This window comes from Amycolatopsis sp. NPDC102522 (assembly GCF_055584485.1).
Genome location: NZ_JBVJLY010000029.1, coordinates 1 through 111,334, shown reverse-complemented (window position 1 = coordinate 111,334; position 111,334 = coordinate 1). Strand labels below are relative to the sequence as shown.

Below are 111,334 nucleotides of genomic sequence, written 5' to 3'. Positions count from 1 at the left end.
CGCGGCGTAGTGGTGTTCGAGGCGCTGGGCGGTGTCGGCGAGCATCGCGCCGACACAGGTCCAGGCAGTGCGGCAGGAACCCGCTTCGGCCATCCAGTCCATCACCCGGCCCTGTTCGGCGCCGGGGCGCAGGTCGACGGCGAGGACTGCGCCGTCGACAGCACGGCAAACGGGGATCAGGGCGGTGCAGAACCCGATGGTGGCTTCACCGGCGGCCCGCAGGTGAAGCCCACCGGGGCGGCAGCAGTCCTCGTCCGGTCGGGCGCTCAGGCTCGCCCATTCCTCCTGGACCCGCGTCACTCCCAGTGGCATGTACACCCCTGGGACCGTGAAGGCGGTGCGGTAGCCGAACTCGTCGTCGACCCCGTTCATCAGCCCCCACCACGCCAGCAGATCGTCCGGGAGCGGCTGCCCCACCACGTGCTGGACGGCGCGGACGTCCTCGGCTCGAGCCGGGCATTGAAGGGTGGCCGCGGTGACCGGTGAATGCGTGCACAACCAGGCCGTGATCCGCCGCCACGTCGCATCGACGCTGCAGTTCACCGCCACAGTGTGACACGCATTACTTGCTTGTAACCACCTTTTGGCCCGGAGCATGCTCAGGCGAGCAGGTATCTGTCGAACCACCGCAGGATCCGCGCGAGAAGATCGATCTGTGCGGGGTACGCCCGCACGCCGTGACCTTCTTCCGGATAGATCACCAGCGCCGAGGGCACGCCGTGGGCACGCAGGGCCTGATGGAACTCCCGGGCCTGCCCCGGCGGCGTGGCGCGGTCGAGCGCGCCCGCGACGTTCAGGCACGGGGTGCGGGCCTTGCTCGCGTGCAGGACCGGGCTGCGCGTGTGCACCCGGGTCCCCGGGGTTTCCGGGTCGGCGTCGAGGTACTGGTTGCCCCAGGACCCGATGTTGCTCGTGAAGCCCTGGCTGTACCAGTCGGTGACCGGGGAGATCGGGACGGCGGCGGCGAAGCGGCGGTCCTGGGTGACCAGCCAGGACGACATGAAACCGCCGTAACTGCGGCCGATCAGGCCGATCCGGTCCCTGTCGGCGATGCCGCACCCGACCAGGGCGTCGAGGCCGGACAGGTAATCGTGGGTGTCGGCGCCGCCCATGTCGCCGACCACGCGGGCGGCGAATTCCTGGCCCCGTCCACTGCTGCCGCGCGGATTGGGATTCAGCACGGCGTAGCCCCGCGCGACCAGGAGCGGGACCCAGGCGTAGCGCATCGACCAGCAGTTCTGGAACGCCCAGATGGGTCCGCCGTGGATGTTGACCACCAGCGGGAACGGCCCCTCCCCCGCCGGACGGCACAGGATCCCGTCGATCTCCAGCCCGTCCGGTGCGGTCCAGGTGACCACCTCGGCCGTCCCCGCGACGGAGAGGAGGTAGTCGGTCCCCGGATGAGCGGTCGAGGCGAGTACTTCGTCGCCGCGCTCCCCGGTGAGCACCAGCCGGTGCGGCAAGGCGTAGGAGTCCCGCACGGTCAGCACCCGGCCGTCCGCGGTGAACGCGCCGGCGGGGTAGAAGGAGCCGCCGCTACAGGACAACTCCGTGGCGAACACTTCCCGGACCGTGCCGGCCGGCCCGTCGGCGATCCCGGCGACCGAGTCGAGCCGGCGCTGCCCGAGGTAGCCGAGGCGGTCCGCGTCGAGCCATTCGACCTGGGTGACGTCGGTACCCGCGGTGTCGATCCGCCGCACCGCGCCGGTGGCCGGATCGACCAGCAGCAGATCACCGGCGACCACCCCGCGGTCGCTGCACACGGCTTCGACCACCGCGACCCGCGTCCCGTCCGGCGAACCGGCGGGCAGAGCCAGCTGCACGGGGCTGTCCACCAGCTTGCGCACCTCGCCGCCGAAGTCGAGCAGGCTCAACCAGGCGGTGTACCACGCGTCCTCCCCCGGCTCGCCGGACGAGATCGCGACGACCTGCTCCGGCCCGCACCAGCCTGCTTCCCAGCAGTTGAGGCCTTCCGGGGACAACCGGATCAGGGTGCCGGTGGCCGGTGTGCAGACCCACAGGCCGCGCCAGGCGGAGTCGTCGACGTCGTCGTCCTCGACCTCCGGGAACCACGACGGCCGTTCCTCCTCCCGACGGCGGTTCGACCCCGAGCCCTGGCCACCGGAAAGGTCCGCGCCGAACCCGGCGACCCCGAGCAGGACCCGGCGGCCGTCGGGTGACCAGTGGGCGTACTCCACGGTGCCGGGAACCTCCGGCGCGGGCACCGCCTCACCGAGCCCGCCGTCGCGGAGCAGATGCAGCTGGAACACCCCGGCCTCGCGGCGATCGGCGAGGAAGGCGAGGGTGCCGCCGTCCGGGGAGAACCGCGCCCACCGCGCCGATCCCCGCCCGGACGACACCGCGCGGAGCTCGCCGTCCACCGCGGTGTACACGGCTGTCCTGGGCAGTCCGGTGAGTTCGTCGAGGACCGCGCCGGTCACCACCGCGCGCCCGCCGTCGCGGGTCACATGCGGCTCCAGGAGCGCGTGCGGACGACCGAACGCCGGTTCGTGCAGGGCACGCAGGTGTTCGGCGACCTCGCGGTAGGCGGCCGTGTTCTCCAGGTCTTCCATGGTCTTCGTCCTCTCCTGCCTCTGTCAGATCGCGCGCAGGACGGCCGCGCCGTTCACCCTGTCCGCGGCCAGGTCGGCGAGCGCGCGGTCGGCCTGGCCGAGCGGATACGGTTTCGTGCTCACCGAGAGGTTATGGTCTCCGGCGAAGCGCAGGAATTCCCGCGCTTCGGCGCGCGTATTCGCCGTGACGCTGCGGATCTGCCGCTCCTGGAACAGATGCCGCTGATAGTTCAGCGAGGGGACGTCCGACAGGTGGATCCCCGCGATCGCCAGTGTCCCGCCGCGGTCGAGCGCCGCGAGCGCGGGTGGCACCAGCTCACCGACGGGCGCGAACAGGATCGCCGAGTCCAAAGGTTCCGGCGGCGGCTCCGCGGCTCCGGCCGCCGTGGCCGCGCCGAGGCTCAACGCGAGCTCGCGCGCTTCCGCGCTGCGGGTCATCACGTGCACGGTGACACCGCGGGCGATCGCCACCTGGGCGGTCAGATGCGCGCTCCCGCCGAATCCGTAGATACCCAGCCGCCCGCCTTCGGGGACGGCGGCCCGTTCCAGCGCGTGATAGCCGATCAGGCCGGCGCACAGGAGCGGGGCGAGCTCGTCGTCCGTGTAGCCCGCGGGCAGCGCGAGCGCGTAGGCCGCCGGTACGACGGCGAATTCGGCGTAGCCACCGTCCTCGTCCCAGCCGGTGTAGCGCGAGCCCGGGCAGAGATTCTCCCGGCCCCGCAAGCAGAATCGGCAGCTGTCGCACGTCTCGCGCAGCCACGCGATCCCGGCCCGGTCGCCGACGGCGAATCCGGTGGCCTCACCGCCGACGGCGATCACCTCGCCGACGACCTCGTGTCCCGGCGTCACCCCCGGCCGGTGCACGGGCAGGTCGCCCTCGGCGACGTGCAGGTCGGTGCGGCACACACCGCAGACCAGCACTCGGATCAGCAATTCTCCGGCGCCGGGGCGCGGGACGGCCACCCGTGACCACTCCAGTGGCCCCGAAGCCATCGGTCCGGGGCGGCCGACCCGCCAAGCGCGCATCTCCGTCGGCAGTTCCGTCACCCTCGGCCTCCTCGATCACGCTCGTCGCCCCGTCCAGGATGGTGCGTCCACGGCGACGGCGCATCACCCCGCGGTCATGACGACCGAGGCGGCCGTACCGCCGGTTCGAGCAGCGACAAGCTCAGACCGCGCGCGTCGGGGGCGGCGCGGATACCGACCGGCATCGGCAGATTGGGCCCGGCGTGGCCGAATTCGACGTTGCCCAGGACGGGGATGTCCCGGTCGCCGAGGACGTCGAGCACCAGTTCGGGCAGGGTCGGCGACGAGTCGAGTCCTCTGGCGCCGACTGTGTGGATTTCGGTGCGTCGGATGACCAGAAATCCACACAGTCCCGCATGACAGGTCCAGTCACCCTCAGCGACACCCCGCCCACGTGAAGTCCGCCCGCCAGGACACCTTTGCCTTACCCCTCAACAGAACCCGAAACGCCACTCACGCCCCCCGGACCGCCACCTCGCCGCCACGCGGGTGTCGCGAAAGCCACTTTCGCGACATCAGACGTCCCGAAAGTGGCTTTCGCGACACCGGAAGCCGACCCTCAAGACAAGAGCTTCCGCAGGGCTTCCCGCAGTGCAGCGAGAGCGGAGTCGGGCCGGTCCCAGAAGACCATGTGCCCCGCATCCGCGATTTCCGCGAACTCGGCCGACGGATTGCGCTCGGCGGCTTCGGCCGCACCCGCGGCGGTGACGACCGGGCTCGCGCCGCCGTACAGGAAGAACGCCGGAGCGGGCACCTTCAACCAGTCGTCGAAGAAGTCCTCGGATTCGAACCCGGCGTGGGTGGCGGCGATCGCGGCACGGGAGCACGAAGACAGCCAGCGGGCCCGCAACTCCTGTTCCCGGCGCGGCCAGCTCGGCCAGGACTGCGCCACTTCGTCGGCGTCGGTGCCCCGGCGGGCTTGGTCGAGCTGCCCGAGGAAGGCGTCGAGAGTGGTCGGGTACGGCCCCCGCCCGGGGCCGCTCAGCGGAGGATCGACCAGCACGGTGCCGCGCAGCGGACTCCGGCCGGTCACCGCGGCCCGCGCGGCGATCCGCGCGCCCATGGAGTGCCCGAGCAGGATCGGATCACGCAGGCCGAGTCCGTCCACGACCGCGTCGACGTCGGCGGCGTAGCTCGCGAGGTCGTAGCCGCCCAGCGGATCCGGTGCGTCATCGGACAGACCACGGCCGCGGACGTCGAGCACGAGCGGGCGCACGAGGTCGGTGAGGTTCCGCGCCACGAAGTCCATCGCCACGGCGGGGCTGGTGATCCCGGGCAGCACGAGCACCGGGACACCGTCGGCGGGCCCGTAGTCGAGCACGTGCAGCCGGACCGGGCCGGACGTCACCCAGCGGCTGGTCGCGGGCAAGTCACCGAGGTCGGCCAGCGCGGACTGTGCGAGCGAGCGGCGAGCCGCGGTTTCCGCGAGGTACGCCAGGGCGTCGTCGAGAGCGACGACATCGGCGTACTTCGCCTGCAGGTCGAACAACGCGGCGTCGTGCGGCCCGCGGGCTCGGTCACCGCAGGCTTCCCGGACGACGAGCGTATCGAAACCGGACTGGACGGCGTCGACGGCGGTCGCCCGCACACAGCCCGAAGTCGTTGCGCCGCAGACGAGAACGGTGTCCACGTCCAGGCCCGACAGAAGAGCGGCCAGCGCGGTCCCGTGGAACGCCGACGCGCCCTTCTTCATGACGAGATGGTCGCCGTCGCGGCGGTCGAGGCGCGGGTCGAGGGCGACGGCGTCGCTTCCTTCGAGCAGCGCCCGCATTCCCGGCGCTTTCCGCAGCCACGCGACGGCGTCGCCGTCCGCCTCGGCGGATGTGTAGCCGATCGCGGTGTAGACCACCGGGACGCCGTGGCGCCGGGCCGCGGCCACGAGCGCGGCGGTCGCGGTCACTTCGGCGGTGAGGTCGGCTCCGGTGGGGAAACCCGGTTCGGTGAATCCCCGGGTCAGGTCGACCACGACCAGTGCCGGACGGGATCCGCGCGGCACCGCGACGCCGAAGCCCGCCCGGTCGTAGACGCTGTCGGTCTCGGCCCCGTGCAGGCCGGGATGGTCATCGACGGGCACGCTGCAACTCCTTGATCAGTTTGTCCTGGGTGCGGATCCGGCCCAGCAGCCAGCCCTGGAACAAGCCCAAGGCCGCGGCGGCCGCGACCACGCCGTAGCGCTTGACTCCTGCGGGAAGCAGCATGGCCAGCCCGTCGACCGCCTCTGGCGTCGCGACGGGGACGGCCTTCGTGGCGGGCGCGGGTTCCGCCGCGCCGGGCCGCGCCTTCAACTGGTCCGCGAGGTTGCGGGCGAACTGGTCGAGCAGCCGCGTGGAGACGGCGCCGATCGCGCCCTTGCCGAACTGCGCGAGCTTGCCGCGGATCGACAAGTCGGTGCGGAGGTCGATGGTGGCGCCGCCGGGCGCCTCGCGCACGGTCAGCGTGACCTCGGCTTCGGCGTCACCGTTGCCGTGGCTGTCCGCTCCCCTGGCCAGTAGCCGCAGTCTGCGCTCGTCCGCGGTGACCTCGGTGAACCGCACGGTGCCGGAGTAGGCCGCGGTGATCGGACCGACCTTGACCTTGACGCGGCCGAGGTACGCGTCGTTCTCCTTGCCGTCGAGGGTCGCGCCGGGCAGGCAGCCCGCCACCCGCTCGACGTCGTTGATCAGGGCGAAGACCGCGCCGGGTTCGGCCGGGACGGAAAGCCGGTTCTCCAGGATCACGCTGTCGCCTCCTTGTCCTGGGCGTGGCAGCGGCGGACCGCTGTCGCCTCGACCGCGTCCACGATCGTCTGATAACCGGTGCAGCGGCACAGGTTCGCCGAGACGGCCTCGCGGATCTCCTCGCGTCCGGCGTCCGGCCGCTGGGCGAGGAATCCTTCGGCCAGCATCAGGAATCCGGGCGTGCAGAAACCGCACTGAAGACCGTGGTGCGCGCTGAAAGCCTGCTGCAGATCGGAAAGTTCGCCGTCCCGGCTCAGGGACTCGACAGTGCGAATGTCGGTGTCCTCCGCCTGGACGGCGAACATCAGGCAGGCCCGCACCGGTTCGCCGTCGACGAGGACGGTGCAGGCGCCGCACACCCCGTGCTCGCAACCGACGTGGGTGCCGGTGAGACCGAGGTCGTGGCGCAGGACGTCGAGCAGGGTCTTGCGCGGCTCGACGAGGGCCTCGTGTTCGGTGTCGTTGACGTTCAGGACGATCAACTGCCGATCGCTCATGCGGGAATGCTCGCTTTCCGTCGGATGCTCACCGCGTCGAGCGCGGCGAGCACGGTCTGCGGATGGACCGGTGTCGAGTCGAGTTCGACGTCCGTGTGGCGCAGGGCGTCGTTGACCGCGTTCAGCACGGCGGCGGGCGCGCCGATGGTGCCGCCCTCCCCCGCGCCCTTCGCACCGTTTTCCGTGAACGCGCAAGGCGTTTCGAGGTGGGTGACGGTGATGTCGGGGATCTCGGTGGCGGTCGGGACGAGGTAGTCGATGAAGCTGGCGGCCGACGGTTCCCCGTTGCCGGCGTAGGTGATCTCCTCGAACAGCGCGCCCGCGATGCCCTGGGCGATCCCGCCGCGGCACTGTCCGTCGACGACCTGGGGATGGATCACCACCCCGCAGTCCTCCACACACGCGTAGCGCAGGATCTTGATCTGACCGGTCCCGGGATCGGCCTCGACCACCACGGCGTGGGTGGCGTTGGAGAACGTGCCGTCGCCGGGCACGTCGAAGCTCGCCGTGGCCGTCAGCGTCGGCTCGACGTCCTTGGGCAGCAGGTGACTGCGCAGGTACGCCACGTCGGCGATCTCCTCGAACGACGCGCGCCGGTCCGGTTCGTCGATCTGGACGACACCTCCGTCGCCGTCGAGGCGAACGTTGTCGGGACTCGTTTCGAGCAGGTGCGCGGCGATCTTGCACAGCAGTTCGCCGAGTTTCCCGGCCGCGAGCGACACCGCCGAGCCGCCGATCGTCACGGAGCGGGAGGCGAAAGTCCCCCAGCCGTAAGCGATGCGCTCGGTGTCGCCCTGGCGGAGCTTGACCTGGTCGAGGTGCAGCCCCAGCCGGTCGGCCACGATCTGCGCCAGCGTCGTCTCGTGCGACTGGCCGTGGTTCATGGTGCCGCTGGTGACCACGACGGAACCGGTGGTGTCCATCCGGATCTCGGAGATGTCGAAGCCGGGGACCACGGCCATCTTCCGCTTGGCGAAGGCTCCCGAGCCGTATCCGGTCCGTTCCGAGAAACAGCAGTAGCCGATGCCGATATGCCTGCCTTCGGCGGCGGCCCGATCCCGGATCTCGTACCAGCCCTCATCGCGGATCGTGGCTTCGGCGAGATCGAGCGATTCGCGATAGGTGCCGGGGTCGTAGGTGATGGCGTTGACGCCGGTGTACGGGAACTGCGTGATCACGTTGCGCCGCCGGATCTCGACCGGATCGAGGCCGAGTTCCCGGGCGGCGCGTTCCATGACCCGCTCGATCGCCATCACGTACTGGGGACGGCTGACCCCGCGATAGGGCGCCGTCGGGGCCTTGTTGCTGGCGATGGCGCGAGCGCGGACGCGGTACTCGGGCACCTGGTACACGCTCGGCATCTCGGCCGACGCCATCAGCGGTTCGATCCCCGCTGTGAACGGGTAGCAGGAGTAGGCGCCCATGTCGCAGACGACGTCGACGTCCAGCGCGGTGATCCGCCCGTCCTCGTCGAACGCCGCCAGCGTGCGGTAACGCTGTTCCCTGGCAAGGAATCCAGCCGTGAGCGCCTCCCGGCGGTCTTCGATCCATTTCACCGGCCGGTCCAACCGCCGGGCCGCCGCCGCGACCGCGATCTCCTCGCGGCCGACGACGCATTTCTGACCGAAACCGCCGCCCATGTCCGGGACGGTGACCCGCACGGTGCGTTCGGGGACCCGCAGCGAACGGGCCATCGCCGTACGCACCTGATGCGGCACCTGGGTGCACATCTGCACGAGCAACTGGTCGTCGCGATCGTCCCAGGAGGCGACCACGCCCCGCGTTTCGAGCGGGAGAGCGTTCTGCCGCCCGCTTTTCGTGACGACCTCGACCACGGTCCGGGCCGCTTCGAACGCCGCGTCCACGCCGGGTGTGTCGAACATCGACACGTCGACCAGCACGTTGCCCGGCGCTTCCTCATGCACGAGCGGCGCGTCCTCGGCGAACGCCGTCTCCTCGGACACGATCGCCCCGAGCGGCTCGTAGTCCACCACCGCGGCCTCGACACCGTCTTCGGCGCTGTACGGATCGCGTGCGATGACCAGCGCCACCGGCTCTCCGGTGAAGCGCACCTTGCCCCTGGCGAGGATCGGCATCGCGGTCGGCGAAAACTCCTCGGGCGGACGGTCGAGCAGGGCGACGATGTCACCGAGCTCCAGGTCAGCCGCCGTGTACGCGGCGACAACGCCTTCGACAGCCAAGGTGGCCGACAGATCGATCCCGGTGATCGTGCCGTGCGCGACCGTCGAGCGGACGAAGGCCGCGTGCAGCAGGCCGGGCAGCTGGATGTCGTCGACGAAACGGCCCCGGCCGGTGAGGAAGCGGGGGTCCTCGCGCCGGGGCACCGACGCCCCGACCCAGCGGCCGTTACGCCCGTCGAACCGTGCGGTCATCGCGTTTCTCCTTTCTCCCAAGCCTCTCCCAGCGCCTGGGTGACGAGGGTGCGCGCCAGACGGCGTCGGTAGGCGGCGCTGCCCGCCGCGTCGTCGGGTGGATCGATGGCCGCCGCCGCGGCCTCCCCGCACTCGGCGAACAGCTCCGGTCCGGGAACGCCGCCCGCAAGCAACGCCTCTGCTTCGGGCACCCGGACGGGCGCCGGTGCCACGCCGCCGAGCACGACCCGTCCCCCGGTCAGCGCGCCATGATCGGCGTCGAGACCGACCGCGGCGTCCACGATCGCGAAATCGCCGTGACGGCGGGCGAACTCGGTCAGCGCGGCCCGGGGCGACGGGCGGGTGAAGCGCACCGCCGTCACGACTTCGTCCGGTTCGACGGCCGTGGTGTAGAAGCCGTGGAACATCTCCGCGGCCAGGATTTCCCGGGGCCCGCCCGGGCCCTCGGCGACGATCACCGCGTCGAGTAGCAACGCGAGCAGGCACCATTCCGCGGTCGCGTCGCCGTGGACGACGCTGCCCGCCACCGTGCCGCGGGATCGGATCGGCAGGTGCCCCACCCAGCGCATCGCGCGGGAGAGCACGGAGAAATCCGGTCCCAGCTCGGCGACCTCGACCGTCCGGTGGGTGACCATCGCGCCGATCGTGAGGCCGGATTCGTTGTGCCGCACCGAGTTCAGCGCCGGATCCCGGCGTAGCGGGCCCAGGTCCACCAGCGCTGTCGGCCGGGCGAGCCGGAAGTTCATCATCGGCATCAGGCTCTGGCCGCCGGCGATGAGTTTCGGGTCCTCGCCCGCCTTGGCGAGCTCGCCGAGCAGTCCGACGGCGTCGGTGACGTCGTGGGCCCGGTGGTAGCGGAAGGCGGCGGGCTTCACAGAGCGGACCCCGTGGTGGAAGGCGTCTCGGCCACGGGTTCGGCCGGGTCGACGATCCGGTCGAGCTCGCGGCCCCGGGTCTCGGGCGCGCCCAGCATCATGAACACGACCGCGGCCACCACGAGGACACCCAGCAGGGTGAAGGTGAGGGGCAAGCCGAGCACCGGCCACAGGACGCTGCCGAACAGCAGCGGCGCGAAGCCGGTGATCGCCCGGCTCGACGACGACGCCCAGCCGAAGCCCGAGGCCCGGAGTTCGGTCGGGTAGAGCTCGGAGACGTAGGCGTACATCACCGGGATGACGCACAGCGCGAACAGGCCGAACGCGCCGATCGCCACGACCGCCGCCGCGGGCGAGTCCAGGAGCAGCGAGAACACCACGAGAGACAGGGCGGTGAGCGGTCCGGCGACCGCGATGATCCGCTTGCGGCCGACCTTGTCGACCAGGAGCACGGCGATCGCGACACCGACGATGCCGAGCGCGTTCATCAACGCCGTCGAGGCGAAGGCGGCGATCTCGCTCAAGCCCTGTGCCTTCAGGATGGACGGCATCCAGCTGAGCGCGGCGTAGTAGACCAGCATGACGCTGATGAACAGCGACCACGCGACCGCCGTGATCCGCGGGTTGTACGCCCACACCCGGCGGAGCTGGTCGAACGCGGCCGCGATCGGGCCGCCTCGGGTGTCCTCGACCACCGCGGGCGGGATCGAATACGGCTCCGGTGTCGTCCCCGTGCGGCGGACGAGGTCGTCGATGACGGCGCGGGCCTCGACTTCGCGGCCCTTGCGGACCAGGTACAGCGGTGACTCCGGGACACCGCGCCGCACCCAGAACAGCAGCAGCGCGGGCAGGATCATCAGCACCAGCATCCAGCGCCAGTTCCCCTGGACCGGGAGCAGCACCGTCGCGGTGACGGCGGCCAGCGTGGTCCCGACGGGCCACCAGCCGTCCATCGCCGACAGGACCCGGCCTCGATGGCGGCGCGGGGAGAACTCGCTGACGATCGCGTAGTCGACAGGGATGCAGCCGCCGAGCCCGATACCGGCCAGGAACCGCAGGGCCAGGAAGGTCTCCACGTTCGGCGCGAGCGCCCCGAGCACGGAGAACAGCGCGAACAGCAGCAGCGTGACGCTGAACGCCCGCTTCCGGCCGATCCGGTCCGCGACCGTGCCCCAGACGACCGCGCCCACGGCCATGCCGATCAGGTTCGCGGTCGCCACCAGTCCCTTCGTCCCGGCGGACAACCCGAATTCCGCCCCGACCAGCGGGGTGAGGAACCCGTTCAGCGCGACGTCCCAGGCGTCGAACATGTAGCCCAGCCCGCCGATGAGGAAGATCTTTCCCTGCACGCTCCAACGCCAGGGCAGATCCTGGACGATCTGATCACCAGTTCGCATGAACCGCTCCGTTGCGATTAGCCGACCAGCGCGCCTCAGCGGGCGAACTGGTAGTGGATGGACTCGGTGTCGGGGTCGGTGAGCGGGCTGCCGTTCCACAGCCAGTCGTAGGACACGTCGGATTCGCCGTCGAAGCGCCGCAGCTTCTCGTCCCGTTCGCGCTGCTCGGGACCGTCGGGCAGGTGGTAGAAGTCCATGTTCTGCAGCGAGGCGTCCTGGACCATGCCCGCGTGCTTGGCGCGCCGGTCCACGTAGCGGACCAGGGCGCCGTCGATCCCGTCGCGGGTGACGCGGCCCAGCTCCTCGGCCAGCACGGCCGCGTCCTCCATCGCCTGGGACGCGCCTTGCGCCTGGTAGGGCAGCATCGCGTGGCACGCGTCGCCGAGCAGGGCGACCCTGCCGTCGACCCAGACCGGATCACGGCGCCGACGGTACATCGCCCACACCGAGACGTCCTCGTCCTTCGCCTTGGCCAGCATGGTCGGGACCCGATCGTCCCAGTCCTGGTACTCCGCGGCGAGTTCGGCGGCGGTGGCGGGCCCGCTCCAGTCCCGGGCGACCGCTTCGGTGCACGGCACGATCGCGACCACGTTGAGGTACTCCCCGCCGCGGATCATGTAGTGCACCAGGTGTTTGTTGGGGCCGTACCAGATCGTGGAGTGGTACCGGTCGGCCAGGAAACGGGTGGCGGGGTCCTGGGCGATCAGGTCTCCGGAGATCAGCGCCCGGTAGGCCATCTCGCCGGAGAAGGCGAGCGTGTCGTCGAATCCGGCGAGATCGCGCACCGATGACCGGATGCCGTCCGCCCCGACCACGACGTCACCGGTGAACCGGCGCCCGTCGGCGGTGACCGCGGCGGGCCGGTCCGGCACCGTCCGGTCGAGTTCGACCACCCGCGCGCCGGTCGCCACCCGCACCACCGGACCGGCACCGTCCGGATCCAGGCAGGCGTCGAGCAGGACCCCGTGCAGGTCGGCGCGGTGATAGTGCCAGTAGGGCGCGCCGTACTGGTCGATCACCCGCCCGCCGAGCGACAACTGGGCGATGATGCTCCCGTCCGCCCAGCGGCGACGGACCTGGTCCTGTGGCTCCGTCCGCACCCGTTCGAGCCGGGAGCGCAGGCCCAGTCCGATGAGGATCCGGCTGGCGTTCGGCGCGGTCTGGATACCGGCGCCGATCTCGCCCAGCTCCGGCGCCGCCTCGACCACGGTGACGCGCATCCCCCGCTGCCGCAGGGACAACGCCGCGCAGAGCCCGCCGAGCCCGCCGCCGACGACAACGACTTCGAATGACTGACTAGCGGCCATGTCCGCCTCCCGTCTTCGCCAAAGCTTCCGCGCCGCCGAGCAGGCTTCCGGCGCCGGGCACGCGGGGTGCGACCCCGAGTTCCGACAGGATCCGGAACGTCGTGGCCGTCGCCGCCGACAGCACCGGGATCCCGATCTCGTCCTCCACCGGCTGGATCGCGGGCAGCGAAGGCATCTGGACGCAGGCGGAGAGCACCAGTGTGTCCACATCGGACAGATTCAGCTTCCGGTGATGCTCACGCAACCCGGCCGGGTCCAGCCGGGCGACGGCGAGGTTGTCCGGCACCTCGAGGGAAAGCGCGTCGGCGACCTCGAATCCGGCGTCCTCGATGTAGTCCGCCACAGCCTTGGTCAGCGGCTTCATGTACGGGGTGATGATCGCGACCTTGCGTGCTTTCACCGCGGCGAGCCCGGACAAGAGCGCACCGGCACTGGAGACGACCGGCGACTCGCAGCCCTCCTCGCGCAGCACGCGGGTGATGTCGTCCTCGGCGGTGCAGTGGTAGCCGGGCCCCTGGGCCATGATCGCCACCAGGCACGCGGTCGCCACCACGTCCGGCCGGGCGTCGGCGAGTTCGGCCGCCGCCCGGCCCGCCTGGGCGTTCATCGCCCGCAGCTGCTCGGGTTCGACGTGCCGCATCCTGGCCCGCGCGGAATGGAAGACGAACCGGTCGCCCGGCTCGGCCTCCTCCCTGGCGCGCAGCATCCGCGGCAGCTCCGTCTCCATCGTGAGGTTGGAGCTGGGGACGATCATTCCGATGTGGTGGTCGCTCATCGACGGCTCGCCGGGCGCATGTCGGCGACGGTCAGCTCGCCGTTGTCGACGATCAGTTCGTCGTCCAGGTACAGGGAATTGCCGCGCATCGGGATGTCGAAGTGGCACGGCGTGTCGTTCGGGCCGCCCAGCTCGTTGTTGGGGCCGATGGAGAACATGACGTTGCCGTAGAAACTCCGCAGTTCCATGCCCATCCCGCCGGGGAACTGGGTCAGGCCGTGCCAGTGCGCGCGTTCGTCGAGCCCCCAGCCCACATGGCTCATGCCGTAGCCGCGGGGGTCTTCGAAGCTTTCGATGTACGAGCGCAGCAGGTCCGCGTCCAATCCGGACGATCCGGCGCCGCCACGGATGTCCTGGATGAAACCCTTTTCGATGGTGATCTCCACCGGGGTCTGCACGTAGGTGTTGAACGGCAGCAGCACATCCCCGGGCGACAGCACGATCTTCCCGTCGACACCGTCGTCGGCGCCGCCGGTGAACACGAACGCCGCCGGCCAGTGGTCCCAGCGGCCGGGAGTGTCGGTGTAGCCGTATTCGGACAGCGTCGGGTACACGCCGAGCTGATAGGTGACGTCGGTGCCCGCCGGGCTGGTGATCCGCATCGTGCCCGCCTTGGCCAGGAGCTCGGCCCCGATCTCCACCCGCTCGCGCAGTTCCTTGGTCGGCATGAGCCGGGCCAGCAGTTCGGGCGGCTCGACGGCGGTGAGGATCCGTGTGCCCGCGTCCTGGATGGCGAACTGTTCCTTGCTGAACAACAGGAACGTGCAGTCGACCACCATGTCCACGCTCTTGAGCGCCTCGACGGCCAGCGGGATGTTCCCGAGCCCAGAGTCGCCCACCGCCCACGCGCCCGCGGCGCTGGACGGCGAGGGAAGCCGCATGTGATAGGCCGACGCGCCCAGCTGCTGGGCGGCCCACAGGAAGGCGTCGGCGTACTCCGCGCGCTCGCCGCCGCGGGTCAGCACCACTACGGTCTCGCCCTCGTGCACCCCCGAAAAAGTCAGCTGGCGCAAGCAGATGTCGTTGAACAGGTTCTGGTCCATCGTCGAACACCTCCACACTAATCCGAGCACGTACTATCCGAGCACGCAAGAGTTGGGCCCGGATCCGCTCTCTCGCAACCCCCGAGGGGACCTTCATCCGAACACGTACTATCCGGATACGCAAGAGGTCGTGGTGGACAGATGTCGGCGCCTGCCCGTGAGCGACCGTCCGGACACGTAGGATCACCCCGGGGGCCCGGGCAGCGGGTGGAGCCGACAAGGAGAAGGCGATGGGTGAACCGGCGCGCACGGGCCGACGCAGGGAAGACGTGCCGAGCGTCACTCCCGCACCGCCCTCGGATCTGCTGGCGGCGCCCGGCTACGGAGCCCGGCGGCTCTACCAGGCCTATCTCGCCGCGTGGAACCGCCACGTGGACCCGGTGCTCACCGGTCCGCAGTTCGCGGTCCTCTCCGCGGTGCGCGCCTATCCCGGCAGCGACCAGAGTTCCCTCGCGGGCGCCGTCGCGCTCGACACCTCGACGATGGCCGACCTCTGCCGCCGGCTCGAGCGGCGAGGCCTCATCCTGCGCGTCGAGTCCCCGCACGACGCCCGCCGCAAGCTGCTGTCGCTCACCGAAGAGGGCAAAACGGTCCTGAGCCAGGTGAACCGCCGCGCCCGCAGGCTGGACAAGGCGCTCCTGGGTGACGACACCGACGTCGACACGGCGGCACTGCTCAACGCGCTCGGCGCCCACTGGGAACGGATCGCCTCGGTCGACAAGTTGCGCTGACGGCGATGTCAGGCGGCTTCCGGCTCTTCCCGCAGGATCCGCCAGCACACGTAGAGACAGACACCCGCCGAGGGCGCGCCGCCCAGCAGCGTGGCCGCGATGGCGAGCCCGATCGTCTGCCCGGCCAGGTACAGCGGCACCTGCACCGCCGTGGCGATGCAGCACTTCACCACGAAGACAGCGGTGCACAGCTGATAACGGCGACGCAATGCCGGATCGCGCCGCCAGGCGAATTTGTCACGGCGCAGCACTCCCAACGCCACCCCGACCATTGGCCAGCGCACCAGCACGGACAGCAGGAACACCGCGCCCTGGGCCGCTTGGATGAACACCGCCGGAAGGTAGAAGTCGATCGCCTGACCGGTGCTCCCGGCCAGCAAGGTGGACCCGCCGACGATGACCAGCCCGATCGCCGCCGACCAGTAGCGCCGGTCGGTCCACACGCGCACGACCGCGAACACCAGCACCACGCCGGCCGCGATCAGCGCGGAGGTCCACACCTCGCCGGTCAGCAGGTACGCGATCAGGAACACCACCCGGGAGGCGACTCCTTCGGCGACCATGCGCCAGCCGCCCACCGCGCTGAACAGCGACAAGGACTTCCGCGTCAGCACATCGAGGCTCATGCGCTTGCCTTCGCCGAGGAGGAGGGGAAACTGTCGCGACGCATCGTGTCCTCGTAGGCACCGATCGCGTCGAGCAGGTCGAGCCGGCCACGGCCCGCCTCGACCAGCGCCTCACGGAGGCGGTTCGCGTCCCGCATCGCCAGGTTTCCGCCGAACCCCGGGGCCAAGTGGATGGCGTCGCCGAGAACCGTCACCGGGGTGACGGGCCAGGCGGGCATCGGCGGGATCACCCCGATCCGCAACACGGCCGTGAGGTCTTGCCGGGTTTCGGCGACGATCGACCGCAAAGCCGGGTGCAACTCGTCGGCCCGTCGCCACACCTCGACCGGTGAACCGAGGCGCTCCTTCGTGACGGGCAAAGCCCACATCACGTAGTCCTCGATCTCGGCGACGGCGTGGGATCCCAACGCGGGCAACCATTTCTCCCGCGCGACGACCGGACGGCAGCCGAACCGCAGGACGCCCAGCGCCATCGTCGTGCCGCCCACTCGCGCGACGGCCGGGTCGTCGCCGATCAGCCCCGGCAACCCCAGACCGGCCACGGCTCCGAGCGGGGTCGCCCCCATCATCATGCGCCGCCCCGTGTCGGCCACCCGCACGTCCGGCAGGTACTGGCGGCGCACCGCGGAGCCGACGCCGTCCGCGCCGACCAGGACGTCCGCGGTATCCGTTCGGCCGTCGGCGAAGAAAGCCCGGACCCGGCCATCGGCGCGCCACTCGAACCGCCTGAACTCCGCCCCGAACCGGACCACGTCGTCGAGCCCCGTCAGCAGCACGGCCCGGAGCAACGGACGGTGGGCCTGCCTGCCAGGCCGCGCCCGGCCCGACATACCGTCAGAAGACCGAGCCCCCACGACGGAGAGCTCTCCCTCCACATCGGACAGTGTCAGGGTCTGCTCACGTGCTCCTCCCATGGTGGCTTCCACCATCTCGACATGCACCGGGGGCAGGCACTCCCTCAGCGCCGCGATCCCCCGGTCGTCGACATGCAGGCTCGCGCCCTGCGGACGCGCCAGCACGCCGTCCCGCTCGTACACCGCGACCTCGATCCCCGCCCGGCGGAGCCCCTGGGCCAGCGTCAATCCCCCGAGCCCGGCGCCGATCACGATCACTCTCATCCCGTCACCCCTTTCTTCACCACCTGATGAAGAACACGGTACGGCAAAACTCCATCGCGTGATGAAGAAAGGATGTTAGACTTCAGGGGTCATGACGGAACACGACACTCACGGCCGCCCCGGACGCTGGCGGTCCGGCGCGGAGAGCAAGCAGCGGATCCTCGAGACCGCGCGCGACCTGTTCGGCGAGCACGGCTACGGCGCCACCACCGTGCGCGCGATCGCCACCGCGGCGGGAGTCGACCCGGCGATGGTCTTCTACTTCTTCGGCACCAAACAGGGCCTGTTCAGCGCCGCCGTCGACATGTCCGGCGCCGTCCCGCCCGCCATCGAATCGATCTTCGCCGGCGGCCTCGACACCATCGGCGAACGCGTCGTCCGCGCCCTGGTGGAGAACCTCGACAAGTCGGGCCGCACCCCGCTCGTGATGCTGACCAGGTCGGCACCGACCGACGCCCAGTCCGAAGCCCTGCTGCGCGAATTCATCGACAGGGAGATCACCGACAGGCTCGCGGCGACGCTCGACACGCCGGACGCCGCGCTACGGGCGGCCATGGTCAACGCCCAGATCCTCGGTCTCACGGTGGCGCGGTACATCATGCGGATCGAACCGATCGCGTCCCTGTCCACGGACGAACTGGTCGCGCGGTTCGGTCCCCTCGTGCAGCACTGCCTGACCGGACCGCCCGGGTCTCAGGTCGCGGAACCGATCTGAGCGACCAGCTCGCGCACCGTCGCCAGGGTTTCGTCGGGATGGTCGAGGTGCACGTTGTGCGTCGCCCCCGGCCAGCACTCGACCCGCCCGCCGAAACCGGCGGCGAAACGCTCGTGGGAACGCCGCATCGCGCTGTCCGGTTTGCGATCGGCGGTCACCACGACGGCAGGCAGCCGGGGCAGATCGGCACCCTGCAGATCCTTCGCCAGCACGGAAAGGCCGCGGACGGCACGGGCCAGCATCGGGGTATCGGCGTCCGCCGTCCGCAGGAAAGCGGCCTCGCAGTCCGGCCGGAGTTCTTGGCGTCGCGCGGCCCGGACGACGGCGGTGCGGAGGACGCGCGGAATGGCCCCGCGCAGCACGGGAACGGTCGAGAGCGTGCCGAGCACGCCCATCGTGCGCTCCAGAACGGCGCACGTCCGGGGATCGTCGACGGGAGTCGGGTCGAGCAGGACCAGTCCGGCGACTTTCTCGGGGTAATCGCGGGCGAACAGCACCGCCACGGCACCCCCGAGGCTCTGCCCGACGACCACGACCGGGCCACAGTCCAGGCGGTCGATGAGCGCGCTCAAGTGGGACGCGGCGTCCGCCAGCGCACCGTCGTCCGACGAGGTACCGGTCCCCGGCCGGTCGTGCACGATCACCCGGCAGCCGGGGTCGGCGACGAGACCTTCGACCAGACCGGGAAAGAAGCCGTCGCAGGACTCGGCTCCACCCGGCAACAGCAGCACCGGCTGCCCTGACTCGCCGTGGACGCGGGCTCCGTCGATCTCCATCAACCCTCCTCGCCGTGATGAGCAGGCAGCGTATCGCGGGCTTCCCCACCGCCTTTCCGAGCGAGGCGCTACCCCGTTCTGCTCCCCTCGACAGGTCTCGCCCGAATCTGGCGCTTCACGTAGCCCCGCCCAGAGGGAACCGCCTCGCACAGTTCGCTGAATCCGGCGATCCGTAGGTGAACCGAAGATGAACAGAAAGGCACTCCGGCGCCACGGGCGGCCCCTGGACCTGCTTCTTCCCGCGCGCGACGGCCGGTCGGCGCAACACTCGCGGGCCGCCGGTGGTACCACCGTGCGGAGATGATCGATTACGGTGTGCCAGACCTGGGGGCCACGACCATCGGGAACCCTCATGCCGACACTCACCACCGTCGCCGACTGGACGATCACCGCCTCCGGGGACACCGCCTGTTTCGCCCATGCCACCGGCGACGGGTACTGGGCACCCCGGGTGTGGGACGACCGCGGCCTCGGGATCGCCGCCGCCGATCTCGCCGCGTTCGACAAGGCGCTCGGCGAGATGATGAAGCTGCCTCTCTATTGGCAGGCCCGCACTCGTCATGGCGACAGCGGGGCCGGAGACCGCGCGGTCTGGTCCGAGCCCCGCTACGAGCCGGACGACGATTTCGTCTACATCGCCGGCCCCTGCCGGTCCGCCGAGCCAGCCGTGGGCTATCGGCCGGTCTCCGCGTTCGACGTCGACCTGGTCCACCTGCGCGGCCTGCGGATCAGGGTCGCGGCGTACCGGTCGGCGATCGGGTCACGCACAGGGGCGTAGAGACGTCCCGCCAGGCAGGTAACGCTTCCGCTCGTCCTCGGTCAGGGAACGCCCGGCCAGCCGGCAGGCGCGGTCCAGCCACGCGCCCTTGCCGAACGGCCAGTCGACGACACCCGCGCCGTGGGCCGCGACGAGGTTCGCGCCGTCCTCCGAGGGCGCGAGCGACCAGACGTAGCCGATGCCGAATTCGAGCGGGCGCCCGATCTGCAGGCCGCTGGCGACGTCCCACAGGCGAAGCGTTCCGTCCTGGCTTCCGGAGGCCAAAGTCGTGCCGTCGGGCGAATAAGCCAAGGCCAGCACCATGTCGGTGTGCCCTTCCAGCGTGCTTTTCGTCGTTCCGTCGGCCAGTGTCCACAAGCGAATGGTCCGGTCGTCGCTGCCGCTGGCGAGGAATCGCCCGTCCGGGCTGAACGCGAGGCTCGTGACCGGCAGGGCGTGCCCGGTGAAGGTCCGGATGTCCCGGAACCGGTCGCTCTTGCCCGCGAAGGAGATCTGTGGCGGAGCGGAGACGCCGTCCCCGGAAGCGACGGCGACGCTGTTCCCGTCAGCGCTCAGGGCTATCGCCGTCACGGCGCCTTTGGCCGCGGTGAAGGGCACACCGGGCAGGTCGGTGAAGAGCACTTGGCTGTCGCTGAAGCCGGCCGCCAGATTCCCCCTGCCGTCGGCGACGAGACCGGTGACCGCGGTGCCCGGCCGGTCCGAGAGCGTCCGGGTCGTTCCGGTGACGGGGTCGAGTTCGGTCAGGGTGCCGCGGTCGGTGCCGACAGCGATCGCTCCGGTCGGCTCCCAAGCGAGGCCGACGACGGAGCCTTCGAAAGCATGAGCGTCCCTTGTGGACCCGTCTCGAGTCACCCGGACGACGCCGTCCGCGCCTCCCGACGCGACGGCGCCGGCGGGGTTCCTGGCGACGGCCTGGAGCGGCCCTGTCGCTTGGGCCAGCGGGGTACCGGCAGGTGACCGCCTGCCGCTGAGGTCCCACGAGATCACCCGGCCGTCCTGGTCCGCTCCGACCAGGAAGTCGCCTCCGCTGCCGAGCGCGACGACAGGTTTGGCGAGACCGGGACGAGTGGGTTCGACGGCCAACGGCTCCGGAGCGAGGCGCCACGAGGTGATCGTGCCGGTATCCGACCCGGCGAACACCGTTTCGCCGTCACCGGAAGACACGACAGCCGTCCCGCCGCGTGCGTCCGTCCACAAAGGAGGCTGCCCGGAGAGGAGGTCCCAGACGCCGATCCGGCTCTCGTCCGCCGTCACCACGCGTGTGCCACCGGCGATGTCCAGCCGCATCGTCGTACCGGTCGACACGGAGCCCGGTTCGGCGAGGTCGGGCAGTTCCGCACCGTCGGCGAGCCGCCAGCGTTTGAGCGCTCCCCCGGTCGTGAGCGCGATGACCTGGCCGGTCTTGTCGGCGACGGCGAGCGCCACGACATCGGCGCTCTGTGCCAGAGGCGGCAGAGGTGTCGCTTCGCCGGTCAGCCTCCAGCGTTCGACCGCGCCGAATCGGGTGGCGGCCAGCAGTTGGTCGCCCGCCGGGCCGAGGGCGAGGCCGACGACGGCGGAAGTCGCCCTGAGCGGGCCGCGGACCGGCGCCGCGACTCCGGCCCGGTGCAGTGTCACCAGGCCGGTGGCGTCCGCGACGGCGATGAGGTCGGCGGTCGTCGTGACGGCGCTGATGTTGGCGTGATGGCCGGTGAAGCAGGGGCCGGTCTCGTGGCCGTCGGCCGGGGAAAGCGCGCAGACAGCGCCGTCGGCGGTGCCGACGAGCGCGGACCCGTCGCGAGTGAACCTGGGGGCCACGGTCGTGGCGTGCCGTCCTGCCGGGAGGAGATAAGCGAGGGGGCCGCTGCGCGCGGAGACCACGTCCATGACGGCCGCACGCGTGACGGCGTTGTCGTCGGTCTCCGCCCCCGCGACGGCCAGCAGCGCGCCGAGATCTCGTTCCTGCCCGCTCACGGAACGCGACTGGGCGGCGAGTGACACGGCGTCCGCGACGGTCTTTTCCCGGCTGATGCGGCGTTGCTGGCTCACGACGACGAACGTGATCGCCACCGCGGCGGCCAGCGCCGCGGCCAGGAGACCGAGCAGGCGCGACCGCCATCGCTGCCGATGTTCGAGCCGGCTGCTCAGCGAGAGGAACCGTAGTTCGACGTCGTTCACCGTCAGGCCGCCGGATCGGCGTGCGACCTCGATGGCGGCGAGCCGCGCGCCCCGCAGCAGATAGCTCGGGTCGGCGTCGTGCTGGTTCCACGTCGCCGCGCCACCGCTGAGATCGTCCTGCGCGCGCTTCGTCTCCCTGTCCTCGCTCAGCCAGGTCCGCAGCCGGGTCCAGGCGCGCAGCACCGTCTCGTGCGTGATGTCGACGATCGGGGCTTCGGTCGCCGTGTCCAGATCGGTCGTGAGGATCCGGGCTGCGGCGAGCCGGGCGGCGACCTCCCGCACGGCGGTCTCGTCGTCGGCGTCGGTCACCAGGTCCTCGAGCCGGGCTTGGCGACGCACCGCGACGGCGTTCTCGCCGAGATGGGACAGCCGCAGCATCATCCGGCGAGCCGTCGCGCGGTGCCTGTCGCCCAGGGACTCCCACACGAGTTCGGCGGCGTGGTCGATCGCGCCGTCGAGCGCGCCGGCGTTCGCGTATTCGGCGAGGGTCAGCCAGCCGTTGCGCCGCCGCCGCCAGGTTTGCGCCAACGCGTACGAGAGCAGCGGCAACGCGTTCTCGGCGGCGCTGGTGTCGGCCAGCATCCGGTCGATCAGTTCGGGTTCCACGCGCAGTCCGACCTGGTCCGCAGGTTTCTCGATCACCTCGCGGATGGCCTGCGGTCCCATCGGCAGCACCCGATGCTGGGCCGCCGAAACCGCCGCCGCCAGTACGGGTTCTTGATCGAGGTGCGGGTAGAAGTCCGACCGCAACGCGACGACGACCTTGGTTTCGCCGGACGGATGCGGGCCGGCGACAGCGGCGAGGAACGCGGCGCTGTCGCCGGGATCCACCGCCGGGTCGAACACCTCCTCCAGCTGATCGATCACCCAGATCGACGGCCCGCCCGCGATGTCCCGGACAGTCGCGTCGAATTCACCGAAACGGGCCGGATCCGCACGAAGAGCCGTCGCGATCTCGGCCGTCGGGGTCCCGGTGAACTTCGCGAAGACCGCCGCCAGCCGCTCGACAGGCTGGCTACCGGGCCGGAGCGGCAACGCGGTCCACCGGGCCGAGCCGGCGACCTCGCCGTCTGCGAGAGCGGGCAAAACTCCGGCCGACAGCAGCGACGACTTGCCGCTGCCGGAAGACCCGACCACGGCCACCAACGGCGCCCGGCGGATCAGGGCGAGGACGGCATCGACATCTCTTTCCCTGCCGTGGAAATACACCGCCAGTCGTTCACCGAAAGCGTCCAATCCGGGGTAGGGACAGACATCCGAAGCCCGGCCCGGCCGCGTGACGTGGTCGCCGAACGGGGCGCCGTCGTCGGCGAGGACGTTGACGGGGCCGTGGACGGTGAGGTCCCGGCCGGCGACGAGCCCACCGTGCTGCTCCAGATTGCCGTGCTGGACGACCGGCCCGGCGTTCTCGACCGACAGCGTCGCCGCTTCGGCGCCGGGCTCGGCCTCATCTTCGGACGACTTCATCTTTTGACGACATAATGGCGATCGTCGTAGCTGCCGATGGCGATCTGGTTCGAGTCCACGGATACGCGGAGGTCGCAAGAACCGGCCTGCGCGCCCGGATCCACCAGCGCGACCCGCACGTCGAAGGTGATGGCCGCCCCACCGGATCCGCCGATGCTCGTCGGCGCCTGCGCGATGGAACAAGCTCCGTTCGCCCGCGTGTAGATCATCAACCGCGGGAGGTCGTGCATGGCCGTCACCCGCACCTGCAGGGTCGCGGAGGGGTTGCCCGGCGAGTAGACCAGTGTGTCCGCCGAACCCAGCCAGCCGATCTTGACCGCCAGCTTGTTCACCATCCAGGTGAGGACGACGGGCTGGGCCGGCGCGAAGGCGGCGTTCCCGGCCTGCGTGGCGGTGACCTCGCAGCTCAACGGAACCGACTGGGCGCGGGTGGTGACCCCGGTGAGCGCCGACGCCCAGCAGCTGCCACCGCGGCCGCCGTTCTGAAGCTGGTAGGCGACGGGCAATCCCGACGTGGCGCAGGCGCGCATGGTCACTTCGACGTCCGGCCACTGGTGGGTGCCGAGCGCGGGGAAGACGATCCGCTGCTGGGCTCTCCCGTCCGCCGCTTGACCGGCGGGTGGCTTTCCGCACGGGTTGGCCGGGCTTCCGGGCGCCGGCGACTTACCGGCCGGTCCCGGTCCTGACCCCGGCCCCTGACCTGGCCTCGTTCCGGGCCGAGGTGGTTCGTTCGGCGGCGCCACCGACGTCCCGCCCGGCATCCCCGGGCCGGCCGCCGTCGACTCGCCGGGCACCGGGATCTCTCCCGACGACGGCGTGGCCGACGCGGGACCGGTGGATATCTCCGGAACCGGTGGTGAGTCGGGATCCTTGGCGGCCGGTTCGCGGCCGCACGACGTCAGAGCCACGATCAGGAGGAACCCTGCCGCGATACTCCCGGCAGTTCTCGTGGGCGTCATGTCATTCCCCCGGAGCGGAGAGGGTGATGTCCCGTCCGGCGACGTGGCGGGTGCCCTTGATGGACACATTCCCGCCGATGGCCAGCGCTCCGGCGTCCCGCACCTGAATGCTTTGGTGACCTGTCGATTTCATCCGCTCGGCCAGTTCCGAAAGCGCGGCCGCGAACTCGGAATCGGCACTCATCACTTCGTCCAGATGATCTTCGACGGCGGCCTGCCGTCGCTGATTGTCCGGCTGTTCCGCCAGGCGCTCCAACGCTCCCGAGGCCTGCGGGTCCGCCGAAAACCTGCCGCGCACCTTTTCCCACAGGGCGCGAAGTCCTTGCGTGACTCCTTCGTCGACGACCTCGCTCGCGACGCCGGCCAAATGCCGGCCATAGCTGATCAGAAACGACGTGATCGCCGCCGCGGAAACCGCATCCATGCCACCCTCCCGAAACCCCTCAAGCATTCCGTACGCCGTTCAGCGTACTCATATCAAAGAGCACGAGACGGACCGCGAGATACGTCGCCGAAATGACATCTGAATGGCAAAGTTCGCGGCGAACCCGGTGATTCTTTTTCCGATTACCCACGAAAGTGTAGACAGGTTTCGACGGTGATCATCGACCGCCGAGCGCTCCTGCCAGGCCCGGGACCGAGGACCACCCACGAGGAGGCGCCGCGCGCACCCGGCTCAGCGCGTTTTTGGCGAGTTGTGCGCATTTCTGGCAGGGGCGTAACAACTTTCGGTCTTCTCACGCCATACCGGACAGCTGTCGTGTTCTTTCCGGTCCCCACGCAGGAGGAGTTCGGGTGATGAGTTCTCGCCGTCCGCTGTTCCCACGAAGATCACGACGTGCGTTGGCGGTGGGCGTGGTCGGTCCGCTCGTCGGCGCCCTCGCGGTCGCGCTCGCCGCCGTGACACCCGCCGAAGCCGCGGTACCCGCCGGGTTCACCGACACGCTGGCGATCGGCGGGCTCAGCTCGCCGACAGCCACCGCGTTCGCGCCCGACGGCCGGGTGTTCGTCGCGGAGAAGAGCGGCCTGGTCAAGGTCTTCGACTCGCTCGCCGACCCGACGGCGACGGTCTTCGCCGACCTGCGCCCGCAGACGCAGGACTTCTGGGACCGCGGCCTGCTCGGGCTGGCCGTCGACCCCGCTTTCCCTGCCAGGCCTTACGTTTACGTCTCCTACACCCTCGACGCGGTGCCCGGCGGCACCTCGCCGCGATGGGGTGACACCTGCCCGACCCCTCCGGGTGCGACTGCCAAGGGCTGCGTGGTCACCGGCCGCGTCTCCCAGCTGACCATGGGCCCGGCCGGGACCGCGGTCAGCGAGAAGCCGCTGGTCACGGGCTGGTGCCAGCAGTTCCCCAGCCACTCGATCGGCGCTCTCGCCTTCGGGCCGGACGGCGCCCTGTACGCGGGCGGCGGCGACGGCGCCAGCTTCAACTTCGCCGACTACGGCCAGGTCGAGAACCCCTGCGCCGACCCGCCCTCACCTGCCGGGACGAACCTCGCGCCGCCGACGGCCGAGGGCGGCGCGCTGCGCTCGCAGTCACCACGTCGCCCAGCCGGGGAGCCCGTCCTGCTCAACGGCACACTGCTGCGCCTCGACCCGGACACCGGCGAAGGCTTACCCGGCAATCCCTTCGCGGGTAGCGCCGACGCCAACGCCCGGCGCGTGATCGCCTACGGCGCGCGGAACCAGTTCCGGTTCGGTTTCCGGCCGGGCACCGGTGAGCTCTGGGCGGGCGACGTCGGCTGGGACACCTGGGAGGAGATCAACCGCGTCGCCGACGTCGGCGACGGCGTGGCCGAGAACTTCGGCTGGCCCTGTTACGAGGGCAACGCCAGACAGGCCGGGTACGACGGCGCGAACCTCGACCTGTGCGAGTCCTTGTACAGCTCCGGCGGGCACACCCCGCCGTACTACGCCTACAACCACCGCGCCAAGGTGGTGGCGAGCGACCCGTGCCCCACCGGCGGCTCGTCGATCAGCGGCATCGCCTTCGAGTCCGGCAGCAACTACCCCGCCGAGTACTCCGGCGCGCTGTTCTTCTCCGACTCGTCCCGAGGCTGCATCTGGGCGATGCGGACCGTCGACGGCCTGCCGAGCGCGAGCCGCCTGGTGCCTTTCGTGACCGGCGTCAACACGCCGGTGCAGGTGCTCACCGGGCCGGGCGGCGACCTGTTCTACGTCGCGCTGGGCAGCGGCGAACTCCGGCGCGTGAGCCATCCCGGTGGCACCAACCGGCCGCCGACCGCGGTGGCCACGGCGAATCCGGCGAACGGCCCGGCACCGCTGGCGGTCCGGTTCGACGGCACCGGCTCCACCGACCCGGACACCGGGGACACCCTGTCCTACGCCTGGGATCTCGACGGTGACGGCGCCTACGACGACTCGGCGGCACCCGACCCGGCCTGGACCTACACCGCGGCCGCCGCCGTCGACGTCGGACTGCGGGTGACGGACTCCCACGGCGCGAGCGCGACCACGACGGTGCGGGTGACCATCGGGAATCCGGAGGGCCTCGACCCGGTGCCGGTCATCGACAGCCCGGCAGGCACGCTGACCTGGTCGGTCGGTCAGACCGTGCCGTTCTCCGGCCGCGCCGTCGACGCCCAGGACGGCGAACTCCCGGCGTCGGCGCTGTCCTGGCGGCTCGCGATCCGGCACTGCGCGGCCAACGGCACCTGCCATACGCACAACGTCCAGGACTTCCCCGGCGTCGCGTCCGGCTCGTTCGTCGCACCGGACCACGAGTACCCGTCCTATCTGCAGCTGACCCTCACGGCGACCGATTCGAGCGGGCGCACCGGCAGCAAGACCGTCGATCTCCAGCCGAAGACGGTGTCGCTGAGCTTCGCCTCCAACCCCGGTCAGGCGCTGCTCACCGTCGGCGGGACCCAGCAGCGCACCCCGTTCTCCCGGACGGTGATCGCCGGATCCATCAACTCGATCAGCGCGGACAGCCCGCAGAACCTGCCACCGCTCAACCTGAAGTACGCCTTCACCGACTGGGCGCACGGCGGCGCGCGGACACAGAACATCGTCGCGCCGGGCACGTCCACGACCTACCAGGCGAACTACCGGCTCTGCTGGCTGTTGCGCCCCTGCTGAGCCGTCACCTCCCGTTGTCCCGGTCGCGCCCTCGCGGCCGGGACGACGGTGGTCACTGGTCGAGCACGAGCAGCACAACGGCCGTACCGGCATCTCGTCGAGGAACAGCGCGAGCCCTCGCGATCCGACACCTCCTCCCCAGAAATCCCTGCCGTACCAATAACCCACCCAATGCCTGCCGTCCTGCGGCCAGGCCACCACGTTGCCTGCGACCCTGCCGCCGACCAGAACGGTGCGCACGGTCACCGTCGGATCGCCGAGCACCCTGTCCTTCCAATGCTTCATGAACCGCTCACGGTCACGCGGGGGGGAACGCGGAGCGGCTGGTGGCCTCCGGGTCCTGCTCCTGCTCGAAGAACACGTCGAGATCGGCCTGCTCGACGGCCCTGAGCCGCACCTCGTTCGTCATGCCGGGAGTGTGACACCGACCACCGACACTTTTCCCGATGCACGCTTTTCCCTGCCGGGAAACAGAATCCGGGTCGCCGTAAGATCACCGAAAGGTCGGAACCCACACCGGGAAAGCACCGTCGGATCGCCAATTCAGCTCCCGCACGGAAGGTGACTCCGATGGACTACCCCGACCAGCAGAACACACCGGCACGGCCGTCGACCGTCAAGCCCGGCACGGCCGTCGGGATCTTGATCGCCGTGATCGTCTTCGTCGCCTTCTGCATCACCGGTTTCGCCGCTCCCGGGTTCTTGCTCGGCAAGGGCGACAGCATCCCCCTGCCCGCCCCGTCCTCCAGTCCGGTACCGACGTCCAGCCCCACGAGCAGCCCGACCAGCACGACGATCAGCCGGGCGACAAGGCCGAGGGTCACCGTCACCAGGCGCCCGCAGGCGCCGGAGAAAGGCGTTCAGGTGATCACGGACTTCCTCACCAAGATCGCCGGGCACGACAAGGCCGGGGCGATCGCGGTGGCCTGCGAAGAGCAGAAGAGGTTCATGGACGACAAGATCGATTCCCTCCTCCCTCCGGGTTCCCGCGTCGCGATCACCAGGACCAGCGGGACCTCCAAATTCGTCCTGGCCGACGTCGCCGGAACCGTCGAAGGCCGGTCCGCCAAGGGCACCGTGATCGCGGATCGCGAGGAGGACGGCGGTTTCTGTGTCACGACCTTCAGCATTCGCGACGCCTGACGATCACGCCTGACCCGGGTCCTCGATCGGGAACTGGATCGGGCTCAGCAGGTACTGGGCGCGATCCGGCCTGGGCTCGTTGGACAGCACGGGAATGATGGCCTTTTGCATCGCGCCGATCATCTCGAGAAGTTCCTCGCGAGAGAGCCAGACGGCGTGCTGGCGGTACCCCACCAGGTCCGCGACCGGATCGGCCCCGTCCCGGTCCAGGTAGGCGTTGAACTCGGCGACCAGCGCGGCCAAAGCGACGGCGAAGCTACGCCTGAAGTCCTCTGTGGACGCCGACGCGACGGCGTCGGGATCGATGGCCGCGCGATCCTGGCGGAGCCGGTAACCCCGTTCGACGGCGCCGCGCACCCGCCGTTCCTCCGCCACTTCCAGGACGCCACCCGTTTCGAGGAGTTCGACATGCCGATAGACCATCGCCTTCGAGGCATCGGGGACGCGCGCGCAGAGCTGGGCCGTGGTGAGCACCCGCTCCCCGCGCAGCGCGTGCACCAGGCGCAGGCGAACCGGATGGGCCAGGAGTTCCAACGCGTTCACCACCCGACAGTCTCATGATGTGCTACCTTTCGCAAAACATGCGAAAGGTACTCGAGATGAACCTGGGGCCGACTCCTGCCGCCACCGCGGCGGCCATCGCCGAGATGCTGCGAGAGGGACACTTCGACGAGGTCGAGGCGCACTTCGCGCCACCGTTGCGCGCTGTCGTCCGGGCTGACGCGCTGCGGGCCGCGTGGACGGCCGAAACCGCCAAGCGCGGCACCGTCACCGGCCTCGGGGACCCGGTCGCCGAGCCCGCCGCCGCGGGTCTCGTCCGGGTCGGCGTTCCCGTGCACTGCGAACGCGGCGACCTCACGGTGCTCATGTCGGTCGACGAGGAGGGCTTGCTGCAGGGCCTGCAGCTCGCGCCCCCGGCGAGCGCGGCATGGACACAGCCGTCCTACGCGGACCCGGCGACGTTCACCGAACACGAGGTCACGCTCGACGCCGGTTCGTCAGCCGTGACGGGGACCCTGACACGGCCGGCGGGACCCGGTACTCGGCCCGCCGTGGTCCTGCTGCCCGGCGGCGGGCCGTTCGACCGTGACGAGACCAGCGGGCCGAACAAACCGCTCAAAGACCTCGCCTGGGGTCTCGCCCACCGAGGCGTAGCGGTGCTGCGTTTCGACAAGATCACCCACAGCCGCCCCGAAACGGCGAGCGCTCCCGGCTTCACCATGTCCGACGAATACGTGCCGCACGCCACGGCCGCGGTCCGCCTCCTGCAGCAAGAGTCCACTGTGGACCCGAAGCGAGTCTTCGTACTCGGTCACAGCATGGGCGGCAAGGTCGCGCCGCGGGTCGCGCTCGCCGAGCCCGCCGTCGCGGGATTGCTCATCCTGGCGGGCGACACCCAGCCGATGCACCACGCCGCGATCCGGGTCGCCCGCCACCTGATGACCGCGGTGCCCGGACTGCTGGGCCAGGACACCGTCGACCTGTTCACCCGGCAGGCGGCGAACGTCGACAGCCCCGGCCTCTCCCCCGCCACTCCGGCCGCGGACCTGCCTTTCGGCTTCTCCGCGTCGTATTGGCTCGATCAGCGCGGCTACGACCCGGTCCAGGCCGCGGCGGGGCTGGACAAACCCATGCTCATCCTTCAGGGCGGTCGCGACTATCAAGTGACCGTCGAGGACGACCTGTCGCGCTGGCAAACGGGCCTCGCCGACCGCCCGGACGTCACGATCCGCGTCCACGCCGCCGACGACCACCTCTTCTTCCCCGGCACGGGTCCCTCCACACCGGCCGACTACGCGGAACCGGCCCATGTCGACCCCGCGGTCATCGACGACATCGCGGAGTGGCTGGGCAGGACGGGATGACGCGTTCCGGCTTCAGGATCCGTCCAACGGATTTGCGGGGTAAGGGCAAAGGCGTCCTGGCGGTGGCAGTCCGTGAAGGCGGGGTGTCGCTGAGGGTGACGGGTGTGTGGAAATAGGGACGTTCACTGTCCCTATTTCCACACACCTTGTCGTGACTGGACCTGTCATGCGGGACTGTGTGGATTTGGCTTACCTCTCAATAACCCGAAACGCCACTAACGACCCCTCCACGAAGCCGCGCATACAGGCATTTGTCAAAAGCGGGCCGCCCGCCCATTCCGGTCGAAGAGCTCAGGACAGATCTCTCTCGCCAAAGCCAGGAGGTCTTCGCGCTCCATGATCTCCGGGCCGCCGGTGCGCAGGATCTCTCTCACCGCGTGGTCCACTGTCGACGACGGCAGCCGGACCGTGGACAGGGCGTCAAAACCGGTCGCGCCGGCTTTCCCGCGCCACGACGTCGGGAAGGTCGGCCAGCCTGCCCAGGCCGTTCAAGGGCTGGCGCATCCGAGGATTGCCCCGCAGACGATCCGCGTTGCGGTCGAGGAAGGCCCAATAGCCCGCGGTGAACGGGCAGGCGTCGGCGCCCACTCGTTTCTTCGGGTGGTAGGTACACCCGCCACAGTGGTCGCTCATGCGGTCGATGTAGGCACCGCCCGCCGCGTAAGGCTTGGTGCCGACGATCCCGCCGTCCGCGTATTGACTCATCCCGACGACGTTGGCGGGCATGACCCACGGGAAACCGTCGACGAACGCGGTGGCGAACCAGCCGGTGAGCTCGGCCGGGTCGTAGCCGCGCTGCAGGGCGTGGTTGCCCAGCACCATGAGCCGTTCGATGTGGTGGGCATAGCCGCGGTCCCGCACACCGGCGAGCGCGGTGCGGAGGCAGGCCGCCTCGACCGAGTCGGCGTCGAGTTCCCGCCACCACCGGGGCAGCTTCCGATGGGCGTGGAGTTCGTTCTTCTTCAGGTAGTCCGGCCCCAGATGCCAGTAGAGGTGCCAGATCCACTCCCGCCAGCCGAGGATCTGCCGGACGAAGCCTTCGACGCTCGCCACCGGCGCGGCGCCGGACCAATGCCGTTCCTCGGCGCGCCGGATGACGTCGAGCGGGTCGAGGAGCCCGAGGTTCAGCGGCACCGACAGCAGCGCGTGCGACATCGCCCAGTCGGCGCTGAGCATGGCGTCCTGGTGCGGCCCGAAGGTCGCCAGCCGGTGGTCGAGGAACCGCTCCAGCGCCTCCTCCGCTTCGGCCTGGCCGACGGCGAACCGGCGCGGGCCGTCCACACCCACGGGATGGATCTCGCCGTCCCGTTCCGCCCTGTCGAGGTCGGCGCGCACCTGCTCGTCCACGGCGTCCTCGGTCGGGAACCAGGGCGCGGGAACCGGCAACGTCGAACGCCCCGGCGGGGGACGCCGGTTGTCGTGGTCGAAGTTCCATTTCCCGCCCGCCGCGCCGCCGTCCGGTTCGAGCAGGACACCGAACCGGCGGCGCTGATCGCGGTAGAAGTCCTCCATCACGAACCGCTGCCGGTCCGCCGCCCACGTCGCGAAGTCCTCTTTGGACCGGACGAACCCCGGCGTCGGCAGCACTTCCGCGACCAGGCCCTGTTCCCGCAGGCGCCGCACGAGGGCGTCGGCGGCGTGCGAGCCGGGTTCGTGTACCACGACAGGCCTCCCGAACCGGCGCAGCGCGTCCGTGTAGGTCGGCGCGTCGATGATCCGGGCCCGGTCACCCAGATCCGCGGCGAGCCGCCGGATCCCGGCTTCGACCAGGTGGATCTTCTGCCGGTGGAACGGGCGTCGCGCGAAGGCCGCGGCCGAGCGGATCAGCAGGACCTCGCGGTCCCGGTTCCCGGCCGTGCCGTGGAAGTGCGGTCCCAGCTGATCGCCGAACAGCCACAGCGGTTCGGTGCCGCCGACGCGTCGCATATCCAGGCCTGCCCTTTCGATTCGCAATCGATGCGATCGTAGGTGCTCAGACCTTGATCCGCTCGGCGGCGAGATCCAGCGCCTCGGCCAGATCGTTGACCCAGGGCGCGCCGCGGACGTTGAGCCCCTCCCACCCCGGACCCGCGACGGCGACCTCGAAACCGCGGCGCTGGAGGCGCTGGCGCAGCACGTTGTCGACGGTCGTCGGGGACATCGACCACAGCACGACCAGGACCGGTTCGAGTTTGGCGACCATCCCGGTCGTGGTCTCCGCCGGCACCATGTGACCGAGATAGACGGCGGGGATGCCGACCTCCGCCATCGACGCGCGCAGGATTTCGACAGGCAGGCTGTGGCGTTCTTCGGGGCAGCAGGCGATGAGCACGCGGCGGTCCGACGGCGTGTAGGCGAACCGGGCGACATAGCGCTGGAGCGCGTAGGACACTTCGCTGGTGAGCGCCCACTCGGACTCGAAGCACACATCGTTGCGGAGCCAGCGGCCGCCGAGGTTGCGCAGGATCGGCAACAGGACGTCGGTCCACATCCTGGCCGCGCCCATCGTGTCGAGCGTTTCGTCCAGGAGAGCGGCGATGGTGGTGAATTCGAGGCCCTCAGAGGCCCGTTCGAGTTCGCCGACCCGCCTGTCGAGGGAGACCTCGGGGACCACGTCGTCCGCGCCGGAGAACACGGCGGCCGCCGCCTCACGCGGCCGGATCCCACGACCGATCAGCCGCTGCATGTACTGGAGCTTGCGGAGATCCGAGTCGGAGTAGCGGCGATGACGCCCGTCCGGCCGCAGCGAGGGACCGACGCCGTAGCGGGAAGCCCAGGTCCGGAGGGTCACCGGCGAGATACCCAATTCCTCGGCGACCATGCCCGGGGTCCAAGAGCCCGCGCTCACCTCATCGACGTCCATCGACACCTCGCGAATTCAGGTGTAGTCCTCCCCCGTACGGGTGCACACCGCGGACAGCTTACGAGATCACACGACGCTCCCACGGCCGCGACGAGGCCGGTGCGCGTGTCCCCTTCACGGCGGGCATCCGGTGACGTACACGCGGATGAGTACCCGGCGGCGCCTCGGAACGACCGGGAGGGGCCGGATTCCGCCGGGCGCCGCCGGGCTCACGGAACCCGGCACGAGGGGGAGGGTGGCCGGGCCCGCAGGGGTGACGAAACGGGACGTCACCCACGATTTCCAGGCGGTCGTTTTCGATTCGTGAGCAGGCAAGACGATACCTGAGTTTTGCAACGGTTGCGAATCGATCCCACGAATGGCGGTCAGCCGACTGAGTGACTGACTGAGTGACCAAAAGAGCGTCAGTCGAGGCAGAACTCGTTGCCCTCGATGTCCCGCATGTTGATGCACGACTCGTTTTCCTCGTCGGCGAGCAGGACTCGATCACGAACAGCGCCGAGCGCGACCAGGCGGGTGCACTCGGCCTCGAGTTTGGCGAGACGCTCTTCGCCCACGAGCCCGGTGCCGACGCGCACGTCGAGATGCACCCGGTTCTTGGCGACCTTGCCTTCGGGAACACGCTGGAAGTACAGCCTCGGGCCCACCCCGGTGGGATCACCGCAGACGAAACCCGCGTCCTGCTTCTCCGGCGGCAGCGAACCGGTGTAGTCGTCCCAGGTGGCGAACCCCTCCGGTGGCGGCGGCACGACGTATCCCAGCACCTCGCACCAGAAACGGGCGACACGCTCGGGTTTCGCGCAATCGAAGGTGATCTGGACCTGCTTGACCGACGTCATCGGATCACCCTAGCCGCTCGGACCGGTCCGTCACGACCAGTCCGCACAGGACACGACCTCGAACCCCCGGCTCGGGAAGACCTTGTCCACGAAGAAGTCGTGCATCGCTTGATCTCCGTCGGCGCACCCGTCGCGCAGCACGGTCACGTGGTACCCGCGGTCCGCCGCGTCGTAGGACGTCGCGGCCACCATCGCGCTGGTCGCGACCCCGGCGATCGCGACCGTGCCGACACCCTGGGCGCGGAGCACCAGGTCGAGATCCGTGCCCGCGAACGCGCTGGCGCGGCGTTTCAGCACGACCACGTCCTCGTCGGCGACGGGCAGATCGATCTCGGTTCCGGCCGAGCCCTCGTGGAAGGTGTCCCCGGACTCGTGGAACGTCTTGACCAAGGCGTTGCCCGGCGGCAGGTCGGATCCGTTGCCCCGCAGCGCGAAGTGCACGAACACGACGAGCACACCGGCCGCGCGGGCACGGGGAAGCAGTGTGGTGAGCGGCGGCAGGACTTGCCTGACGAACGGGTAGCCGCCCGTGATGCCTCGCTGGAGGTCACCGATGATCAGCGCTGTGGTCATGACGGGAAGCTACCAACAGTGAACCCGAACGTCCGTATACAACCGACGGTGCGAATGGCTAGCCTCCGGCGGGTGAGGATCAAGAGTGTGCTGCTCGCGGCGCTGGTCACGGTCGGCGTCGTGGTTCCCCCTCCCCCGCTCGCGGCCGCCCGCACCGAGGCGGATCCGCCGGCCTGGGTCGCACCGCTCAGCACGCGCGGCCGCTATATCGTCGACGCGGCGGGCGACCGGTTCAAGCTGAAGGCCGCCAACTGGCACGGCGCGAGCGGTACGTGGACCGGGTCGGGCGACGTGAACGATCCGGCCACCCACCACGCGGGTGAGATCGCCTACCAGACGCCGCTCGGGCTGGACCGGGTCTCGATCGACACCGTCATCGACGGACTGGCGGAGCTGGGCCTGAACAGCGTCCGGCTGCCCTTCTCGAACGCCATGATCCATGACACCGCACCGGTTCCCGCCCTGTCGGCGAATCCGGATCTGCGTGGCCTGACCCCGCTGCAGGTCTACGACCGGGTCGTCACACGGCTGACCGCACGCGGGTTCGCGGTGATCCTCAACAACCACACCACGACCTCGCGCTGGTGCTGCGGTCTCGACGGCAACGAGCGCTGGAACACCGCGCAGACCGAGCAGCGCTGGCAGGACGACTGGCTGTTCATGGTCCGCCGTTACGCCGCGAACAAGCGGGTGGTCGGCGCCGACCTGTACAACGAGGTCCGCCGCAACGTCTTCGACGATCCCAACTGGGGCTGGGGCAACGGCACGGACTGGCAGCGCGCGAGCCAGCGGGTGGCCGAGCGCATCCAGACCGAAGCCAATCCCGACCTGCTGATCATCGTCGAAGGCATCAACTGGACCGGGCTGCCCATGGACGGCCTTCCCCACGGGAGGCCCACGCTGGAGCCGGCCCGCACGCTGTCGCACACCCTCGTGGACTCCGGGAAACTAGTCTACGCCGCGCACTTCTACGGCTACACCGGTCCGAACCATTCCGGGGCGACAGGCACCGGCGAGACCCACGACCCGCGCTACCGGGACCTGTCACCCCAGGAACTCCGCGATGTCCTTTACCGGCAAGCGTTCTTCGTCTCGGCGGAGACCGGCAAGCACTACACCGCGCCGCTCTGGATCAGCGAGTTCGGCGAAGGCGGCCACACCACCGATCCGGCGAGCCGCGCCTGGTTCGAGAACTTCGTCGGCTATCTCGCCGAGAACGACACCGATTTCGCCTACTGGCCCGCGGTCGGTTTCCACAACGGCGGTGGGGGCAACGGCTGGTCCTTGCTCTCCTGGGACACCGCGGGCCGGCGCGTCGACGTGCTCGACGGCACCGATTGGCGTGGACCGGCTTGGCGACGGCTGGTGAACTCGCCGTCGCGCACCGGCCAGATCCCGATGGCCGAACGCTGGTCGATGCTCAACCTCGACTACGCCGATCTTCAGGCTTCCCGTGCGGTCCGCGCGATGGCGGACTGGAATCCGGGCGCGCGCAAGGGTGTCTGCCCCGATGGTCAGCGGCTCACCGGCCTTTCCCACACCGGGAACCGGGGGCTGTGCACCGGCACGCTCGCTGTTCCGGCGGCGTACACGGTGGTGCGCGGAGAGACCTATGTGGACACTGACTGGGCGTCCGGCTACACCAAGGTGCAATGCCCGCCCGACCACGCCGCCGTCGGCTACAGCGTCACCGGCGCGGCGTTCTCCGCCTTGCTGTGCGGCAAATCCGCCACTCCGCTGGGCCGCACCGGCCGGACGGTCTGGTTCGACCGCGGCGACAACCGGCCATCCGGGACACCCGGCGGCGACTTCGCGTCGGGCCACTACAAGGGTCAATGCGCTCCGGGCGAATACGTCGCCGGTGTCGCGTACACCGGCCGCGTCGGCTCGAATCGCACTCCCGACGCGTTGCTCTGCCGCGCCTGAGGGCAGCCGAACGTATCGGGTTCGGCGCTGGCCCGCGTGTCAGCTTCGGGTGTCGCGAAAGCCACTTTCGGGACGTCTAGTGTCGCGAAAGTGGCTTTCGCGACACCAATGTGGCGGCGAGGTGTCGGTCCCGGGATGGTCGTGAGTGGGGTTTCGGGTTCTATTGAGGGGTAAGGCAAACCTGGCGTGTTTGTGGACGGTGTCGGTGACTCTGCGCGACACCGGGCCTGTGGCGTCGACTGTGTGGATTTTGGTGCGTTGGATGACCAGAAATCCACACAGTCCTGTCGTGACCGGACCGGTCACGACAGTCGGACAGGGAGGGCGTGTGGAAATAGGGACGTCGAGCGTCCCTATTTCCACACACCCCTCACCCTGAGTGACAACTCGCGCCCTCGTCGACCCGACACCTTTGCCTTACCCCTCAATAGAACCCGAAACGCCACTCACGAGCCAAGCGAGCCGAGCCGGTACTTTCGCGTGACCGAGTGGACGACACGCGTGACTGGACGGACGACACCCGGCCACGCCGAGTCTCACCGCGTGTCGTCCCGCTGATCACGCGTGCCGTCCCGCCGGTCACGCGAAGCCCGGCAGTAGGCACCTGAGACACCTTTGGTCCTGACACGAAACGCCACTCACGACCCCCTCGCCTGGTTCGGCCTGGCGGGGAGGCGCGTTACGAAGAATCTTCCGCTCTATCCGAGGCCGGCACCCACCTTTGGCTTTCGGCCCAAGAGCCCTCAGGCGACGAAGATGCAGAAAGGATGCCCCGCCGGATCCGCGTAGACACGCAGTGGCTCTTCGGGATCGTCGCTGCGGTCAGACCGAAGCCGCCCACCGAGCTCAAGAACCCGGGCGTGCTGCGCCTCAAGCTCCTCGACCGAGTCCACGGTCAGGTCAAGGTGCAGCTGCTGAGGCACCGGTCCAGGGTCCGGCCAGCTCGCTTCTTCCAGCCGATCGACCTGCTGAAAGGCAAGCTGCGCCCCGCCGTCCGGGTTTCTCAGCACCAGCCAGTCCTTGTCCTCGGCACCGGGCCGAGGCGGTTCGTCACCCGGACGGTAGTCCCACACCAGCAGGCGCCGGTAGAACTCCGCGAGAGCGCGGACGTCGACGCAGTCCAGCACCACCTGACGGAACACCGGGCCCTTTTCCCGCTCAGCCAAGCCGATCACCTCCGAGGCCCGCGGCCGCCCGCCGGTCGAGCACCGCGAGAACCTGTTCGCCCCAACGGATGTTCTCCTGTTCGAACGCGATCCCGCGGGCGAGGGTCAGGTAGGGGCCGACGCGGGGCGCGGTCGCGAGGAACTCCGCCTCGGCGGACTCGCCGAGCAGGCGGTCCCGGAGACGTTCGAAGCGTTTGAGTTTCGTTTCGGCGGTGACCATCCTGTCCGCGACAGCGCGCCGGATCCGCTCGTCGTCGCCTGCCTCGACAGCCTGGATCTGCACCAGCAGCTCGTCGCGGATCGCGGTCGGCTTCGGTGCGCGCGTGGTGAATTCGGCGAGTTCGGTCGCGCCGGTGTCGGTCAAGGAGAAGAGCCGTTTGTTCGGCCGCCGCTCCTGTTCGACGACCCTGGCCGCCACGAGGCCCTGCGACTCCATCTTGTCCAGCTCCCGGTAGAGCTGCTGGGGTGTCGCGGTCCAGAAGTTGGCGACCGAGGCGTTGAAGCCCTTCGCCAGGTCGTAGCCCGAGGACTCGCCATCCAAGAGCATCGCGAGGATCGCGTTCCGCAACGCCATGGAGCAATGATAACCACCGGCTGGATTAGTCGCAAAGTTGATTAGTCACTTTGATGGACAGGTGCGAGACGATCGCCTACGCTCGGCGACGTCTACTCAACAAATTGACTATGAGGAGATCGTCATGCCCACGTTCCGTCAGGCAGTCGAAGCGAAGGACGCCGCCGCGATCGAGGCGATGCTCGCCGACGACGTGGTCTTCACCAGCCCGGTGGCTTTCAAGCCCTACCAGGGAAAGGCCATCACCGCGGCGATCCTGCGCGGGGTCCTGCGCGTGTTCGAGGACTTCAGCTACGTCCGCGAGATCCACGACGGCGCCCACCATGTGTACGAGTTCGAGGCGACTGTCGACGGGCTTCAGATCAACGGGTGCGACCTCCTGACCTTCGACGAAGACGGCAAGATCACCGACTTCAAGGTGATGGTCCGGCCGTTGCGGGCGGCGGAGGCACTCGCGGCGCGCATGGGCGCGCAGTTCGAGGCGATCAAGGCGGACGCGCTCGGCTGAAGCTCATTCTTGCCGGCGTCGCACCATTTCGGCGATCCAGACGGGCGCGAACGGTGACGTGCAGTTCGGCGGGGTCGGGTAGTCCTTGAGCACCTGCAGGCGCTCCCCGATGCCGATCGCCCGGGCACGGTGTTCCGCGTGCTCGATCCCGATCTGCGCCAGGCAATGGTTCATCGCCCACTGCAGCCGATCCGGCGCGGTCTTCAGCTCCGCTTCGATGACGTCGAGCAGTCGGGTGAGGTCCAGGCCCTCGGGCTGCTTCGCCACGCGTTCGGTGGTCAGCGCCCAGCCGGCACTGGCGACCACGGGATCCGGATCGGCCGACCAGGCCAGGCGCAGCTCTTCGGCGTGCGGGTTCTTCTTGACCACGTAGTTCACGAGCCAGTCGTGCACCTTCGGGGTACGCGCCTCGCGCACCATGCGGTCCAGCTCGCCCGGCTCGAACGCCTTCGGACGGCAGATCAGGAGCGCGAGCAGTTTCGCCGCGGTGTCGTCCGTTTCCCAGAGCTCACGCGCGAGCTCCTGCTGGGTTTTCAGTCGCTTCGCGAGCGCACGCAGCTTGCCGAGGTTGACCCCGTGGTCGTCACCGTGCTTCTCGTTCACCTGGCGTGCGCGCGGATCCTCGAGGGCGGCCAGTTCGGCCATCACCTCGGCCGTCGTCCCGGTCACCTTGGCCTCCCGTCCACCACGTGTGGCTTTCAGCCTACGAGGCGCTCCGTGTGGAGGAGCCGTTCGGCCCCTCCACACGGGCCATGTCGGCCGCTATCCGCGCCGGGTCAGGTCATCGGCGTGCTCACGCAGGAGCGTGGCGACGCGCGGCCAGCCGACGTTGATCCGCCGGGCCCAGCCACGATGACGCTCCGCGAGCTCCCGCGAGTCGCCGTCCTGCACGGTCAGGCCGAGGGCGAAGCCTTCCCGCAGGTGCCCGCCGTCGGCGACGTCGAGGACGTCCCGGACCGGCTCCGGCGGCCAGCCACCGTCCGGCACGGGTGATCCGCTCGCCAGCACGGTGCCGATCGCCCGGTCACCGAACTCGGCCCGGCCACGCTCGGCGAACTCGGCGCGGGCGCGCGAAACCCAGGCTTTGAGCGCGGCGCCGTCGAGGCCGGAGGCGGTACCACCCGGCATGGTGCGCGTCTCGAAGATCACGAGCCACGCGTTGACCAGTTCCACACTCGGGGTGTCGTCGTCCCCGGGATGGATCCGGGTGCAGAGCTCGGCGAACGCGCCGGGGTCCTCGGCGAGAATCCGCTGGAGGCTCCGGGGGTTCCGGCGGTGTTTGAGCGCCGCGTGGAACCGCAGCTCCAGCCGCGCGACCCCGACGTCCGATCCCCCGGCCTCGACCAGGTGGTCCAGCAGCGGGCCCACCCCCACGACGGCCTTGCGATCGGGCTGCTCGACACCGCCGGCGGACGCCTGGAGCAGCACCTCTTCGACCAGGGACGCGGGCAGCGGCGGCGGTTCGGCCGCGCATACGCCCAGTGCGAGCGCCCTGACCGCGGTCCACGGCCGCCGCCGCGCGAGCTGCGTGACGAAGGACGACTCCTGCCCCTCGGGAAGCGGCCACGGGCCGACGTGCGCCCAGAAGCTTTCGAGGACAGCCTCGTCGGCGGAATCGAAGAGCGCCAGCGCGTGCTCCACGGGCATCGCCAGGAGGAAGTCGACCAGCCTGTCCTGTCCCTTGAGCTGCGTCGCGACCTCCTGCCGCCATTCCTCGCCCTGCGACCGCGCCATTTCGCCCGCCCAGCCGGACGCCCAGTCCTCGCGGCCCAGTTCCGCGAGCGCGTCTTCCTGCAGGTCGTCCGCGGCCACCTCCGCCGCGACGACTCCGACCAGCCTGGGCCGGGTGCTCTCGGCGGCGAGGGCGCTCAGCCCTGCGGCACCATGCTCGCGCAGGACGCCGCCGACGGCGTCGCGGCGAAGGCGATCGATCTCGGCTTCACGCTCCTCCGGATCGAGGGAGTCGCCGCCGTCCAGATACGGATTCCGGCCGAACAACAGGCCGTGCCGCCCCGGATTGACCACGGGCTCGATCATCTCGGCGCAGGATTCCAGCCATTGCAGCAGTTCTTCCGGCAGCGTCCAGCCGGCGCCCGCGTAGTGACGATGCTCGGCGGTCAAGCCGGTGAGCCGGTCCCACAGGCGGAGACGTTCGTCCCCCGTGAGCCTGTCGGTGTCCAGCCTCGTGAGGGCCTCCACCACGCGGTCCCACTGTGCGGTGTTCAGCTCGGGCAGCTGCTCGAAGAACTCGCACCACCGGTGAGGCCGCTCCCCCAGCGCGGCCAGCGCCGAGGTGACCAGCCCGTCCCCGAATTCCGGCCCGCCGTCGACGGCCACCGGCGGTGCCGGGATCGTCCATTCGAGCCGGACCTGGGGCCGCCGCGGACTCGCGAGAAGGTGTCCTCCCGGGCCGCGCAGCAGCGCGAGAGCCAGCCGCCAGCCCGCTTCCGGGGAGCGACGGCCGATCGCCTTGACCAGATCCGTCCGCTGCCCGCCGGGCAGATCGAGATACGGGCGCCACGGCTGCACGAGGGTGATCAGCGATTCGAGCGGCTGATCGCCCGTCCCCCGCCCCGGCCGCGTCAGCTCGGCCATCAGCGAGACGACCATCGGCAACGCGTCGTCGGACCAGCTGACCGTTTCCAACGCCGCCGTGAGACCGTCGGACGTGTCGCTCAGCGGCGACGGGTCGCAGGTCAGCGCGCGATCGACGGCACCGAGGAACTCTTGGGGAGCGGCTTCGGCGAGCAAGGGCAGCACATCGGCGAGCGACCGCCAAAGCACCCCGTCCGCGTCATCGTTGGCTCGCCCGAGCAGTTCACGGACGAGCCGCGCGGCATGGTCGGCGCCCGTGACGCCGCCGGACAACGTCGTCTCCCCCTCGGAGGCCAGCAGCGCCGCGCTCCGCGCCAGCCCGTGCCTCAGCTCCGCCGACCACGTCCGTCCGGGCTCTCTCTCGGTGAGCACCTTGACGGCCTCTTCGTGCCAGCGCCGCAGATCCTGCGCGCTCAGGCGGCCGTGGAGGAGCGCCCAGGCGTCGTGCGGATCCGCCAGCCGCACCCGGTCACCCGACCGGGCAAGGAAGGGGTCTTCTCCCGCCTCGGACCTGACGAAGAAGTGCGTGAGCTCCTCGGTCTCCCGCCCGGCGATCACGGCGATCTCGTCCAGATCGTGCCGCGATCCCGCCGACCACCGGCCGACCAGCAGGAGCGGCGCGGCGAGATCGCGCTCCAACGGGTTCACCCACTTCGGAAGATCACCGGCGACGGCGAGCTTGCGGCGCAGGCTGCCGAGACTCCGCCGGGCGAGGTCCGCGTAGGTGTTCGCGTCGGCGGGCGGGACACCGGCCGCGGCGAACGCCTCGGCCGCCTCGTCGCGGGGAATCCCGGGCAGTACCAGGAGATCGGCACCGTTCCGGTCCGGCGTGCTCCGCACCACGACGACATGGCCGCCGCCGGTGTCGCCCTCCACCATCTCGACCGCGGCACCGTCCACCACGGCGACGAAAGGAGCGTCCAGGTTCCGGCAATGCCGCCAGCCTTCCTGGCTGGACACCCGGACCGCTCGCAGACCGGGCCGGTAGGCCGCCAGCGCCGTCGCCACGAACGCCGCCGCCTCGGTCCGGCTGCCCGCGTGCACCGAGAGGACCGAAGGCGCGGCGTCCGACCACGCGCACAACCGGTCCACTTCCCGGTCCCTGCCGAGCACCGGGAGCGTCCCGGGCAGCGCGGGACGCGTCTCGTGCCGCCAGGAATCGAGCCACTCCGGCAGGTCTTCGAGCCCTTTGACCACACCGATGCCCAGTTCCGGGGCGACCCGGATCAGTTCGGTGATCAGGCCCGCGATGTCCTGCTCCGTCGTGTGCCCACCGAGCCGCCGGTAGCGAAGACGGGAGAATTCGGCGAGGTCGGACGGCAGTTCGCTTTCCTCCGGCATGTCGGCGTCCTCGACGAGCACGGGGACGACCTTCTTCCCCAGCCGCAAGGCCTCGGCGATCTCCTGCCGGGCTTCCTCCTCGAGGTCGTCGAGGCCTTCGGCGCCGATCGGCACCACCAGGACGGACGCGGAGCCACCGGACCGGAGGACCCGGTCCTTTCCGAACACCTGACCCAGACTCCGGTCGAGACCCCGGATCCGGTCCTGACCGTCACCGGGACGGACGGTGAAGATTCCTGCCATGGTGCGAAATCCTTTCCTGCGAACAAAGTTGACGGGGCGTACGTGCTGCGGTTTCACTCGGCTTCGTCGCGAGCGCGGGCGAGCACCTCCTCGACGGTGAGCGGGCTGGCCGGATGGTGGGTGAGGCACAACGGAGTGGTGATCCGCTGGAAGCCGAACGCCTCCCCCGACACGTAGAACTGGGCGCGTTCCAGCCGCGAAATGTCGTCGACGGGGCTGCCCTTGGCCCTGGCGAGCTCGTTGGCCGCGGCGATCTGGGCCGGACTGTTGAGCCTGCCGAAGAACTGCGTCATCGCGTTGCCGACGACCTGGTTGTGCAGGCCCTTCGGTGCCTGCGTGGCGAACAGCAGCCCCAGGCCGTACTTCCGGGCCTGGGAGGCGAGAACGATGGTGCTGCGGGTGCTCGCCGTCAGCGTGCCCGAGGCCGCGAGCATCTGCGCCTCGTCCATGACGAAGAGGGCGCCGAGCGGCCGGTCACCCGCCGGATTCCGCTTGGCCCAGGCGAAAAGCTCCATCTGGAGCTGGTTGACGAAGTTCTGCCGCTGCTTTTCCGAAGGCAGCCCGACGAAACTGATGACCGAGACCCGTGCTCGCTTGCCTTCCCCGGGAGCGAGCAGAAGCCCCGGGTCGACGGGCTCGCCACCACCCGCCAAGAGCGGGTCGTTGACCATGGAGGCTTTCAGCAATTCGGCCAGCTCGGCCGCCAGTTTCCTCCCGTTGTTCAAGGTGCTCACCCCGTCGGGCAGGTCTTCGAGCACGCCGATCAGCTCCGGCAGGCTCCGGGAACCGGTACAGGCGTGGTGCACGACGACCTGCCGCAGCACCGCGAGCCCGACGCTGGTCTTCGCCGTGCTCCCGGTCAGCTTCACCTGGGGAGCGAGCGCGGCCACCGCGACCTCGACGGCCGCGTTGAACTCGTCCTCGTCGTCGAGGACACTCGCGAAATCGGGCAACGGCTGGAACGCGAGCGGCCTGCCACCGGCCCGTCCCGGCGTCCACACGACGACGTCGGTCTCGGCCAGGTACCGCTTGGCGAGCTGAGCGTCGTCCGGCCCCCACGCCTCGGGCTGCTCCGGCCAAGCGTCGCCGAGCCGGGCGAGGTCGTTGTTCGGGTCCAGCACGATCGCCGAAACCCCCTGCAGCGCGCACTCCTCCACGATCCGCCGCAGCAGCACCGTTTTCCCGGAACCGGAACCCGCGAAGACCGCGGCGTGTTTCCGCAAGGCGGCCAGTTCGATCCTGACCGGTTCCCCGCTGCCCGTCACGGTCCCGAGGGTGATCTGCCCGTCTGCGGGCGGCGAGGACTCCTCACCGGATCCGGGTCCTGGCCGGAGAACGGGCTCGGGAAGAATGGCCGACAGCAGTTCCGACCGGCCGGCGGGGCGCCGGTCGACGAGCCACTCGTGGAACTCCCGGCTTCCCTCGGCGAACATCTTGTCGAGCGCCCAGAACGTGCGGATGTCCTCATCGGACAGTTCGTGCGACTTTCCACCCTCCTTTTTGAACGCCTTGAGCTCCGCTTGGGTCTTGACCCCTCTCGACCACGCCAGGTTGCGGATCAGGACGAGATGGCGATTCTCCGCGCCCTTGCGCACCCCTGCCGCCGACCGCGCCTTGCGGAACCGGTGCAGCGCGGCGATGGGGTTCGGGGCCGCGATGGCACGGAACGCCCAGTGCTCTTCCAGGTCCGACGCCTCGTCCACCGTGCGGGTGAGCCAAGCGTGCAGTTCGTTCCGGTCGCTCTGGGCGCCGTAGACCCACTCCAGGTTGTCGTCGCCGACCTCGGTGATCCAGCATCTGATCGCCGCCGACAACAGCCTGGGCACCATGTCGTCTTCGTTCTTCGGATCGACCAGCGCCGCCGGATCCGCCGTCGCGCGGTGTTCCTCGAACCGTGCGTCCAGTTCCGCGAACCGGTCGGCGGCCACCACCGGACGGGGTGCCACGGCCTGATGCGCGACGTGCTCGCCGAACGTGGCCAACTCGGTGACCCGGCCTGCGCGGACGCAGGCGTCGATATGCGCCCCGACCCGTTTCAGCAAGTCCCGCGGCGACATCTCCTCCCAGTCCCCCTCGAAGGCGGACGGCGACACCGGCCAGGTGGGATGCGGCGGCACGAACTTCATCGCCTCGTAGGCCACGCCGAGCCGTTTCTCGATCAAGGCCCTGCCGACTTCGGCATCGGTGACGCGGCCGAGGATCAGGGCTTCACGGAAGCGGTCCGGGACGGTGTCGGTGGCCTTCTCCTTGATCAGCTCCCACGTGCTGGGCAGGCAGGCGAGCACCGTCATGGTCCTCCTGGTCACCTCCCGCAGACCCATCAATCCGTCGGCGATCTGCGCGACGAGCAGGTCCTGTTCGTCGCTGTTCCGCACCTGTTGGAAAACGGCCGTGGAACGGGCTACCAGAGTGTCGAGCTGGTCGACGGCGATCACGATCGGGCCGGTGAGCGCGAGCAGCCGCGTCATGTTCTTGACCTGAACCGCCGCGGATTTGGGATCCGACCGGATCCCCCATTTGCGGCGGTCCCCGGATTTCGACTCCGGGAACACGCCGAGGTAGTCGTCGCCGACGTAGTTCTTGTTCTGATCCTCGTTCGCGTAGAGCACCAGAGCCCGTGCTGTATCAGCGCATTCTCTGGCGACGTCTCGATCGAGGGTTCGCAGGGCGTCGACGAACGAGTCGACATCGCCTCGCGAAAGGCCGTGACCGTTCAGGATCTTCTTGGTGACCGTGTCCTCGACACTCGCGCGGAGGCAGACTCTGCGAAGAAAGCTGGTGAGCTGGGGAACGCCGGACCCGTCGAGTCGCGAAAGTCCCCGGCGCATCGCCTCCGCGGTGTTCTCCCAGAACGCGTCGCCCGCCGTGAGGTCGTTGAGGAAGAAGTAGCCTCGGGCCTCGTGCGCCTGCCTGCGGACGAGGCCGAGCAGATGTGTCTTGCCGACGCCCTTCTTCCCTTGGAGGACCAGCCCTATAGGACTCGGGCCGTCACTGGCGACGGCTTCCCTGATCCCCGCGCTGACCTGAGTCAGGACGCCGGTGTGCAGGCCGTCGACGTGGTAGGGCGAATCACGCCATACGTGGTCGGGTGTGTCGGCCCAGTCGAAGCGCAGGGCCGCGAGCGCGGTCAGCTGATCCATCACGGCGCCTCGATCGAGATCAGATGATTGTCCTCACCGCCGATGCGGAGCGCCGCGGCGTGGTCTGCGGCGGTGAGCGCCTTGCGATTCGATTCCGGGACCAAGTGCGCCTGCCCCGAGCGGCTGAGTTCCTTCAGCACCGCATCGACGTCCACAGTGGACGCTTCGCCGAGCATCGGCCTCAACTCCACAAGTGCGACCCAGTCGCGGGGAGTACGGGACAGCTTGCGGTAGGCGATCCGGATCCGGGTCTCGATCTCCTCGGTCGTCAGCTCGACGTCGGGCATGAAGAGGTCGGCGAGCCGGAGCTTCTCCCTGCGGAGGTGTCTGCCGAGTCCGTTGAGCAGGACGTACAAGGCGCTGCCCAGACTGGTCCGGGGCGACGGCGCTTCCTCCACGCTCAGTTCTTCCTCGCACCAAGCCCAGCCGCGCTCGGTCAGCTCGTGGACGTAGGGACGGCCGCGGAGCACGGTGCTGCGCTCGCTGACGACCAGATCGAGCTTGTTGAGCTTGGTCCGATCCACACCGTCGAGCGGGAACCCCACGATCTCCCGGAGTTCCGGGTTGGGCACCTCACGCGCGATCACCATCAGCGCGAGCATCGCCGCGGTCTGCTTCTGCCCCAATTGATCCGTCATCCGTGGTCCTTCCGTACCTGGTTGTTACTGATCGAGAAATCCGCTGAATCCGTGGCGCGTCACCCGCGCCTCGGCGGTCCGCACCGCCCAGTCGATCGCCGCGCGGGTACCGGGCGGGATCACGGCGCGGTGGTTCTGCTCGACTTCGGCCGCCCGGGCCCGTGTCGCCGACATGAGCTCCTCGGCGAGGCCCTGGACCCGTTCCCGCTCCCCCGCGCCGATCGCGACCTGGAGTTCGGCGACGATCTCGTCCACCAATCCCCACATCAGCGGGCGCAGTCGCGCGCGGGCGGCTTGCCGGAGCACGCCGGCGACGTCGAGCTCACCCGGTTCGACGAGCGCCGTCGTCCCGGTGAGCTGGTCCACCAGGTTCCGGGCGATCTCCACCGGGCCGCGGGACGGGCCGAACTCGAGATAGCGCAGGTTGCCGACGTAGCCCGGCAGCGTGTTCGCGTAGGTGCCCTCGGTGAGTACCGGGACGACCCGGCGATCCTGCCCCAGGGTGCGATGCAGGAACAGCTCGACCTCGGCCGACTGCCACCGGCTCACTTCCCTGTCGACGATCAGGCACAGATGCTTCGCGTCGTCCTCGGTCTTTTCCAGCATCGACCGTTCTCCGGACAACGACAGCACCGGCCGGATGCCGAGCTCTATCAGGTATTTCCTGAGGTCGTCGGCGAGATCCATCGTCGTTCTGGTCGTACTGACCCGGACGTCGTAGGTGAACGTGCGTTTCTCCGCGCGGATGGCGGCGACGTAGGCGTCCCGGTTTTCGGCGAGCAGGTCCGTCCGGTCGAAGTCGTGCGCGACGACCGCCGCGACCGTTTCCAGCGCGAAACTGATCTGGTCGGTGCTCGGGCTGATCTCCGTCATCACCGGAAGCTGCTCGCCGAAGGTCCAGAACGAGACGTAAGGCAGCGTCAGGTGACGCGACATCACGTCGGGCGAGACGTCGCGATCGAGCCAGCTGCGAAACAGGTCCTTGGTCTCTTCCAGACAGATGCGCCGCCACTCCTCCGAGCGCGCGTACTCCTCACGGGCGTCGAATCTGGACAGCACCGGGAGGACGGTCAACTGCGGCCGGTCGTAGGGCATGCGGTCGCGAGCGGCGTTGGCACGCGCGGCGATGTCGACAGCGCCCTTCATGCTCTGCACGTTCGCGGTGAAGAGAACGACGAGCCGGTCCGGAAGCTGGGCGGTGCAGATACCCCCGATGTCGGAGATCCCCGTTCGGCTGTCGATGAGGACGTAGTCGTAGGCGGCCGTCCACTGTTCCCGGCATTGTTCGAGGTAGTCGCCGAAACCCTGTTCGTACAGGCCTTCCCAGTCGAGATCCTGCACCCGCCGGACGTAGGTGTCGTCCGCCCGGCCGGCGGTGATGACGTCGAGCTTCACCTTCCCGGTCAGCCGGGTGGTGTGCGCACCGGGGCACAGCCTGCCCTCGCGGAAGTCGTCGATCAGGTCCACGACGCCACCCGACGGAGGCGTGCTCATCATCGGCCGGAAGTAGGTGTCCAAACCGGGCGCTTCGAGATCCCAGTCCAGGCACAACACCCGATATCCCCACCGTGCCAGGAGAACGGCGATATTGGCCAAGGTGAAGCTCCGCCCGACGCCGCCCTTGTAGGAGTAGAAGGTGACCACGGTTCCCGGCATGGTCAGAACCTCGGCAGCTTCGACGGCCTTCGCGGCTCGGGCGCCGGCGTTTCGACCGGCCAGGCGGGAGACCACGACGGGGCTAGCGCGATGATCTCCACCAGTCTCTCGACCAGCCGCCCCATCTCATCGCCGAAGTCGAGGTACTCGGGGGTGTTCTGATATTGCGGATACGGCTTGTTCCAGTTCCGGAAACTGTGCATATGACGCTCGTGGGCATAGCCGGGAAAATTTTCCGAGTCACTGAAGATCACCGGGTAGATCAACCGGACCATCCTCGCCGCACCATCCCTGGCAACGATTTCCTCTCGCTTCGCCATCGTGTGCCATTCGGCGAGGCACCGCTCGTCGCGAAAGTACTTCGGGGAACAGATCGGGATCAGGATGCGAGCACGCTGTAAGACGTCTTGGACCACCTGCAGCCACTTTCCCCCGACAGGAACGTCGTCCTCCAGAAATATCTTGACGTCATAGTCGACATTGTCGTCCAGAAGTCGCTGAAGCCGAGGATGGAAGTGATTCCGCACCCAGTCCGGAGCGTCGCCTCCACCTCGGCGATAGCTGATGAACACGTCGTACTCGTACACGAGCGCCATCGCCCCTTCGCACCCCGATCCGCTTGACAGCCCCGATAGTAGGGGCCTGCGACACCTCCGAAAAAGGTCCAAAAACACGACAAAACATGGACACGGCGGCGCGCACGGGACCGTCCTGGACATCGGCGAGTCCGGAAGAGACAGAAAGAGGACAAGCACTCGACAATGAGTGCGACCGGCCATGCGAGCGTCAAGAATGCGACCACCGGGACGGCCGGTTCCCTTCCACCAGACAGGAGTTTCGATGCCCGACAACGAGGCGCCGCACGTGTTCGTCACTTACGCACATGATTCACCGGAACACAAGGAGCGGGTCCGCCTCTTCGCGGATTTCCTGCACAGTCGGATCGGCCTCGAAGTTCACCTTGATCAATGGGACGACGACGAACGCCGTGACTGGTCGTTGTGGGCGTTGAAGCACCTCGACACGGCGAATTTCGTGGTGGTCGTCGTTTCCCCCGAGTACAAACGCCGCGCCGAGGGAACGGCGGCATTCGACGAAGGACGGGGATCACAGTTCGAAGCGGCCCGGATCCGCGATCGGCTGACCCGGGATCTCGGCGGTGAGATCAAACGAGTGCTCCCGGTCGTGTTCCCCCAGCAGTCCGTCGAGGACATCCCGAACTTCCTCAACCCGTTCTCCACCACGAGGTACCCGGTCGAGTCGTTCACCGAGGAGGGCGTGGAGGACTTGCTGGCCGCGATCACCGGCAGGGCGCGGCACCAGCGTCCCGAACGCGGGCAGTGGCGCGGAGGCGCGGTGAGCGCTTCCGGTCCTCGCCGGACCTCACTGGCGACAGGCCTGGAATGGCGGGCGTGCAGCACCCACGTCCGGACGGAGGGCGCGCGGATCAACGACGTGCACTATGCGGACAGCGTCGTCCTGCGAGCGGCGGACCGGCTCGGCTTCGTCGAAGTGGACCTCGGAATGGCCTATCGGAGGCTGACCGCGGTGGCCGGCGTCCTCGACGACGCCGCCGAGCCCTTCCAGGTAGGACACTTCCGGGTGCTCCTCGACGGGAGACCGTCCCCCGAAGTCAAGGTGGCGCTGGGGAAACCGGCCAAGATCGATATCGGCGTCACCGGTGTGCTGACGCTCCGGCTGGAGTTCCACCGTCCGGGCACCACGGACACCATGTGGCTGCCGGAACTGGCCTGGGGCGACCCTGTCTTGGAGTGATTCAGTCCTGGAATGACTCCCGAGCCCGGCGCGCGGGCGGCTCAGAAGTCGTCGGCCTCCTCCTGCATCAGTTCGCGGAGCTTCACCAACCCCCGATGTTGCTTGACCCGCACGTTCCCCGGTGTCAGCCCGAGCGCGGCCGCGGTCTCGGTGGCCGTCAGTCCGACGACGATCCGCAGGGCGAGCACCTCACGCTGCACCCTCGGGAGCTTGGCGACGAGCCTGCCGAGCCGCGCGCCGAGGTCGACGCCGAGCACGTGGTTCTCCGGCTCGTTGCGGACCGATCCGGCCTCCGGCAGCTCGGCCACGGGGTCGGATCGGTCACGGGACACCATCCGGAAGGCGTCGGCGACCTTGTTGGCCGCGATCGCCCGCACGAGATAGAGGAACGAACCGCCTCGGTCCTCGTACCCCGGCAGCATTTTGAAGACCGCGAGGCACACTTCCTGCGCGACGTCGTCGGCCGACAGGTAGGAAAGGTCGCGGCCGCCCATCCTCGCGCGGCAATAGCGCACCAGGACCGGCTTGACGACGGCCAGTAACGCGTGGACCGCGTCCGGGTCACCGGTCTTCGCCGCCAGGACAAGCGGGTCGAGCACCTCTTTGGTCAGCCGCCCCGACGGGCGCGTCGCGGCCCCCAAAGTGCTGTAGCCCTTGATTTCATCGCCGATCGGGCGAGTGTGGACGGTCGACATCGGATCGACCGTGCCCTTCGCCTCGCTCGCGGTGCTGGTGGCGGTTCCCATGTTCTCTCCCGGGCGTTCACGGTCCGAATGCCCGGTAATCGGAAGACGCGGCGGTGGCGTTGCGGCCCGGGGTTTCTTGTCCTGGTTCTGTCCGTTGCCGAAATACCCGGCAGAACAAGGACAGTTTTCGTTCCGGCGCGATCACCGGTAGCGAAATCGTTTCCTGGATCGATCCTTGCGCAGGCGAACCGACACGACCACTGGGAGAGCGCAGATGACGGATCCCGACCCTGGCCTGTCCGATGCCCACAACACCGATCGCTTCGATGTCTTCTTGTGTTTCACCCGAGCCGATCCTGACGGCACGGCGCGGATGGCCGAGATCGAAGCGGCACTTCGCGACGCGGGGCTTCGCGTGTTCCTTGGCGCCGTCACCGACGAGTTCGCGCCGGTCACCCGCGAACTCGCCGACGTGATCGCCGGATCGCGTGTCGTGCTCGTGTACTACTCCCGTGTCCTCCCTTCCCTCCCTGCCAGCCGATGGGCACTGACCGCCGCTTTCGCCGCCGCCACGCGTCATGGCGATCCGGCCGACCGCGTGCTCGCCATCAACCCGGAAGCCGACGGCAGGCACATCGCACCCGGGGAACTGGCCGACGCGGCGTTCTTCACCGGTCCGGTCACCCCGCGCACCCTGCCCAGCCTGGTCGAGCGAGTCCTGCGCAAAGTGGCCGACGCCGACCGGCCTCTCGGCGCCGGGAACCGGACGCGAGAACGACGGCCCCCGACACGGATCACCGGGCGGTACCGGGAGCTCTGGACTGTCCACAATGGTCTGCGCATCCGGTCGGTCCTGATGGTGCGAGGCCTGCCGGGCGTGGGCAAGACCGCGTTGGCGGAGCAGTACGCCCATCTCTTCCATGACACCTTCGACGGCGGTGTCCTGCGGCTGGGCCCGTTCGGGCACCACGCGCCCGAAGAGATGCTTCCCCAGTTCCATCTCGCGTTGGCCCGAGTGGCCGGGCAACGGCTGGGCGCTGACCTGTCCGGAATGGACTTCGACCGATTGCGCGACCACGTCGCCGCGAAGCTCACCGCGGCCGGGCGCCGGGTCCTCGTCCTCATCGACGACGTTCCGGCAGGGCTCCCCTCGAACGTCCTTGACCGGCTGCTGCTCCCCGCTCCCGAAGTGTCCACGGTCCTCACCGGCCGGGTGGGACGTTCTCCATGGGACGTCGAGGCGCTGGACCTCACCGGGTTGCCGCCGAACGAAGGGCTCCGGCTGTTCGGCGAGTACCGCGCGCCGGCCGACGACGCCGAACGGGACGCGGTGCTCCGTCTCGTCGACCGCTGCGGCGGGCATCCGATCACGCTTCGCGCCGCCGCTTCGGCCGCCCGGCACTGGCCGGGACGGCTCGACGATCTCGCCTTCGCCACCTGCCCGGACACCGCGCCGCGAGCGATCCGTGACCTGCTGGCGGGCTGCGGCCCGGTCGCGGCCGGAATCGTCCGGCTGGGCGGTCTGCTGGCCCCGGTCCCGTTTCCGGTCGAGTTCGCCCGTGATGTTCTCGGATTCGCCGTCGAAGATGATCTCACCGATGCCGTCGACGAGCTGGCGGAACGGGGTTTCGTCTCCCGTGTCGACGGCGGGCTGCGGCTTCAGCCGCTCGTGGCCGAAGTGGCCAAGGCCGGACCCGAGACGGGCGACCTGGCCGAATCCGCGGCGAAAGCCTTGCTAAGGCTTCTCTCCGACGAAATCGTCGAATACCGGGATTTCCTCCTCCAGCATGCTCGGTGTCTCTCCGAACACACCGCCGCACCGCACCGGATCCGGCTGCTGCGCCCGATCGCGGCCACGCACGAAAAGTACGGTGATCCCTTGGCCGCGGGCGAGGTCCACGCCATGATCTTGGCCACCGAGGGGGCCACGAGCACTGACTTCGCGACGGCGGCGCGCGTGGAGATCGCCTGCGGGCTCTACCCGGAGGCCGAGGGGCACGCCCGGCGCGCGCTGCTGCTGGCGGGCACCGACGGCGAGCGGTACGCGGCCGAACTGATCGCCGCACAGGCCTTCGACTGTCAAGGCGACTACGACGCCGGTGATCGGGTGTTCTGGCACAAGTACGACGGCCGGTTCCCGGGCCGGCGGGAAGACCGGTTGCCCGCGGTCGTGGCGAGTGCGCAGGCGCTGCGCCTCCGCGGCCGTCCTCGGGAGTCCGTCGCCACGCTCGACGCGATCCTGCCGGCGCTCCGCGACGCGCCACCTGGCCCCCTGCGCGACGACCTCCTGTCCTCGGCGCTGCTGGAATACGCGCGCGCCCTGCTGCTCGACGACCATCCGAGGCAGGCGGGCCAAGCCGCGGCCGAGGTGGCTGCGGCCTTTCACGCGAACGGACGGGAGCGGCACCCGCGGTGCGCCGAAGCCGAATTGCTGCGAGCCGAGGCGACGGTCAAGCTCGATCTGCGAGACCTTGGCGCGGATCCGGACCTGCATGAGCTGGAAAGACGCTACGGCGCGGAGAGCCCACAGGCCTTGTTCGTCGCGGCCATGGCCGATCGAGCGCTGCTGATACTGGGGCAACCGGAGCAGGCCCTGCGTGCGCTGAGCGCGACCGAGCGGACCGTGCTCCGCGTTCTCGGCGGCGAGCACCCCTTGCTTTACCGGATCAGGCACGGCATGGCCCAGGCCCACGGGCAGTTGCGCGAGTTCGGCCGCCAGGCGGATCTTCTCGAAGAGATCCTCCGGCCACAGATCCGGCTCCTGGGCCTGTCCCATCCGGAAACCCTGGAGAGCAGGCTCGACCTCGGTCTCGCGCTGGCCTTCAGTGGGCGCGACCAGCGCGCCCGGGAACTGGTCGACGGCGCCGCGGACGCCATCCTCGCGGCTCCGGGCATCGCGACCGAACTGTCGGCGAGGGCGATCGCGGCGAAACGGGCGATCCGGCTTTCCCCGCGGGCGCTTCGGTCAGGTAGGTCGTGAGTGGCGCCTGTCAGTTCGCCGAGCCGTGCGAGCCGAGGTCCGGCACCCTCCAGCGCACCCCGTAAGCGAAACCCGGTGCCAGGTCCCGGAACTGGACGTGGACCTCGCCGGTGGCGTCCGGCGTCAGGACGAACCCTCGCGCCGCCTCGTCACTCGCGTCGTCCTGGAAGACCCGCTCCAGTTGCACGACTTCCGCCGGGATCGGCGAGGCGAACCGGACGTGCAGGTCGAACAGTTCGACCGGATGCCGGGGGACGCACACGAAGTGCGGATGCCTGATCTCCGCTCTGAACCGCAAGGCGATTTCGTGCTTACCGTGTCGCCGAAGCGGTTGGGGCAAGCGTAACGCCAGCCCGACGCGATCAGTGGACTCCATCGCTCGCCCCGCCAGCCGCCCGCCGTGGAACACGTCGACCCGGAGATCGTCGGTGCCGATGGCTTCACCTCGATAGACCGAGTCGGTCAGGGTCAAGGCGAGATCCAGTTCGGAGATGTCGTCGGCGTCCGCGACGATCCGGCGGAATTCGAAAGCCTCCGGAATCGGCTGATCGAGCGCCAGCGTGACCCGCAGCTCCTCGGTGTGCCATCTCCTGCTGGGCCGGGTCTTTTCCGCCTCGTCGGATTCGTTTGTGGACGCCACGGCGACCTCGGCGAGCCGATCCATTCCTTCGTCGATACGGCGGCGCGCTGTCCGGTCGTCACGCTGCAGGTATTTGGCCAGCCAGCGCACCCGATCCTGGTAGAAGGGGTTCCCCGCCTCCGGGTGCAGCCCGAACGCGGCCAGCACGGCGGTCTGCAGGTCATCGGGCAGCGAACGAGTCCACTCGGACAGGCAGTCGGTCAGCCTTCTCCGAATCTCCGCGTTTTCGTCTTCTTCGGCCGTACCGCAAACCGCGCGCAGCGCGGGACCGGCCCGTTCGGCGAGCTGCGGCGCCGCGAGTCCCCTGCCCCGTCGAAGCACCTTCAATTCGCCGGCCAGGTCCACAGCACTCACGGTCACGCAGTCCTCCCCTAAATGGTCCGAACACGGTGGTCAATAGTCGTCAGCCCGGCCGCTCGTGTCCAGCCGCGCGCGGCTGTGTATCGCCGATCGTTATTTTGGGTTTTCCTTTCCCACCCATACGGGAAACAGGAAACTCCTTGTCGCTCCCCGACCGGCGACGCATTCTTGGTGAGCCGCCGCAATTCGCGGCGAATAGCACCCCCACCAGCGGTTTTCCCGCGTTGCCCAGTGCTGCCCAGACGTACTTCGAAGGAGTCGGAATGAAGGTCGAGTGCTCGCTTTCACTGCTCTTACGGCTGGCTTTCTGGCTGTGGGTGGTCGCGCTCGTCATCGGGCTGGCACTCGGCTGCGCACAGGGAACCGCGCCCGCGACCCCGGCCGAGTCCGTGGTCGCCACGCACGGAAAGGAGGTGGACTGATCATGCAGACCCACGCCATCGGCCTGATCCTGGCCCTGCTCGGCTTCGTGCTCGGCTGAGGACACGGACGAAAGACGACCATGAAACGCGCGCGCAGCCGGCGGCCGGGTCCGTGGACCCGGCCGCCGGACGGAAACCACTGCCGGGGCACCGTCCACACGGCCATACTGATCCTCCGACGAGGATGGGTGCTGATGAACGAGAGAGCCACGTTCGGAGCGGAACTGAGACGTCGCCGCAAAGCGGCCGGCCTTTCACTCGCCGAACTCGCCGCTCGCACCCACTACAGCAAGGGTTATCTCAGCAAGGTCGAGACCGGGATTTCCGCGCCGAATCCGGCACTCGCCGCTTTGTGCGAAACCGAACTCGGCGCGGAAGGAGAACTGGCCCCGCTGCTTCCGGGCGAACCCGTGCGGCGCCGGGGACGGCCGGACGTCCGGCCGTCCGGGCTACCGCCGGCGACACCCTCCTTCACGGGCCGGGCCGACGAGTTGCGAGCGATCCGCACCGCGCTCGAAGCCGACGGCGGTGTCTGCGTCGTGTCCGGCATGGGCGGCGTCGGAAAGACGGAACTCGCGGTCCGGTGCGCACACCGGCTGGAATCGGGATTCGCCGACGGCTGCCTGTTCATCGACCTGCGCGGCCATGACTCCGGCGAATCCACCGAGGTACACGACAGGTTGTTGCGGGTGCTCGGCGTTCCGGCGGACCGCATCCCCGCCGATCCGGCCGATCGCACGGCGCTGTACCGGTCCCGGCTTCGCGGCCGCAGTCTTCTCTTGGTGTTCGACAACGCGGTCAACGCGGCCCAGGTGCGCCCGCTGCTGCCCGCCGAGCCGAAATGCCGCGTACTGATCACGAGCAGGTCCAGGCTGAGCGCGCTCGACGACGCCGAACACGTCTCCTTGGACATGCTCCCGCTCGCCGCGGCGGTGGACCTTTTCACCACGGTCACCGGTGTTCCCGCCGACGCCACCGTCACCCGGGTGGTCCGGCGCTGTGCCCGGCTCCCCCTCGCGATCCGGATCGCCGCGGCGAGACTTCGCGCCCATCCGGCGTGGGACGTCACGGAACTCGACCGGCGCCTGGACGACGAAACCGCTCGGCTGGGTGAACTGGACGACGGCGAGCGCACCCTCGCCGCCGCGTTCCGGCTGTCCGTACAGCAACTGAGCACCGCCGAGTCGAGACTCTTCGGCCTGCTCACCGTCCACCCCGGAACCGACGTCGACATCCATTCCGCGAGTGCGCTGAGCGCGCTTTCGCTTCGGGAAACCGATCGTTTGCTGGACCGTCTGCACGAAGCCCATTTGATCACCCAACCAGAACCCGACCGATACGGATTCCATGACCTGTTGCGCGCGTTCGCAACCGAATTCGTACTCACCGACGTGGAGGACGGAATGAAAGCGTTCAGCAGGCTCACCGCATTCGCGGTTCGCAGTGCCGCTCAGGCCGACAAGGAACTCACCCCGCACCGCTTCGTCCCGGAGATCACTTTCGACCGGGGAACCCCGGAGCCGGCCCGGCTGGACGACAGCGACATGGCGATGTCCTGGTTTCGCACCGAATGGCCCAGCCTGGTGGCCCTGTGCAGGACAGCGCGGGAACGCGGCGAGCACGACAGGTGCTGGCAGCTCGCCTTCTTCCTGCGCGACTTCTTCTTCGTGGCCAAGCTCTGGGATCCCTGGCTGGAGACCCATCGCTGGGCGCGCGCGTCCGCCGAGGCGATCGGGGACACCTGGGCGCTCGCCACCACCACGGCCAACCTGGGGGTCGCGCACGTCGATCGCGGCGACCTGGACGAAGCGTCGGAGTGTTACGGCGAAGCGCTCGCGCTGTTCCGGCGTATCGGCGACGGTCACGGTGAAACCACGACGCTGGCGCACAGCGGCTGGGCCGAGCATTACCGGGGCAACCACGACGGCGCGCTCCGGGATCTCAGGCAGGCGCACACGTTCTACGCCCGTGACGGCAACCGCCGCAACGCCGCGATCACCGGCCGCGGGATCGCGCTGGTGCTGACCGCGATCGGGCAGCCCGCCGAAGCCGCCGCGCTCGCCATCGAGACGCTGTCCGTCTTCGACGAACTCGGCTTGGATCTCGACGCCGCGATGGCGCTCAACTGCATCGGCTGGGCCTGGTACCACGCGGAGCGTCACGACCTCGCCGCCCAGGCCTATCGTGCCGCCGCGGACCGCGCCGAAGCCTGCGGCAGCCACTACGAAACCGCGCGCGCTTACACCGGCCTCGGCAATGTCGCGGCGGCTGAAGGCTCCGCCGCGCTGGCGGACGAACTGTGGGATCGAGCCGACGAAATCCACCCCGACCTCGATGAGGTCATGGTCGGCGAGACCAGGGCACGCCTGGCGCGCACGTGATGACGGGCCCGTGACCAGCCGGGCACCGCTCATCCGGCGAGTCGGGTCGCGGGGCTGCTACGGTTGTTCCCGTCGCGGTTCAGACACCAGCCGCCGGGTCCCTTCTCACGGGTCCGGCATGTCCACCGGGCAGCAGCCGGTCCCTCGTACCGGCAAGGAGTCAAACTTGACCGACTACCGCGCTCACGCTTCTGATCCGCCCCGCTCGGCACGGAGATTCGTGTCCCCGCTGGACATCTCGATCACCACGTCCGCCACCGAGACGGTCGTCACCGTATCCGGTGAAATCGATCTCGCCGTGTCGGACGGCCTGCGGCAGGCTCTGGAAGAAGAACTCAGGTTCACCCCCGCGGCGCTGATCGCGGACCTGTCCGCGGTGAGCTTCTGCGATTCGTCCGGTTTCACCGCCCTCGTGCAGATCCGCGCGAAGGCCGAAGAATCGGGTGTCCCGTTCATCATCGTCACCCAGGAGCGGGCCCTGCTGCGCCCGATGTCGCTGCTCGGCCTCGACTCCGTCTTCACCGTGCACCCGACCCTCGATTCAGCACGGGACGCGCTCGTACGCTGACCAGCACGGCTGTCATGATGGGCGGTTGTGACGGGTGACAAGGATCCGGGGTTCCGCTTCGGCGGACGTCCACTGGCGCAACGACTGACCGAGGTCCTGCCGTCGCTCGCGAAGACGGTCCTGTCCGAGATCGTCTCCAGAATCCCGGAGTACGGCCTGCTCCCCGCCGAGGAGCTCAGCGGCGACATCACGCACGTGATCGAGCAGAACCTGCGGTCGTTCATCGACACCCTCCGCACCGGGGCGACGCCGTCGCAGGAGGAACTCGACTTCCTCCGCGAATCGGCCGCCCGGCGCGCGGAAGAGGGCATCCCGATCGACATCGTGCTCACCGCGTACCACATCGGTATCCAGGTGGTCTGGGCGTCGCTGACCCCGGACGCGCGCCCGGAGGAGGTCGCCGACGTCCTGGCCGTCAACGCGCTGACCCTGCGTTACCTCGAGGTGGTCACCCCCGCGGTCGGCGCGGGTTACCTCGACGAGCGGCAGACGATGTTCGACGACGAGCGTTCGGCTCGGCACACGGTGCTTTCCGCCCTGCTCGACGGCGACCCCGCGGACGTCGCGGCCGGGCAGGCGGGCCTGCGCCTGCCGCCGTGCTACATCGTCCTCGCGGCGTCGGTCGGGGCACATCCGGACGAGGAGGCCAACGGGGTCGACCCGCTGGTCGCCGGCCGCCGGAAACTCCGGCGGCTCCGGGTCGAACTGGAGCGGCAGATCCGGGGCACGGTGTTGACCTCGTTCACCCCCGAGGGCGGTATCGCCTTGCTGCCGCACGAAACCGCGGCCGACGAACTGTCCACACGCGACTGGGCACGACTGGAGCGGGTCCTCGCCGACGTCGCCCGCACGGCGGGCGCGGAGGTCATCGCCGGGACCGCCGCGGCCGAACCGTCCGGCGTGCCCGCCGCGGCGAGGCTCGCGCAGGACGTGCTCGCGGTCGCCGCCGGATCCGGGCGGCCGCCCGGGCTCTACCGGCTCGACGACGTCCTGCTCGAATACCAGCTTTCCCGTCCCGGTCCGGCCCTCGACCGGCTGGCCACCCGGCTGGCGCCCCTGGACGGCAACGAAGAACTCCTGCAGACACTGGAGACCTTCCTCCGCCGTGGCGGGCGACGGCAGACCGCCGCCGCCCTGCACGTCCATCCCAACACCGTCGACTACCGGCTGCGCCGGATCGCCGATCTCACCGGGCTGGATCCGACCCGGCTCGAACACATCGCCTTGCTGAACGCGGCCCTTTCGGCCCGCGCCGCCCACGGCCGCCCCTTGTGACGTTTCACCAGGGCAGCTACAGGACGTGCAGGCCTTCACCGTCGTAGAGGTCGAGCATCCGGCGGGCGGAATGGCACTCGCCGGGGAAGATGAACAAGAGCGTGCCCGTGTCGTCGGCCAGCAACTGCGCCCGTTCGAGCACCCGGATGCCCGTCGCGCCGAAGAAGTCGAGTTCGGACAGGTTGACGATCAAGGTGGCGCCGCGGCCGTGGAGCCGCTGGCTCAGCATGTCCCACAACCGGGGCCCGGTACCGAGGTCGACCTCGCCGTTCACCTTGACGACGGCGGTCCCCGTGGTCGGCCTGCTCACATGCAGTTGGAGACGTCCCCGTGGCTCTTCGAGCGCCCGATGTTCGGAGGACGCTGAGAAGGCGCGCTTCTTGTCAAGCGCGCGGGGCGTCGACAGGGAAGTCATATGTGGAAGTACCCCGGCACGGGGTGCCACGAAACCGGCCGGGGAACATCGGTGGCTTGAAGACCCCCGAAAGCGGGTATCACCGACAAGTCGGAGGTGATGCCCCATGTCCGCCGGACGCACTCGCCCGGGACCGGTCGTGACCGGTTTCGATGGATCGCCGGAAGCCCGTCGCGCCGTGCGCTGGGCGGCCGCCGAAGCGAAAGCACGCGGCCTCGGCCTGGTCCTCGTGTACGCCGACGAGGCCGCCGAAGTGGAGCACGCACGCGAACAGCTCGCTTCGATGACGGAGGCTTTGGAACGCTCCGACCCCGCTCTCGACGTCCGCACGGTCGTCCGTGACGGCACTCCGGACCAGGTCCTGACCACGGTCGCCGACGAGGCGGACGCGGCGATGATCGTGCTGGGCGAATCCCACACCGGGTTGTTCACCAGGGCCGTCCTCGGCTCGACGGAATCCGGCGTGACCAAGACCGCCGGACGTCCGGTCGTGGTCGTCCGCGGGGAGGAGCCGCCCCCGGGCGGACCGGTGATCCTCGGGACCGACGGCTCGGAGCAGAGCGCGCAGGCGGCGGGCTTCGCGTTCGACTTCGCGGCACGTCACGGCCTCACCGTGCACGCGGTCCACGTCGCGCGGATGCCGATCTGGGGTCCCGCGAGCGAACCTCTGCTCGGCGGGCCGGTACTGGATCCGGCGCCTGGTCTCCCCCAAGAGATCGCCGACGAACTCGTCGCCAGGCAGCTCAAGCCGTGGCAGGAGCGCTATCCGGACGTCGCCGTGGAGACGGTGCACGGAGTGGGGCCCGCCGCGCAGGCGTTGACCGTGCAGTCCAGCGAGGCCGCGCTGCTGGTCCTCGGCCGGAGCGATCACGGGGATCTCCGGCGTCTGCTGCTGGGTTCGATCAGCGACGACGCGCTGCACCACGCGCACTGCCCCGTGGCGGTGGTCCGCGCGCAGCCGGTCAGCTGACGGCGAATATCACGGGGAAGCCAGTTCTCCGAGCATCCGCTGCGAAGCGCGCAGCTCCGCGGCCATCAGCAGACCGCCCTCGCGGGCCTCGGCGAGCGAGTGACCGACGTCGGCGACCTTGGCCCAAGCCTCCGTTGCCGTGTCACCCGCGCCGACCTGGCCCGCCAGCAGGCTTTCTTCGAGCTGTCCCTGCAAACCCGGCAGGACATGAGCGAGGTCGTCGGCGAGTTGCTGCAACGCCCCGATGGTCCGGCGGAGGTCGGCGGGCGAGGTCGGCTCGTCGTCCCGCATCCGGCGGTACAGGCGGCGCACGACGCTTCCGGCCTGCGCGGCCAGCAGGTACGACGGCTCTTCCGGCTTCGGTCTCATGCCCCGAAGTACCCCGTCCTCGACCTGCGAAACCCAGTTTGTGCCCGAAGAAGCGGGGGTATCAGCGGTTGTGAACGACAACGTGCTCACCTTCGGGGTCGAGGAAGAGTTCTTCGTGGTGGACCGGGACGGGCACCTTTCCTCGGCGGGCGACGCCGTCGTCGACGCCGCGGACGAGGAGCAAGGCGAACTCCAGCAGGAACTCACCCGCTCCCAGGCAGAATCGGCCACCGGCATCTGCACGACACACGACGAGGCCGAGCGCCAGCTGACAACGCTGCGGGGTGAGCTGGCCCTGGCCGCCACCCGGCGGGATTGCCGCCTGCTGCCCGGCGGCTGCCCGCCGTCCGCGGAAACGACTTTGCCGGCCATCACGCCGAATCCGCGGTACGAGCGGATGGCCGAGCATTTCGGGGCGACCGCGCGGACGTCGCACACCTGCGGCTGTCACGTCCACATAGCCATCCCCGACCGGGAAACCGGGATCCGGGTGATCGATCACGTCCGGCCCTTCCTGCCCGTGCTGCTGACCATGACCGCCAATTCCGCGATCTGCGACGGCTACGACACCGGGTACGCGAGCTGGCGCTACCAGCAGTGGAGCCGCTGGCCTTCGGCCGGTTCGCCGCCACTGTTCACCTCGCTGGACCACTACGAAAGCGTTGTAGAAGGCTGGCTCCGTGCGGGCGCCATCCTCGATCGGGCGATGATCTATTGGGACGTAAGGCTTTCCGAGAAGCAGCCGACCGTGGAGTTCCGGTTCGCCGACGTCGCGGCCACTCCCGGCGAAGCGGTTCTGTTCGCGATGCTGATCCGAGGACTGGCCGGCACCATCCTCGGCTCGACGGGAAGCCCCGCGAAGCTGTCCAACGAGGTTCTGCGGGCGCAGATCTGGCGTGCGTCGCGGGAAGGGTTCTCCGGGCGCTGCCCGCATTTCCGGACCGGTGACCTCGCCCCGGCGACCGACGTGCTCGACGACGTCGTCAGCTTCGCGGCCGGTGCCCTCGAAGAGACCGGCGACCTCGATTTCGTCCGCGACGGCTGCGCCCGGCTGGCCGCCGGAGGCTGCGGGGCCGACCGCCAACGGGCGCGGTTCGAGAAACGACAACGCGCGGAAGACGTCGTGGACCTGCTGGCCGAACGCCCTTGGAAGCGGTGACCGACGCGCCGACGTCCCTGCTTCGCCGGGGCTGCCCGCGCCGGTCCACCTCACGGCCGGCGGACGTACAACCTCGCTGCACCGGCCGTTGCCCTCCGGTTACCCACTGGCGAGGGATCTACACCGGCGTTCACGAGCGAGCGAACGCGGTTTCCCCGGCTCACCGTCCGGGTAGCCCGCCGGCATGACCAAGCAGCCGTTGAAAGCCCTCGCACTGGTGTGCTCGCTGAAACCGTCACCAGCACCTTCGAGCAGCGCGCTGATCGCCCGGCAGCTGCTCGACAAGCTGGCCGAGCACGGCGCCACCGGCGAACTCGTGCGCGTGGTCGACCACGACGTCAAACCCGGCGTGGACGCCGACATGGGCGATGGCGACGCCTGGCCCGAGATCCGACGCAAGATCCACGCCGCCGACATCCTGCTGATCTCGACCCCCACCTGGGTCGGCCACATGTCCAGTGTGGCCCAGCGCGTCCTGGAACGGCTCGACGCCGAACTGTCCGAAACGGACGGCGAAGGCAGGCCCACGACGTTCGGCAAGATCGGCGTCACCGCCGTGGTCGGCAACGAGGACGGCGCGCACAAGATCACCGCGGACCTGTTCCAGGCCCTCAACGACATCGGCTTCACGGTGCCGGCCCAGGGCGGGACCTACTGGAACGGTGAGGCGATGAAAGGCGGCGACTACAACGACCTCGAAGAAACGCCGGAAGCGGTCGAATCAACGAATTCGACTCTCGCGGCCAACGCCGTCCACCTGGCGAATCTGTTGCGGGAGAACCAGTACCCCGCGTCATGATCGTCAAGGCGCTGGTATTCGGTGCTTGCCAGCTGCTCACCGGCTGTACCGGAGGTCTACGACTGCGAGGTTCGTCGTGGCCGTCCTCGGCTGTTGCGTCCTACTGGGCCTGTTGCGCCGGTGAGGGGGCGGATGATGCGACGCTTTCTTCGGGACAACGGCCTCTCGCTGGGCCTCGGTCTGCTGTTCCTGCTGAGTCTCGTGGGACAGGCGCTGTCCGGTCTGGCCGACTACAACGACGGGCGGCTCGACTACCTGACCTCCGCGGCTTTCGCCGTCGACGTCGCCGAAAACCGGCAATCGGAATTCCTCGCCATCGGTTCCATGGCGGTGTTCAGCGTGTACCTGCGCCAGCGTGGTTCCCCGGAACCGAACCCGTTGGCGCACCGCATCGGGCCACCGCCGAATCCGGGTGATTGAACCGCGGACGGCGGGTACTCGGGGGATGTCGAACTGATGTCGAGGACAGGAGTCGTCCATGACCACCACCACGAAACACGACCTCGTCTCGGTGATCACCGAGGATCACCGCGCCTTCGAACGGATCTTCAAGGAACTCGAGTCCGGCAAGGGCGGTGACCGGCACCGCAAGGACCTCGTGGACCACGTGATCGCCGAACTCGTCCGGCATTCGGTGGCGGAGGAACAGCACATGTACCCCGCGGCGCGGAAGCACCTTCCCGACGGCGACGACGTCGTCGGCCACGAGCTTGAGGAACACGCCGAAGCCGAGCGGGTGATGAGCGACCTCATCGGCCTGGAACCGAAGGACAAACGGTTCGACGAGCTGGTCGGCAAGCTGATCGAGGACGTCCGGCACCACATCGAAGAGGAAGAAAGCGATCTGCTGCCGAAGCTGCAGGCGGCCTGTTCACCGGAAGACCTGCGGGAGCTGGGCGAGCAGGTGTTGCGGGCCAAGGAGATCGCGCCGACCCGGCCGCATCCCGCCGCTCCGGACCAGCCGCCGGCGAACCGGATCCTGGCGCCGGGAACGGCGTTCATCGACAAGATCCGGGACGCACTGGAAGGCCGCGCCACCTGATCTCCCGTGAAGGCCCCCTTCCCTCGGCTGAGCCGAGGGAAGGGGCCTTCACGCGCTCCCGGCAAGCTTCAGAGCTCGGCGGGGACATCCCGTACGGAGGATTCGGGCAGCTCCCCGGTGAGCGCGAAATCGACCCTCCGGGCGACGGAGACGACCTGGTCGGCGAAGCGCTCATAGAACCGCGCCAGCAGCGCCACCGAGATCGCGGGTGCGACGCCGTCGGTCCAGTCCGGGCCGGTGACCAGCGTCAACAGCTCCTCGTACAGTGCGTCGACGCGCTCATCGGTTCGGGCGAGCGAGTGGAACACCTCGGCCGTCGGTCCCTCGATCGCCGCGCCGAGGTCTTCCGCCATCGAGCGGACCAGTCCGGCCATCTCACCGAAACGCCCGGTCAGCGCGTCGGGGACGGCGAACTCGGGCTCTCGCGCGGCTTGGTCGGCGATGTGCTGGGCCAGGTCGCCCATGCGCTCCAGCCTGTCCGCGCAGAACACCGCCGCGAGCACGGTCCGCAGATCCCCCGCGACCGGCGCCTGCAGCGCGAGCAGCTTCTGCGCGGTCTCCTCGCATTCGGTCCGGGCCGCGTTCAGCTTCGCCTCGACCGTCGCCAGCTCGACGGCGGCCTCGGCGTCCCTGTCGAGAAAGACCCGGTTGGCCAGGCGCAGCTCCTCACACGCCATGCCGCACATGGTCGACAGAAGCTCGCCGAGGACGCTCAGTTCACCCTGGAATCGTTCCCTCATGTGAGCACCTTCTCGGCTTCGAGCACCACGATCCTGTTGTCGTCGCTGATCATAGCTACGGTTACCCGCCGCCGCTCCGGCTCAATCGGCGTCGCCGTCGGCTTCAAAGCAGGATCGTGCTGGAGGCCCCTTCCCCAAGTACATGAAGGACCCCTTCATTGCGTCTAGCGCAGTGAAGGGGTCCTTCATGTACTTCAAACCCCGGAACCCCGAAACGCCACTCACGAGGCAGGTATCCGCAGGTCAGTGCACCCGCCGGTCCTCGGCCGTCCCCCGGTACCGGATCGTCCACAGGCTGCGCCGGATGTAGGTGCGCTGCAGCCACCGGTCGCGCCCGTTGTGCCGGGCGAAGAACTGCGACCGCGCGTGCAGGCCCTTGCGGTTGTTGATCAGCAGCGCCGTCCCCGGCTCCAGTTTGACCTGGTGCGCGACCTCGCGGCAGACCCGCTGCAGTTCCTCCAGCGCCTGTTCCGCCTCGACGGTCTCCCCCACCACCCCGTTGGCCGAGACAGCAACCTCCGGGGAGTCCGCCGGCCCGGAGATCACCGGTACGAGGTCGGACAGCACGTCGGAGCCCTTGGCCACGTCACGCACGTAGCTGCCGGGCGCGTTGAGGCGGAACAGCGGACGGCGCAGGACGTCGAGCACCTCCGGGTCCAGGGCGGCCGAGATGTCCCTGCCGTCGGCGTAGTAGGTGACGGCCTCCTTGTTCCCGTCCTGGCGGACGCAGTTCAGCACCAGGAAGTCCGGATTGGACACGTCGTACCGGCCCACCTCGTCGTGCACGATGTCGTTGTGGAAGTTCAGGAACACGTGCGAGCTCTGGTTGGTCTGGCTCCGCGCGCCCGCCGAGACCGGGACGACGTCGTGCACGAGCCGCCCGCTCTTCTCGGTGGTGAACCCGACGGGTTCGCCGAGCAGCTGACTCAGTCCCAAAAGGACGGTCTCGGCGACGAACGTCTTCTTGTCCGCGCTGGGTTCCCCGTCGACCGGCGTCTCCGGGAGTTCCGGGTCCACCGGCAGGTTGCGCACGAGCGCGACACCGGGGGTGTCGACGTGCCTGCCGAAGTCCAGGATCGTCTGCAGCTGGTCGATGGGCAGCTTCGCGAAGGCGACCCGGAGCATCGCCAGCGAACGGTCGATGTCGACGACGGGGTCCGGGAAGGACCGCAGATCGCCTCCGATGACGTCCCTGACCTCATCGGTGAGCACGACCTCGGCGAAGGTGCCGACTAGGGTTTCTTCCTTGCTGGTCATGGTGTCCTATCTACTTTCCGCCGCCGCTGGACCGGCGGTCTTGTCCAAGTCCTTCTCGGGTTTCTTCCCGAACCTGGCGATCAGGCTGAGCGCCGGGGCGGTGGCGATCGTCGAGACCAGCGTCATGATCACGAGCATCGCGAACACCGTCGGGCTGATCACCTTCATCTGGAGGCCGACGTTGAGCACCACCAGTTCGGTCAGCCCCCGGCAGTTCATCAGCGCCCCGAGCGACAGCGATTCACGCCAGCCGACCCCGGTCAGCCGGGCCGCCGTGGTGCTGCCGACCCATTTCCCGAACACCGCCACCGCCGTGATCAGCAGGGTCCACAGCCACATCGAGCCGGACCCGAGCAGGCTGAACTCGGTGTGCAGTCCGGTGTAGGCGAAGAAGAGCGGCAGCAGCAGCGTCAAGGTCACGCTGCCGAGCTTCCCGGCGGCGCGGGCGACGACCGGATCCTGCCTCGGCGCGATCACGCCGAAGAGGAAGGCGCCGAACAGCGCGTGGATGCCGATCTCGTTGGTGGCCAGCGCCGACAGCATGATCCCGCCGAGCAGGATCGCGAGAACCGCGGGCTCCGGCGCCCTGGCGAGCAGCTTGCCCAGCAGCGGCCGGACGACGTAGACCATGACCACGACGAAGAGCAGGGTGAGCCCGACGGTCAGGAAGACCTCGGACGGGGAACCGCCCTGGCTGACGGCGACCACGACGGCCAGCAGGCACCACGCGGCGACGTCGTCGACGGCGGCGCAGGTGAGCGCGAGCGCGCCCAGCGGGGTCTTCGAGATGCCGCGGTCGGTCAGGATCCGCGCCAGCACCGGGAAGGCCGTCACGCTCATGGAGACCGCGATGAACAGGCCGAACGCGAGGAAACTGACGTCGCCGCCGAAGAGCGGGTACATGCCAAGCGCGAGCACGATGCCGGAGACCATCGGCAGCGCGATGCTGACCTGGCTGACCGTCACCGCGGTGAACCCTCGTCTCCGCACCGCGTCGACGTCGATCTCGGAACCGACCAGGTACATGAAGAAGATCAGACCCAGCTGCGACAGGATGTTGATCGCCGAGACCACCCCGCCGGGGAACAGCCAGCCGAACGCGCCGGGCCAGACGAGCCCGAACAACGACGGCCCCAGCAGGATGCCCGCGACGATCTCGCCGATGACCGCGGGCTGGCCGAGCCGCCTGGCCAGCACCCCCGCCAGGTAACAGGCGCCCAGGATCACCGGCAGCGCGACCAGCAGGCGCGCGTAGGTGTCGGGTCCGCCGGCCGCCTTGGCCGACGGGCCCGCGACCGGTTCGTAGGCCGAGCCCAGACCGAGCACCACGGCGATGACCACCACCGCTACCGCGATCAGCGCCGTACCGACGAGGATCCGGCGCGGCGTGGTGCGCCGAGTCCGGTCCCCTACCGCTGAATCCATCGAGTTCTCCTTACCCGGCACGCAGTTCCAGCGTGCAGCATTTGACGCTGCCACCCGCCTTGAGCAGTTCCGACAGGTCGGCGCCGATCGGTTCGAAGCCATGCTCACGCAACTGCGCGGTCAGTTCGGTGGCCGCTTGCGGGAGCACGACGTGCTTGCCGTCGGAAACGGCGTTGAGGCCGAAGACGGAAGCGTCGCGTTCGGAAGCCAGGATCGCGTCGGGGTACATCTCCTTCAACGCCAGACGGCTGTCTTCGGAGAACGCCCCCGGGTAGTACATGACCGTCTCGTCGTCGAGGACGGTGAGCGCCGTGTCGAGGTGGTAGTACCGTGGGTCGATCAGCGTCAGCCCGATCACCGGACGGCCGAAGAACTCGCGGGATTCGTTGTGCGCCTCGGGATTCGTGCGGAACCCGGTCCCGGCGAGGATCTTCTTCCCGGCGACGAGGTAGTCGCCCTCCCCCTCGTTGACCCACTGCGCCTGCCGCACGTAGCGATATCCGTTGGCCCGGAACCACTCCAGGTACGCCTCGGACTCGCCCGCGCGCTGCATGTGGTGGAATCGCGCGACCAGGACCTGCCCCTCGACCACGGTGGCGCCGTTGGCCGCGAACACCATGTCGGGCAGGCCGGGCAGCGGGTCGAGCAGTTCGACACGATGCCCCAGGTCGACGTACAGGTCGTGCAGCCACTCCCACTGGGCGATGGCCAGCTCGGTGTACGTGGGTTTCTTCGGGTCCATCCAGGGGTTGATCGAGTACTCGACGTCGAAATACGTCGGTCTGACCATCAGGTAATGCCGTTCGGTGGCTGTCCTTGACACACTTCCTCCACGCGGTTTTGGGCGTCTTCCTCCACCGGACCCTGGGTAAAGGGCCGGCTTCGTCGAACGGAATCCGTTGCTACTTCTGGGTTTCGCTCAGCTTGACCTCGATCTTCCCGGCCAGGTCGTTCGCGTTGCGCATCGCTTCGTCGAAGGACGCGCCGAGCGCGCCGATGCCGCCGAAGATGTTGTTGCCCAGCGGCGGGCGCTTGATCAGGTCACCCGGCTTCGCGAAGATCTTGAGGTAGTACAGGGACTCCGACTCGTTCACCGCCGGCGGGACCTCGATCGAGGCGATCACGCCACCGGGGCAGATCAGGCACATCGCGGCCGTGTGCAGCCCGGTCGGCGTGAAGTGACGGACGTCCGGCCGCACGCCGCGGGAGACGTCCATGAGTCCCCGGATCGGGTCGTATCCGGCCGAAAGCCGCGCCATGTGGTCGAGTCCCCCACCACCGGGGCGGACGGCGATCTCCAGCAGGAACGGTTGGCCCTGGTGGAACCGGACCTCGGCGTGCAGCGCGCCGCGGGTGAGGCCCTGCGCCCGCACCCCGGCGGTCACCACGGCGTGCACCTCGGCCACCTGCTCCGGGGTCAGCGACGTCGGAGCGTGGTGCACGTCGTCGTCGAAGGTCTCACCTTCCGACGTGACCCTGTCCACAATGGACCCCAGGTAGACTTCGTCGTCCCAGGCGAGCGCCTCGATGAGGTGTTCGTGACCATCCAGAAAGGACTCGACGAGCAAGCCGTGCGGGCCGAGGTCGAGCCCTTCGGCCTCCATGTTGTACCAGGTCATCTTGTCGATGCCTTCGCGTGCCTGCGCGTAGCGCTCCCGCATCTTCTCCTCGTCGTCGACGCGGAAGACGAAGTTGCTGGCGGCGCCGAGTGTCGGCTTCAGGATCACCGGGTAGCCGAAATCGTCCGCCGCCCGCAGCGCCGCGTCGAGATCCTCGACGAACCGGAAGTCCGGATGCGCGGCACCGCCCTTTTCGTGAGCCTGCCGCATGATCAGCTTGTTCCGGCTCGTCCGTGCCGCGTCCAACCCGATGCCGGGCAGGCCGAGCGCTTCGGCCACCGCGGCGACCAGGACCACGCCGGACTCGGAGAAGGTGAGCACGCCGTCGAAAGACTCCTCCGCGTGCCAGGCCTTCGCGTGCTCGATCAGGTCGTCGATGTGGTTGCTGCCGGCGATCCGGTAGCGCTCGGACGGCCACAGATCCTCGGTCCCGATCCCGTTGAGCACGTACAGCACCCCGCCGAAATCCTCGATCTGCTGGTACCGGGGCAGGTAGTAGTAGGAGTTCTGGCTGGCTTCCAGCGCGAGCAGTTTCACGACACACCTCGCAGGGCAAGACGGGTTGGGTGGACGCCGGCCGCGCGCACGAGCGGCCGGTCGAGCGGTTCGAGTCCGGTCGGGGCCGGGTTCGCGCCGGTCAGGCGTGCGGCCAGGGACCGGGCGATCAGCGGGGCGAACTTGAAGGACGAGCCGCCGCACGCCGCGTAGGACAGGACCCGGTCGCCGAGGACGGCGAGCATCGGGCCGAGGGTGGAGCGCCGGGCCAGGTAGTGGCAGTCCCGGGTGTCGATCAGCCAGTCCCGGCGGAAGCCCGGGATCAGCGCGGTGAACGTGTCGATCAGGTGCTCACGCCACCACGAGGGCGCGGTGGCGCCGCCGATCTCGTCCACGACCCGGCAGGCGCTCGCGGCGCTGAGCTTCAACGGCGTCCCGGCGACCGGCGGGACCAGCCACGCTCCGCCGGTGGAGCCGAGCGAGGTGATCGCCGGTGTCGCCACCCACGCGGCGGCGTCGGCGGGCGGGACGTCGCAGTAGAGCATCGTCTGCCGGTGCAGCACGAGTTCCCTGGCCAGTTCGGGGGCCAGCAGATCCCGGGACCACGGCCCCGCCGCCAGCAGGACCGCGTCGCCCCCCAGGAGCCCGCCGTCGGCCAGCCGGACCTCTGCCCGGTCCGCGTCGACCCCGACCACCTTGCGGTGCGGGTGGAGTTCCGCGTTCGCGTTCCAGCGAAGCCAGCCCGCGCACGCCGCCAGTACCCGATCGGCGAGCAGGACACCGGCGTGCGACTCGAAGACCGCGCCCGTCCCGGGCGTGAACCCGGCGTGCGGGAACTCGGCGGCCAGCTCGTCCGCTCCGAACACTTCGGCCTTGGACCCGGCCGCGATCAACAGGTCCCGTGCGGCCGCCGCCTCGTCCGCCGCGATCGCGGTGAGCGCGCCGACCTGCTCGTAGAACGTCGTGCGCAAAAGGTGCTCGAGTTCGGTCCACGCGTGATGCGCGCCGACCGCGGCCGCCGTGGTGACGAGGTCACCGGGATGCAACGCACGCAGCACGCGATGACGATCGAACGACGTGGCACCGGGAAACGGGATGTCCGCCTGATCGGCGATCACCACTTCGTGCCCGGCCGACACGCACTCCACCGCGGTCAGCAGCGCGATGACACCGCCGCCCGCGAGCACGATTCGCATGATCTTCCCCCTCCGGGCGAAATTGCGCTTGGGCACCACGGGGTCCCCGGATGCCACGACTGGGAGCGTGGCATCCGGGTCTTGCCCCCGTCGGGCAAGGAATCAGGAGACGCGCGGGGTCACGAACGTGTCGTTGATGACGTAGCCGTCGAGGCCGTACGTCTCCCCGTACTCGATGAGATCGCTGGTGCGGTTGAGGAAACCGCGCCCGTTGTTGTTCAGCGAGGTGTTGCACAGCACGCTGAACCCGGTCTGCTCGCGGAACGCTTCGAGCAGGTCGGTGATGCCGGCGTTGCGTTCCCTCGTCACCGTCTGGGTGCGCGCCGTCCCGTCGACGTGCGTGATGGCCTTCAGCTCGTCGGAAGTGACGTGGTTGAAGTACAGCATGTACGGGTCGTGCACCGAGCCGACGAACCACTTGGGCGCGTCGGATTCCAGCGCGATCGGGGCGATCGGGCGGTATTCCTCGCGACGCTTGATCTTGTTGAGCCGCACGGTGGTGTCCACCGTGAACGGCGCGGCGAGGATGGACCGGTTGCCCAGCGCCCGCGGGCCCATCTCGTACCGGCCTCGTGCCCAGCCGATGATGTTGCCGTCCTTGATGTACTTCGCGACCTCGCTCGCCACGAGCGGCCGCGTCTCGTACTTGGCCGGGTCCGGGATCACGTCCTCGACGAAGTTCTCCCCCGCGTAGACGTCCCAATCAATGGACGCCTGTCCGGTGTAGAACCACTGCGCGTCGATGGCCGTGCCCAGCGCGGAACCGCTGTCGTTGGGGCACGGCGGCACGAACACCGAAGAGAACAGGCCGCTCTCACGCCACAACCGGTTCCAGTCGCAGTTCAGGCCGCAGCCGCCGGAGATCAGCAGCGGCAGGCCCTCGGTCATGTTCTTCTCGGCGTAGTCGTGGAACCGGTTGAAGATCGCCTGCGAGTGCTTCGCCGCGGCGTTGCGGTATTCCTGCGACCACACGCCCGCGTTGTACAGATGGGACCAGGACATCTCCTCTTTGCCCAGACCGAGGATGATGCCGTCGCGGTCGAGGATGAAGTCGATGGTCTTCTGCTCGTCCGGCGTGAGCGGGCCCGGCTCGGCGAACCCGGTCAGCGCCATCTGCTTGCCGGCGTCGTTGAACCGGAACTTTCCCTTGCCGAGCGGGAAACCCGGGTCCGCCAGCGCGAAAAGATAAGCGTACTTCGCGCCGGGGTCGGCCAGCACGTGCTTCAGGTGGGTGGCCTCGCCGCGCTCGTCGATCCGGTAGAAGTCCCCGATGTTCCCCTCCCACACCAGGGAGTAGTACGCCTGGCCGGGGGCCGCGGGGGCCATCCCGAGTGAGGTGTAGATGTGCGAGCGCTCGTGGGTGGAGGAGAAGTAGCGCACGTCCTTGCCGAAGAACCTGCCCGCCTCGTCGGAGATCGCGCCCTCGCCGACACCGAAGTATCCGGTGCGGGAAGGGGGTTCCACCGAGAACTCGCCCTTGACCCAGCCACCGAGCGCGACCACGTCGGGCTGCTTGTCGAGCATGCCCGCCGCACGCGCCATCAGCTCGCCGGTGATCCGGTCGTAGCGCGGGTAGTTGTCCTTTTCCGACTCCAGCGCGAACAGCAGCTTGCCGTCCTCGATCGCCACGATCCCGCCATCGTGGCCCTCCTTCATCGACAGAATCAGCATTGTGTCACCGAATTTCGCTCGCCTGCATTCGTCGATTCATTCAAGCCGCGCGGCCCGTTGACCGGAAGCGCCGCGCGGCTCGAACAATCAACCTTCGGACGAGCCGCCCGGCAGAGTGCGCACGGCCTCGTGCCGCAGCGATTCGAACGCGTTCTTCCGTGCCCTGCGGCCGACCATCGGGACGGCGGCGGCGAACGGATTCGGTTCCCGTTGCCGCTCGGCGGCGAACGCGCTGACCAACCGGGAGACCGCGTAGCGGCCGGCGACGTTGGCGCGCTGGAGAAGCCCGGCGTCCACGACGGACTCGAGGAGCTCGTCGGCGGTCTCGATCATGATGCCCATCGCCGCGGCGACGCCGATCGACGTCGTCCAGCCCGCCCCGCTCTGACCGAAGTGGTGGATGGCCTCGCGTTCGGCGGGCGACAGATGTTCGTACGCCGCGGTGAACCGGTCCCGGACGTTGACGTCACCCACACTGAGGCTGTCCATGAGCCGTTCGCGGTCGGCGAGCTGTCCCGCCGTGTACGCGATCGCCCATTCCGGGCGCGCGGCGATCTTGCGGCCGACGATGTTGACCGCCAGCGGCAGATCCCCGCACAGTTCGGCGATCGAATCGGTCGCGTCGTGCTCCGCCCGCACCCGGCCCGGCCCGGCGATCCGCCCGATCAATGCCAGTGATTCTTTGCGGGAGAACGTATCCAGCTCGATACGGTTCGTGTCCTCCAGCCCGAGCAGCCGCGCGCGGCTGGTCACCACGACCTGGCTGTGCGGAGCCTGACCCAGCAGCGGCCGCACCTGCCCCTCGTCGCTGACACCCGCCAGGAGCACGAACAACCTGCGTTCCGCCAGCAGGGATCGGTACAGCCCGATCCGCTGCATCGGGTCGTCGGGCACGAGATGCGCCGGCACGCCGAGCGCGCGCAGGAAGCCGCGCACGATCCCGTTGGCCGAGCGGCCACCGGTCCCGCTGTTGCTCAAGTCGGCGTAGAGCTGCCCGTCCGGGAAGTCCGCCGCCACCTCTTCGGCCAGCCGCAGGGCGAAGGCGGTCTTACCTACACCGATCGGACCACTGACGAGCAGCGGCACTTTGACCGGACCGGTCGCCCCGATCATCTCGGCGGCGTCGGCCAGATCCCCTTCCCTGCCGACGAAAGTCCTCGACCCCATGGGCAACTGGGCCGGACGGGCGAGATGGATGACGCCGGATGCCAGCGCGTGCGCGCCATCCGCCGGGATCTCGGCCGGTGCCGGCGCGGGCGCACGCTCCTCCCGCGCCTCGACGCCCGCCCCGGTCTGCCCCGCGATACTCCGCCAACGCCGTTCCCACGCCGCCCGGTCTCCCCCGCACGCGGAGACGAACGCCAAGGTCACGGCGAGAGTGGGCAGCCGGTGTCCGCTGGCCGCGCTGGACAATACGGAAGGTGCGAACAGTGCCGTCCTGGCGAGTTCCCGGTAGCTCGGGTTTCCCGCCCGGTTCCTCAAAACGCGCAGATCATGAGCGAATGCGGCGATCGGACCAGTGGAGCCGTCCAACGGTCGCTCGGGTCTGCCCATGCCTTCTCCTCCCCTGGATGGGGTAACACGATCGCACTGCGTGACCGCCATCCTTGTGGCCTTCCTGGCCACAACCCTAAAGGACCAATGAACCCTGCAGCAGATACAAATAGGTGACTCAATGTACAAAGTCCAATAGTTGGACGCGGAAATTCACCCCCTTGGTGGCACCGGATAGGGTTCGCCCATGTCTGGCCCCCTGCCCCCACTCTCGGAACTCCGGCGCACCGCCGAAGTGTTCAACGGCTTCGCGAATGCCGACACCTCATGGCTTCGACTCCTCCGAGAAACGCAGTCCGCGATCGACCTGTCACAGCCCGCACACCGCACAATTCTTCTGCGCTGGCTGAACTCGTGGGGATGCCGCATCCGGTATCCCCGCGACGGCGAGCCCGCCCCGTTCGACGACGGGGTCCGGGCCTGGTGGGAGACCTGGGGTGCCGCACTGCCCACAGTCGACCTCGTCCACCTAACGGATGCGGGTATCGACTCGGCCGCGAAGGCGTACGCGGACCTCTCGGGTGTCGTCGTCTCAGCGGGACGGACGAGGCGTACGCTGGGCCCGACCGCCGCGGCGAAAGCCCTGTATGCGTTGCGTCCCAACGCGATCATGCCGTGGGACGCGGCCATCGCGGCCACCCTCCACGGCGCCAGGGACGGTGCCGCGTTCGGCAGGCATCTACGGCTCGGCCGCGAGTGGGCCGCCGCGGTGATCGCGGAGGCGGGAGACGGCGGGGAGGAGATCCCCGCCCTTGTGGGCAGACCCGTGTCACTGGCGAAGGTCCTCGACGAATACCTTTACGTCGCCTTCACCATGGGCGCCAAGGGTGACTGGGGAACAGAAAGCGGAGAATGGTGGAAAAATGGTAACCGGTGATGACGTCAGACGGATCGCGTCGGAGCTGCCTCGCGCCTATGAGGCCCTGGTCCGCGACCGGGCGAAGTTCCGCGTGGGGCGAATCGTGTTCCTTTCGCTCTCGCCTGACGAAACCGTGCTGGGATTCGGCTATCCCAAAGAAGAGCGCGAAGCACTGGTGGCCGGCGAGCCGGACAAGTTCATGATGCCGATTCCGTCCGATATGCGCTATCAGTGGGTTCGCGTCCGGCTGTCCGCGATCGATTACGAGGAGTTACGAGAGCTGATCGTCGACTCGTGGCGAATGTGCGTGCCGAAGAAGGTCTGGACGGAATACCTCGAAAAGAACCCGCACTGAGTTACTCCTTTCGGCGTGCTCCGTTCAGCCCCTTCGGCTGCCCTTTTCGGTCCCGTGAATTACCTTTCGGGCGATAGAAAAGGCCCGTTCACGACAACCCGCGCCCGCCGCCGCAGGTCCGCAGCCGGAACTCGCGTGATCAGAGACGTGACTCGCGTGTCTGGAGACGGAACTCGCGAGTGCGGCGCCGAAGCCCAGGTACGTGAAGGCCCCCTTCACTGCGCCTAGCGCAATGAAGGGGGCCTTCACGTACTTCGGGCGGTCCTACTCCGCGACCTCCTCGATCGCCGAGGTGCCGCGCGAGCCGGGGGTCCCGTACCGCTCCCACACCTCGTTCAGCCGGATCCGCCCGTCCGGCAGGTACTCCGGCGTGTTCGTGCTGTGCCCCGAGATCACCTGACCACTGGCCAGGACCATCGTGTAGGCCATGTCGATCGTGCCGTCTTCGCCGCACTTCCCGGTCAGCGAGCCGAGCCGCACCCCTCCACCGGTCAGTTCGGCCCACACCAGGTCGTCCCGCTGCCGGTACAGGGTGACCGGCGCGTTCGGGTCGGTGCTGACCTTGCGGAAGCGTTTCCCGTCGTAGTTGATCATCCGTGCTGCTCCGTCCGTGCCGAAGAACCTGGGAACCAGAGGTCGTCCGAGGTGAGATCCGCGAGGTCGTACTTCCCGAGCGCGCTGGTGAGCAGCCGCAGTTCGAGTTCGAGGCACCGCACCAGCCGCACGAGGCCCTCGGTCGCGTCCTCGTCGACGGCCAGCAGCGCCGCCCGGCCGAGGCCGACCGCGGAAGCGCCCATGGCCAGGCACTTCAGCGCGCGGGCCCCTTCCCAGATCCGCCCCGAAACCAGCAGCGACGCGTCGTGTTTGCCGACCCGGCGCAGGCATTCCACCAGCGGCAGCCCCACCTGGTCGAGGAACACCGACGGCGCCCAGCCGGTGCCGCCCTCGGCGCCGTCCACGGTGACGGCGTCCGCTCCCGCCGCCCAGGCGACCTGCGCCGCCTCGCCGACGTCACGGCCCGGGTGCAGTTTTACCCAGGCCCTGGCGCGGGGGTAGTTGTTGCGCATCAGGTGGATCTGCTGGCGCAGGATCTCCCCGGTGAACGTGCCGGGGCTGCTGGAGCGCAGCACCATGGCCGTGTCCGTACCGAAGGTTTCGTCCACTGTGTACTGTTCGGCGATCTCGCCGGCGGCCGTGCGCGAGAGCACGGTCATCCCGCCGAGACCCGGTTTGGCACCCTGCCCGACCTTGAGCTCGAAGGCCAGCCGCCCGGTTTCCAGCAGTTTTGTCGCGGACGGGTCGCTGTAGACGAGGTTCCACACCTCCGCGTCGGCGTCTTCGGTGCTCTGCTGCACCACGACGCCGCCCAGCCCGTCCGGCACCGCGCCGGCGTACGCGCGGATCCGGCCGAGCAGGCCGTCTTCGGCGTTTTCGCCCATCCGGCCGTAGCCGTGCATGGGCACGACGTTCTCGCCGATCACCATCGGCATCCCGAGCCTGCCCGCCTGCTCGCTCGCGGCGATCCCGAGACCGCTGCCCGCCACCTGCGTGGATCCGAACGCGCACAGGAACACCGGCGACGGCGCAGTGAAGCCGCCTAGGACCGTCGAGAGCCCGACATCGCCGTAGACCGGTTCGCGCGCGAGGTCGAACATCTTCTCAAGGCGCCGTGGGACGAACACCGGCGGGACGATCCGCGCGCGGTCGAGTTCATCGCCACCCGAGCCGACGTCCGCGCCGACGTCCGCACCGAACAGTGACCGGCCGTATCCCCCGACGTCGGGGAAGATCGCCGCGCTGCCTTCCCGCGCCCTGGCCCGGATCGCGTCTTCGGGGAGCTGCCGTGCGGTGATCACGGCGTCGCGATCCCGGGCAGCTTCGGGTACGCGTTGGCCTGCCAGACCGCGTCGAGCCCGGCGATGTAGCGCGTCACCCGCTCCAGCCCCATCCCGAAGCCCGCGCTCGGCGGCAGTCCTTCGCGCGCGAGGTCGAGGTACCAGGCGTACTTCGCCGGGTTCTCCCCCGTCTCCCGCATCCGTTCGATCAGCCGCCGGTACTCGTGCGTGCGCTCGCCACCGCTGCAGAGCTCGCCGAACCCCTCCGCGGCGACGAGATCGAAGTTCCGCAGCACCCCAGGCTCGGTGCTCGACTCGCCATCGGTGAACCCGCGCGAGCCCTTGGGATAGTCGACGATGAAGAACGGCCGGTTCGTCTGCTCGGAGATGATCCGCTCGCCCTGCCAGTCGATCTCCGCGTCGGCGCTCTGCCCGTGCAGCAGTCCCTGCAGCCGCGACACCGCCTCGCGGTGCGTCATCCGCTCGAAGTCCTCGTCCAGCAACGCCGTGAACGCGGCCTGGTCCCGGCCGAGCGTGGCAAGGTCCACTTTGGACTCTCGCAGCGTGTACGTCACCACGTGCCGGAGCAGGCCCTGCGCCAGGTCGAGGACGTCCTCGCGGCTCGCCCGCGCGACCTCGACGTCGATCTGGGTGAACTCGACCAGGTGCCGCCCGGTGGTCGAGGTCTCCAGCGGCTCCAGCCGCACGTTCGGGGCGACGTAGAAGATCTTGTCGAACGCGAGCAACGACGCCTGCTTGTACAGGATGACGCTGGTCATCATCTTGTACTTGTGCCCGTAGTAGTCGACGTCGACCTGTTTGGCGCCACGGCATCCCGGGTCGGTGACCGGCCCGATCAGCGGCGGCTGCAGTTCCACGAACCCGTTTATTCCGAGGTATTCGCGGGTACCGGCGGTGATGCTGTTCTGGATGCGCAACGCCGCCTGCGTCACCGGCGACGTCAGGTGCTCGCGGGTGCCCGGCGGCAGTGCCACCTCGGGTGTACCAGTCATGTCCTACTCCCCTGTACTAGTTGCGTGGTCTCGATTCCGGGCATCCCGTACCGCTCGTCGAACGTCCGCTCGACGTACCGGAGCGCGTCCAGCAGATCGCCCGACGTCATCCGCCGGTCCGCGGGCGGGTCGACGAGATCGCCCAGTGGCATCCCGCCGATCCGCTGCCATTCCAGGCGCCCGCTGGGGTCCAGCCGTCCCCGCGCGCGGCCGGCGTTGTCCGGATGCAAGCAGAACGGGACGTCCAGCTGGCCCCGGGCGAACGCGGTGACCAGCGCCCGCCCGAGATCGCTGTCGAGCGAAAGGACGTTGTCCACCAACGCCTTCGCCTGCGCGTGGATCCCGGTGTCGCCGAGCCTGCCGATACGGGTGACACCGTCGGCGGCCGCGGCGGCGTGTTCGAGCGCGGTCACGTTCTCCGCCACGGTCGGCACCCGGTGCGCTTCGGCGGTGGTCTTGACGATCAACCTGCTCGCACCGGTGCGGGCGGCCAGCCTCGCGGACTCCGCGATCAGCGCCAGCGCGCCGCCGGGAGTCCTCGGGTAGACGCCCATGTAGCCGTAGATCACCACATGCGTCCGCGCGTGCGGCACGTATTCCCTGATCAGGGCGTGCAGCGCGGCGATCGCCTCCTCGTCCTGCCCGGCGTGGGTCTGCTGCGCGTAGCTGAAGGACAGGCACCGGACGCCGTGCCGCCAGAAGAACATCCCCTCCAGCACGCTCAACGCGACCAAGAGCGCCGGCGGGCACAGCTGGCCCATCATGCAGCCGCCGAAGGTCTCCAGATGCGGTTCCAGCTCCGGTCCCCTGGCCATCGCCAGGGTCTCGCAGCATCGCCGCCAGTTGTCGACGGCGGCCGAGAGCGGCATCCGGCTGTAGGGCAGGCAGTAGGAGACCGGCCCGCCCTCGGTCGCGTGGAGCCCGTGGTCCAGCAAAGTCCGCACGATCCGGCGGGGATCCGGCGAGCCGTGCCGGATCTGCACCGGGAAGTCCCCGTCCAGCACCGCGCCGAGCAAGGCAGCCGTCGTCGCAGGATCGTGGTCGACGAGCGGGTAGCCGTTGAGATCCGCGCCCGCGGCCAGCGCCTCGCGCGCGGCTTCGTGGTCGCCGACCCGGGTGTAGCTGTCGATCGTGATCGTGCCGACGGTCGCGGCGCGGGCCGCGCGGGTCGCCAGCAGCCCCCGGCCCATCCGCTCCGGATCCGCGAAACCCATCCGAGGCTGGACGACCAGCTCTCCCCGAGCATGGTGGCGCGCGACCACCTCGCCGAACGAAAGCCCCCGTCGCGGGGCGAGCACCTTCATCCGGCACCCAGCGGCACACCGGTGCGGACCGACAAGGTGTGGATGAACGTCCGGAACTGGCTGAGCCCGCCGGAGTCTTCGAACACCGCGTCGAACCCCGCCGCCATCAGCCGTGCGGCGTTGCTGCCGCCCACGACGTCGAGCTTCCCGCCGATGACGACCGGCGTCGCGACCAGCGCCTGATGGGCGCGGAAGGCACCCATCAGGCGGACCCCGTCCCGGCAGCCGTGCCCGTTGACGCTGCTGATCACCACCAGATCCGGTCGCTGGAGCGCGCATTCGCGCACGATCGTCGCGTCCGGGACGCAGGCGCCGAGGTTGGTCACCCGGCAGCCCAGTTCCTCCAGCAACAGCTCCAGGTACACCAGGTTCCAGGTGTGCGCGTCGGACGAGAGCCCGGTGACGATCACGTCGAGACCGGCGTCCGGGAGTGCGGGCTGGACGGCTTCGATGCTCATGGTGCGGCTTTCTCCCTCTCTTCGCCGTCCGGCCGCACGTCGATCTCGATCAGCGCGACCGCCTCTTCGGCCAGGCGCAACGCCTTCGCCGGGCTGTCCGCGGTCACCATCAGATCGCCGACGCGGTCCCACGAACTGCGCAGCCCGTCGAACCGGTCGCCTGCCGAAACACCGACGTCGCACATGAACACGCCTTCGGCCTGCGACGCCTTCTCCACCCCGCGCACGTCCTCGATGAGACCCGGCTCGATGGAGAGGAACCGGACAGCGGCACCGCGTTCGGCCTGGCGCGGCAGCACGTCCACGACCGGCTCGTCCTTCATCACCGAGAAGTAGGCGCGATTCAGCTCCACCGGATAGGCGCGCTGGATCAGCTCGATGATGCCGTCGCCGGCGAACCGGCCGGCGCATTCGACCAGATACGGGACACCGTCCGAGACGATCCATTCACAGTGGACGATCCCGGTGCGGAACCCGGCGGCGGCGATGAGCCGCCGGGTCTCCTCGTTCAGCGACGCCGTCAGGTCGTCCGGGATGTCGGCGGGGACGATGTGCGCGAGTTCCACGGGCCGAGGGCCGGGGAACAGCTCCTTGCCGGTGACGTTGGCGAACAGCGGTTCGCCGTCTCGCAGCAGCATTTCGACGCTGTACTCGTCACCCTCGACGAAGCTCTCGGCCAGCATCTTCAGTTCCATCGCGCGATCCGGGACGAAGATGCCCTCGTCCTGCACCACGCAGTTCGCCCACGCCTGCTCGGCCTCGGCCGCGTCGGTGAGCACCTGGGTCCCCACCGACGCCTGCCGGTTCGCGGGCTTCAGCACGGTCTTCCCCGGATGCCGCGCCATGAACTCGCGGACCTGCTCCGGGCTTTCGACCCGCGCCGACGCCGGGTTCGCGATCCCCGCCGCCCGGCTGACCAGGCGCAGCACCGCCTTGTCCCGCAGGATCTGCGCGGCCCCGAACCCCGCGCCCGGCAGGCCGTAGCGCTCCGCGAGCCGGGCCGCGAACGGGGTCGCGTACTCGGTCAACGGCACCACCGCGGCCGGGTCGAGGTCACGGTGGACGTGGTAGAACTCGTCCGCCTTGCCGGGGAGGTGGAACTCCCACTCGATCAGTTCGCGCACCAGCGCCGAACCGGCCACCGTTTCCCGCGCGTTCCGCTTGCGGATGACGTCGGGCTCCTCGACGAAGATGACCGAGCCGTCCGGCTGGAAGTCCTTGATGGACGACCCCAGCGCGGCGGCCACGAACCCGACCAGCACCACCGGCCGCGTCATGACTCGTCCTGGACGTAGTACCAGTTCTCGGGGTTGATCAGGCCGTACGGGTTGATCGGCGAGAATCCACGCAGGTTGCCCGCGACCTCGAACAGCCGTCGCGGGAACGTCGGCATGAAGATCACCGGGGCCTGCTCGGCGATGTACTCCTGGTACTCGTACAGCGTTTCGAGGGAGTCGGAGGTGACCGTCTTCGCGATCAGCTCGTCCGCCTTGGCGTCGCGGTAGTTGCTGAAGTTGCAGGCGGCCCCGCTCTGGAAGAGGTTCTCGCCGGTCGGGTAGTTGTAGACCCAGCCGCCGCCCCAGCAGGACAGCTCCCACATCCGCTTCTCACCCGGACCGTCCTCCGCCACCAGGACCGACCCCATCACCTCTTCCAGGCGGATCTCGATCCCGGCCTTCGCCGCGTCGTCCCGGAACTGCGCCATGAGCCGCGCCAGCGAAGGCCGCCCTTCCCAGTAGCGCAGGGAGAAACTCAACTCGGTGCCGGCCGGGATGCCTTCGCCTGCTTCCTCGGGCCGCACGCACACCGCGGGGGAAGCGCTGACGTCCCAGCCGTTGTCGGCGAGCAACTGCCGCGCCTTCTCCAGGTCGAACGGCCAGAACCCGCCGCGCTCGGTGATCTTCGGCGACACCAGGTCACTCTTGGGCAGCACCGGGATCGACCCGGTCTGGCTCCAGCCGTAGCCCTGGTAGACCTCGCGCGCGCCGTACTCCTGGTCGAAGCAGCTCTGGAGGGCCTGCCGGACATACGTCTGCCTGATCAGGTTCCCGGCGACGGTCGGGTTGCTGAAGTTGACCGCCATGAAGTTGATGTTGAACAGGATCTGCGGTTCCAGCTGGAACCCGTCGCCGAGCGGGTTCGGCCCGCCCTTGGTCGGGTCACCGTCCGGCTGGACGCCCATCCCCGGCGGCAGGAACCCGACCTGGACGTCACCGGACTGCAGCAGTTCGTACTGCTGCTCGTCCGACGTCGTCGAGACCTGGCGCAACTCGTCGAGATGCGGCGGGTTCGGCCCGCTGTAGTGCTCGTTCGGGACGAAGGTGACGACACCTTCCTCGGTGTAGCTCTTGAGCCGCCACGGTCCGTTGACGACACTCCACACAGGACTGTCGGCCCAGCGGGTCCGGTGCGAGTTGTCCTCCTCGACGACGTCGCCGTTCTCCGCCATCAGGAACTCGTAGACCGCTTCGGCCTGGTCGATGTCGTGTGTCGCGTCGGCCGGGCCGTCCGCGGTGCGGTCCCAGGCCTTCGGCATCGGCGTGATCATGGTGAGCTGGTTCAGCAGCACCCAGTTCGTCGAGTACGCCTTGTCGAAGGTGAAGCTCACCTTGTCGTCGGCGACCTTCCCGAACGACACCAGGTTGTCCGGGAAGTAGCCCTCGGAGTAGGCGCCGAACCTCGGCCCCTTCACCTTCAGCATGTTCATCCAGAAGATGACGTTGTCCGCGCAGACCGTCTCGCCGTTGGACCACTTCCACGGCTTGATCCGAACGGTGCAGGTGCGGCCGGTCTCGTCCCACACCGGCTCTTCGCCGACGCTGAGGTCCCAGTCGATCTCCGGCGCGCCGTCACGGCCCAGCCAGTACAGCGGCCGGTACATGAGCATCTGGAACTCGTAGAGGCTCCGTACGCCGAAGCGCTCACCCGGGGTGAAGGGGAAGATCACCGCGGGCGGGAACCCGGGCAGGCAGGCCCAGGTCGCGACGCCACCCTTGATCCGCTTGTCCGTCATGATGTTCGCTTCCTCCAGAATTCGGCCGCGCTCAGGCGGCGGTCGCCTCGAGAACCTCGGCCGGCTGCTTCTTCTCCTGCGCCGACAGCGGTTTCGCCAGACTGAAGTAGGTGCCGATCACGATCACGCCCTGCAGGATCGCCAGGCCCCAGAACGCGTAGGGGACGGTGGTCGCGTCCGCCAGCGCGGACAGCCCGACGGTCGCCCCGACACCGAGGCCGAGACCGACCGCCTGCGTGCCACCGAAGATCCGGCCGACCCGGTCCTCCGGGCTCGCCCGCATCAGCAGGGTCCGGGCCGCGATCCGGCCCTGGGCGAAGCAGAACCCGGCGAACGGGATCGCCGCCATCAGCGCGATGTAGTGCAGTGGCTGGATCGCGAGGCAGATCAGGTTCCCGAGCGTGCCGAGCACGGCCAGATGGATGCCCTTGAACCGCTTGCTGACCTTGCCGTACGCGGCGGCGCCGACGATGAAGCCGACCCCGGCCAGCGCGTCGACCACGCCGATCATCCACGCGCCCTGGTCGAAGGTCTGCAGGATCAGCGTCGTGAGGATGACGTTGGCGACCATCAGGCCGATGTTCCCGTTGGCGTACAACAGCGCGAGCCGCTTGATCGGCTGGTGCACGGGAGCCTCGACCGACGCCGACGGGTCCGCTTCCGCTTCGGCGACCACCGGCGCCTTGGCGGGTTTGCGGCCGATCGCGTAGACCAGGACGGCCGAGAGGATGAAGGTCAGCGAGTTGAAGATGAACAGCGGCGTGGCACCGAACCAGATCACCAGGAACCCGGCGAGCGACGACGCCAGCAGCATGCCGGAGTTGCTCGCCATCTCGAAGTGCGAGTTGAACTTCCCGAGGCGATCGTCGGCGATCCGTTCCTTGATCAGGCCGTTGCTCGCGGGCATGAACAGCGCCGCGGTGCAGGCGAGCATGAAGTTCGCTATGTAGGAACCCAGGTTCGCCGGACCCCCGATCCACAGCCAGACCGGCAGGGCGAACGCGGTCATCGCGCTGACCAGGTCCGCGGCGACGCACAGCATCCGCCGGTCGACCCGGTCGACCAGCTTGCCGAACAGCAGCGCGAGCGCGACCTGCGGGATCGACACCGCGATGAACAGCCAGCCGACGGCGAGGGTGGTCTGCTCGGCGTGGAAGACCAGGATCGCGGCGGCGGTGATCTGGAACGCGTTGCCCGCCGTGGTGACGAAGCCCGCCGGGACCAGCAGGCGTTCGGCGAGCCGGGAACTCCGGACCGCGTCGGGGGTGAGGGTGCTGTCGAGTGACATGGGGTTCTCAGACCTCGCTCGTCGGGGGGAATTCCAGTGGTGGCACGGCGAAGGCCGTGGTGTGCGTGACGTCGAAGGCGTCCGCGGTGATCCGGAGGTCGAATCCGCCCGCTTCGGCGGCACGTTCGGCGAGATCGATCAGGATCGGCGAGGCGCAGCCGATCAGGGCACGCAGTTCGAGGAAGAGGTCGCCCAGCGCGCCGCGGAGCACCTCCTGGTCGAGGTTGCTCTCCAGCGTGCGTTCCGTCGCCGTGCGCAGGCGCCCGACGTGCTGCACGATCAGATCGGCGGCCCGGCTGAGGCTGAAGTCCTCGAGTTCGTAGTTCAGGGCGAACCGGGAGACCATCGCCGCCGCGCGATCCGTGGCCTCGGCGGAGACCGGGAGCGAGCCGCTCTCGCCGCCGACCTCGGCGGTGAGCTTGGCCAGCGTCTCGGCGAGTTCGTTCCAGGGTGCGACGAGCCGCTCCCCCGCGACCTTCTCCAGCGCGGCGCGGGAGAAGTTGGTCCGGGCGAACTCGGGAGCGGTGAGGTTGAGGTGGAACCGCGCGATGTCACGCGGCACCTCGGCCGCCAGCTCGCGGGCCCAGACCACGTGTCCCTTGCTGGTGGAGAACTTCTCGTTCTCCAGCTCGTAGAACTCGTTGACGAGCAGGGTGTCCGGGAGGACGTAGCGGCCCTCGAGGGCGATCAGCTCGGCGACGTGGACGACGCCCCAGGTGAACAGCGGGTCGAAACCCATGAACACCACGACCCGCGCGTCGTTCTCCGCGAGCCACGCGTCGTCGTCGGCGGTCTTCGGCTTTCCGTTGCGCCGCAACGCGTACTCGGTGCAGTACATCGAGGCGGGCATTCCCTCGACCCACGCGTTGAGCCGCTGTCCCGGGGTCTGGAGGAACGGTGCCGGCAGTCCCCATTTCACCGGATACGTGATCGCGAAGTCCGGTAACGGGCCGGCCAGCAGTTCCCGCATCAGGCCGAGCACGTGCGGCCGCCACGAGGGACCGCGTTCCTCGTAGTAGGCGAGGAGCTGTTCACGGTACTCCGAGACGGGGAAGACCATGATCTCCGTCTCGCGGTAGGTCACCTCGTCGGCCGGGTCGAGCACCGAGTACGGCTCGATGAGCGCGTCGAAGTCGATCGGATGCCCGCAGCCCTCACAGAACCCGCCGCGGCTGTCCGCGAGACAGGTCGGGCAGCCGCCACCGACGAAACCCTCGACCAGGAACTCGCCTTTGCTCTCGCTGTAGGGCAGCCGCACCTTGCGGAGGCGAAGCTTTCCCTTGTCGTACAAGCGTTTGACGTAGTCGTAGACGAGTGCCTTGTAACCTTCGTCGGTCGGCGAGAAGCCGTCGACCTCGACGCCCATCGCCTTGAACGTGCTCTGGATATCCTCGGTCGACCGCTTCACCAGCTCGGGCGGTGTCGAACCGACCCGGGCCGCGCTGGTGACGAGGTAGGTCTGGCTGTCGTCGGTGCAGGAAGCGAAGACACCTTCGCGGCCTGCCGCCCGCAGGTAGCGCCGGTGCACGTCGGCGCCGAGGTACGGGCCGGCGATATGCCCGATGTGCAGGTCGCCGTTGGACGTCGGAGGGCCGCCGATGATCACCACCGGCCGCGTGTCGGCCGTGGTCACGCCAGCTCCTCGTGCCGGGCGGCGAACTTCACCGTCATGTCGGAGTCCCACCAGATCGCGTACATCTCGAAGTCCTCCGCGCCGTCGTTGAGGATGCGGTGCTCGGTGCCGGGCTTGTGGAACTCGACGTCGCCCGGCCGGAACGCCCGGCGCTCTCCCCCGGACTCGACGACCGCTTCGCCCTTGACCGCGATGAAGATCTCGTACTCGTGGTGGGCATGCGCACCCGTCGCGCCGCGTGCCGGCACCGTGACCCAGGCGCCTTCGAACGGCGCGTTCAGCGCCGCCCACGGCAGGAGCCGCTGGCCGTAGGCACCGTTCTCGAAGACCATCTTTTCCCGCTCAAGCGGACGCAGCTCCATGACTTTCTCTTCCTTCTCCGTGATCAGCGGGTGGCGACGATGGGTGCGGCGTCCGATGTCGGCTGCGGTGGCACCGAAGGGGTCTCGCCGCGATGGGCGAGGATGTCCTGCAGGATGTCGTTGGCGCGCGGGGCGAGGACGCTCAGCAGCGAGTCCGCGATCCCGTGCGTCGCTTCGTTGACGCCCTGGAGGTAGACGGCCGCGGTCGCGGGCTGGTCGATCTCCAGCCGGTAGTCGCGGGTCACCTTGATCTCCGAGAGACCGATCGACTTCGCGATCTCCTGGACCATCCTCGGCATCTCCGGGGAGAACCCGGTGCCGAGCAGCACGAGGTCGGTGCGCAGTTCCTGCGTCTCGCCGGTGCGCCGATCGGTCAGTTCCAGCACGATCTCGTCGCCCTCGTCACGGGCGTCGGTGATGTCGCTCATCGTGACCATCTGCAGGCGGGAACGGCCGGAGAGGCGGTCCAGGTAGATGGACCGGTAGAGCGCGTCCATCGTGCCCGGCGCCAGCCCGGAGTAGTTCGTGTGGTGCATCTCCTTGAGCATCTGCTCGCGTGCTTCCGGCCGCGCGTCGAAGAACTTGTCCACATGCGACGGGAAGAACAGCTCGTTGTTGAACTTGCTGCTCTCGTAGTAGTTCAGGCCGATCGAACGCATCACCATGGTCGGCTTGCATTCGGGCAGATCGTTCTGCACCGCGCCGAACAGTTCCGCCGCGCTCTGCCCGGCGCCGATCACCGCGACCCGGTACGGGAGATCCTTGCGGAGCTTGGCGATCCTCGGCAGGTACTGCGTGCTGTGGATGACGCGGTCCTGGTTCACCGTCCTGAGCTCGTCGGGGATCCGCGCGTCCCGACCCGCGCCGACCACCAGGTACCGGCTTCGGATGGTCTCGCCGTCGGCGACCCTGGTGTCCCAGCCGGTCAGCGTGCCGTCCGTCCACACGGGAGTGATGTCGAGGCATTCCCGGCCACGCTGCAGGTCCACCAGCGCCAGCGAGTCAGCCGTCCACTTGAGATAGTCGGCCAGCTCGGCCCGGTACGGGACGAAGCTGCCCATGTTCACGAACTCGTTGAGCCGGTCGGTGGCGTGCAGGTAGCTGAGGAACGAGAAGCGGCTGCACGGGTTGCGCAGGGTCACCAGGTCCTTGAGGAACGAGACCTGCGACAGCGCCTCCGGCAGGAGCATGCCCCGCTGCCAGGAGACCTCCTCGTCGCGTTCGAGCAGGACCGAATCGCGGGCCAGGCCGGGCGCGAGCTCCTCGAGCGCCACGGCGAGTGCCAGGTTGGACGGTCCTGCTCCGACTGCGAGAAGCTCGACATCACGGTTCGCCATTGTTTGCTCCGCCATCGTTGTGAGTGCTTGGAAGGTGTTCTGCGGTGCCCGTGCGCGGTCAGCCACCGACGGCCACCGAAGGCAGCAGAGGATGCGCTGTCAGCCGGACCTGGGCCATGGCCTTGTCCAGCACCACTTCGCAGTCGTCGGGATCGCTGCCCGCGCAGATCACGTACGCGTGCCGCGAGATGAACTCCGCCGGCGGCAGCCGCATCCGCGCCCCCGGCTCGACGAGCGCGTCGGCGGCGAGGATCCCGTTGTCCCGCCCGGAACCCGGCACGGAGACGGACTCGACGACGCAGTCCTGTTTCGGGTAGCCGAACCGCACGCCGACCCACCGGGGCTCGGCCTCGTGCGGGAGGTGGGGGCGCATGCCGAGCGCGACGTCGACCGCGGCCGCGCCGGGATCGATCCCGGTCGCGAACCGCGCGAGCAACGGGATCAGGTCGCCGCCGAGCCTGCCGTTGATCTCCACGATCACCGGCCCGCGTTCGGTGAGCTTGAGTTCGGTGTGGGTGATGCCGTACCGGAAGTCGATCGCGCTGTGCGCGCGGGCCAGTGTCGAGCGGAGCACCGGGTCGGCGAGCAGTTCGTCCGCGGAGCTGACCAGATGGCCGAGTTCCTCGAAGTACGGATGCATGCCGACCGTCTTGTGCGCCACGAACATCGGCGTGTACTCACCGTCCACGACGGCACCGTCCACACTGATTTCGGGGCCGGACAGGTACTCCTCGACCAGCGCCCCGCCCTGGTACGCGGGAGAGCCGCCAAAGCTGGCGTCCTCCGCCGTCCGGAACGCCTTCCGCACCGCCTCGCCGTCTTCCGCGAAACTGACGCCGATACTGGCCCCGCCTCCGCGCGGCTTGACCACGACCGGGTACCCGATCCGGTCGGCCACGCGGACCGCCTGCTCTTCGTCGTGCACGAACCCGAAGTCCGGCTGCGCCACTCCGGCCGCGGTGAGCGTCCGGCGGTTGAGCCACTTGTCGCGGCAGCCCTCGATCGCGGAGATCCCCGCGCCCGGCAGGCCGAGTTCGTCCGCGACGTGCGCCGCCGTGACGATCAGCGCCTCGTCCCACGACACCACACCGAGCACCGGCGTCTTCGCGTTCACCGCGCGGGCCGCGGCCAGTACGGCGTCGCGATCCTGCAGGTCCAGCACCGTGGCGCCGGTGATGTAGCGCTCCTGCCAGGTCGGCTCGGTCCCGTTGAACAGCCACAAGGGATGCCGGTGCCCGGCCGACGCCAACAGGTACTCCCGGTACGGCCGCATCCCGCAGCCGATCACCAGGACAACACCCTCCGCTGAGCTCATTCGCTCTCCCCACCAGCCCGTCGCTTCGTCGCGGGCTACTACATCCCGGGGATTGGTTGACCGGAACCCTTGATTCGGGCAGAACAATCAACGAGATGCGTGGCGAGGCCGGGGATGCTATGGGGATTGTTCAGGCGTCGCGGTCAGCGGGAGCCCTTGCGGGACAAGGCGGCGGCGACCGTCAGAGAGCGGCGGCGAGGCGCGCCAGCACGCCGGGTCCGCTCTGTTCCGGGGCGGGCTCACCGAGATGGACGACCCGCAGTTCGGCCATGAACTCGGCCCACAGTTCCGGCCCGCCCGCCGCGAGCAGTTCCGCCCGCACCCGCAGCCGCTTCGTGGTCGGGCGATGGCGCAGACCCCAGGAACCGAGCTGGGCGAACACGGGCACCAGCTGGATCGACTCCTCGGTCAGGCTGTACGCGGCCCGTTTGCCGGGGCCGACGTCCTCCCGGGTCAGCAGACCGGCCTTGACCAGCCGTTTCAGCCTGTCGGCCAGGATGTTGGAAGCGATCCCCTCTTCGGACCCGGCGAGCAGCTCCCGGAAGTAGCGCCGCGTGCCGAACATGATGTCCCGCAGCACGAGCAGGCTCCAGCTGTCACCGAACGCCTCGACCGCGGCGTTGATCGGACAGCCCGAACGAGTAGGAGGCGAGATGTTCGAACCTCAGACAGCGAGCGGGAAAGTGCTCTGGCACTTCACAATGTCGCTCGACGGCTTCGTCGCGGGCCCGGCTCACACCATGGACTGGATGGCGGGCCTCACGTCCCGGCCGGGCGAGATCGAGGAGTACGCCGCGACCACCGGTGCCGTCCTCGGCGGGCGCGACGGCTGGGACACCCACCCCGATCCCAGTGGGATCTATGGCGGCGCCTGGAAAGGGCCGCTCTTCATCCTCACCCATCACCCCGAGGACGCGACCCCCACGGACGGTGTCACGTTCCTGGACCGCGGGCCGGCCGAAGCGGTCCGGATCGGACTGGAGGCGGCGGACGGGAAGAACCTCGAAGTGTTCTCGCCGAACATCGGCCGACAGCTGCTCGAGCTCAGGTTGATCGACGAGATCGACCTGCACATCGCGCCGGTCCTCCTCGGCGACGGCATCCGGTTGTACGACAACCCCGGCGGGACGCCGATCCGCCTGCGCGGTGTCGGCGAAGGGGACCCGTTCGGGTCGGTTGACGTTCGGTTTCGGCCGGTTCGGTGACGCAGCGGCTTTGGCGGAGCAGGGCGTCCAGCCTGTTCAACACAGTCAGACAGGTGGCTGCGGCGGTGCAGGGGGCGCAACCCTGGCCGAACTCGCCTCCAGGCCCGTCTTGACCTTCGGTGTCGTGTTCGGATTCATCCTTCTTGTCGCTGCCGGTGGTGTCGTCGCCGCTTTTCGGCTTCCTGAGAAAGTGCGGGCGGTCAATCCGGCGTGAATGCCTTTCACTTTTGGCATGTTTACTTGGCGTGATTTTCCGGATCACCCTTTGGATGTCGGCGGCCCGTTCTATTGTCACTTAAAATTACGAACACATGTTCGACTGGAGCGGCGTATTATGGAGGGATGTCCGAGACCTTCGTTCCCGAACTGCCGCAGGAGTTGTGGCGCGCTGGCAAGCTGGAGCTTGCGCATGGCGTGCAACAGTTCCTGCAGGTGATGCGGGTCGCCTCCGCCGGTCTGGGGCAGTACTTGGCGGAGGTCGAGTCCCGGGGCGTCAAAGACTTGTTCGGATACGGCTCGACTGTGTCCTGGTTTGCTGATGTGGCGGGGTTGTCGTGGAGTGAGGCTCGACCAGTGGTGAATCAGGCGATCGCGATGAACCCGACCCGGGCTTTGGACGGCACGGAGATCCCGGCATTGGCGCCCGCCACTGGCGCTCTCGCCGCGGAGGGGATGATCGGGGCTGAGCGCATCGCCCAGATCTTGGAGATCCTGGGACGGATCCCGCCCGACACCTCCGTGGAGGATCGGGTGAGTGCGGAGAAGATCCTGGCCGATCTGGCTCGTGGTGCGGGGCCGCGGCAGGTGGCGGATGCCGAGCAGCAGATCATGGGCTGGCTCGACCCGGACGGGAACGAGCCGAAGGAGCCTGAGCCGAAGCAGCCGCGCCGCGAAGTCACCCTGGAACGCCGCAAAGACGGCTTCTGGAAGCTGAACGGTCTCCTCGATGATGAGACGGGTGCCCGGACGGCCGCTGCGCTGGAGGCGTATGCGAAGCCTCGTCCGGTGGACGAGTTCGGGCAGGTAGATCCGCGGTCCAAAGACGAACGCCAAGGCGATGCGTGGGCCGAGCTCCTCGATTTGGCGATCGCCTGCCCCGACCAACCTGGCACCAACGGCTACCGAACCCTGGTGCACGTGACGATCGGCCTGGAAGAACTCAAGACCGGGATCGGGAAAGCCTGTCTCGACTTCGTCGGGACCATGACCGCTCGCGAAGCCCGCATGGCCGCCTGCGACTGCCTCATGCTCCCCGTCGTGCTCAATGCCGCCGGAGAGCCGCTGGACGTGGGACGACTACGACGATTCGTCACCCCAGGACAGCGCCGAGCGTTGAACATCCGGGACCGGGGTTGCGCGTTCCCCGGGTGTCATCGAAGACCCAGGAATTGTCACGCTCATCATATTGAGCACTGGGCAGACGGTGGACCCACCGACCTCCGCAACCTCGTGTTGCTCTGCGGTTTTCACCACCGCCTGATCCACCACGGCGACTGGCAAGTCCGGATGGCAGCCGATGGGTTACCGGAGTTCATTCCGCCCCAGTATCTGGATCCGTTACGAAGATCCCGGCGCAACATCCGCGTCTGAGCCCCCGCATGACCCGAGGAGCCCGCCAGCCAACACGGCGACGGGCCCCTCGCCATGCCCACAGCCACCACGCCACCGAAACCGGCGGACAGCACCAGGTCTAGGGTGTCTGACAGTGTTTTGGTCCAGGTGATCGCGACGTGGAGGACTACCGCGGATCGGTAGATGATGGCTAGTTTGTCGTAGCATGTGGCCCAGTCGGCCAGGTCCGCGCTATTGCTTGAGCAGGTTGAACCGGCGCTCGACAACGTTGCGTCCGCGGGAGCCCCGTCGTTTGCGATGTCCGGCCTGATCGTCGGGTTCGGGGATCACCGCAGTGATCTCCCGGTTGCGCAGATGCCGACAGATCACCCGGGACGAATACGCTTTGTCGCCGCGAAGCGGATCCGGCCGGGTTCTGGCCCCGGCCACGCCCGGCTCGACGGATCCGCAGGTGTCGCATCAGGTGCGGGAACACCGGTGCGTCACAGGCCTGGCCGGGACTGCCCAGAGCGACCAGCGGCCAGCCATTTCCGTCGACGAGATGGTGCACTTTGGCGCTCCAGCCGCCACGGGGGCGGCCGATCGCGTGATCAGGCGGCTCGGCGAGCAGATCCGTGTAATTCGACCCACCCCCTGTGAGACGGGCGATGTTGGTGGCGTGCTGATGCGCCCGCACGATCGTCGACGAAGTCCCAGGTCCCGTCTCCAGCCATGCGGCGGCGCCAGGTCCAAATCGTCTGCCACGGACCGAACACGTCCGGCACATCCCCGCCAGGCGATCCCGCACCGATAGCGGTAAATGATTCCTTCGACCATCGCCCAGGCATCGGAGAACGGCCTGCCCTGCTTGCCGGTCCGGACAGGAAGCAGATCCTCGATCAACGCCTACTGCACATCCGAGAGCAACTGAAACCGCGAAACGACCGGAAGCATCCCAGCCACCAACCGAAACCTTTGACAGACACGCCCTAGTGGACTTCGAGTGGCGACCGGTCTTTGCCTACCTACCGCCGACCTACACGAGAGTGACGATCCCACCGGACGCCCGGATCGACGGTGAAGGAATCAGGACACCCAACGTCCCATATCCTTCACCGTCGCGAAGTCGCCGCGGCTCGAGTTCATCCCACCGCACTACCTGGACCCGCTACAACACCTGCGCCGCTAGTTCCGATTCCCGTACGACTGCTCGCAAGGGAACCCATCGCGATCGGCGTCCCAACTCAACGGACGTCCCGCGTTCACCCAGGCGTTGAACGCGTACGTATAAGAGAACCCGTCGCCGGCAAGGCGCTGACACGACGTCAGCGAAGGCGCCCGAGTGACCGTTACCGGCGGCTCCACCACGACCACCGAAGTAGCGGGTGGCGCGACAACCGCAGTGGTCGTCGACGGCGGCACGATCTCCCTCACCACCGTGACCGGTGTCCCGGTGGTCGTCGTCCCGCAACCACTCAGTCCCGCGACGGAAACGGCGGCGCCCGCCGATGCCAGCAGTATCGCGACCCTCTTGTTCATACCCTGCCTCCCGGTGGAACCGCCGAATCCTGACGAAGGAAGAACGGCGGTTCCACCGGCGGCATCACAGGTTTCGCGCGATCGGAGCCGCAAGTCCCCGGAAGTGGGGAGCTTCGGCACGGATCGGACAGGGCCGGAAGCCCCTAGCCTTGAGTGACGTTCACCATCCACGAGATACCGAACTTGTCGGTGCAGGCACCGAATTCGTCGCCCCACATCTGCTTTTCGAACGGGACCGAAACAGTGCCGTCCGCGGAGAGTTTCTCCCAGTATCCGCGCAATTCCTCGCCGTCATCGCCACTGAGGCTGACCGACAGGTTGGTGCCCGGCTTGTGCTCCATTCCCGGCGGCGTGTCCGACGCCATGATCGTGTAGCCGCCCGGCGAATCGAGCTGGCTGTGCATGATCTGGTCCTCCACCGGCGAACCCGCCATACCGGACTCGCCGAACGTATTCAGCGTCAGTTCTCCGCCGAACACCGACTTGTAGAACTCCATGGCCTGCCGGGCGTCGCCGGCGAAGCTGATGTAAGGGTTGAGACGGGAAGCCACTGGAACGCTCCTTCTGGTCGGGTCCCGAGCATCCTGGCAGACCTCACCGGGCGCGACAACGGCTTGACTACGGCCGGGTGAATTCCTTCAGGCAACGAAAATTCAACCCCGTTCGCCGAATGCGGTGAGCAATTTCCCCAATGCGCCCCGACGACGAACAGACCCCGTCGCGAATGCCGCTTTTAGTGTCGACGCTTCGGCGACGTCGCGTCGAGCACCCCCACACACCCCCGCATGTCCCCAACGCCACAGCGGGACATCACTCTCCGATAGCTACCGATTGACTTTCGATAGATAACGCGCGAAACTCGATGCATGATCACAGGGCAACGGGCGGTCGCGCCTCTCCGAGTGTTCCTCGTGCTGCTGTTCGGGATCCTGGTCCTCTTCCAGACCATGTCCCTGCCCGGCCAGTTCGTGCATATGACCTACCTACGCTGGCCGGCGACGGTGGTCTCCGTCTTCTGGGTGCTGTGTGTCCAGGTCGTGGTCGTCGCCACCTGGCAGCTGCTCACCCTAGTCAAGAAGGACCGGATCTTCACCGAGGCGTCCCTGAGGTGGGTGGACGTGATCGTGTGGGCGATCCTCGTCGGCTGGGTGGTCCTGGCGGCTGTGTTCCTCTACGTCGGCTTCAACGCCGGAGACCCGGGCCTGCCGCTGCTGTTGTTCTTGGCGTTGATCGGCATCGCCGTACTGTTCCTCCTCATGATCGTGATGCGCACGCTGCTGCGACAGGCCACCACGCTGCGCTCCGACCTGGAACAGGTGATCTGATGCCGATCGTCGTCCGCATCGACGTCGAACTGGCCAAACGCAAGATGAGTGTCGGCGAGTTCGCCGAGCTCGTGGGGCTCACCCCGGCGAACGTGGCGGTGCTGAAGAACGGCCGCGCCAAAGCCGTCCGGTTCAGCACCCTGGAAGCGATGTGCCGGGTCCTCGAATGCCAGCCCGGCGACCTGCTCGAATGGGTCGAGGACAGTGTTTAGCCCACTGACGGTCCTATCCCCAGCGACTGCGGCGTACTGGAATCCGGCGAAGGCTGCCGCAGCCCCTCGTCCAGCGGCCCGAACTCGGTCATCAGCGCCCGGCTCCCGCCCCACGGCGTCTGTTCCTCGGCGATCAGCGAATTCGTAGTCAGCAGCAGCCCCGCCACCGAAGCACCGTTCTGGACCGCGGACCGGCAGACCCGCAACGGATCGACGACGCCCATCTGGATCATGTCGCCATAGCGGTCGTGCAGGGCGTCGAAGCCCTCGTCGTCACCCAGTTCCCTGGTCCTGGCGACGATCTCGTGCGCAGGATGACCGGCGTTGAACGCGATGAGGTACGCCGGTTCGCTCAGCGCCTGCCGCACGATCCCGGCGCCGAGGGCGTGGTCACCGTCCAGCCCGAGGTCCTCCAGCGCCTTCTCCGCGTGCAGCAGCGCCGCACCGCCGCCCGCCACGATGCCCTCGGCCATCGCGGCCCTGGTCGCCGACAGCGCGTCCTCCACCCGGTGCTGGAGTTCCTTGAGTTCGGCCGGGGTGGCCGCGCCGACGCGGACCACGGCGACCTTGCCGGTCAGCGCGCCGATCCGTTCGGTCAGCACCTCCTCGTCGACCCCGAACCGGGCCCGCTCCAGTTCCGACCGCAGCTGCCCGACCCGGAAGTCGACGGCCTCGGCGGAACCGCCGCCGCCCACGATGGTCGTCTGGTTCTCGGTGACCCGGACCTGCTTGGCCCGGCTGAGGTGCTCCAGTGTCATCGTCTCCATCGTGAACCCGGACTGCCGCGAGAGCACCGCGCCGCCGACCACCGCGGCGAGGTCCTCCAGTTTGTGCAGGCGCCGGTCACCGAAGCCGGGAGCCCGGACCGCGACAGACTGGAAGGTGCCGTTGACGTGGTTGTGCACCAGCATCGACAGCGCGGTCCCCTCGACCGTCTCCCCGATCACCACGAGCGGCCTCGGCGCCCGCATCACTTTGTCCAGCAACGGCATCAGCTGCTGCACCAGGGTGATCTTCTCGCTGCACATGAGGAGGTACGGATCCTCCAGCACCGCCTCCAGCCGTCCAGGGTCGGTCACCAGATAGGGCGAGCGGCGCGCGTCCGAGTCCAGGAACTCCTTGGCGCCGGCTTCGGCGTCGGTGAAGACCGGCTTCGGCACGCTGCGTTCTTCGGTGTCTGTCATGGGTTCATTCCTCACCGGTAGTGGTGAACTTGTCGTAGAAGACGCGTTTCTCCGCGACTCCGACGGAAGGCAACAGCTCCAGAGCCGCCTCCACCATCGGCGGTGGCCCGCAGACGTAGGCGTCGGCACCGTCGAGATCGTGTCCGGCCCGCTTGAGGACGTCGGTGACGAACCCGGTCGCGCCGCCGCCGGGCGCCGTAGTAGAAGGTGGCCTCGCGCTCGATGCCGCGTTCGGCCATCGACCGCAGCAACGCCAGGATGGGCGCCATCCCGGCCCCTCCCCCGACGAAGACGACCTCGGCGCCGGGCGCGTCCCGCAGCGTGAACACCCCGAACGGCCCGGTGACCTCCAGCCTGTCCCCCGGGCTGACTCGCGTGTCCAGGAACTCCGAGAACAGGCCGCCGGGATAGACCTTGACGACGAATTCCAGCCTCCCTTCCCGCGCGGAGGTGTTGGCCATCGAGAACGACCGCGTCTCGTCCGTGCCGGGGATCTTGAAGTCCAGGTACTGGCCGGGAAAGAACTTCAGCGTCTCCGGTTCGACGAGCCGGACGAGAAGATGCCGCAGGTCGTGGGTCACGTTCTCGTTCGCGACGACCTCCACGACCGCGTCGGTGATGGGCAGCCCGGCCTGGATCATCTCCTCGTCGAAGGTCGAGTACCGGTCGTGTTCGACGTCGTCGCCGTCGAGGATGAACGACTTGCAGGACGCGCACTGCCCTTCCTTGCAGCCGTGCATGAGCATGACGCCCTGTTCGGCGGCGGCACGCAGGATCGTCTGGTCCTCGCCGACCTCGATCTCGATGCCGACAGGCTCGAACCTCACCCGGTGCTTTCTCATGACTCCTCGTCCCGCGGGAGAAGGTGGGGAGGGCGCTGTTTTCGTTGAGGGGTACGCCCTCCCCACGTGGTCTCAGGAGCGCGGCGCGGGCCTCCCCGCCGGGCCCTGGCGGTTGTAGTCGGCCTGGAAGGCGGCGCGTTCCGCGTCCGTCATCCGGTTCAGCAGCAAGTTCGGCGACCGCACCTCGGGCATCCGGCGAAGGTGGTCGAGGGTCCACATCTCCTTCGGGTCGAGGTCCAGATTCGGAACCTGCGCCCACAGCTGGACTGCCCCGCCGCGGTCCCGAAACCCTCACGGCCCGGCCCCGGCCGACCAGCAGGACAGCCCAACCACCAACCCACACCACGCCACGACGTCCACACCGTGACCAGCCCAAACAGACAGAAACCCAGCCACAGAAAGAAAACCAAATCCAGCAACCCGCGACCCCGCCGAACAGGTTAAAACTCAAGCTAGCGCTGTCGAGCGGTCAGCGGGTGCGTGTGTTCTGCCGCCGCGTCCCCGGACGGCGAGACGGCGACATCGCGGGCGGGGTGCTGTCGGTCAAACTCGTCGAATCCGACCTGCCAGGCTCCGCGAACACGCCGATGCTTGCCGATGTACCTCCCCGGCGTCGTCGGCTCCGCGCCGTTGTGGCTGCGGTGCGGGCACGAACTGGAAAGCGGGTTCAGCCGCAAGGAATGGGTTGTCCTCGAAGGGGGTCCCGGAACGGGGAAGCACGTTCTGGCCAAAGGGATGCACCTGCGGCGCAGCCCGGCGGCGCGACTGTACACAGTGGACGCTTCGGGAGCGGCCGACGCGGCGTGGGCGGCCGGCCTGCGGCGCGAACTCCGCGCCCATCCCCCGGCGACGCTCGTCGCCCGGCACCGAAACCGTGCCCGAGCTGGCGGAACTGCTGAAGTTCTTCCCGCGGACCGTCCGGGTCCCGCCGCTGCGTCACCACGCCGAAGACCTCACCGAGCTCATCCCCTGTTCCTGAGCAAACTCGGCTACGGCGGGCGCCTCACCTGCTCGGCCGCCGCGTTGCACCTGCTCATGCGGGCCGAATGGCCGGGCAACGCGGGCCAGCTCTACCAGGTGCTGAGAAAGGTCGCGCAACGCCGCCGCGCGGGGAGCATCGTCCCCGGCGACCTTCCCGCCGAGTTCCACGCCGTGGCGCGACGCCCGCTCAACCGGTTCGAGGTGATCGAGCGCGACGCGATCGTGCGGAGCCTCGAAGACGCCGACGGCAACAAGGTGCGCGCGGCCCAGCTGCTCGGGATCTCCCGGGCGACGATCTACCGGAAGATCCACGAGTACGGCATAGTCGCGCCGACCCGGACCTAGTGACCCGGCGGCCGGGTCAGGCCACCTCGGAGCTGCGGCCGCCGTCGTGCAGGCCGAGCATGTCCAGCAGCGTCGCGCAGTCTTCGGCGCTCGTCGCGTGTGAAGCCACGGCGAGGGCCGCCTTGCGGCGGACGGCCTCCTGCTCCGGCGTGTCCCGGCCTTCGAGCAGCAGGTCGGGCAGCGGGTGAAGGCCGAGTTCGTTTCTCATCAGTTCCCCCTTGTCAAGGACGCCGTGCCGCTCTGGTACCCGCGATCGCGGCTTTGCACACAGGTGTCCCCGACCGGGTGCGCAGAGACACGGCCGCCTTACTCCGTCCGTGTGAATCGGCCCCCCGCAACGCCGGGATCAACCGGACGTTTATCCGGTGAATCGAACGGGGTACTTGATCCAGGGAAGAGAGGAGTCGCGATGCCTCAGCAGGCGTGGAGCGAAAAACGAGAACGTCAGTACGAGAAAATCAAGGATTCGGCGAAGGACCGGGGCGCGAGCACCGGCCGGGCCGAGGAGATCGCCGCGCGCACGGTCAACAAGAACCGCGCGCAGGCGGGCGAGTCCCGCGAAGCGAGCCGGACCTCCCTCCAGGACATGTCGCCGCAGCGGCGGGGCGGCAAGCGCTCGGGGAACCGCCAGGGCCCGAACGGCCCGACCAAGGACCAGCTCTACAACGAAGCGAAGAAACGCGACGTCAAGGGCAGGTCGAAGATGTCCAAAAAGGAGCTTCAGCGCGCCCTCGGCCGTTGATCACGCGTCCCGCGGCGGGTCCCCGCCGCGGATACCTCACGGCCACGGACGGATGGGTTTCGTAATGGATGCACATGGACGGGGTGGCCTGACCCCCCAGACCCGCCCTCAGTCGGACGCACTGTTCGACCGGGTCGAGCTTTGCCTTCCCGCCGAGGCGGAACAGATCCCTCTCGTCCGCACGCTCACCCACGGTGTGGTGGCGCGCGCGGATTTCGGCTTGGACGCCATTTCAGACGCGAAGATGGCCGTCGACGAAGCCTGCTCCCAGCTTGTCCAGCCCGCTGAACCGGGAGCTGTTCTTTGCTGTGTCTACCACGAAGTACCGGCGGGAATCGCCGTCTCGATCTCGACGCGGACGGCGACGCCCTTCCTGCCGAGCGAGACGACCTTCGGCTGGCACGTCCTGACGACCTTGACCGGCTCGGTGACCGCGCGGTGCGAACCGATTCCCGGAGACCTGGGGAGCACGACGACGATCGACCTCGTCCTGGCCCCGGGAACGAGCGACGGGTGAGCGGCGAGCGCAAGACACTCACCCGGCAGGCGGACGATTACGCGCATTGCGAACCCCTGTTCGAGGAGATGGCCACCCACCCGGAGGGCTCCGAGCGCCGCCAGGATCTGCGGGCCCGCCTGGTCACCGAACTGCTCCCGCTCGCCGAACACATCGCCACCAGGTTCTCCGGCCGGGGCGAGCCCCGCGAAGACCTGGTGCAGGTGGCGCGGATCGGCCTGATCAACGCGGTCGACCGCTTCGACCCCGACCGCGGGCACGACTTCCTCTCCTTCGCCGTACCCACGATCATGGGTGAGGTCCGGCGGCACTTCCGGGACACCGGCTGGTCGGTCCGGGTACCGAGGCGGCTCAAGGAACTCCACGTCTCGCTCAGCCAGGGCACGGCAGCGCTGGCCCAGCGGCTCGGCCGCGCGCCGACTCCGACCGAACTCGCCGAATACCTCGGGCTCGAAGTGAACGAAGTACGCGAAGGCCTGCTCGCCGGCCAGGCGTACCAGACGTTGTCAGTCGACAAGCCGGTCCACGACGACCCCGCCGAGTCACTCTCCCTCGCAGACACGATCGGCGAAGAGGACCACGAGATGGCCCTGGTGGAGAACCACGAAGCACTGCAACCGCTGCTGCGCGAACTCCCGAAGCGGGAGCGCGCGATCCTCGTGATGCGGTTCTTCGGCGGCTACACCCAGACGCAGATCGCGGAACGCGTCGGCATCTCGCAGATGCATGTTTCGCGGCTTCTCTCGCAGACCTTGGACCAGCTGCGAGGAAAGCTCTCGGACTAGCGTGAAGGTCCCCTTCCCTCGGCTCAGTCGAGGGAAGGGGACCTTCACGTACTTCGGGAAGCTACCTCTTACGGCGTCGTGTACGGCGCCTGATGTTCGATCGACGGGCTGGCGGTCGGGAAACGACCTTCCTGCCCGGGCACCGGCGTCACCGTCGTGCCCTGCTGTTCGGGCTCGACACGCTGCCTGGGGCGGTTGATGACCGCTTCGGCCTCCTGCTCGCCGCGGATCCGCGAAAGCACGCTCAGCGTGATCGCGTGGGCGATGGCCAGGACCAGCAGCAGCACACCCAGCCTGCCCACCACACCCGGAAGATCGCTGCCGCCGATGTCGATGGTCGACAGCAGCGCCAAGACGCCCAACGTGGCGAGGTGGAACAGCACCGTGACGAGCCAGGTCATGGACGCGCCGGCGGCGGGGTCGCCGTAGGAACCTCGCAGGTAACGCTTACCGCTCTGGTAGATGATCAGACCGTCGAGCATGACCAGCGCCACCCCGATGACGAGGAAGGCCACGTATGCGTTGGCAGTCATGCCGGAACGCTCCTTTCGTTGTGAACCTCACCCAAGAGATACCCGGGACCTTCCCCTGGAAAACTCGGTCTTCCAGGGGAAGGTCCCGGGCGAGAGTCAGTTGCCGGGGCGGTCCACGTCACCGCGCCACGCGCCGGACTCGCGGCCGCGGCTCTCGATGAACTCCTTGAACCGCTTCATGTCGCCCTTGACCCGGCGGTCGAGCACACCGAGTTTGTCGGCGACGTTCTCGGCGAGGCCCTCCGGATCGATCTCCATCTGCGCCGTGACACGGGTCTTGTTGTCGTCCAGGCGATGGAAGGTGATGACGCCCGCGTGGTCGGGACCGGAGTCCGACGTCCACGCGACACGCTCGTCGGGATGCTGTTCGGTGATGGTCGCGTCGAATTCCCGGCTCACACCACCGAACTTGGTCACCCAGTGGGTGTGGGTCGCGTCGATTTGGCGGATCTCCTCGACGCCTTCCATGAAGTTCGGGAAGGTCTCGAACTGAGTCCACTGGTTGTACGCGGTCTTCACCGGGACTTCGACGTCCACCATTTCGGTGATCGTGCTCATGCATCCTCCTCATCGGTTGGGTGCTTTTCGAGCCGGCACCCCCCGGCTACCCGACCCTCCGAGGGGCGAAACACACCGTGATTGATCGCGCGCACAGCCGGGTACACGGCGGGCAGAAGGCTCCAAGGAGGTGCTCCATGATCGAAGAAACCCACCGGAAGCCGTCCGCGGAAAGGTCGGTCGGTGAACTGGTCTCAGACCTGAGTGACGAGGTCAAACGCCTGGTACGGGACGAGATGCGGCTGGCCGTGTTCGAACTGCAGGGCAAAGGGAAGCGGATGGGACTCGGCGCCGGGCTGTTCGGCGCGGCCGGGATCTTCGCGCTCTTCGGCCTGGCGACCTTGATCGCCGCGGTGGTGCTGGCACTCGCCCTGGTCATGCCCGCGTGGCTGGCGGCAGTGGTGACCGGCGCGGCGCTGTTGCTGATCGGTGGCCTTTCGGCCGTCGTCGGCAAGAAGGAGGTCGCGAGCGCGACACCGCCGCTGCCGGAAGAGGCCATCGAGGGCGTCCGCGAGGATGTCGACACCGTCAAACAAGGAGTGCGCTCATGACCGATTTCCCCAAGAACGCCGAAGAAGCCCGTACCGATCGTGACGTGACCCGCGAGGAGCTCACCGAGACCCTCGACGCGCTGGGCAAGAAGATGGACGTCAAGACAAGGGTCAACGACAACCTCGACGCCAAGGTGGACGAGGCCAGCGCCAAGATCTCCGACAAGGTCTCCGAACCCGCCGCGGAGAAGTTCCGTCAGGGCACCGAAGTCGTCCGTGCGAATCCCCTTCCGATCTTCGCCGGTGTTCTCGCGCTGCTGGTGACGATCCGGCTGATCATGCGAAAGAGGTCTTCGTCGTGAACAAAGTGCTCTACAAACCGCTGAACATGGTCGTGAGCGCCGCGGGCGGCGTGCTCGCCGGGATCGCGTTCAAGCAGATCTGGAAACGCGTGAGCGGCGAAGAAGACGCACCGAACGCCACCGACCGGGACTTCACCTGGACTCAGGTGATCGTCGCGGCGGCCGCACAGGGAGCGATCTTCGGTGCGGTGAAGGCGGCCACCGAACGGGCGGGCGCGGTCGGCTACCGCAAGGCGACCGGCGACTGGCCCACGAAGGACTGACTATGCGCGTAGTGATCATCGGAGGTGGGTTCGCGGGCTACAACGCCGCCAAGACCCTCCTCAAGTCGGTCGGCGAAGACACCGAGATCGTCGTGCTGAATCCGACCGACTACTTTCTCTACCTCCCCTTGCTGCCCGAGGTCGCCGCCGGGATCCTCGAACCGCGGCGGATCTCGGTGTCCATCCCCGGCACCCTGCGCGGGGTGCGCCTCGTGCTCGGCACCGCGACGTCGGTCGACTTCGACGGCCGTGCCGTGAGCTACACCGACCCCGAGGACCGCGAGCACTCGATCGGCTACGACCGTCTGGTGCTCGCCGCCGGCAGTGTCAACAAGCTGCTGCCGATCCCCGGCGTACCCGAGTACGCCCACGGCTTCCGAGGACTACCCGAGGCGCTCTACCTGCGGGATCACGTCACCCGGCAGATAGAACTCGCCGCCTCGGCGAAGGATCAGGCCGAACGCGACGCGCGCTGCACGTTCGTCGTGGTCGGCGCCGGGTACACCGGCACCGAGGTCGCGGCGCAGGGGCCGGCGTTCACCGCCGCCCTCGCCGCCCGGCATCCCGAGCTCAAGGACCAGAAGATCCGGTGGCTTTTGCTGGACGTCGCCGACCGTGTCCTGCCGGAGCTCGACAAGCGGCTCGGCACCACCGCGGACGAGGTGCTGCGGGCACGCGGGGTCGAGGTGCTGATGAAGACGTCGATCGACAACGCCGGCGAAAAGGGGGTCACGCTGACCTCCGGCGAATCCGTGCCGACGCACACGCTGGTGTGGTGCGTCGGGGTCCGGCCGGACCCGCTGGTCGAGGACCTGGGGTTGAAGACGGCCAAGGGCAGGCTCGTCGTGACGGCACAACTGAACGTCCCGGGACGGCGTGACGTCTACGCCTGCGGGGACGCGGCCGCCGTCCCGGACCTGACCAGGCCCGGCGAATACACGGCGATGACCGCCCAGCACGCCGAACGGCAGGGCAAGCTCGCCGGTCGGAACGTGGCCGCGTCCCTCGGGCACGGTTCGCACGGCACCTACCTGCACCACGACCTCGGCTTCGTCGTCGATCTCGGCGCCCATCAGGCGGCGGCGAATCCCTTGCACATCCCCCTTTCCGGGCTGGCCGCCAAGGCTGTCACGCGCGGCTACCATTTGCTGGCCATGCCGGGCAACCGGCTGCGAACCGCCACCGATTGGGCGCTGGAAGCGGTGACGAAACGCCAGACAGTTCAATTAGGACTAGTCCGGTCGGCGGCGGTCCCGCTGGACACCGATTCCCCGGAACTGCCCCGCACGTACCGCTGAGGAAGGACGACCATGCCCGCCGAACCCGACCCTGTCCGTGCCGAGGGCCCCTCGGTCGTCATCGACGGCGGAGACGAAGGGGCGAAGCTCCTGGTCCTCGATCCCGCGGGCGAGGGCAAGCACGGCGAACTCCCGGCGACGTGGCGGCCGCTCGCGGCGCGGCGTCAGGTCATCTGGTGCAGGCTGCCGGTGGACGGTGCCCTCAGCCAGGCCGAGGAGGTACTCGGCGGCGCGGAGCCCGGCGGCCCGCCGATCGACGTCGTGGCCGCCGGGGAGTCGGCGGGGGACGCCCTGCGGATGGCCGAACGTCATCCCGGCATCGCGTCACACGTCCTGCTGATCGACCCGGTGCCGGACGAGTCCTCCGAACTGGCCGAACGGGTGCGCTCCGCCGGGACCGCGGTGGACGTCCTCCCCCACAGCATCGGCGAACCGTACAACCGGATCCCGCCGCCGCTGCCGCTCGGTCATCCGGACGTCGTCGCCGGGATCACCAAGATCCTCGGGGACGGATAGCCGTCAGGCCGGTGAGGCTCAGGCGCTCGCACCGCCGTCCAGGACGATGTCGTGCCCCACGACGTACGCGGACTCGTCGGACGCCAGCCACAGAACCGCGGCGGCGATTTCCTCGACCGCGCCGATCCGGCCGAGCGGGATGACCGCACCGAGCCGTTCGGCTCGGTCGGCCTCGGTCTCGCCGGGCCGGAACGACATGCCGGTGTCGGTGGCGCCAGGGCTGACCGCGTTGATCCGGATCCCCTCGGCGATGTGGTCGCGCGCGGCTGTCCGGGTCAGCACGTCCACGGCGGCCTTCGATGCGGCGTAGGCGGCCATCCCCGGGAGGCGGGTGTGCGAGCCGATGTTGGACGACATGTTGACGATGACGCCCCCGCCGCCTGCCCGCATCTGCGCGATCTCGTGCTTCATGGACAGCCAGGTGCCCGTGAGGTTCGTCTGCATGACGGCGTTGAAGCCGTCTTCGTCGAGATCCGCCGTCGGCGCGGGGCGGCCGAGGACACCGGCGTTGTTGAACGCGATGTCGAGTTTTCCGTGCCGCCGCACGGTTTCGGTGACGAGACGCTCCACTTCGGCGCCGACACTCACGTCCGCGGTCACCGCGTCGGCCACGCCTCCGTCGGTCTCGATCTCCTTCACCGTCTGACGCAGTTTCTCGCCGTCCCTGCCCGAGACGACGACCTGAGCGCCTTCGCGCGCGAAAGCCGCCGCCGTGGCCCGGCCGATCCCGGATCCTCCCCCGGTGACCAGGACGACCTTGCCGCTGAACCGCTTTCCCGTAATCCCCGTAATCCCCGTAATCCCCACAGTAGCCATCTTTCTGGTCCGATCGTTCTATTATCAGTGTTTGCGAGCGGCTTCGACAACGGCGATGGCCTGCTTCGCCGTCGCTTTGGCCCGTGCCGCGGGATCGGGCCCCTTGCTCAGCACCCGCATCCCCTGCAGGACGGTGAGCAGGAAGCCGGCCAGCTCTTCCGGGTCGGCGGCGTCGTCGAGTTCGCCTTGCGCCCTCGCCCGGCTCAGTGCCATCCGCAGAGCCAGCTCGATCGCGTCCCAGCTGCGCTCGACCACCCGCGCGACCTCGGGATCCCCCGGCATCAGCTCCATGGCCGCGTTGACCACGAAACAGCCCTTGCGCCCGGATTCGTCGAGTATTTCGGCGAGATAGCGGTCGATGAGCCGCCGCACCCCCGCGAGCGCGGGCCCCGGTCCGGCGAAGTCCTCGACGAACCTCTCGTTGCCCCTGGCGATATAGCGGTTCAAGACCGTCAGGTACAGCTGATGCTTGGTACCGAACGTCGCGTAGAGACTCGCCTTGCCGATGCCGAGCCCGGCGACGAGATCGCTGACCGAAGTGGCCTCGTACCCCTGCCGCCAGAACAGTTCCAGCGCGGCATCGCAGGCCGCGTCGACGTCGAATTCCTTCACCCTGGACACGAGAACAGCTTAACCACATCTAGAACGATCGGTCAAATATGCGGACTCAGGTACCGGAGTCGTACGCCGACCGGGCCTCGTCGACCTTCGGCAGGTTCTCCGCCGACCAGTCCGCGAGGGTCGCGAACAGCGGCGCCAGACTCCGGCCCAGATCGCTGATCTCGTACTCGACCCGGGGCGGCACCTCGGCGTGATAGGTCCGCGTGAGCAGACCGTCGCGTTCCAGTTGCCGCAGCCGCTGGGTCAGCACCTTCGGCGTGATCGAGCCGATGCGCCGCTCGAGTTCGACGAACCGCTGCTTGCCGAACTCGTTGAGAGTCCACAGGATCGGCGTCGTCCAACGGCTGAAGACGAGGTCGACCACCGGGGCGATCGGACAGGCTTGAGCAGGGGTCGTCGAGGCGTCGGCGCGCATGAAAGCCAAGGTACGCGGGTTGCCGAGTTGTCATGATCCGGACACCCCACCAGCCCACCTGTGCGCGTAACGTTTTGTCATGGACTTGACCACCGAAAGGCTCGTCGTCCGTGACTGGTCCGAGGACGACGCCGAAGCCGCGCTGGCGATCTACGGCACCACCGACGTGACCCGGTGGCTCACCCCGGCGATGGACCGGGTGACCGACGCCGCGGCCATGCGTTCGGTTCTGCAGGCCTGGCAGCAGGCGCAGCCCAATCTCGTGCCACCACGCGGAAGATGGGCGATCCAGCGTAAGGAGGACGGCGCGGTCGTCGGCGGGCTGGGCATTCACCTGTTGCCACCGTACGAAGAGGACCTGGAGATCAGCTGGCAGCTGCATCCGGACGCCTGGGGCGAGGGATACGCCTCCGAGGCCGCCCGCGCCCTGCTCGGCTGGGCGTTCACCCAGGACACGGACGAACTCTTCGCCGTCGCGCGGCCCGCCAACCAACGCGCCATCGCCACCGCGAAACGGCTCGGGATGAACTGGGTCGGGGAAACCGAGAAGTACTACGGGCTTCGGCTGCAGGTGTACCGGATCCGTCCCACGGACATCGTCTAGGCGCTGTCCACTCGGGACACTTCGCCCGTCGTCGAGACGGCGTGTCCCGCGCCGCGCCCGTCCGCGGTGGCGACGATCCGGCCTCGCTCGATCCGCACCGCGGCCTCGGTCTCGTCGCTGACCGCGAGCACCCCCGCGGCCGCGGCCAGCGTCCCGGTCACGTCGCACACCACGCGCACACCGGGCCAGGACGACTCCGGGAAAGCCTGCCGCAGACCCCCGCACACCTCCGCGACGATCAGCCGGGTCAGCGGGACCAGTTCGTCGGGCTCACTGGTCACCACGACGACGGTGACGTCACCTCCGGACGCCCGGACGGCCTCCTCCGCGGCGGCCAGCCGATGGGTGCCCAGTACGACGACCACACCGTCGGCGGGTACGAACGGTCCGGCGCGCACCAGATCCACGACCTCGGGCGGTGACCACGGCCGGTCGGCGGCCTGCGCGGCGGGCACGATCACCGGCGGCGCCCACCAGTCGTTGAGGGGCAGCCCCGCCAGCCGTTCGCAGGCACTCACGACGTCGAAGGGTTCGACGAGTCCCGGCGCGGCGGCCGCCAGCTGGCCGGCGCCGTGCAGCGTGGTCAGCACGGTCTCGGCGAGCCGGACACGGCGCGGGATCGGCGCTCCCGCCGGGCGTTCCGGCGGGTCGAGCCGCTCCAGCGCGAGCCCGAGCAGCAGCCCGTTGAGCTTCATCAGCTGAGCGAACGGGCGCCGGATCCGCTCGTCCGCGAGCACCTCCGGCATCAGGTCGCGGGTGAGACCCGCCTGCTCCTCGTCCAGGGGAAGTGCCGCCACTCTCGCCCTGGCCAGGGCGCCCAACGCGTCCGAGAGCGTCTTGCCCGGCGTGGCGTGCGGCGCTTCGGCGGACCGTTCCGCCAGCTCGGCCAGGACGGCGAGGTACAGGGCGCGCTTCCCGGGGAAGTTCGAGTAGACCGCGCCGCGCGTGAGTTCCGCCCGCTCGGCGATGACGTCGATCTTGGCCTCCCGGAAACCCTGCCCCGCGAACTCGTCACGCGCGGCGGCCAGCACCTTCGCGCGATTGCGCTCCTGCGTCTCCGCCCTGCTCAGCCGGACCATCGGCCTCCCGTCACCCCGCGCGATTGCCCTCGGACCCGGATCAAGATACCTTGGGCATTCAGATGATGAGAACATCTGATTTGAACATCCGAACTGGGAGACCCGCCTTGTCCGAAGTTCCCGAAATCCTCCTGACCGACCCCGAGGTCCTGCGCGATCCGTTCACCGCGTACAGCCCGGCCCGCGAGCTCTCCCCGATCGCCAAGCTCGTCGCGCCGGGGTTCTCGATGTGGGCGGTCCTGCGCCACGAAGAGGCGCGGAAGATGCTGAGCGACCCGCGCTTCGCTCTGAGCCCGGACAGCTACCCGCCGATGGACATCCCCGACCACTGCCGCCCGTACATGCGGTCCATGCAGGTGGTCGAAGGCCCGGAGCACCTCCGGCTCCGGCGCCTCGTGTCCCCCGCGTTCACCCCACGCAAGGCCGCCGCGTTCCGCCCGGGGATCGAGCGGCTCGTGGAAGACCTCCTCGACGGCCTCGCCGGACAGGACGAGATCGACCTGGTCACCGCCTTCGCGCGGCCGCTGCCGATCGACGTGATCTGCGCGCTGGTCGGCATCCCCGAAGCCGACCGCCCGCGCTGGCGCGAGTACGGCACCATGGTCGCGGCCGGCGACGGCCCAGGGCTCATGAAGGCGGTCCCGGGGATCGTCGAAGACTCGCTCGCCGCCATCGCGAACCGGAAACTCGAGGCGGGCGAAGACGTCGTCTCACAACTGCTCCTGATCCACGCCGAAGACGGCGACAGGCTCAGTGAAACCGAACTGGTCTCCCTGGTCTGGCAGCTCGTCCTCGGTGGCCAGGTGCCCGGCAACCTCATCGCCAACGCCGTCGAGATCCTGCTCGCCCACCCCGCACAGCTGGCCGAACTCCGCGAAGACCCGGCGCTCATGCCCGGCGCGGTCGAGGAACTGATGCGCTGGTGCGGCCCGCAGCTCCTGACGGTCCCCCGGCTCACCACGACCGACGTCCGGATCGGCGACGTCCTGATCCCTGAAGGAGAACCCGTTACCGTCGCGATCGCCGCGGCGAACCGGGATCCGAGGGCGTTCACCGAGCCGGACGTCTTCGACATCCGGCGCGCGGCCGGACCGTCCTGGCACCTGGCGTTCGCCCACGGGCCGCATTTCTGCCTCGGCGCCTCGCTGGCCAGGGTGCAGACCGAGGTCGCGCTCACCGCCCTGCTGCGCCGATTCCCCGATCTGGCGCTCGCCGACGGCGTGCTGCGGATCCCGGACCCGGGCACCTGGCGACTGAACGCCCTGCCGGCCAAGCTGCACGCGACGGTTGCTAACTGAAACACGTTCTAATAATGTGACCGCCTGTGAGACACGGGATCGTACTGTTCACCAGTGACCGGGGCATCACCCCGGCGGCCGCCGCCAAAGCGGCGGAAGCCGCGGGCTTCGACGCCTTCCACGTGCCCGAACACACGCATATCCCCGTCAAACGGGAAGCTCCACATCCGCGCACCGGCGACTCGTCGCTGCCCGACGATCGCTACCTGCGCACGCTGGACCCGTGGGTCGCGCTGGCCACCGCGGCCTCGGTGACCACGCGGATCCGGCTCGCGACGGCGGTGGCCCTCCCGGTCGAGAGTGACCCGATCACGCTGGCGAAGACGATCGCCAGCCTCGATCACCTTTCGGCCGGGCGGGTCACCCTCGGCGTCGGCTTCGGCTGGAACGTCGACGAACTGGCCGATCACGGCGTCCCCGGCGGCAAACGGCGGACGGTCCTGCGCGAGTACCTGGAAGCGATGCGCGCGCTCTGGACGGACGACGAAGCCTCGTACGCGGGCGAGTTCGTCTCGTTCGGCGCGAGCTGGGCATGGCCGAAACCGGCCCAGGCCCACATCCCGGTGATCGTCGGCGCGGGCGGGACGGAGAAGACCTTCCGCTGGATCGCGAAGTCGGCCGACGGCTGGCTCACCACCCCTGGCGACACCGACATCGAGGCCAAGGCCCGGCGGCTACGCGAGATCTGGCACGAAGAAGGCCGCGCGGGCGAGCCGGAGATCTCGGCGCTCGGCGTCCGCCCGGATCCGGAGAACCTGGCCAAGCTGGAAGCCGCCGGGGTCACCGAAACGATCTTCGGCCTCCCGGACCGCTCACCCGACGAGGTCGAGGCCTGGCTTCAGCGCCTCGCCGGGAAGCTCGACCTCACCGCTGGGAGTCGATGAGGTAGCGGCCGTCCTGCTGCACCAGATTGAAGGTCTCCCTTCCCGACCTGATCTCACCGGACGTCAGCACGTAGGTGAGCTTCGCCGACACCGTGTTCCCCGATTCGGACACGTCCGACACGGTCACCGAGCGGTACGACTTCCAGTAGCTCGAATACCGCTCGAAGCTCTGGTTCCTGGTGCGCTTGAAGTTGTCGGTCAGCGTCGCGAACCCGGCCTGGAGATTGCTCGGGATCAGCGTGTAGTAGGCCGCGAGAGCCTGCCCGGGTGTCTGCGCCGGAGGCGGCGCCGCCGAGGACGGCGGAGTCGAAGGCGGCGGTGACGACGGGGGCGCCGAAGAGGGCGTAGGCGGCGGAGCGACGGGCTCCGATGACGGCGGGGCAACGCTCTGCGACTGCGACACCGGAGGCGCCGTACCGGTCGGGGCGTCGTCACCGCGGTTGAGCACCACGACCACGGCCGCGGCGGCCGCCGCCGCGAGCACGAGGAACACGGCGATCACCCCGATCAGCATCCCCTTGCGCGCCTTGGGCGGCGGTTCCTCGGCGACGAGCGTCGTCGGCTCCCCCGCCGCCAGCGCCCGCAGCTCACGCTCGGTCTCGGTCATCGTCGGCCTGCTGTCCGGCCGGACGTCGAGGAGGCGGTTCATCAGCGGCGTCAGGATCCCCGACTTGACCGGCGGGGTGATCTCCCCGCTCGACGCGCGGTACAGCAGCGCGATCGGGTTTTCCGCTGTGCCATACGGCGTGCCGCCTTCGAGCGCGGTGTACAGCGTCGCACCGAGCGAAAACACGTCGGAAGCGGACGTGGCGTCCTCTCCGCGGGCCACCTCGGGCGCCAGGAAGGCAGGCGTCCCGGAGATCTCACCGGTCGCGGTGAGCTGGACGTCGCCCATCGCCCGCGAGATCCCGAAGTCGGTGATCTTGACCGTGTCGTCGTCGCCGAGCAGGACGTTGCCGGGCTTGATGTCACGATGGACGATGCCGGCCCGGTGCGCGGCGGCCAGCGCCGAGCACAGCTGGATGGCGAGACGGATGACGTCGTCGACCTCCATCGGCCCTTCGCGGAGCTTGTCCGCGAGGCTGGTCGACGGCAGGTACTCCATGATGATCCACGGGCGGTCCTGCTCGTCGATCACGCCGAAGACGGTGATGGCGTGCGGATGCACCAGCCGCGCGGCGATCCTGGCCTCGCGCAGCGCGCGGTTCTTGGCCTCGTCGGCCTTCTGCTCCCCTTGCCCGTGCGGCAGAAGGAGTTCCTTGACCGCGACGATGCGCTCCAGGTTGTCGTCGCGCGCCCGCCACACGGTGCCCATCGAGCCGCCGCCGACGGGCTCGATGAGATCGAACCTGTCGGCGAGGCGGCGGATCTCCTCCATTATCGACGTCCCCCTGGAGCTGTGGTGTTCGCGCGAACCTTGCCAGCATGCCAGGAACACGCCGGGGCACAGGACCCGGCACGGTGGTTTCCGGCGCGGTGTCGGTCACGTCGGCGTCTGGGCCGTTCAGCGGAACCCTGCCCCATCGGCTGCCCGAAAGTTCGTATCCCGGGCGGCCGGAAGCGCACTTTACTTCTCCGGTGTGGCCTGATTCCGGGAAAGGGCGGCGATGCGGGAAACTGTCCTGTCCGGCGCGACGCTTCGGGTTCCGGAGCAAGTCTTCGGGTGGTCTTCGGGTGTTCGGGGCTACCGTTCGGGTCGGTGAGGGCCTGCTG

General features: G+C 68.9%; 105 protein-coding genes and 3 pseudogenes (1 of these 108 cut by a window edge). 37 read left to right on the top strand and 71 right to left on the bottom strand.

Translation table 11 applies throughout. The annotated features are described in order from the left end of the window. The 13 genes from ACZ6YV_RS40020 to ACZ6YV_RS39960 all read right to left on the bottom strand — a co-directional run. Positions 1–543 carry the 5' portion of an SMI1/KNR4 family protein gene (locus tag ACZ6YV_RS40020; RefSeq protein ID WP_465514601.1) on the bottom strand. 66 nt of this gene lie to the left of the window's left edge, so the window shows 543 of its 609 coding nt (coding positions 1–543); its start codon is at positions 541–543; the stop codon falls past the left edge of the window. A gap of 56 nt (positions 544–599) precedes the next feature. Further along, on the bottom strand, positions 600–2,573 hold the full coding sequence (locus tag ACZ6YV_RS40015) for a S9 family peptidase (RefSeq protein ID WP_465514600.1): 1,974 nt from the start codon (positions 2,571–2,573) through the stop codon (positions 600–602). A gap of 24 nt (positions 2,574–2,597) precedes the next feature. Beyond that, complete coding sequence (locus tag ACZ6YV_RS40010) at positions 2,598–3,599, bottom strand: zinc-binding alcohol dehydrogenase family protein (RefSeq protein ID WP_465514610.1); 1,002 nt, start codon at positions 3,597–3,599, stop codon at positions 2,598–2,600. A 95-nt stretch (positions 3,600–3,694) separates the two neighbouring features. Further along, the gene (locus tag ACZ6YV_RS40005; protein WP_465514609.1) at positions 3,695–3,916 is read right to left on the bottom strand and encodes a hypothetical protein; all 222 of its coding nucleotides are present in this window, start codon (positions 3,914–3,916) and stop codon (positions 3,695–3,697) included. Between the two features lie 242 nt (positions 3,917–4,158). Further along, positions 4,159–5,673 (bottom strand): isochorismatase family protein, encoded by a 1,515-nt coding sequence (locus tag ACZ6YV_RS40000; RefSeq protein ID WP_465514599.1) that lies wholly within the window; start codon positions 5,671–5,673, stop codon positions 4,159–4,161. After that, positions 5,660–6,316, bottom strand: coding sequence for an SRPBCC family protein (locus ACZ6YV_RS39995; RefSeq protein WP_465514598.1), 657 nt, complete (start codon positions 6,314–6,316; stop codon positions 5,660–5,662). Before ACZ6YV_RS39995 ends, ACZ6YV_RS40000 begins: the two co-directional genes overlap by 14 nt. Next, positions 6,313–6,813, bottom strand: a complete 501-nt coding sequence (locus ACZ6YV_RS39990) for a (2Fe-2S)-binding protein (RefSeq protein WP_378241123.1) — start codon at positions 6,811–6,813, stop codon at positions 6,313–6,315. The genes ACZ6YV_RS39995 and ACZ6YV_RS39990 overlap by 4 nt, the downstream gene beginning before the upstream one ends. After that, entirely contained in the window at positions 6,810–9,206 is a 2,397-nt protein-coding gene (locus ACZ6YV_RS39985; RefSeq protein ID WP_465514597.1) for a xanthine dehydrogenase family protein molybdopterin-binding subunit, read from the bottom strand. The genes ACZ6YV_RS39990 and ACZ6YV_RS39985 overlap by 4 nt, the downstream gene beginning before the upstream one ends. After that, positions 9,203–10,081, bottom strand: coding sequence for an FAD binding domain-containing protein (locus ACZ6YV_RS39980; RefSeq protein ID WP_465514596.1), 879 nt, complete (start codon positions 10,079–10,081; stop codon positions 9,203–9,205). Before ACZ6YV_RS39980 ends, ACZ6YV_RS39985 begins: the two co-directional genes overlap by 4 nt. Then, a complete protein-coding gene (locus tag ACZ6YV_RS39975; RefSeq protein WP_465514595.1) occupies positions 10,078–11,478 on the bottom strand; it encodes an MFS transporter in 1,401 nt (466 codons plus the stop codon). Before ACZ6YV_RS39975 ends, ACZ6YV_RS39980 begins: the two co-directional genes overlap by 4 nt. Positions 11,479–11,513: 35 nt before the next feature. Beyond that, on the bottom strand, positions 11,514–12,785 hold the full coding sequence (locus tag ACZ6YV_RS39970; protein ID WP_465514594.1) for an FAD-dependent oxidoreductase: 1,272 nt from the start codon (positions 12,783–12,785) through the stop codon (positions 11,514–11,516). Next, the gene (locus ACZ6YV_RS39965; protein ID WP_465514593.1) at positions 12,775–13,560 is read right to left on the bottom strand and encodes a maleate cis-trans isomerase family protein; all 786 of its coding nucleotides are present in this window, start codon (positions 13,558–13,560) and stop codon (positions 12,775–12,777) included. Before ACZ6YV_RS39965 ends, ACZ6YV_RS39970 begins: the two co-directional genes overlap by 11 nt. Further along, positions 13,557–14,603 (bottom strand): 2,5-dihydroxypyridine 5,6-dioxygenase NicX family protein, encoded by a 1,047-nt coding sequence (locus ACZ6YV_RS39960; RefSeq protein ID WP_465514592.1) that lies wholly within the window; start codon positions 14,601–14,603, stop codon positions 13,557–13,559. The genes ACZ6YV_RS39965 and ACZ6YV_RS39960 overlap by 4 nt, the downstream gene beginning before the upstream one ends. Before the next feature lie 230 nt (positions 14,604–14,833). Between ACZ6YV_RS39960 and ACZ6YV_RS39955 the strand changes: the two genes are divergently transcribed. Continuing rightward, positions 14,834–15,334, top strand: a complete 501-nt coding sequence (locus ACZ6YV_RS39955; protein WP_465514591.1) for a MarR family winged helix-turn-helix transcriptional regulator — start codon at positions 14,834–14,836, stop codon at positions 15,332–15,334. A gap of 8 nt (positions 15,335–15,342) precedes the next feature. Here the strand turns inward: ACZ6YV_RS39955 and ACZ6YV_RS39950 are convergent, their stop codons facing one another. Then, the gene (locus tag ACZ6YV_RS39950) at positions 15,343–15,960 is read right to left on the bottom strand and encodes a DUF3159 domain-containing protein (protein WP_465514590.1); all 618 of its coding nucleotides are present in this window, start codon (positions 15,958–15,960) and stop codon (positions 15,343–15,345) included. Continuing rightward, a complete protein-coding gene (locus ACZ6YV_RS39945; protein WP_465514589.1) occupies positions 15,957–17,078 on the bottom strand; it encodes an FAD-dependent oxidoreductase in 1,122 nt (373 codons plus the stop codon). The genes ACZ6YV_RS39950 and ACZ6YV_RS39945 overlap by 4 nt, the downstream gene beginning before the upstream one ends. A 91-nt stretch (positions 17,079–17,169) precedes the next feature. Between ACZ6YV_RS39945 and ACZ6YV_RS39940 the strand changes: the two genes are divergently transcribed. Beyond that, on the top strand, positions 17,170–17,793 hold the full coding sequence (locus tag ACZ6YV_RS39940; protein ID WP_465514588.1) for a TetR/AcrR family transcriptional regulator: 624 nt from the start codon (positions 17,170–17,172) through the stop codon (positions 17,791–17,793). Here ACZ6YV_RS39940 and ACZ6YV_RS39935 read toward each other — a convergent pair. Next, a complete protein-coding gene (locus ACZ6YV_RS39935) occupies positions 17,772–18,569 on the bottom strand; it encodes an alpha/beta fold hydrolase (RefSeq protein ID WP_465514587.1) in 798 nt (265 codons plus the stop codon). The two genes, ACZ6YV_RS39940 and ACZ6YV_RS39935, sit on opposite strands and share 22 nt — an antisense overlap. Before the next feature lie 352 nt (positions 18,570–18,921). On the opposite strand from ACZ6YV_RS39935, the gene ACZ6YV_RS39930 reads away from it, so the two are divergent. Beyond that, positions 18,922–19,347 (top strand): hypothetical protein, encoded by a 426-nt coding sequence (locus ACZ6YV_RS39930; protein ID WP_465514586.1) that lies wholly within the window; start codon positions 18,922–18,924, stop codon positions 19,345–19,347. On the opposite strand, the gene ACZ6YV_RS39925 is transcribed toward ACZ6YV_RS39930, so the two are convergent. The 3 genes from ACZ6YV_RS39925 to ACZ6YV_RS39915 are packed head-to-tail and all read right to left on the bottom strand — an operon-like array spanning position 19,330 to position 24,354. Next, complete coding sequence (locus tag ACZ6YV_RS39925) at positions 19,330–22,971, bottom strand: nSTAND1 domain-containing NTPase (RefSeq protein WP_465514585.1); 3,642 nt, start codon at positions 22,969–22,971, stop codon at positions 19,330–19,332. The two genes, ACZ6YV_RS39930 and ACZ6YV_RS39925, sit on opposite strands and share 18 nt — an antisense overlap. Next, entirely contained in the window at positions 22,968–23,930 is a 963-nt protein-coding gene (locus ACZ6YV_RS39920; RefSeq protein ID WP_465514584.1) for a hypothetical protein, read from the bottom strand. The genes ACZ6YV_RS39925 and ACZ6YV_RS39920 overlap by 4 nt, the downstream gene beginning before the upstream one ends. A gap of 1 nt (position 23,931) precedes the next feature. Further along, complete coding sequence (locus ACZ6YV_RS39915) at positions 23,932–24,354, bottom strand: hypothetical protein (protein ID WP_465514583.1); 423 nt, start codon at positions 24,352–24,354, stop codon at positions 23,932–23,934. 374 nt (positions 24,355–24,728) lie between these two features. Here ACZ6YV_RS39915 and ACZ6YV_RS39910 point away from each other — a divergent pair, with 374 nt between their 5' ends. Next, on the top strand, positions 24,729–27,035 hold the full coding sequence (locus ACZ6YV_RS39910; RefSeq protein WP_465514582.1) for a PQQ-dependent sugar dehydrogenase: 2,307 nt from the start codon (positions 24,729–24,731) through the stop codon (positions 27,033–27,035). Between the two features lie 575 nt (positions 27,036–27,610). Here the strand turns inward: ACZ6YV_RS39910 and ACZ6YV_RS39905 are convergent. Further along, the gene (locus tag ACZ6YV_RS39905; RefSeq protein ID WP_465514581.1) at positions 27,611–27,865 is read right to left on the bottom strand and encodes a hypothetical protein; all 255 of its coding nucleotides are present in this window, start codon (positions 27,863–27,865) and stop codon (positions 27,611–27,613) included. A gap of 34 nt (positions 27,866–27,899) precedes the next feature. Here ACZ6YV_RS39905 and ACZ6YV_RS39900 point away from each other — a divergent pair, with 34 nt between their 5' ends. Beyond that, positions 27,900–28,178, top strand: coding sequence for a hypothetical protein (locus tag ACZ6YV_RS39900; RefSeq protein ID WP_465514580.1), 279 nt, complete (start codon positions 27,900–27,902; stop codon positions 28,176–28,178). A 3-nt stretch (positions 28,179–28,181) separates the two neighbouring features. Here ACZ6YV_RS39900 and ACZ6YV_RS39895 read toward each other — a convergent pair whose 3' ends face one another. Then, complete coding sequence (locus ACZ6YV_RS39895) at positions 28,182–28,721, bottom strand: helix-turn-helix domain-containing protein (protein WP_465514579.1); 540 nt, start codon at positions 28,719–28,721, stop codon at positions 28,182–28,184. A gap of 38 nt (positions 28,722–28,759) precedes the next feature. Here ACZ6YV_RS39895 and ACZ6YV_RS39890 point away from each other — a divergent pair, with 38 nt between their 5' ends. Next, on the top strand, positions 28,760–30,043 hold the full coding sequence (locus ACZ6YV_RS39890) for an alpha/beta hydrolase (protein WP_465514578.1): 1,284 nt from the start codon (positions 28,760–28,762) through the stop codon (positions 30,041–30,043). 420 nt (positions 30,044–30,463) lie between these two features. Here ACZ6YV_RS39890 and ACZ6YV_RS39885 read toward each other — a convergent pair whose 3' ends face one another. The 4 genes from ACZ6YV_RS39885 to ACZ6YV_RS39870 all read right to left on the bottom strand — a co-directional run bounded on the left by ACZ6YV_RS39885 (position 30,464) and on the right by ACZ6YV_RS39870 (position 34,297). After that, positions 30,464–31,969, bottom strand: a complete 1,506-nt coding sequence (locus ACZ6YV_RS39885) for a cryptochrome/photolyase family protein (protein WP_465514577.1) — start codon at positions 31,967–31,969, stop codon at positions 30,464–30,466. A 46-nt stretch (positions 31,970–32,015) separates the two neighbouring features. Then, positions 32,016–32,885 carry a MerR family transcriptional regulator gene (locus ACZ6YV_RS39880; RefSeq protein ID WP_465514576.1) on the bottom strand — a complete coding sequence of 290 codons (870 nt, stop codon included), beginning with the start codon at positions 32,883–32,885 and terminating at the stop codon, positions 32,016–32,018. A 404-nt stretch (positions 32,886–33,289) separates the two neighbouring features. Further along, positions 33,290–33,724, bottom strand: a complete 435-nt coding sequence (locus ACZ6YV_RS39875) for a VOC family protein (protein WP_465514575.1) — start codon at positions 33,722–33,724, stop codon at positions 33,290–33,292. A 30-nt stretch (positions 33,725–33,754) separates the two neighbouring features. Further along, on the bottom strand, positions 33,755–34,297 hold the full coding sequence (locus ACZ6YV_RS39870) for a cysteine hydrolase family protein (protein ID WP_465514574.1): 543 nt from the start codon (positions 34,295–34,297) through the stop codon (positions 33,755–33,757). 72 nt (positions 34,298–34,369) lie between these two features. Between ACZ6YV_RS39870 and ACZ6YV_RS39865 the strand changes: the two genes are divergently transcribed. Further along, positions 34,370–36,223, top strand: coding sequence for a glycoside hydrolase family 5 protein (locus tag ACZ6YV_RS39865; RefSeq protein ID WP_465514573.1), 1,854 nt, complete (start codon positions 34,370–34,372; stop codon positions 36,221–36,223). A gap of 743 nt (positions 36,224–36,966) precedes the next feature. Here the strand turns inward: ACZ6YV_RS39865 and ACZ6YV_RS39860 are convergent. Beyond that, the gene (locus tag ACZ6YV_RS39860) at positions 36,967–37,389 is read right to left on the bottom strand and encodes a VOC family protein (RefSeq protein WP_465514572.1); all 423 of its coding nucleotides are present in this window, start codon (positions 37,387–37,389) and stop codon (positions 36,967–36,969) included. Beyond that, a complete protein-coding gene (locus ACZ6YV_RS39855; protein ID WP_465514571.1) occupies positions 37,382–37,963 on the bottom strand; it encodes a PadR family transcriptional regulator in 582 nt (193 codons plus the stop codon). Before ACZ6YV_RS39855 ends, ACZ6YV_RS39860 begins: the two co-directional genes overlap by 8 nt. Before the next feature lie 124 nt (positions 37,964–38,087). Here ACZ6YV_RS39855 and ACZ6YV_RS39850 point away from each other — a divergent pair, with 124 nt between their 5' ends. Further along, complete coding sequence (locus tag ACZ6YV_RS39850) at positions 38,088–38,471, top strand: nuclear transport factor 2 family protein (RefSeq protein ID WP_465514570.1); 384 nt, start codon at positions 38,088–38,090, stop codon at positions 38,469–38,471. 3 nt (positions 38,472–38,474) lie between these two features. Here the strand turns inward: ACZ6YV_RS39850 and ACZ6YV_RS39845 are convergent, their stop codons facing one another. The 6 genes from ACZ6YV_RS39845 to ACZ6YV_RS39820 all read right to left on the bottom strand — a co-directional run bounded on the left by ACZ6YV_RS39845 (position 38,475) and on the right by ACZ6YV_RS39820 (position 48,680). Beyond that, positions 38,475–39,140, bottom strand: a complete 666-nt coding sequence (locus tag ACZ6YV_RS39845; protein WP_465514569.1) for a DNA alkylation repair protein — start codon at positions 39,138–39,140, stop codon at positions 38,475–38,477. Positions 39,141–39,233: 93 nt separating this feature from the next. Then, the gene (locus ACZ6YV_RS39840) at positions 39,234–42,650 is read right to left on the bottom strand and encodes a hypothetical protein (RefSeq protein ID WP_465514568.1); all 3,417 of its coding nucleotides are present in this window, start codon (positions 42,648–42,650) and stop codon (positions 39,234–39,236) included. Positions 42,651–42,703: 53 nt separating this feature from the next. Then, positions 42,704–45,790: an ATP-binding protein gene (locus ACZ6YV_RS39835; protein ID WP_465514567.1), complete on the bottom strand. Its 3,087-nt coding sequence runs from the start codon at positions 45,788–45,790 to the stop codon at positions 42,704–42,706. After that, positions 45,790–46,428 carry a hypothetical protein gene (locus ACZ6YV_RS39830; protein WP_465514566.1) on the bottom strand — a complete coding sequence of 213 codons (639 nt, stop codon included), beginning with the start codon at positions 46,426–46,428 and terminating at the stop codon, positions 45,790–45,792. Before ACZ6YV_RS39830 ends, ACZ6YV_RS39835 begins: the two co-directional genes overlap by 1 nt. Positions 46,429–46,452: 24 nt before the next feature. Continuing rightward, entirely contained in the window at positions 46,453–48,084 is a 1,632-nt protein-coding gene (locus ACZ6YV_RS39825) for a tyrosine-protein kinase family protein (protein ID WP_465514565.1), read from the bottom strand. A gap of 2 nt (positions 48,085–48,086) precedes the next feature. Further along, positions 48,087–48,680, bottom strand: coding sequence for a toll/interleukin-1 receptor domain-containing protein (locus ACZ6YV_RS39820; protein WP_465514564.1), 594 nt, complete (start codon positions 48,678–48,680; stop codon positions 48,087–48,089). Between the two features lie 244 nt (positions 48,681–48,924). Here ACZ6YV_RS39820 and ACZ6YV_RS39815 point away from each other — a divergent pair, with 244 nt between their 5' ends. Continuing rightward, positions 48,925–49,860 (top strand): SEFIR domain-containing protein, encoded by a 936-nt coding sequence (locus ACZ6YV_RS39815; RefSeq protein WP_465514563.1) that lies wholly within the window; start codon positions 48,925–48,927, stop codon positions 49,858–49,860. Between the two features lie 41 nt (positions 49,861–49,901). On the opposite strand, the gene shbA is transcribed toward ACZ6YV_RS39815, so the two are convergent. Further along, positions 49,902–50,555 carry an RNA polymerase sigma factor ShbA gene (gene shbA / locus ACZ6YV_RS39810; protein WP_465514608.1) on the bottom strand — a complete coding sequence of 218 codons (654 nt, stop codon included), beginning with the start codon at positions 50,553–50,555 and terminating at the stop codon, positions 49,902–49,904. Between the two features lie 265 nt (positions 50,556–50,820). On the opposite strand from shbA, the gene ACZ6YV_RS39805 reads away from it, so the two are divergent. Beyond that, complete coding sequence (locus tag ACZ6YV_RS39805) at positions 50,821–53,526, top strand: hypothetical protein (RefSeq protein WP_465514562.1); 2,706 nt, start codon at positions 50,821–50,823, stop codon at positions 53,524–53,526. A gap of 10 nt (positions 53,527–53,536) precedes the next feature. Here the strand turns inward: ACZ6YV_RS39805 and ACZ6YV_RS39800 are convergent, their stop codons facing one another. Then, positions 53,537–54,526 (bottom strand): hypothetical protein, encoded by a 990-nt coding sequence (locus tag ACZ6YV_RS39800; RefSeq protein WP_465514561.1) that lies wholly within the window; start codon positions 54,524–54,526, stop codon positions 53,537–53,539. A gap of 263 nt (positions 54,527–54,789) precedes the next feature. Here ACZ6YV_RS39800 and ACZ6YV_RS39795 point away from each other — a divergent pair, with 263 nt between their 5' ends. The 4 genes from ACZ6YV_RS39795 (at position 54,790) to ACZ6YV_RS39780 (ending at position 59,172) form a co-directional block, all read left to right on the top strand. Further along, entirely contained in the window at positions 54,790–54,948 is a 159-nt protein-coding gene (locus ACZ6YV_RS39795; protein WP_465514560.1) for a hypothetical protein, read from the top strand. A gap of 194 nt (positions 54,949–55,142) precedes the next feature. Continuing rightward, complete coding sequence (locus ACZ6YV_RS39790) at positions 55,143–57,329, top strand: ATP-binding protein (RefSeq protein ID WP_465514559.1); 2,187 nt, start codon at positions 55,143–55,145, stop codon at positions 57,327–57,329. 220 nt (positions 57,330–57,549) lie between these two features. Next, on the top strand, positions 57,550–57,897 hold the full coding sequence (locus ACZ6YV_RS39785) for an STAS domain-containing protein (protein ID WP_465514558.1): 348 nt from the start codon (positions 57,550–57,552) through the stop codon (positions 57,895–57,897). A gap of 27 nt (positions 57,898–57,924) precedes the next feature. Further along, positions 57,925–59,172, top strand: a complete 1,248-nt coding sequence (locus ACZ6YV_RS39780) for a PucR family transcriptional regulator (protein ID WP_465514557.1) — start codon at positions 57,925–57,927, stop codon at positions 59,170–59,172. A 16-nt stretch (positions 59,173–59,188) separates the two neighbouring features. Here the strand turns inward: ACZ6YV_RS39780 and ACZ6YV_RS39775 are convergent, their stop codons facing one another. Next, positions 59,189–59,482: an STAS domain-containing protein gene (locus ACZ6YV_RS39775; protein WP_465514556.1), complete on the bottom strand. Its 294-nt coding sequence runs from the start codon at positions 59,480–59,482 to the stop codon at positions 59,189–59,191. 244 nt (positions 59,483–59,726) lie between these two features. On the opposite strand from ACZ6YV_RS39775, the gene ACZ6YV_RS39770 reads away from it, so the two are divergent. Next, on the top strand, positions 59,727–60,557 hold the full coding sequence (locus tag ACZ6YV_RS39770) for a universal stress protein (RefSeq protein WP_465514555.1): 831 nt from the start codon (positions 59,727–59,729) through the stop codon (positions 60,555–60,557). 9 nt (positions 60,558–60,566) lie between these two features. Here ACZ6YV_RS39770 and ACZ6YV_RS39765 read toward each other — a convergent pair whose 3' ends face one another. Then, positions 60,567–60,926 (bottom strand): hypothetical protein, encoded by a 360-nt coding sequence (locus ACZ6YV_RS39765; RefSeq protein ID WP_465514554.1) that lies wholly within the window; start codon positions 60,924–60,926, stop codon positions 60,567–60,569. A gap of 70 nt (positions 60,927–60,996) precedes the next feature. Here ACZ6YV_RS39765 and ACZ6YV_RS39760 point away from each other — a divergent pair, with 70 nt between their 5' ends. The 4 genes from ACZ6YV_RS39760 to ACZ6YV_RS39745 all read left to right on the top strand — a co-directional run bounded on the left by ACZ6YV_RS39760 (position 60,997) and on the right by ACZ6YV_RS39745 (position 63,926). Further along, positions 60,997–62,085: a carboxylate-amine ligase gene (locus tag ACZ6YV_RS39760; RefSeq protein ID WP_465514553.1), complete on the top strand. Its 1,089-nt coding sequence runs from the start codon at positions 60,997–60,999 to the stop codon at positions 62,083–62,085. Positions 62,086–62,269: 184 nt separating this feature from the next. Next, positions 62,270–62,884, top strand: coding sequence for a flavodoxin family protein (locus tag ACZ6YV_RS39755; protein WP_465514552.1), 615 nt, complete (start codon positions 62,270–62,272; stop codon positions 62,882–62,884). A 135-nt stretch (positions 62,885–63,019) separates the two neighbouring features. After that, entirely contained in the window at positions 63,020–63,304 is a 285-nt protein-coding gene (locus ACZ6YV_RS39750) for a DUF6766 family protein (protein ID WP_465514551.1), read from the top strand. 58 nt (positions 63,305–63,362) lie between these two features. Further along, positions 63,363–63,926, top strand: a complete 564-nt coding sequence (locus ACZ6YV_RS39745) for a hemerythrin domain-containing protein (protein ID WP_465514550.1) — start codon at positions 63,363–63,365, stop codon at positions 63,924–63,926. 68 nt (positions 63,927–63,994) lie between these two features. Here the strand turns inward: ACZ6YV_RS39745 and ACZ6YV_RS39740 are convergent, their stop codons facing one another. The 8 genes from ACZ6YV_RS39740 to ACZ6YV_RS39705 all read right to left on the bottom strand — a co-directional run bounded on the left by ACZ6YV_RS39740 (position 63,995) and on the right by ACZ6YV_RS39705 (position 73,883). Further along, positions 63,995–64,666, bottom strand: a complete 672-nt coding sequence (locus ACZ6YV_RS39740; protein ID WP_465514549.1) for a phosphate signaling complex PhoU family protein — start codon at positions 64,664–64,666, stop codon at positions 63,995–63,997. Positions 64,667–64,909: 243 nt separating this feature from the next. Further along, the gene (locus tag ACZ6YV_RS39735; RefSeq protein ID WP_465514548.1) at positions 64,910–65,923 is read right to left on the bottom strand and encodes a TauD/TfdA family dioxygenase; all 1,014 of its coding nucleotides are present in this window, start codon (positions 65,921–65,923) and stop codon (positions 64,910–64,912) included. A 6-nt stretch (positions 65,924–65,929) separates the two neighbouring features. After that, entirely contained in the window at positions 65,930–67,348 is a 1,419-nt protein-coding gene (locus tag ACZ6YV_RS39730) for a cation:proton antiporter (RefSeq protein ID WP_465514547.1), read from the bottom strand. 10 nt (positions 67,349–67,358) lie between these two features. Continuing rightward, on the bottom strand, positions 67,359–68,171 hold the full coding sequence (ddaH, locus tag ACZ6YV_RS39725) for a dimethylargininase (RefSeq protein WP_378242398.1): 813 nt from the start codon (positions 68,169–68,171) through the stop codon (positions 67,359–67,361). Between the two features lie 79 nt (positions 68,172–68,250). After that, positions 68,251–69,504: an ATP-grasp domain-containing protein gene (locus ACZ6YV_RS39720; RefSeq protein ID WP_465514546.1), complete on the bottom strand. Its 1,254-nt coding sequence runs from the start codon at positions 69,502–69,504 to the stop codon at positions 68,251–68,253. Next, positions 69,501–70,658: an NAD(P)/FAD-dependent oxidoreductase gene (locus ACZ6YV_RS39715; protein ID WP_465514545.1), complete on the bottom strand. Its 1,158-nt coding sequence runs from the start codon at positions 70,656–70,658 to the stop codon at positions 69,501–69,503. The genes ACZ6YV_RS39720 and ACZ6YV_RS39715 overlap by 4 nt, the downstream gene beginning before the upstream one ends. 102 nt (positions 70,659–70,760) lie before the next feature. Then, positions 70,761–72,329 (bottom strand): carbamoyltransferase C-terminal domain-containing protein, encoded by a 1,569-nt coding sequence (locus ACZ6YV_RS39710; RefSeq protein WP_465514544.1) that lies wholly within the window; start codon positions 72,327–72,329, stop codon positions 70,761–70,763. An 87-nt stretch (positions 72,330–72,416) separates the two neighbouring features. Next, positions 72,417–73,883: an NB-ARC domain-containing protein gene (locus ACZ6YV_RS39705; protein WP_465514543.1), complete on the bottom strand. Its 1,467-nt coding sequence runs from the start codon at positions 73,881–73,883 to the stop codon at positions 72,417–72,419. 187 nt (positions 73,884–74,070) lie between these two features. Here ACZ6YV_RS39705 and ACZ6YV_RS39700 point away from each other — a divergent pair, with 187 nt between their 5' ends. Together ACZ6YV_RS39700 and ACZ6YV_RS39695 are read left to right on the top strand one after the other, a co-directional pair. Next, the gene (locus tag ACZ6YV_RS39700; RefSeq protein WP_465514542.1) at positions 74,071–74,760 is read left to right on the top strand and encodes a hypothetical protein; all 690 of its coding nucleotides are present in this window, start codon (positions 74,071–74,073) and stop codon (positions 74,758–74,760) included. Then, positions 74,747–75,097, top strand: a complete 351-nt coding sequence (locus ACZ6YV_RS39695) for an MmcQ/YjbR family DNA-binding protein (protein ID WP_364200164.1) — start codon at positions 74,747–74,749, stop codon at positions 75,095–75,097. The genes ACZ6YV_RS39700 and ACZ6YV_RS39695 overlap by 14 nt, the downstream gene beginning before the upstream one ends. Before the next feature lie 264 nt (positions 75,098–75,361). Here the strand turns inward: ACZ6YV_RS39695 and ACZ6YV_RS39690 are convergent, their stop codons facing one another. The 13 genes from ACZ6YV_RS39690 to ACZ6YV_RS39630 form a co-directional block, all read right to left on the bottom strand. Beyond that, complete coding sequence (locus tag ACZ6YV_RS39690) at positions 75,362–75,691, bottom strand: avidin-fold protein (protein ID WP_465514541.1); 330 nt, start codon at positions 75,689–75,691, stop codon at positions 75,362–75,364. Continuing rightward, positions 75,688–76,953, bottom strand: coding sequence for a glutamate synthase-related protein (locus ACZ6YV_RS39685; protein ID WP_465514540.1), 1,266 nt, complete (start codon positions 76,951–76,953; stop codon positions 75,688–75,690). Before ACZ6YV_RS39685 ends, ACZ6YV_RS39690 begins: the two co-directional genes overlap by 4 nt. Further along, positions 76,950–77,945, bottom strand: coding sequence for an asparagine synthetase A (locus ACZ6YV_RS39680; protein ID WP_465514539.1), 996 nt, complete (start codon positions 77,943–77,945; stop codon positions 76,950–76,952). The genes ACZ6YV_RS39685 and ACZ6YV_RS39680 overlap by 4 nt, the downstream gene beginning before the upstream one ends. After that, complete coding sequence (locus ACZ6YV_RS39675; protein ID WP_465514538.1) at positions 77,942–79,249, bottom strand: methylaspartate mutase; 1,308 nt, start codon at positions 79,247–79,249, stop codon at positions 77,942–77,944. Before ACZ6YV_RS39675 ends, ACZ6YV_RS39680 begins: the two co-directional genes overlap by 4 nt. Further along, entirely contained in the window at positions 79,246–79,707 is a 462-nt protein-coding gene (locus tag ACZ6YV_RS39670) for a cobalamin B12-binding domain-containing protein (RefSeq protein WP_465514537.1), read from the bottom strand. Before ACZ6YV_RS39670 ends, ACZ6YV_RS39675 begins: the two co-directional genes overlap by 4 nt. Beyond that, on the bottom strand, positions 79,704–80,984 hold the full coding sequence (locus ACZ6YV_RS39665; RefSeq protein WP_465514536.1) for an ATP-grasp domain-containing protein: 1,281 nt from the start codon (positions 80,982–80,984) through the stop codon (positions 79,704–79,706). Before ACZ6YV_RS39665 ends, ACZ6YV_RS39670 begins: the two co-directional genes overlap by 4 nt. Further along, positions 80,981–82,720 carry an ABC transporter substrate-binding protein gene (locus ACZ6YV_RS39660; RefSeq protein ID WP_465514535.1) on the bottom strand — a complete coding sequence of 580 codons (1,740 nt, stop codon included), beginning with the start codon at positions 82,718–82,720 and terminating at the stop codon, positions 80,981–80,983. Before ACZ6YV_RS39660 ends, ACZ6YV_RS39665 begins: the two co-directional genes overlap by 4 nt. Positions 82,721–82,751: 31 nt before the next feature. Beyond that, positions 82,752–84,008 (bottom strand): MFS transporter, encoded by a 1,257-nt coding sequence (locus ACZ6YV_RS39655; RefSeq protein ID WP_465514534.1) that lies wholly within the window; start codon positions 84,006–84,008, stop codon positions 82,752–82,754. Positions 84,009–84,015: 7 nt separating this feature from the next. Then, positions 84,016–85,641: a class I tRNA ligase family protein gene (locus ACZ6YV_RS39650; RefSeq protein WP_465514533.1), complete on the bottom strand. Its 1,626-nt coding sequence runs from the start codon at positions 85,639–85,641 to the stop codon at positions 84,016–84,018. Further along, positions 85,638–86,003 (bottom strand): cupin domain-containing protein, encoded by a 366-nt coding sequence (locus ACZ6YV_RS39645; RefSeq protein WP_465514532.1) that lies wholly within the window; start codon positions 86,001–86,003, stop codon positions 85,638–85,640. Before ACZ6YV_RS39645 ends, ACZ6YV_RS39650 begins: the two co-directional genes overlap by 4 nt. 23 nt (positions 86,004–86,026) lie before the next feature. Then, positions 86,027–87,340, bottom strand: coding sequence for a lysine N(6)-hydroxylase/L-ornithine N(5)-oxygenase family protein (locus tag ACZ6YV_RS39640; protein WP_465514531.1), 1,314 nt, complete (start codon positions 87,338–87,340; stop codon positions 86,027–86,029). A gap of 58 nt (positions 87,341–87,398) precedes the next feature. After that, on the bottom strand, positions 87,399–88,655 hold the full coding sequence (locus ACZ6YV_RS39635; protein WP_465514530.1) for an ATP-grasp domain-containing protein: 1,257 nt from the start codon (positions 88,653–88,655) through the stop codon (positions 87,399–87,401). 181 nt (positions 88,656–88,836) lie between these two features. Continuing rightward, the gene (locus tag ACZ6YV_RS39630) at positions 88,837–89,310 is read right to left on the bottom strand and encodes a winged helix-turn-helix transcriptional regulator (protein WP_465514607.1); all 474 of its coding nucleotides are present in this window, start codon (positions 89,308–89,310) and stop codon (positions 88,837–88,839) included. On the opposite strand from ACZ6YV_RS39630, the gene ACZ6YV_RS39625 reads away from it, so the two are divergent. Both ACZ6YV_RS39625 and ACZ6YV_RS39620 read left to right on the top strand, forming a co-directional pair. Then, positions 89,309–89,860: a dihydrofolate reductase family protein gene (locus ACZ6YV_RS39625; protein ID WP_465514529.1), complete on the top strand. Its 552-nt coding sequence runs from the start codon at positions 89,309–89,311 to the stop codon at positions 89,858–89,860. The genes ACZ6YV_RS39630 and ACZ6YV_RS39625 overlap by 2 nt on opposite strands. A 342-nt stretch (positions 89,861–90,202) precedes the next feature. Beyond that, positions 90,203–91,450: an HNH endonuclease signature motif containing protein gene (locus ACZ6YV_RS39620; RefSeq protein WP_465514528.1), complete on the top strand. Its 1,248-nt coding sequence runs from the start codon at positions 90,203–90,205 to the stop codon at positions 91,448–91,450. 1,146 nt (positions 91,451–92,596) lie between these two features. On the opposite strand, the gene ACZ6YV_RS39615 is transcribed toward ACZ6YV_RS39620, so the two are convergent. Next, positions 92,597–92,950, bottom strand: a complete 354-nt coding sequence (locus ACZ6YV_RS39615) for a hypothetical protein (protein WP_465514527.1) — start codon at positions 92,948–92,950, stop codon at positions 92,597–92,599. Between the two features lie 143 nt (positions 92,951–93,093). Beyond that, positions 93,094–93,501 (bottom strand): VOC family protein, encoded by a 408-nt coding sequence (locus ACZ6YV_RS39610; RefSeq protein ID WP_465514526.1) that lies wholly within the window; start codon positions 93,499–93,501, stop codon positions 93,094–93,096. 315 nt (positions 93,502–93,816) lie between these two features. On the opposite strand from ACZ6YV_RS39610, the gene ACZ6YV_RS39605 reads away from it, so the two are divergent. Both ACZ6YV_RS39605 and ACZ6YV_RS39600 read left to right on the top strand, forming a co-directional pair. Further along, positions 93,817–94,275: a DUF2975 domain-containing protein gene (locus tag ACZ6YV_RS39605; protein ID WP_465514525.1), complete on the top strand. Its 459-nt coding sequence runs from the start codon at positions 93,817–93,819 to the stop codon at positions 94,273–94,275. Continuing rightward, positions 94,275–94,487, top strand: a complete 213-nt coding sequence (locus ACZ6YV_RS39600) for a helix-turn-helix domain-containing protein (protein ID WP_465514524.1) — start codon at positions 94,275–94,277, stop codon at positions 94,485–94,487. The genes ACZ6YV_RS39605 and ACZ6YV_RS39600 overlap by 1 nt, the downstream gene beginning before the upstream one ends. On the opposite strand, the gene groEL is transcribed toward ACZ6YV_RS39600, so the two are convergent. The 3 genes and pseudogenes from groEL to ACZ6YV_RS39585 form a co-directional block, all read right to left on the bottom strand. After that, positions 94,484–95,671 (bottom strand): chaperonin GroEL, encoded by a 1,188-nt coding sequence (groEL, locus tag ACZ6YV_RS39595; RefSeq protein ID WP_465514523.1) that lies wholly within the window; start codon positions 95,669–95,671, stop codon positions 94,484–94,486. The genes ACZ6YV_RS39600 and groEL overlap by 4 nt on opposite strands. 4 nt (positions 95,672–95,675) lie before the next feature. Then, a pseudogene (locus tag ACZ6YV_RS39590) lies at positions 95,676–96,513 on the bottom strand (FAD-binding oxidoreductase). Positions 96,514–96,585: 72 nt separating this feature from the next. Next, positions 96,586–96,759 (bottom strand): annotated as a pseudogene (locus ACZ6YV_RS39585) (methane monooxygenase); the annotation flags it as partial. 432 nt (positions 96,760–97,191) lie between these two features. On the opposite strand from ACZ6YV_RS39585, the pseudogene ACZ6YV_RS39580 reads away from it, so the two are divergent. Then, positions 97,192–97,839: pseudogene (locus ACZ6YV_RS39580) on the top strand (helix-turn-helix domain-containing protein); the annotation flags it as partial. 16 nt (positions 97,840–97,855) lie between these two features. Here the strand turns inward: ACZ6YV_RS39580 and ACZ6YV_RS39575 are convergent. Further along, positions 97,856–98,047 carry a hypothetical protein gene (locus tag ACZ6YV_RS39575; RefSeq protein WP_465514522.1) on the bottom strand — a complete coding sequence of 64 codons (192 nt, stop codon included), beginning with the start codon at positions 98,045–98,047 and terminating at the stop codon, positions 97,856–97,858. A 201-nt stretch (positions 98,048–98,248) separates the two neighbouring features. Between ACZ6YV_RS39575 and ACZ6YV_RS39570 the strand changes: the two genes are divergently transcribed. The 3 genes from ACZ6YV_RS39570 (at position 98,249) to ACZ6YV_RS39560 (ending at position 99,883) form a co-directional block, all read left to right on the top strand. Continuing rightward, entirely contained in the window at positions 98,249–98,581 is a 333-nt protein-coding gene (locus ACZ6YV_RS39570) for a plasmid stabilization protein (RefSeq protein ID WP_465514521.1), read from the top strand. A gap of 64 nt (positions 98,582–98,645) precedes the next feature. Then, a complete protein-coding gene (locus ACZ6YV_RS39565; protein WP_465514520.1) occupies positions 98,646–99,098 on the top strand; it encodes an ATP-binding protein in 453 nt (150 codons plus the stop codon). After that, positions 99,095–99,883: a SigB/SigF/SigG family RNA polymerase sigma factor gene (locus ACZ6YV_RS39560; protein WP_465514519.1), complete on the top strand. Its 789-nt coding sequence runs from the start codon at positions 99,095–99,097 to the stop codon at positions 99,881–99,883. Before ACZ6YV_RS39565 ends, ACZ6YV_RS39560 begins: the two co-directional genes overlap by 4 nt. A gap of 68 nt (positions 99,884–99,951) precedes the next feature. Here ACZ6YV_RS39560 and ACZ6YV_RS39555 read toward each other — a convergent pair whose 3' ends face one another. Then, positions 99,952–100,416, bottom strand: coding sequence for a hypothetical protein (locus tag ACZ6YV_RS39555; RefSeq protein ID WP_465514518.1), 465 nt, complete (start codon positions 100,414–100,416; stop codon positions 99,952–99,954). A gap of 96 nt (positions 100,417–100,512) precedes the next feature. Further along, positions 100,513–100,974 carry an SRPBCC family protein gene (locus ACZ6YV_RS39550; protein WP_465514517.1) on the bottom strand — a complete coding sequence of 154 codons (462 nt, stop codon included), beginning with the start codon at positions 100,972–100,974 and terminating at the stop codon, positions 100,513–100,515. A 137-nt stretch (positions 100,975–101,111) separates the two neighbouring features. Here ACZ6YV_RS39550 and ACZ6YV_RS39545 point away from each other — a divergent pair, with 137 nt between their 5' ends. Genes ACZ6YV_RS39545 through ACZ6YV_RS39525 form a run of 5 tightly spaced genes read left to right on the top strand, consistent with a single transcriptional unit; the run spans position 101,112 to position 103,904 of the window. Continuing rightward, positions 101,112–101,525 (top strand): phage holin family protein, encoded by a 414-nt coding sequence (locus ACZ6YV_RS39545; protein WP_465514516.1) that lies wholly within the window; start codon positions 101,112–101,114, stop codon positions 101,523–101,525. Further along, entirely contained in the window at positions 101,522–101,827 is a 306-nt protein-coding gene (locus ACZ6YV_RS39540) for a DUF3618 domain-containing protein (protein WP_465514515.1), read from the top strand. The genes ACZ6YV_RS39545 and ACZ6YV_RS39540 overlap by 4 nt, the downstream gene beginning before the upstream one ends. Next, on the top strand, positions 101,824–102,090 hold the full coding sequence (locus ACZ6YV_RS39535; protein WP_093937072.1) for a DUF4235 domain-containing protein: 267 nt from the start codon (positions 101,824–101,826) through the stop codon (positions 102,088–102,090). The genes ACZ6YV_RS39540 and ACZ6YV_RS39535 overlap by 4 nt, the downstream gene beginning before the upstream one ends. Before the next feature lie 2 nt (positions 102,091–102,092). Then, the gene (locus ACZ6YV_RS39530) at positions 102,093–103,388 is read left to right on the top strand and encodes an NAD(P)/FAD-dependent oxidoreductase (protein WP_465514514.1); all 1,296 of its coding nucleotides are present in this window, start codon (positions 102,093–102,095) and stop codon (positions 103,386–103,388) included. 12 nt (positions 103,389–103,400) lie between these two features. Next, positions 103,401–103,904 (top strand): hypothetical protein, encoded by a 504-nt coding sequence (locus ACZ6YV_RS39525; protein WP_465514513.1) that lies wholly within the window; start codon positions 103,401–103,403, stop codon positions 103,902–103,904. Between the two features lie 18 nt (positions 103,905–103,922). Here ACZ6YV_RS39525 and ACZ6YV_RS39520 read toward each other — a convergent pair whose 3' ends face one another. The 3 genes from ACZ6YV_RS39520 to ACZ6YV_RS39510 are packed head-to-tail and all read right to left on the bottom strand — an operon-like array spanning position 103,923 to position 105,756. Then, positions 103,923–104,711, bottom strand: coding sequence for an SDR family NAD(P)-dependent oxidoreductase (locus ACZ6YV_RS39520; RefSeq protein WP_465514512.1), 789 nt, complete (start codon positions 104,709–104,711; stop codon positions 103,923–103,925). Between the two features lie 33 nt (positions 104,712–104,744). Continuing rightward, complete coding sequence (locus ACZ6YV_RS39515) at positions 104,745–105,341, bottom strand: TetR/AcrR family transcriptional regulator (RefSeq protein WP_378242464.1); 597 nt, start codon at positions 105,339–105,341, stop codon at positions 104,745–104,747. A 46-nt stretch (positions 105,342–105,387) separates the two neighbouring features. Beyond that, positions 105,388–105,756: a winged helix-turn-helix transcriptional regulator gene (locus tag ACZ6YV_RS39510; protein ID WP_465514511.1), complete on the bottom strand. Its 369-nt coding sequence runs from the start codon at positions 105,754–105,756 to the stop codon at positions 105,388–105,390. A gap of 79 nt (positions 105,757–105,835) precedes the next feature. On the opposite strand from ACZ6YV_RS39510, the gene ACZ6YV_RS39505 reads away from it, so the two are divergent. Beyond that, positions 105,836–106,360: a GNAT family N-acetyltransferase gene (locus ACZ6YV_RS39505; RefSeq protein WP_465514510.1), complete on the top strand. Its 525-nt coding sequence runs from the start codon at positions 105,836–105,838 to the stop codon at positions 106,358–106,360. Here ACZ6YV_RS39505 and ACZ6YV_RS39500 read toward each other — a convergent pair. Next, positions 106,357–107,439, bottom strand: a complete 1,083-nt coding sequence (locus tag ACZ6YV_RS39500) for a TetR/AcrR family transcriptional regulator (protein ID WP_465514509.1) — start codon at positions 107,437–107,439, stop codon at positions 106,357–106,359. The two genes, ACZ6YV_RS39505 and ACZ6YV_RS39500, sit on opposite strands and share 4 nt — an antisense overlap. Positions 107,440–107,546: 107 nt before the next feature. Between ACZ6YV_RS39500 and ACZ6YV_RS39495 the strand changes: the two genes are divergently transcribed. Both ACZ6YV_RS39495 and ACZ6YV_RS39490 read left to right on the top strand, forming a co-directional pair. Continuing rightward, entirely contained in the window at positions 107,547–108,737 is a 1,191-nt protein-coding gene (locus ACZ6YV_RS39495) for a cytochrome P450 family protein (protein ID WP_465514508.1), read from the top strand. A gap of 26 nt (positions 108,738–108,763) precedes the next feature. Continuing rightward, on the top strand, positions 108,764–109,621 hold the full coding sequence (locus ACZ6YV_RS39490) for an LLM class F420-dependent oxidoreductase (protein WP_465514507.1): 858 nt from the start codon (positions 108,764–108,766) through the stop codon (positions 109,619–109,621). Here the strand turns inward: ACZ6YV_RS39490 and ACZ6YV_RS39485 are convergent. After that, positions 109,602–110,999: a serine/threonine-protein kinase gene (locus ACZ6YV_RS39485; RefSeq protein WP_465514506.1), complete on the bottom strand. Its 1,398-nt coding sequence runs from the start codon at positions 110,997–110,999 to the stop codon at positions 109,602–109,604. The genes ACZ6YV_RS39490 and ACZ6YV_RS39485 overlap by 20 nt on opposite strands. Positions 111,000–111,334 lie beyond the last annotated feature (335 nt).

Bases quoted from the DNA above. Each gene is read 5' to 3' on its own strand.
- ACZ6YV_RS40015 (WP_465514600.1), bottom strand. From the start codon at position 2,573: ATGGAAGACCTGGAGAACACGGCCGCCTACCGCGAGGTCGCCGAACAC.
- ACZ6YV_RS40010 (WP_465514610.1), bottom strand. From the start codon at position 3,599: ATGCGCGCTTGGCGGGTCGGCCGCCCCGGACCGATGGCTTCGGGGCCA.
- ACZ6YV_RS39990 (WP_378241123.1), bottom strand. From the start codon at position 6,813: ATGAGCGATCGGCAGTTGATCGTCCTGAACGTCAACGACACCGAACAC.
- ACZ6YV_RS39985 (WP_465514597.1), bottom strand. From the start codon at position 9,206: ATGACCGCACGGTTCGACGGGCGTAACGGCCGCTGGGTCGGGGCGTCG.
- ACZ6YV_RS39975 (WP_465514595.1), bottom strand. From the start codon at position 11,478: ATGCGAACTGGTGATCAGATCGTCCAGGATCTGCCCTGGCGTTGGAGC.
- ACZ6YV_RS39970 (WP_465514594.1), bottom strand. From the start codon at position 12,785: ATGGCCGCTAGTCAGTCATTCGAAGTCGTTGTCGTCGGCGGCGGGCTC.
- ACZ6YV_RS39965 (WP_465514593.1), bottom strand. From the start codon at position 13,560: ATGAGCGACCACCACATCGGAATGATCGTCCCCAGCTCCAACCTCACG.
- ACZ6YV_RS39960 (WP_465514592.1), bottom strand. From the start codon at position 14,603: ATGGACCAGAACCTGTTCAACGACATCTGCTTGCGCCAGCTGACTTTT.
- ACZ6YV_RS39955 (WP_465514591.1), top strand. From the start codon at position 14,834: ATGGGTGAACCGGCGCGCACGGGCCGACGCAGGGAAGACGTGCCGAGC.
- ACZ6YV_RS39950 (WP_465514590.1), bottom strand. From the start codon at position 15,960: ATGAGCCTCGATGTGCTGACGCGGAAGTCCTTGTCGCTGTTCAGCGCG.
- ACZ6YV_RS39945 (WP_465514589.1), bottom strand. From the start codon at position 17,078: ATGAGAGTGATCGTGATCGGCGCCGGGCTCGGGGGATTGACGCTGGCC.
- ACZ6YV_RS39940 (WP_465514588.1), top strand. From the start codon at position 17,170: ATGACGGAACACGACACTCACGGCCGCCCCGGACGCTGGCGGTCCGGC.
- ACZ6YV_RS39935 (WP_465514587.1), bottom strand. From the start codon at position 18,569: ATGGAGATCGACGGAGCCCGCGTCCACGGCGAGTCAGGGCAGCCGGTG.
- ACZ6YV_RS39930 (WP_465514586.1), top strand. From the start codon at position 18,922: ATGCCGACACTCACCACCGTCGCCGACTGGACGATCACCGCCTCCGGG.
- ACZ6YV_RS39925 (WP_465514585.1), bottom strand. From the start codon at position 22,971: ATGAAGTCGTCCGAAGATGAGGCCGAGCCCGGCGCCGAAGCGGCGACG.
- ACZ6YV_RS39920 (WP_465514584.1), bottom strand. From the start codon at position 23,930: ATGACGCCCACGAGAACTGCCGGGAGTATCGCGGCAGGGTTCCTCCTG.
- ACZ6YV_RS39915 (WP_465514583.1), bottom strand. From the start codon at position 24,354: ATGGATGCGGTTTCCGCGGCGGCGATCACGTCGTTTCTGATCAGCTAT.
- ACZ6YV_RS39910 (WP_465514582.1), top strand. From the start codon at position 24,729: ATGAGTTCTCGCCGTCCGCTGTTCCCACGAAGATCACGACGTGCGTTG.
- ACZ6YV_RS39890 (WP_465514578.1), top strand. From the start codon at position 28,760: ATGCGAAAGGTACTCGAGATGAACCTGGGGCCGACTCCTGCCGCCACC.
- ACZ6YV_RS39885 (WP_465514577.1), bottom strand. From the start codon at position 31,969: ATGCGACGCGTCGGCGGCACCGAACCGCTGTGGCTGTTCGGCGATCAG.
- ACZ6YV_RS39880 (WP_465514576.1), bottom strand. From the start codon at position 32,885: ATGGACGTCGATGAGGTGAGCGCGGGCTCTTGGACCCCGGGCATGGTC.
- ACZ6YV_RS39875 (WP_465514575.1), bottom strand. From the start codon at position 33,724: ATGACGTCGGTCAAGCAGGTCCAGATCACCTTCGATTGCGCGAAACCC.
- ACZ6YV_RS39870 (WP_465514574.1), bottom strand. From the start codon at position 34,297: ATGACCACAGCGCTGATCATCGGTGACCTCCAGCGAGGCATCACGGGC.
- ACZ6YV_RS39855 (WP_465514571.1), bottom strand. From the start codon at position 37,963: ATGGCGTTGCGGAACGCGATCCTCGCGATGCTCTTGGATGGCGAGTCC.
- ACZ6YV_RS39850 (WP_465514570.1), top strand. From the start codon at position 38,088: ATGCCCACGTTCCGTCAGGCAGTCGAAGCGAAGGACGCCGCCGCGATC.
- ACZ6YV_RS39840 (WP_465514568.1), bottom strand. From the start codon at position 42,650: ATGGCAGGAATCTTCACCGTCCGTCCCGGTGACGGTCAGGACCGGATC.
- ACZ6YV_RS39835 (WP_465514567.1), bottom strand. From the start codon at position 45,790: ATGGATCAGCTGACCGCGCTCGCGGCCCTGCGCTTCGACTGGGCCGAC.
- ACZ6YV_RS39830 (WP_465514566.1), bottom strand. From the start codon at position 46,428: ATGACGGATCAATTGGGGCAGAAGCAGACCGCGGCGATGCTCGCGCTG.
- ACZ6YV_RS39825 (WP_465514565.1), bottom strand. From the start codon at position 48,084: ATGCCGGGAACCGTGGTCACCTTCTACTCCTACAAGGGCGGCGTCGGG.
- ACZ6YV_RS39820 (WP_465514564.1), bottom strand. From the start codon at position 48,680: ATGGCGCTCGTGTACGAGTACGACGTGTTCATCAGCTATCGCCGAGGT.
- ACZ6YV_RS39815 (WP_465514563.1), top strand. From the start codon at position 48,925: ATGCCCGACAACGAGGCGCCGCACGTGTTCGTCACTTACGCACATGAT.
- shbA (WP_465514608.1), bottom strand. From the start codon at position 50,555: ATGTCGACCGTCCACACTCGCCCGATCGGCGATGAAATCAAGGGCTAC.
- ACZ6YV_RS39805 (WP_465514562.1), top strand. From the start codon at position 50,821: ATGACGGATCCCGACCCTGGCCTGTCCGATGCCCACAACACCGATCGC.
- ACZ6YV_RS39795 (WP_465514560.1), top strand. From the start codon at position 54,790: ATGAAGGTCGAGTGCTCGCTTTCACTGCTCTTACGGCTGGCTTTCTGG.
- ACZ6YV_RS39790 (WP_465514559.1), top strand. From the start codon at position 55,143: ATGAACGAGAGAGCCACGTTCGGAGCGGAACTGAGACGTCGCCGCAAA.
- ACZ6YV_RS39765 (WP_465514554.1), bottom strand. From the start codon at position 60,926: ATGAGACCGAAGCCGGAAGAGCCGTCGTACCTGCTGGCCGCGCAGGCC.
- ACZ6YV_RS39755 (WP_465514552.1), top strand. From the start codon at position 62,270: ATGACCAAGCAGCCGTTGAAAGCCCTCGCACTGGTGTGCTCGCTGAAA.
- ACZ6YV_RS39750 (WP_465514551.1), top strand. From the start codon at position 63,020: ATGCGACGCTTTCTTCGGGACAACGGCCTCTCGCTGGGCCTCGGTCTG.
- ACZ6YV_RS39745 (WP_465514550.1), top strand. From the start codon at position 63,363: ATGACCACCACCACGAAACACGACCTCGTCTCGGTGATCACCGAGGAT.
- ACZ6YV_RS39740 (WP_465514549.1), bottom strand. From the start codon at position 64,666: ATGAGGGAACGATTCCAGGGTGAACTGAGCGTCCTCGGCGAGCTTCTG.
- ACZ6YV_RS39735 (WP_465514548.1), bottom strand. From the start codon at position 65,923: ATGACCAGCAAGGAAGAAACCCTAGTCGGCACCTTCGCCGAGGTCGTG.
- ACZ6YV_RS39730 (WP_465514547.1), bottom strand. From the start codon at position 67,348: ATGGATTCAGCGGTAGGGGACCGGACTCGGCGCACCACGCCGCGCCGG.
- ACZ6YV_RS39715 (WP_465514545.1), bottom strand. From the start codon at position 70,658: ATGCGAATCGTGCTCGCGGGCGGCGGTGTCATCGCGCTGCTGACCGCG.
- ACZ6YV_RS39710 (WP_465514544.1), bottom strand. From the start codon at position 72,329: ATGCTGATTCTGTCGATGAAGGAGGGCCACGATGGCGGGATCGTGGCG.
- ACZ6YV_RS39705 (WP_465514543.1), bottom strand. From the start codon at position 73,883: ATGGGCAGACCCGAGCGACCGTTGGACGGCTCCACTGGTCCGATCGCC.
- ACZ6YV_RS39700 (WP_465514542.1), top strand. From the start codon at position 74,071: ATGTCTGGCCCCCTGCCCCCACTCTCGGAACTCCGGCGCACCGCCGAA.
- ACZ6YV_RS39695 (WP_364200164.1), top strand. From the start codon at position 74,747: ATGGTAACCGGTGATGACGTCAGACGGATCGCGTCGGAGCTGCCTCGC.
- ACZ6YV_RS39690 (WP_465514541.1), bottom strand. From the start codon at position 75,691: ATGATCAACTACGACGGGAAACGCTTCCGCAAGGTCAGCACCGACCCG.
- ACZ6YV_RS39680 (WP_465514539.1), bottom strand. From the start codon at position 77,945: ATGACTGGTACACCCGAGGTGGCACTGCCGCCGGGCACCCGCGAGCAC.
- ACZ6YV_RS39675 (WP_465514538.1), bottom strand. From the start codon at position 79,249: ATGAAGGTGCTCGCCCCGCGACGGGGGCTTTCGTTCGGCGAGGTGGTC.
- ACZ6YV_RS39670 (WP_465514537.1), bottom strand. From the start codon at position 79,707: ATGAGCATCGAAGCCGTCCAGCCCGCACTCCCGGACGCCGGTCTCGAC.
- ACZ6YV_RS39665 (WP_465514536.1), bottom strand. From the start codon at position 80,984: ATGACGCGGCCGGTGGTGCTGGTCGGGTTCGTGGCCGCCGCGCTGGGG.
- ACZ6YV_RS39660 (WP_465514535.1), bottom strand. From the start codon at position 82,720: ATGACGGACAAGCGGATCAAGGGTGGCGTCGCGACCTGGGCCTGCCTG.
- ACZ6YV_RS39655 (WP_465514534.1), bottom strand. From the start codon at position 84,008: ATGTCACTCGACAGCACCCTCACCCCCGACGCGGTCCGGAGTTCCCGG.
- ACZ6YV_RS39645 (WP_465514532.1), bottom strand. From the start codon at position 86,003: ATGGAGCTGCGTCCGCTTGAGCGGGAAAAGATGGTCTTCGAGAACGGT.
- ACZ6YV_RS39640 (WP_465514531.1), bottom strand. From the start codon at position 87,340: ATGGCGAACCGTGATGTCGAGCTTCTCGCAGTCGGAGCAGGACCGTCC.
- ACZ6YV_RS39635 (WP_465514530.1), bottom strand. From the start codon at position 88,655: ATGAGCTCAGCGGAGGGTGTTGTCCTGGTGATCGGCTGCGGGATGCGG.
- ACZ6YV_RS39625 (WP_465514529.1), top strand. From the start codon at position 89,309: ATGTTCGAACCTCAGACAGCGAGCGGGAAAGTGCTCTGGCACTTCACA.
- ACZ6YV_RS39620 (WP_465514528.1), top strand. From the start codon at position 90,203: ATGTCCGAGACCTTCGTTCCCGAACTGCCGCAGGAGTTGTGGCGCGCT.
- ACZ6YV_RS39615 (WP_465514527.1), bottom strand. From the start codon at position 92,950: ATGAACAAGAGGGTCGCGATACTGCTGGCATCGGCGGGCGCCGCCGTT.
- ACZ6YV_RS39605 (WP_465514525.1), top strand. From the start codon at position 93,817: ATGATCACAGGGCAACGGGCGGTCGCGCCTCTCCGAGTGTTCCTCGTG.
- ACZ6YV_RS39600 (WP_465514524.1), top strand. From the start codon at position 94,275: ATGCCGATCGTCGTCCGCATCGACGTCGAACTGGCCAAACGCAAGATG.
- groEL (WP_465514523.1), bottom strand. From the start codon at position 95,671: ATGACAGACACCGAAGAACGCAGCGTGCCGAAGCCGGTCTTCACCGAC.
- ACZ6YV_RS39575 (WP_465514522.1), bottom strand. From the start codon at position 98,047: ATGAGAAACGAACTCGGCCTTCACCCGCTGCCCGACCTGCTGCTCGAA.
- ACZ6YV_RS39570 (WP_465514521.1), top strand. From the start codon at position 98,249: ATGCCTCAGCAGGCGTGGAGCGAAAAACGAGAACGTCAGTACGAGAAA.
- ACZ6YV_RS39565 (WP_465514520.1), top strand. From the start codon at position 98,646: ATGGATGCACATGGACGGGGTGGCCTGACCCCCCAGACCCGCCCTCAG.
- ACZ6YV_RS39555 (WP_465514518.1), bottom strand. From the start codon at position 100,416: ATGACTGCCAACGCATACGTGGCCTTCCTCGTCATCGGGGTGGCGCTG.
- ACZ6YV_RS39550 (WP_465514517.1), bottom strand. From the start codon at position 100,974: ATGAGCACGATCACCGAAATGGTGGACGTCGAAGTCCCGGTGAAGACC.
- ACZ6YV_RS39545 (WP_465514516.1), top strand. From the start codon at position 101,112: ATGATCGAAGAAACCCACCGGAAGCCGTCCGCGGAAAGGTCGGTCGGT.
- ACZ6YV_RS39540 (WP_465514515.1), top strand. From the start codon at position 101,522: ATGACCGATTTCCCCAAGAACGCCGAAGAAGCCCGTACCGATCGTGAC.
- ACZ6YV_RS39530 (WP_465514514.1), top strand. From the start codon at position 102,093: ATGCGCGTAGTGATCATCGGAGGTGGGTTCGCGGGCTACAACGCCGCC.
- ACZ6YV_RS39525 (WP_465514513.1), top strand. From the start codon at position 103,401: ATGCCCGCCGAACCCGACCCTGTCCGTGCCGAGGGCCCCTCGGTCGTC.
- ACZ6YV_RS39510 (WP_465514511.1), bottom strand. From the start codon at position 105,756: ATGCGCGCCGACGCCTCGACGACCCCTGCTCAAGCCTGTCCGATCGCC.
- ACZ6YV_RS39505 (WP_465514510.1), top strand. From the start codon at position 105,836: ATGGACTTGACCACCGAAAGGCTCGTCGTCCGTGACTGGTCCGAGGAC.
- ACZ6YV_RS39500 (WP_465514509.1), bottom strand. From the start codon at position 107,439: ATGGTCCGGCTGAGCAGGGCGGAGACGCAGGAGCGCAATCGCGCGAAG.
- ACZ6YV_RS39485 (WP_465514506.1), bottom strand. From the start codon at position 110,999: ATGGAGGAGATCCGCCGCCTCGCCGACAGGTTCGATCTCATCGAGCCC.